A 115,343-nucleotide genomic window follows, 5' to 3' on the forward strand; every position below is an offset into this window, starting at 1 on the left:
TGTGCTGGGTTTCCATCAGCAGCCGTTGCGCCTGGGCCAGTGCTTCCAACACCGGCAGGCTCTGGCCGCTGCCTTCCAACTGGGCTTTCAGGCCATCGAGGGCGCGCATGCCTTGGCCGTGCATGCGCTTGAGGCGCTGCAGGGTGGCCAGATAGGGTTTGAGGCGCTGGGTCTCGACCAGCGACTTGCTCGACAAGTCGAGCAGGCTGTTGAGCCGATCGGCAGTTACCCGCAACACCCGCTCGCCACCTTGCGCGCCGCGCTTGGATGCCCTGCGCGGCACGGGAGGCTCTGCTTCGGGCTCAAGCTCGGGGGTAACCAGCTCGACCGTGGGCAATGGTGTCTGGGCCGGCACGCTGGAAGGCACGGGTGCACCGGGAGGGGCCAGCAAGCCAGCCATCTGGGCCAGAAAACCGGGTACCGCCCCCTCACCGGCAGGGTCCCCGGGCGTTGCGACATGCAGCAGCAGGTCGGTACCGCGCAGCAAGGCATCGATATGTTCAGCGCGCAGCAGCAGCCGGCCTTCCTGGGCCGCTACCAGGCAATCTTCCATCACATGGGCCACGCTGACCCCGGCGTCGATGCCCACGATGCGTGCAGCACCCTTCAAAGAGTGCGCAGCACGCATGCAGGCTTCCAATTGAGCGGCCTGGGTCGGGTTGCGCTCCAGCGCCATCAGCCCTGTGATGAGCACCTGGGTCTGAGCTTCGGCTTCCAGACTGAACAGCTCGAGCAACGATGCATCGCGCATTTGCTCAGGGGTCATGACAGGCTCCGCTGCACGGCAGACAGTAGTTGTTGTTCGTCCAGCACACGCACGCTGCGCCCGCGCCACTGCAGCACGGCGGCGGTGAACGGTGCAGTATCTTCAGTGGCGCCCGGTAGTGTGAACTCCAGGCGATGAATACCGTCGATCTCGTCCACCGCCAGCACCACTGGCCCGCCTGCCGCCGCCAGAATCAACATGCGCGGCATCGCCCGGCTGCTGCGCGCAGGCTCCGGCAAGCGCGCCAGCCCCAGCATTTCGCTCAGCGACAGGCACGGCACCAGTGCGCCACGCACATTGACCACCCCTTGCAGCACTCTGGAACGCTGATGCGGCAATGAATGTACCGGCTGCACCGGGGCGATCTCGGCCAGGCAGGCGGTCGCCAGGGCCAGCCACTCCTCACCCAGACGAAACAGCAGCAGCGAGCGCCCGACGCTGGACTCGACCTGCGCCGCCTCGTGCAACTGATCGTCCTGAGCCAGTGCATAGCGGTCCAACAGACGGGTAGCGGCCGCAGCATAGACTTCACAGTTGCGACAATGGATATGCCTTTGCAGCAGCGGGCATTGCTTGTCGCCGTGCACGCCGATCCGGTTCCAGCAATCGTCGATACGCTCATCGTCCTGGGCGATCAGCGCAATTGCGTGTTCCACGCTCATCGTTCAGCCCCCCTGCCAGCGCGTGCCGCGCGTTCGTGCAAGCGGCGAGCGCCGGCTTCGTCGCCTTGGGCCGCCAGCAACATGGCCAGGTGCAGCAACGCCTCAGGGTGCTGCGGCTCCAGGTACAGGGCTTTGCGGTAGAGCGTCTGGGCTTGCCGGGCATCGCCTTCGGTATCGCTGAGCAGTCCCAGCCAGTAATACACCTGAGCCTTGGGCTCGAACTGCTGCAGGTAGCGCTGGCAATTGGCACGCGCTTGCGTGCCCTCACCCGCGTTGGCCTGCCTCGCGATGAGGGCCAGCAACTCACTTTCGCTCTCGCGCTGCACCACTGCGGGCGGGGCAACCGCAACCGAGCGCAAGGGCCGCGAAATGGGCGCAGGGGCAGGCACGGGGCGGCTCGGTGCGAGTGGCGCCGGCGGGATGAGCCGAGGCTGTGCTGGCGCATCCAACGGCTGGCGAACGTAGGCGAACGACTGGGCAATGCCCAGCGGCCGCATACCCAGCCTTGCCAGAAGGCTGCCCTCGGCCGGCCCGATAAACAGTACGCCGTGCTCGTGGGTAAGGCGCTTGAGCACCTCGAACACGCGCTGCTGGGTCGCCACGTCGAAGTAGATCAGCAAATTGCGGCAGAACACGAAGTCGTAATAACCGTCACGGCTGCCCAGCGCCGGGTCGAGCACGTTGCCCACGGCCAGGTTCACCTGTGCACGCACCCGCTCATTCAGCTCATGGCCTTCGGCGAGCGCGTGGAAGTGGCGCTCGCGAAAGGCCAGATCAACGCCGCGGAACGAGTTGCGACCGTAGACCGCCTGCACGCCCTTGGCCACCGAATTGGGGCTGATGTCGATACCGTCGATGCGAAACGCAGCCGGGTTCATGCCCGAATCGAGCAGTGCCATGGCCAGGGAATAAGGTTCTTCACCCGTGGAGCACGGCAGGCTCAGCAAGCGTAGCGGCCGCTCGCCGGCGAGTTCGGCCAGGCGTTTGTGGGCCAGCCCGACCAGCGCAGTAAACGACTCTGGGTAGCGGAAGAACCAGGTTTCCGGGACGATCACCGCTTCGATAAGCGCCTGCTGCTCATCTGCCGATTGCTGCAAGCACAGCCAATAGTCGTGAAGGTCTTGGGCATTGACCGCGACACGGCGCTGCTGCAAGGCACGCTCGACCATGGGCGCGCCGACCGATTCGACATCCAGGCCAATGCGCGCTTGCAGAAAGCGGAAAAACCGTTGCTCGCTCATGCCGACACCTGCCCCGACTGTTGTGGGAACAGCAGTTCGCGCACAGTATCAGACAGCAAGTCATCGACCTCGATACGCTGTAGCAGGCCGTTGGCGTCCTGGCGAACCGGGCCCAGGTAACGCGCTTCGGGGTTGTCCAGCCCATACGGCTGAAACTCCTCAGCGAGGCAGCGCAAGGTCTCGGTAGCCTGTTCGAGGATCATCCCCAACTGATGCTCGCCGCGATAGCGCACCAGCACCAGCCGTGTGCTGGTGCGCGCAGTGGCAGGCTGGCCAAAGCTCAGGGCCGACAGGTCGACCACCGGCACCAGCACACCACGATGGGCAACGATGCCGGCAACCCAGGCCGGCGCCTGGGCGATCGGCTTGAGTGGCAGGCGAGGTAGCACTTCGACCACCTGGCGCACATCTAGGGCGAAACGTTGGTCGTTGAGACGAAATAGCAGGTACAGCTTGCCCTTGGCGCTGGCCGCTGCTGCCGCATGCGTGTGCAGGTCAGTCATGGCGGTCAGACTTTGAAGCGCGATACACCACCGCGCAGGCCCGCGGCCACCTGGCTCAACTCGTCGATGGCGAAGCTGGCCTGGCGCAGCGATTCCACCGTCTGCGTGCTGGCATCGCTGAGCTGGGCAAGTGCCTGGTTGATCTGCTCGGCACCGGTAGCCTGGGCCTGCATGCCTTCGTTGACCATCAACACCCGCGGCGCCAGCGCCTGTACCTGATGGATGATCTGGCTCAGTTGTTCGCCCACCTGCTGCACTTCGAACATGCCACGGCGCACTTCTTCGGAAAACTTGTCCATGCCCATGACCCCTGCCGATACCGCCGACTGGATTTCCCGAACCATCTGCTCGATGTCGTAGGTGGCCACGGCCGTCTGGTCCGCCAGGCGCCGCACCTCGGTGGCCACGACGGCAAAGCCGCGCCCGTACTCACCGGCCTTTTCCGCTTCGATGGCGGCATTGAGCGACAGCAGGTTGGTCTGGTCGGCGACCTTGACGATGGTCACCACCATCTGCGTGATGTTGCTGGCCTTTTCGTTGAGGATCGCCAGCTTGGCATTGACCAGGTCGGCTGCGCCCATGACCTGGTGCATGGTGTCCTCCATGCGCGCCAGGCCCTGCTGGCCGGAACCTGCCAGGCTCGAAGCCTGGTCGGCGGCACTGGTGACTTCGGTCATGGTGCGCACCAGGTCGCGCGAGGTCGCGGCAATCTCACGCGAGGTGGCACCAATCTCGGTGGTGGTCGCAGCGGTTTCGGTGGCGGTGGCCTGCTGTTGCTTGGAGGTGGCCGCAATTTCAGTGACCGATGTGGTCACCTGTACCGAAGAGCGTTGGGCCTGGGACACCAGCTTGGCCAGCGCCTCGGCCATCTCGTTGAAGCCGCTTTCAATGGCGCCGAACTCGTCCTTGCGGTCCAGGCTCAGGCGCATGCTCAAGTCGCCCGAGCGCAGCTTGTCGAGGGCATGCACCACGCGCTGTACGGGGGCGGTGATGGCGCGCATCAGCAGCAGGCCGCAGATACCCGCCGCGACGATTGCCAACAACAGCGAAACGATCATGCTGCCTTTGGCGGTGCTCACGGCACCGACGATCTCGTGGTTAGCGGCGTCGGCGGCTTCGCGGTTGTACTCGATCATCGTGTTGAGATGATTGCGGCCCTGCGACCAGACCGGTGTCAGAACGTCCTTGATCAACCGCTCTGCCTCGGCATAATCCTGCCGTCGATAGGCTTCCATCACCTGGCCGATGACATGGGTGTAGTTTGCCTCCATCTGGAGAAAGGTGTCGAAATGGGCCTGGTCGTCCTTGTCGTGAATGGTGCCTTGGTAGCTGGCCAGGTGTTGCTTGAGGCGTTCGTCGAAGCTTTTGAACAGCTCCATGTCGGCTGCCGTGATCTCGCGGTGGTCGGACAACCCCACCAGCTGCTGGCTGGTGACGTAGCTGTCGACCCAGGCACTGCGGATCATCGAACTGTAGTAGACCCCCGGAATGCTGTCGGTACCTACTGCCTCCTCGGCACTTTCGATCGCCACCAGCCGCGAGTAAGCAGCTACGACCATCAGCAACATGATGGCGATGATCACGGCGAAACTTGCCAGGATCCGTTGGCGCAAGGTCCAGTTCTTCACATTCAGCCCTCAGGAATTCACAACGAGCGGGAAAAATCGCCGAAGTATAGCCCAGGCTTCCTACGCTTATGCGGCTGAATATGCGGGGTTAACCAGGCATCCCTGCCTGATGGCCAGGCCATTTACCCGTCATTGACCTGCGGCAAGTCGGGCCTGGCTCTCCAGTTCCTGGCGCAACGCCGGGTCCAGGCGAAGCTGGCGGGCCAGTTCGTCCAGGTATGCACGCTCCATGAAGTTCTCCTGATCGACCATCATCAGGCTGGCCAGGTACATCTCGGCGGCCATCTCCGGCGTTTGTGCGGCGCGCGCGACTTCGGCCGGGTCCAGTGGCTTGTTCAGCTCGGCGTGCAACCAGTGCTGCAGTTCGCGGTCGTTGTCCAGGCGGGTGAATTCGCCTTCGATCAGCGCGCGCTCGCGCTCGTCGATGTGGCCATCGGATTTGGCCGCCGCCACCAACGCCCGCAATACCGCCTGGCTATGCTGCTCGACCTGGGCCGGCGGCAGGCGATCGAGGGTTTGCGGTTCGGTCCCCTGCCCTGCGCCCTGGCGGGCCTGCCAGTTGCCATAGGCCTTGTAGGCCAGCACGCCGAGCGCGGCGAGGCCGCCGTAGGTGATCACTTTGCCCCCGTACTTGCGCGCCTTCTTGCTGCCCAACAGCAAGCCCAGGGCGCCAGCCCCAAGCGCCCCGCCCCCGGCGCCGGAAAGCAGGCTGCCCAAGCCTCCTGAGCCTGTGGCCGGCTTGCCTGCGCCGGACTGTTTGTTCAACAGTTCCTGGCCGGATTTGAGCAGTTGATCGAGCAGACCCCGAGTATTCATTCGCATGTCTCCACGCAGCGGAAAGTAACGTCCAGAGTAAGGCTTGCAAGGCCAAGGGCCACCCGTGGATTTGCTTCCGGATGTTGCATTGGCAGGCAAAAAGCCAACTAGACTCGAGATCGTCACAAGCACCCCAGGCTGGTAGCAATCGCAACACTGCGGTCTGGATGACTGCCCGACCACGCCCCCAAACGCAGCCGCCCAGGCGCCGGCCGCAGACACAACAGGAGCCCCCGATGCAAACCAACATGCTGATCAACGGTCGCCTGGTCGCAGGCGATGGCCCGGCCTGGACTGTGCTCAACCCCGCTGAAGGCAGTGCCTTGGCACAGATCAACGAAGCCACCGAGGCCCAGGTCGATACGGCGGTGCGTGGCGCCGACCATGCCTTCGACAGCTGGTCGCAGACCAGCCCTAAAGAGCGCTCGCTGGCCCTGCTGGCGCTGGCCGACACGATTGAGGCGCATGCCGATGAACTGGCCAGGCTGGAGTCGCAAAATTGTGGCAAACCCTTCGCTGCGGCCCTGAACGACGAAATACCGGCCATCGCCGATGTGCTGCGCTATTTTGCCGGCGCCGCCCGCTGCCTCGGTGGCTCGGCGGCCGGTGAATACCTGCCAGGGCACACCTCGATGATCCGCCGCGACCCGCTGGGCGTAGTGGCCTCGATCGCACCCTGGAACTATCCACTGATGATGCTGGCGTGGAAGATCGCCCCAGCCTTGGCCGCTGGCAATACCGTGGTCATAAAACCGTCCGAGCTGACCCCGCTGACCGCCCTGCGCCTCGGCGAACTGGCCAAGGACGTACTGCCTGCCGGCGTGCTCAACATCCTCTTCGGCCACGGCCAGACGGTCGGCAACCCACTGGTTACCCACCCCAAGGTGCGTATGGTCTCGCTGACTGGCTCGATCCCTACCGGCGCGCACATCATCGGCGCCACGGCGGGCAGCGTTAAGCGCATGCACATGGAACTGGGCGGCAAGGCGCCTGTGCTGGTGTTCGACGATGCCGACATCGATGCCGCCATCGACGGCATCCGCACCTTCGGTTTCTACAACGCAGGCCAGGACTGCACCGCAGCCTGCCGCCTGTATGTGCAGGCCGGCATCTACGAACGCTTCGTCGAACGCCTCGGCAAAGCCGTGGCCAGCCTTAAAACCGGCCTGCAGGATGCCGAAGACACCGAACTCGGCCCGCTGATCAGCGCCCAGCACCGTGACAAGGTGGCCGGCCTGGTCGGGCGCGCCATCGCCCAGCCGCACATTCGCCTGGTCACCGGGGGCAAGGCACTACCGGGGGATGGCTTCTTCTTCGAGCCAACGGTGCTGGCTGATGCGCTGCAGGATGACGAGATCGTGCGCCACGAGGTGTTTGGCCCGGTGGTGTCGGTGACACGCTTCACTGACGAAGCGCAGGCGCTGGAATGGGCCAACGACTCGGAGTACGGCCTGGCTTCATCGGTGTGGACCCGCGACACGGGCCGCGCCCACCGCCTGGCGGCCCGGTTGCAATATGGCTGCACCTGGGTCAATACCCACTTCATGCTGGTCAGCGAAATGCCCCATGGCGGGCAGAAGCATTCGGGGTATGGGAAGGACATGTCGATGTATGGGCTGGAGGATTACACCTGCGTGCGGCATGTGATGATCAAGCATTGAGCGTGATGTGAAGCTACCGGCCTCTCCTGAGACAAGTCAGCAAGGAGGCCGGTACAAAGTGGCGATCGTCTTCGCATGAATACCTAGGACCTTTCTTTAGATGGACCCTTGAAGCCATTTTCAGGCGACGCCCGCCAGTTCCTTGAGCAGGCCGGAGTAACACCATGAATGTCATGACCTACCGCAGCTATACCGCAAGAATCGAATGCAGTGACGAGGACCAGTTGCTGATTGGACACGTTGCGGGCATACGTGACGTGATTGGTTTTCACGGCGAGTCGATCAGTGAATTGCGACAAGCATTCGAGGAGGCCGTTGATGACTATCTCGAAACCTGTAAACGCCTTGGCCGTGAGCCGCAAAAGACCTATTCGGGGAAGCTGAGTCTGCGCCTTGAGCCCACCCTTCACGCCAGCGTGGCCGCAAAGGCCGAGCTGGCGGAAAAAAACATCAATCAGTGGGTCAGCGATATTCTGAGCAAGGCCGCTTACAGCTGAGGTGGTCAATCAGTCCCGCAGATCCGACTCATGTATCGGATTCGCCCGGCTGGTAGCCCGTTGATACTGCGCCGGCCACGTAGCCCTGTTACCGCCCAGGTCATCATCGGCATGCAACGGCCAGTAAGGGTCGCGCAGCAGCTCGCGAGCCAGGAAGATCAGGTCGGCCTGCCCGGTGCGCAGGATGTGTTCGGCCTGGGCCGGTTCGGTGATCATGCCCACCGTACCGGTGGCGATTTCCGATTCCTTGCGTACACGCTCGGCGAAGCGGGTCTGGTAGCCGGGGCCGGTGGGGATTTCGGCATTCATCGAAGTACCGCCGGAGGACACATCGATCAAGTCGACACCGAGCGCTCGCAGGCGACGGGCCAGTTCTACTGTTTCGTCGGGGTTCCAGCCGTCTTCCACCCAATCGGTCGCCGACACGCGAACGAACAGCGGCAGTTCCTTCGGCCAGACCTTACGCACCGCCTCGGTCACCTGCAGCGTCAGGCGGATGCGGTTTTCGAAGCAACTGCCATATTCATCGCGGCGCTGATTGCTCAGCGGCGAGAGGAACTGGTGCAGCAGGTAGCCATGGGCGGCGTGGATCTCGACTACCTTGAAGCCCGCTTGCAATGCTCGTTCGGTGGCTTTGACAAACTCGGCTACAACATCCTGGATCTCGTCTTTGCTCAACTCACGCGGCGCCGTGTGTTCAGGGTCGAAGGCAATCTTCGACGGCCCCACCGGCTGCCAGCCACCTTCCTCGATCTTGACGCTGCCATGCTTGCCCAGCCACGGGCGATAGGTGCTGGCCTTGCGCCCGGCGTGGGCCAGCTGGATGCCCGGCACAGCGCCCTGCGCGGTGATGAAGCGGGTGATGCGTTGCAGTGGGACGATCTGTTCATCGTTCCACAGACCAAGGTCCTCGGCAGTGATCCGGCCATCGGCGGTCACAGCGACCGCTTCGGTGATGACCAGCCCGGCACCACCGACGGCGCGGCTACCCAAATGGACAAGGTGCCAGTCGTTGGCCAGGCCATCGACAGCGGAATACTGGCACATCGGCGAGACGGCGATGCGGTTGGGCAACGTCAGCTGACGCAGGGTGTAAGGCTCGAGCAGCAGGCTCATGAGGGCACCTCCCAAGGACTCCAATGGTGATCCGGCCCGGGCATTCAAGTGCACATCCCTGGCCCGGTGCCGGTCATTAATCAGACTAGACCAGATTGGTGGGAGGGAGGTTCGATGGGATTGTTGACTGCTCTGATGCCATGGGTGGTACCACCCTCCAGAGCGATCTGATGCCGGTCGACTGGCCTATGTAGAAATAGCCTACAAGACAACTTTAATAATCCTACGGCCCGGTAAGAAATTCTTCTCAATAAGCGAGTGCTGTGCCCTATCGCCACCCGACACAAATAAAACTATCGTCATTATCGCCCTCGACATGCGAAAAATCTTCGTAAATCGAAGAAAACACCCACTGACCTGACAATAAGATTAATGGACAAATTTTTCTCCACACAAGATATAAGCACGCTCGATAACGCCATTACCGACCACGAACAGCTTCTGCTTACCAAGGCATTTTCTGATGCCCTATGGAGATATGACTGGCCGGTAAACTCAACACCCTTCTCTCGTCCCTGCTGGCATTTTTTCATTGCAGGAAGCCGCCGCGAATCCCTCGAATGCTGTGAGGAAGAGCTGGAAAATGATAAACGCTGGGGTTTTCTGGCTCATATCTGGCATCGATTGAAAGCGACCCACATTAAAAACTCCAGACTACTTGGCGTATACGCAAACGGACAGACAGCAGGGCAGGACAGCCCGATTCATCGAGACAACCTACCAAGCGAACCCGGCCAGACAGCAGTGATTTTCTGCAACGATTATTGGGCCACGACTTGGGGAGGCGAACTCATGTTTTGCAATGACATAAAAAACGACATTATCGCTGCCGTTCTTCCAAAACCTAAACGCATCGTAGTGTTCAACGGCGAAATTCCACACCGAGCAAAATCGCCAGCAATTGAATGCGATCGTTTGCGAGTGACACTTGCGTTCAAAACAATCAGGAGCAAGTCGCATGAGTAATCGCGTGGAAATATTTGTTGCCATGGTAGACCGTGTGGGAAAACCTGGATTCCAGGCTGGAGCAGCTTCGGCCGTACATGATCAGTTCAATACCGATAAAAAGGGATTTTCACTGATAGTACAAGGTGCTCAAACCAGCACCGCAGTCGCCTCTGTACTTTCAGTCACCCAGATGACGGCGGGGGCAGTACCATTTATCAATATCGCCACCAACTCCCTCGCAGGAACGGTTACTTTCTTAAAGATTGTTGCCGAATACCGAGACAATCAAAAGCTAAACTATGGCGACGTAGTCAGCCTGGTGGGTAACGTCGCCGGTGTCGTCGCGGGTTTTGCACTATTGCTAGGAGGACCTTTGACCGCCGGTTCCTTCACCGCCGTATCACTAGCAGCAAGTCTGATAGGGACATATAATTCAGAGCTAGCCCGGAGAATCCAAAAAACCGCTACGGACGCCATCATCAATGCATTGAAAACCCATGATGTGACACAAGAACCCTCTACACCCCTCATTGCACCAAACCTAACAGTAACAGACCCAGCGTCGATAGCCGCTCATTTCGGCGGATTGATCACGGTCATTACATGGAACCCTACTACTCACGACATCAAGTTAGACACCCGAATACTTGAGGAATTCAAAACCAACGCAAGTACTCGCCCCATCCCCCATGGAGGCAATAATCTACCCGTTACGCCATCTGCGCCTGAGCACTCAGGAGGCGCAACACTGACCATAGGAATTGAAAGCTTAACCGGGCAGCCTCCGGCAGGGCCGACGCCATCAATTACCGTTGGGTTTGGCGCAGGGCAAGATAAATATGCTTGCTGCAATGCACCGCAGCAAGACAAATATCGCTGACCGGCAATCACCTCTAAGAGAGAGACACCAATGCTAACTTGGGGAGCTTGGATCAAACTGATGCGCAGCATGCCTGCGCATGACCGTGTGAAGTGCCTGATATTGACGGGGATCGCATTCCTCTTTTTACTACCCATATTTCTCTATGACTTCGGAGAGAAAATCGAGCCCGCTACCGCTCCATGGGTTCGCATACCCGCGTCGCTGACTTCAAACCCTGAGATTTGGGAGTACGACAAATCCATATATGGCTTAGGTGTTCGTTACAATGCGCCTAATGGCCAACGGGTTAAAACATGGATGTACGTGGACAGGTCCCGCTACGACAACGCCAACGTCAGCAAAACAACACCTCTATTCATAGAAGTCGAAAACACCCTTTCCGGCCCTATCGCGAGGACTTTATCGACTAAAGATGAAATATTATCCGACCCTTCACTCAGGCAGCGTGTAAACGAAACGAGTGATCGGAAAGCTGTAGAAGGGATCGTGTTCGTCTGCACGTTCAGCCTCCTCTCATTTGCAGGGGCCGCAGTGATTCACTGGCAAAACCTGCGAAATAAGAAGCAACAGCGTGCGGTCGAAACATAGCAGGATTTCTCGGCTTCGCTGCGCGAGTAGCCAAAATGCACATGGACGTTGCAGAGTCAGGGCGGCGCTCAACTTCCACAACCCCGCAAAACCAAGGCAGGCACTTGTAGTGCTCCTCAGCGCGGCTCCATATGCGCAATCATCAGCTGCACACTTTCATTACCTCGAAACTCATTCACATCCAGCTTGTACGCCAGCTCCACCCAACGCACGGTCGGGTTCGGCCACACCTCGCGGTCGATGCCGAAGGCAATGCCATCCAACCGCACCGAGCCACACTCACTCTTGAGCACCACTTTAAGATGGCGCTCGCCGACCACGCGCTGCTCGACCAGCTGGAACACACCATGGAACAGCGGTTCGGGGAAGTGTTGCCCCCAAGGCCCGGCGTTACGCAGGGCCTTGGCCAGGTCCAGGTGAAATTCCTCCACCGCCAGGCTGCCATCCGAAAGCAGACGGCCGGTCAAATCCTCTTCGCGCAACTGGCGACGGACTTCTTCATCGAACGCTTCGGCGAACGCCGGGAAATGACTTTCGGGCAACGACAGGCCCGCAGCCATGGCATGCCCACCGAACTTGCTGATCAGTTCAGGCTGGCGCGCTGCCACTGCATCCAGCGCATCACGGATGTGAAAGCCCGGTACCGACCGCGCCGAGCCCTTGAGCATGCCGTCACCGGCATCGGCGAAGGCGATAGTAGGCCGGTGGTAACGCTCTTTCAGGCGTGAGGCGAGGATCCCGATCACACCTTGGTGCCATTCGGCATCGAACAGGCATAGGCCGTAAGGCATGGACTCGACCGGCAAATCCTTGAGCTGGGCCAAGGCTTCGCGCTGCATGCCCTGCTCGATCGACTTGCGGTCCTGGTTCAGGCCGTCGAGCTGCTGTGCCATGTCCAGGGCCAGCGCCTCGTCCTCGCACAACAGGCACTCGATACCCAGGCTCATGTCGTCCAGGCGCCCGGCGGCATTGAGCCGCGGGCCTAGAATGAAGCCCAGGTCAGTGGAGGTGATACGCCGGTGATCGCGACGTGCCACCTCCAGAATCGCCTTCAGCCCCGGCCGCGCCCGGCCGGCACGGATGCGCTCCAGGCCCTGATGCACGAGGATGCGGTTGTTGGCATCCAGCGGCACCACGTCGGCTACGCTGCCCAGCGCGACCAGGTCGAGCAGCTCACCGATGTTCGGTTGTGCTTGCGTCTGGTAGCGCCCCAGGCTGCGCAGGCGCGCGCGCAAGGCCATCAGCACGTAGAAGATCACCCCGACGCCGGCCAGCGATTTGCTTGGGAAGTCGCAACCTGGCTGGTTCGGGTTGACGATAGCGTCGGCGTCCGGCAATTGCTGGCCCGGCAGGTGGTGGTCGGTGACCAGCACTTTGAGCCCAGCCGCTTTGGCTGCCGCCACACCCTCGACACTGGAAATGCCGTTGTCGACCGTGATCAGCAATTGCGGCTGGCGCTGCAGCGCCACCTCGACGATCTCCGGGGTCAGGCCATAGCCATATTCGAAACGGTTGGGCACCAGGTAGTCGACATGGGCCGCGCCCAGCAGGCGCAGGCCGAGCACGCCGACAGTACTGGCGGTGGCGCCGTCGGCATCGAAGTCGCCGACGATGATGATGCGCTGGCGCTGGTCGAGCGCTTCGACCAGCAAGTCTACAGCGGCATCGATGCCCTTGAGCTGCTGGTAGGGCAACAGCCGCGCCAGGCTCTTGTCCAGCTCGGCCTCGGACTGCACGCCGCGGGCGGCATACAAGCGGGTCAGCAAGGGTGGCAGGTTACCGAGAAACGGCAGGGTCGGCGGCAGCGGGCGGGGTTCGATACGCATGGGTCGGTTGGCTCAGCCACGCTCACCGAGCAGCCACTGCAGCTGCACTTCGTGCTGGCCACGGTCATCAGTGACGAACACTGTGCCTTCACTGATCATCACGTCCCACTTGATGCTGCGCGGCATGTCCGTGGCAAGCACCTCGAGCACCTCTTGCGGCACAGCGGCGATGTTCAGGTTCTTCAGGTTCTTGACCGCGCCAACCACCTTGCTCTCCCATACACGCAGGCTGCCGTAGGCCAGCAGGCTGGTGCGCTCGGTACGGCGCGAACACCAGGTCAGGCGATCAGCGTCCGGCTGCCCCACTTCGATCCAGTGCAGTACGCGGTCGTCCAGGCTCTTTTCCCACAGGGCAGGCTCGTCGACATCCGACAGGCCGCGGCCGAACGACAGATTCTCGTTGTACCAGAGTGCGTAGGCCAACAGCCGCACGGCCATGCGCTCTTCGGTTTCCGAAGGATGACGGGCGATGGTCTGCTTGACGCTTTCGTACACGCCGCGATCGAGATCGGTCAGATTCAGTTCGAATTTGTAGGTGGTGGACGGCTGGGCCATGGTCGAAGGGCTACTTGCGCAAAGAAAAGTCACACAGTCTACCCGATCCTGATCTTCGTTGCGCCGCAGCAGTATCTGCCGCTACCGACCTATGATAAAACCACGGTTCTGCCCAATTGCCACGGATGCCCCATGCCTACGCCCAGCAAACCCCTCGCCGGCCTGAAAGTCATCGAGCTTGGCACCCTGATCGCTGGCCCGTTCGCTTCGCGCATCTGCGCCGAGTTCGGCGCCGAGGTGATCAAGGTCGAGTCGCCCGACGGCGGTGACCCGCTGCGCAAATGGCGCAAGCTGTACGAGGGTACTTCGCTGTGGTGGTTCGTGCAGGCGCGCAACAAGCAGTCACTGACGCTGAACCTCAAGCATCCCGATGGTCGCGAGATCCTCAAGCGGCTGCTGGCCGAGGCCGACATTCTCATCGAGAACTTTCGCCCAGGCGTGCTGGAAAAGCTCGGCCTGGGCTGGGATGTGCTGCACGAGCTCAACCCGAAACTGGTGATGGTGCGCCTGTCAGGCTTCGGCCAGACCGGGCCGATGAAGGATCAGCCAGGTTTCGGTGCCGTGGGCGAGTCGATGGGTGGCCTGCGCTATATCACCGGCTTCGACGACCGCCCACCGGTGCGCACCGGCATCTCCATCGGCGACTCGATCGCTGCATTGTGGGGCGTGATCGGCGCACTGATGGCGCTGCGCCACCGCGAAGTCAACGGCGGCCAGGGCCAGGTGGTGGACGTGGCGCTGTACGAGGCAATCTTCGCCATGATGGAAAGCATGGTTCCCGAGTTCGATGTGTTTGGCTTCATTCGCGAACGCACCGGCAACATCATGCCGGGCATCACGCCCTCTTCCATCCACACCAGCGCCGACGGCAAGCACGTGCAGATCGGTGCCAATGGCGATGCGATATTCAAACGTTTCATGCAGGCCATCGGCCGTAACGACCTGGCCGACGACCCGACGCTGGCCAGCAATGATGGCCGCGATGCGCGGCGTGACGAACTGTACGGGGTGATCGACCGCTGGGCCAACAGCCTGCCCCTGGAGCAGGTGATGCAGGTACTGACAGCCGCCGAAGTGCCGGCAAGCCGAATCTACTCGGCAGAAGACATGTTCAACGACCCGCAGTACCTGGCCCGCGAGATGTTCCTGCAGGCCCGCCTGCCGGACGGTAAAGCGTTCAAGATGCCAGGCATTGTACCCAAGCTGTCCGAAACACCCGGCTCGGCCGAGTGGGTAGGCCCGGCGCTGGGCGAGCACACCGATGCCCTGCTTGGCACCCTGGGTTATGACGCCGCCGCCATCGCCAGCTTGCGCCAGGCAGGCACGGTCTGAGGTCGCCCCCGCCCGTGCGCGCGTTCCTGTCCCTGCTGTGCGGGCTGCTGCTCGCCATGGCCATCGCGCCAGTGCAGGCCAAGGAACGCCTGATATGGCTGGTCCGCGACCTGCCGCCCTTCACCATCCTGGAGGGTGCGGCCAAGGGCCAAGGTGCGATCGACCGGATGCTGGCGCTGCTGATCGAACAGATGCCCGAGTACGACCACGACATCGTACGGGTCACTCGGGCGCGCGGCATACAGATGCTGCAGGACCCTACCAGCTTCACCTGCGATCCGACCATGCTGTGGACACCGGAGCGTGCGAAGTTCGTGCATTTCTCCGAACCGGTGCTGGGGGCGATGAGCGGTGGCCTGGTCGTACGCAAGCAAGCCGGATCTCTGCTGGCACCGTTTCTGGATGGTGCGCAGGTTGACCTCAAACGCTTGTTGAGCGACACGCAACTGCAGCTTGGCATCGTCGCCGGACGCAGCTACAACACACAGATCGACGAGATCCTGCACCAGCTCCCCGACGCAGTCCTCAGCCGCCACTATGGTAACGATGCCACTGCCAATCTGCTGCAGATGCAGCGCCTGGGGCGCCTGCAACTGGTGCTCGGCTACTGGCCGGAAGTGCGCTACCTGATCCAGCAGCAAGGCGGCTCGCTCGATGAGTACCAGTTTCACCCGATACAAGGGGTGAACCGCTACCAGTTCTTGCATGTGGGCTGCTCCGATTCCCCCTTGGGGCACGCAGCGGTCGCGCATATAGACCAATTGTTGCCCCCGCTACGCCGGGACACCCTGCCCGCACTTTACGCCAAATGGCTGGATCCGGAGCTGCAAGAAGAATATCTGGAACAGAGCAGGCATTTTTTCGAAGCGCGATAAAAAAGAAACCCCGGGACGCTGGGGAGGACGCCCGGGGCCAATCGAAAGTCCTCATGGACTTCCCGCGACAACCCGCCATCACCGGAGCTGTGTGCTGGCTGGCTGCCCTACTGTCTCTGATGCGCCACTCAGGCAAAGGTTCCTTGAGGATGCTGACGTTGCTGCAACGCGGCGATGACACAGGGTTGCAGGCGCCCCTCGGCTATCTGCAGGTCACGGTGAAGGCCATCGACCAGGTCGATCAGCAGGCTTTGCTCCTGCAACTGGCGCTGGCTGACCGTTCGGCGCAAGGTAATGCCACCGAGACTGTCGAAAACGGTGAGTTGCCGGTTGCCAATGGCATCGGCGGTGCCTAGCTGGGTCTGATAGGGGCTCAGGGCGTCATTAAGCAGTCTGCAGATTCTTTCCATCCGGATCACTCGCTGCGTGGTGGTATATGAAGGAACTGACCAGCAAGCGCAGCGGAAAGTTCGTTGCGCTGCAGCTGTTTCAGTGAGCATGCGTGGGTGATGTGACCGTTTGAATACGCTGCAAGGCCTGCTGCCAACGCCGCACCGGTAGCGGCCAGGGCAGGTCGGCCAGCACCCAGAGGCCACGCTCGCGAGCTTGCTCGGCAAGGTTGGGCCGGTGCTTGCTGGCACAGCCGACGAAAAGCAAAGCGCGTGAACAGCGGTTGCGCTCCAGGCGTTCGAGCAGGGCCTGGCCGCCTTTCATCGCATGGTCGAGGATCAGCAGATCGGCACCGCGCTTGCGTGCCAGGCAGGCATTGAGGTCAACCAGATCATGGGTGATGCGCACATCGAAAACGCCCAGGGCATTGCACGCCTGATGCAGGAGAATCTGGTGGGAAGGCCGAGCCTGGTGAATCAACACGTAGGGCTGATGCATGAGCCGCTCCTGAGGGAAGGACGGGCCACTGTATGCAGCGCTCAACGCGTTTTACATAGGAAAAGTCTGAATGAAACCGGGGAAAAATCTAAAAAAGGGGCCGCGCAGCGGCCCCTCTCATCACGATTAAAGCGGCTTGCCGCGATTACCGTGCTGGCTGACGAAGGCCTGGACTGCCTTGAGGTCGTTGGCCAGCACCGTGCAGCGCTCCTCACGGCCGAACAGGTCGCTCAGGTGCGCAGGCAGCTCCAGCGCCTTGCCGACGCCCGCTTTCTCCACAGCCTCCGGGAACTTGACCGGGTGCGCAGTGCCCAGCACCACCATAGGGGTATCCAGGCTGCGACGGCATTCGCGCGCGGCCTTTACGCCAATCGCGGTATGCGGGTCGAGCACTTCACCTGTGCTGGCGAAGACCTCGGCGATGGTCTCGCAAGTCTGCTCGTCGCTCACTGCCAGCGAGTCGAACAGCTTGCGCGCCTCTGTCCAGCGGTCCTGGTCGACGCTGAAACCGCCGCCCTGCTTGAAGTTGGCCATCAGTTCGCCGATAGCGGCACCGTTGCGACCGTGGAGGTCGAACAACAAGCGCTCGAAGTTGGACGAAACCATGATGTCCATCGACGGCGACAAGGTCGCGTGCAGGGTTTCCTTGACGTACTGGTTGCCGCTCATGAAGCGGTGCAGGATGTCGTTGCGGTTGGTGGCAACCACCAGCTGGCTGACCGGCAGGCCCATGTTGCGTGCCAGGTAGCCGGCGAAGATGTCGCCAAAGTTGCCGGTCGGCACCGAGAACGCCACCGAACGCGCCGGGCCACCGAGCTGCAGGGCAGCGTGGAAGTAGTAGACGATCTGGGCCATGATCCGCGCCCAGTTGATCGAGTTGACTGCGACCAGGCGGGTGCCTTTGAGGAACGACTGGTCGGCGAAGCTGGCCTTGACCATCTCCTGGCAGTCATCGAAGTTGCCTTCGATGGCGATGTTGTGGATGTTGTCGCCGAAGATGGTGGTCATCTGACGGCGCTGAACTTCCGACACACGCTGATGCGGATGAAGGATGAAGATGTCGACGTTGTCGCAGCGACGGCAGCCTTCGATGGCGGCCGAGCCGGTGTCGCCACTGGTGGCGCCAATGATCACCACGCGCTCGTTGCGCTTGGCCAGTACGTGGTCGAGCAGACGCCCGAGCAGCTGCAGGGCGAAGTCCTTGAAGGCCAGCGTCGGGCCGTGGAACAGCTCAAGAACCCACTCGTTGCTGTTCAGCTGGCGCAGCGGAGCGACCGCAGCGTGGGCGAACTCGCCGTAGGTCTCTTCCAGGATCTTCTTGAAATCGGCGTCGGCAATGCTGCCCTCGACGAACGGGCGCATCACACGGAAGGCCAGTTCGTGATACGGCAGGCCAGCCCAGGAAGCGATTTCTTCCTGGGTGAAGCGTGGGAGGTTCTCTGGCACGTACAGGCCGCCATCGCTGGCCAGGCCAGCCAGCAGGACGTCTTCGAAATTCAGGGCCGGTGCCTGGCCGCGGGTGCTGATATAGCGCATATGCAAACCTTCGGTTCGAGCGGCAAGTTGCAAGCTGCAAGCGCCAAGAAAAAGCTGTTCGGCATTTTTCTTACGCGCTGCACTGCCCTTGCCGCAAATTTAAACTGTTAGAAGCCCCAACACCGAACTGCTTTTTCTTGCAGCTTGCAGCTTGAAGCTTGCCGCTTAGTTGAGCTGTTCGACGCGGATGCGCACGACCTTGCCGACCACGTCCTGCAAGGCTTCCAGAGCAACGATGGCGTCGTTGATGCTCTGCTCGACCACACGGTGGGTCAGCAGGATCATCGGCACCAGGCCGTCCTGTTCCTCGACTTCTTTCTGCATGATCGACTCGATGTTGATGCCGCGCTCCGACAGGATGCTCGCCACCTGAGCCAGCACGCCCGGGTGGTCCTTGGCATGGATGCGCAGGTAGTAGGCGCTCTGGCAAGCTTCGATCGGCAGAATCGGGTGCGCCGACAGCGAGTCCGGCTGGAAGGCCAGGTGCGGCACGCGGTTTTCCGGGTCGCAGGTCATGGCGCGGACCACGTCAACCAGGTCGGCGACCACCGAGGAAGCCGTGGGCTCCATGCCGGCGCCGGCACCGTAATACAAGGTCGAGCCGGCCGCATCGCCATTGACCATCACGGCGTTCATCACGCCGTTTACGTTGGCGATCAGGCGATCGCTCGGGATCAGCGTCGGGTGCACGCGCAGCTCGATGCCTTCGGCAGTGCGGCGGGCTACACCCAGGTGCTTGATGCGGTAGCCCAGGGCTTCGGCGTAGTTCACGTCGGCAGTGGTCAGCTGGGTGATGCCTTCGGTGTAGGCCTTGTCGAACTGCAGCGGGATGCCAAAGGCGATGGACGCCAGGATGGTCAGCTTGTGCGCAGCATCGATACCTTCGACGTCGAAGGTCGGGTCGGCTTCGGCATAACCCAGCGCCTGCGCTTCGGCCAGCACGTCGGGGAAGGCGCGGCCTTTTTCACGCATCTCGGTGAGGATGAAGTTGCCGGTGCCGTTGATGATCCCGGCCAGCCAGTTGATGCGGTTGGCCGACAGGCCTTCGCGGATCGCCTTGATCACCGGGATGCCACCGGCCACTGCGGCTTCGAACGCAACGATCACGCCCTTCTCACGGGCCTTGGCGAAAATTTCGTTGCCGTGAACGGCGATCAGCGCCTTGTTGGCAGTCACCACGTGCTTGCCGTTTTCGATGGCCTTGAGCACCAGGTCGCGGGCGATGGTGTAGCCACCGATCAGCTCGATGACAACGTCGATCTCCGGGTTGCTCGCAACGTCGAACACATCAGCGGTAATGGGGGTACCGGTAATCTGGCAGTTCGGGTTCGGCGAGCGCATGGCGATCTGTGCCACTTCAATACCGCGCCCGGCACGGCGGGCAATCTCCTCGGCGTTGCGCTGAAGTACATTGAAGGTTCCGCCACCGACGGTCCCCAACCCACAGATGCCTACTTTGACCGGTTTCACTGTGAACTCCCCATTGAACGGCCGGCACCTGCGCCGACCGTGAAACATGCCGTCACCCCATGACGACGGCGTACTGAATGATTTACTTGGCGGCCTGCTGCTGGCCGGCCAGGGCCAGTTTGGCCACTTGCGGTGCCGGTTGATAACCTGGAATCACCTGGCCGTTTTCGAGCACGATCGCCGGCGTGCCGTTGACGCCGATCGACTGGCCCAGCTGGAACTGCTTGCCGACCGGGTTGGCGCATTTGGCAGCCTTGATTTCCTTGCCGTCGATCATCTTGTCCAGCGCTGCGCGGCGGTCACTGGAGCACCACACGGCCTGCAACTGCTCGTCACCCGGCGAGCCGAGGCCCTGGCGCGGGAAGGCGACATAGCGCACTTCGATACCGCGACGGTTGAGCTCCGGCACTTCGGCGTGCAGCTTGTGGCAATACGGGCAGGTGGTGTCGGTGAACACGGTGATGTGCGACTTGGTCTGGCCCTTGGCAGGATAAACCACCATCTCGGCAGCTGGAATGCCATTGATGAGCTTGGCTACGCCTTGGCGCTCGGTTTTCTCGGTCAGGTTGACCGGCTTGCCGTCCTGGATCTGGTACAGGTAGCCCTGCATGACGAACTGGCCATCGGCGCTGGCGTACAGCACACGGCCGCCCTGCAGCTTGACTTCATACAGGCCGTTGAGCGGGCTGCTGGCCACGCTCTCGACCGGCACTTCCAGCTCAAGGTTCTGCAACGACTTGCGAATCGCCTGCTCGGCAGCGGTATTGCTGTCGGTCGCCGCGGCAACGGCAAAGGTACTGGCCAGCGCCAACGCGGCGGCGGCGAAAATCTGGGTCACGCGCATGGGAACTCCTGAGGGCGGACAGGGGCCGGAGGGCGTCACCTGCGCAAAAACGCGGCGACCGTGCGGCCCTTGGTGCAAACCGCCCAAGCCTACCACAACACGCTACCGGTGGAGGGGTCTGCGAGTACCGGCCGGCGGAACATGAAAATCATTCATCCACGCGGGTGGTGCTGTGCGTGCAGTTGCTGCAGGCGGGCCTTGGCCACATGGGTATAGATTTGTGTGGTCGACAGGTCGCTGTGCCCCAGCAGCATCTGCACCACGCGCAGGTCGGCACCATGATTGAGCAGATGGGTGGCGAAGGCGTGCCGCAGGGTGTGCGGTGACAGCGGCTTGTCGATGCCGGCAACTCGCGCGTGATGCTTGATGCGGTGCCAGAACGTCTGGCGGGTCATCTGCTCACCGCGCAGGCTGGGGAACAACACATCGCTCGGGCGCCCGCTGAGCAGTTCGGCGCGGCCGTCGCGCAGGTAGCGCTCCAGCCACAGCACCGCCTCTTCGCCCATCGGCACCAAGCGCTCCTTGCTGCCCTTGCCCATCACCCGCAGCACGCCCTGGCGCAGGTTCACCTGGTCCAGGGCAAGGCTGACCAGTTCGGTAACGCGCAGACCACAGGCGTACAGGACTTCAAGCATGGCACGGTCGCGCTGGCCAATGGCTTCGCCAAGGTCCGGGGCCTGCAACAGGGCCTCGACGTCGGCTTCCGACAACGACTTGGGCAAGGGTTTGCCCAGCTGAGGCATCTCTATTTGCAGGGTTGGATCGACGGCAATGAGCTTTTCCCGCAGCAAGTAGCGAAAGAAGCCACGCAGACCTGAGAGAAAACGCGCAGTGGAACGCGGTTTGTAGCCTTGATCCAGACGCCAGGCCAGGTGATCGAGGATCAGCTCTCGGCCGGCGGCAGGCAAGGCCAGGCCGTGATCCTGCAGCCAGCCATTGAACAGCGCCAGGTCACTGCGATAAGAGACGCGAGTGTTGTCTGAAAGGCCTTTTTCCAGCCACAGGGCATCAAGGAACTGGTCGATCAAGGGGTGGTCAAGGGCTGGCATGAAAACTCGGTGGCAAACGACGAAATGACGCTTAGTCTTTCATAACAACGCCGGCATAGGGAGCCCGCATGAACGAACAGCAGATCCTACTCAGTGTGGGCGGTATCGGTGCCGCCGCCCTCGCCTGCCAGTGGCTGGCCTGGCGCCTGAAGCTGCCAGCGATTCTCTTCCTGCTGCTGGCCGGGATAATGGTCGGCCCGTTGCTCGGCTGGCTCGACCCGCAAGCGCTGTTCGGCCCGCTGCTGATGCCGCTGGTGTCACTGGCGGTGGCACTGATCCTGTTCGAAGGCAGCCTGACCCTGCACCTCTCGCAATGGCGGGACATCGGCAGCGTGGTGCACCGCCTGGTCACCGTCGGCGCTCTGTCGACCTGGCTGGTGATCGCCCTGGCGACACACTGGCTGCTGGGTTTCGACTGGCCGCTGGCGATCCTGTTCGGCACCTTGACCCTGGTGACAGGCCCTACGGTCATCGTGCCCATGCTGCGCGTGGTACGGCCGAAGGCGACCATTGCCAACATCCTGCGCTGGGAAGGCATCGTCATCGACCCGATCGGTGCCCTGCTCGCCGTCGTGGTGTACAGCTTCATCATCGCCAGCGCCGATGGCGATGGCCTGAGCCAGAGCCTGGGGACCTTTGCCGGGGTGATCTTCTGCGGCAGCGCCCTGGGCGCCGCCGGTGGCTGGTTACTGGGGCAGATCATGCGCGAGCAATGGCTGCCGGAATACCTGCACAACCTGGCGTCACTGGCCGCCGTACTGGGTATTTTCATCGCCGCCAACCAGATCGTTCACGAGTCCGGGCTGCTGGCGGTGACGGTAATGGGCATGTGGCTGGCCAACATGCGTGGCGTCGATGTACGGCAGATCCTGCACTTCAAGGAGAACCTCAGCGTACTGCTGATCTCCGGCCTGTTCATCCTGCTTGCCGCGCGGCTCGATCTGCATGCCCTGCTGGGGTTGGGCCCGGCCGTACTGGCACTGCTGCTGGTGATCCAGCTGGTGGCGCGGCCGCTGAATGTCTTGCTGTCAACGCTGGGGTCCTCGCTGAACTGGCGGGAACGGGCCCTGCTGGCCTGGATCGCACCACGCGGTATCGTTGCCGCCGCAGTGTCGGCGATATTCGCCATCCGCCTGCATGAGGCCGGGCATCAGGACGCACTGCTGCTGGTGCCGCTCACCTTTGCCGTGATCATCGGCACCGTCGTGCTGCAGAGCGCTACGGCGCGCCCCCTGGCGCGCCTGCTCAAGGTGGCGGAGCCGGCGCCCAGCGGCTTTCTCATCGTCGGCGCCAACCAACCCGCACGCGCCATCGGCAAGGCCCTGCAGCAACTGGGCTGCCGTGTGTTGCTGACCGATTCGAGCTGGGAAAACATTCGTGCGGCACGCATGGAGGGGCTGCCGACCTACTTTGGCAACCCGGCTTCGCAGCATGCCGACGCACACCTGGACCTGGTAGGCCTCGGCCACCTGCTGGGGCTGTCGCCTGCCGGGGAGATCAACGCCTTGGCCTGTGCGCGCTTTCGTCATGACTTCGGCCACGGCCGCCTGTATGTGCTGGCCAGCGGCCTGGAGAAGCAGCGCAGCGACAAGCACCGGGCCAGCGAAGAGCACCGTGGCCAACTGCTGGGCTCAAGCCCGATGACCTACCAGCAAATGGCCAATCGCCTGCATCATGGCGCGGAACTGTACAGCACCAACCTTACCGAGGGCTTCGACTGGGACAATTACCAGGCATTGCATGGCGAGCGCGCACATCTGTTGTTTGCCCGGGATGCCCAGGGCTGGGTGCATGTATCAAGCCCCGAGAACCCGCTTGCGCCGCAACCTGGCTGGACCCTGGTGGCGTTGGTGGAACCGGCCCCCATCACCGAGACGACTGCCGCGCCGGGTTGAGCCTTCAGGCTTGTGGCAACACCGGCACCGGGCGCTTGTCCTCGTCGATGGCGACAAAGCTGAACACACCATGGATTGCCCGCTCGCGCCCATCCAGGTACATGTTCTCGACGAATACGTCCACTTGAACCTGCAAACTGGTGTTGCCGACCTTGATCACCGTTCCCACCAGCTCGACGATCGAGCCTGCCGGGATCGGGTGTTTGAAATCGATACGGTCTGTGGACACGGTCACCAGCGGCAGCCGGCAGAAGCGCGTAGCGGCGATGAACGACACTTCGTCCATCCAGGCCAGCGCAGTGCCGCCGAACAAGGTGTTGTGGTGGTTGGTGGTGTTGGGGAACACCGCTTTGGTCACGCGGGTCACCGAAAACTCGGTGCGGAGCTGAATTTCCTGGTCTCGGCTGGTCATGTCCGTCACTTCTTTCGGGTTTCAAAACGCAAAAAAGCAGCCCGAAGGCTGCTTTTTTCTCGCTAGGCGGCCAGGGCCACCGGGCAAACTGTACTCAGGACAGTTTTTCCTTGATGCGAGCGGCTTTGCCGGACAGGTCGCGCAGGTAGTACAGCTTGGCTTTACGCACGTCACCACGACGTTTCACGGCCAGGCTGTCGATCTGCGGGCTGTAGGTCTGGAAGGTACGCTCAACGCCAACGCCGCTGGAGATTTTGCGCACGGTGAAAGCGCTGTTCAGGCCGCGGTTACGCTTGGCGATAACAACGCCTTCGAACGCCTGCAGACGGGAACGCTCACCTTCCTTCACTTTAACCTGAACGACGATGGTGTCGCCTGGTGCGAAGGTCGGGATTTCCTTGCTCATCTGCTCGGCTTCGAGCTGCTGGATGATCTTGTTGGTCATGCTGTGCTCCTAAGATGGATACGTGATCCACCATCGATACGTTTAACTATCGTCCCGCTCGCGGAGATATTCCTCGAGCAGCTTCTTCTCTTCTCCAGAAAGCGAGCGACTTTCCAGAAGATCGGCGCGTCGTTCGAAGGTCCTACCAAGGGACTGCTTCATTCTCCAACGCCGGATGTGTGCATGGTTGCCACTTAGCAACACGTCGGGAACACGCTGATCCGCATACACCTCAGGTCGGGTGTAGTGCGGGCAATCGAGCAGACCGTCGGTGAAGGAGTCTTCCTCCGCCGAGTCCACATGCCCTAAAGCTCCGGGCAGCAGCCGTGTAACCGCATCGATCAGTACCATGGCCGGCAGCTCGCCACCGGAAAGCACATAGTCGCCAATCGACCACTCCTCATCGACATGAGCCTCGATAAAGCGCTCGTCGATGCCTTCATAACGACCGGCGATCAGGATCAGCGATTCCTGTTCGGCCAGGCCTTTGACCGCTTGCTGAGTCAGCTTGCGGCCTTGCGGCGAAAGGTAGATCACCTTTGCCGATGCTCCGGTCGCTTGCCTGGCGCTAACCAGGGCGTCTTCCAGAGGCTTGATTTTCATCACCATGCCCGGGCCACCGCCAAACGGCCGATCATCCACTGTGTGGTGGCGATCTGTGGTGTAGTCCCGCGGATTCCAGCAGGTCACCTGAAGCAACCCCTGTTTTACCGCGCGGCTGGTAATGCCGTACTCAGTGATGGCCGAGAACATCTCGGGGAACAACGTGATGACGTCTACGCGAAGGTTACCCATCGTTTAGAAGTCCGCGTCCCATTCAACCCGCATCACGCCTGCTTCCAGGTCGATTGCCAGCACACATTGCGCCGTATAGGGCAACAGACGCTCGCGATCATCCAGGCTGCCTGCGCAGGGCTTGACCACCATTACATCGTTCGCACCGGTCTCCAACAGGTGATCGACCTTGCCGAACAGCTGTTCGTCCTGGTTGATGACCTTCAGGCCCTGCAGTTGGTACCAGTAGTACTCGTCTGCGGCCAGGTTGGGCAAAAGGCTCCGCGGGATGCAGATTTCGAAGCCGCTCAGAAGACGCGCTTCATCACGATCATCGAGGCCTTTCAGTTTAACGACCAGGCCCTTTTGGGAGCCACGACCGCTGACCAGCTCGACCTGCTTTACCTTGCCTTCGTGCCGAAGCGTCCAGCGTGGATAATCCAACAGGTTTTCAATCGGATCGGTAAAGGAATACACCTTCACCTCGCCGCGAACGCCGTGAACCGAAAAAATCTTGCCAACGACGATGAGGTCGTCAGCCTTTTCTGGCGTCGCGTTCATATTGCTCAGGCAGCGGCCTTGGCAGCGTCCTTCAGCAGCTGAGCAACACGCTCAGACGGCTGTGCGCCTTGGCTCAGCCAGTAGCTGACGCGCTCCTGGTTGACCGACAGCTTGACTTCAGCGCCAGCAGCGATCGGGTTGAAGAAACCTACGCGCTCAACGAAACGGCCGTCACGGGCGTTACGCGAGTTGGTCACGGTCAGGTGGTAGAAAGGGCGCTTTTTCGAGCCGCCACGGGCAAGACGGATGGTTACCATGTGAACATCGTTCCTATAGTCGGTGCTGCAAATCTGAATGCCAAATAGGCACACGGGTGCCCAAAAGGCCGCATATTCTCGGGGAATACACGGACATTTGCAAATGACTTTTTCGACAAGGCCTCGCCCTGCCATCCAGATTTGCCGGTTGAGCCACGGATTGCGTGGCCATTGCCCCGCCGCAGCGGGGGTTCTGAGCGCTCATTCTTCAAAAGACAAGCGCCCGGAATAAGGGTTACAGCTTCGGCATGCCGCCGCCAGGCAACATCCCGCCCAGGCCGCGCATCATCTTGGCCATGCCGCCCTTGGCGGAGAATTTCTTCATCATCTTCTGCATCTGCTTGTGCTGCTTGATCAGCCGCCCGATGTCCTGCACCTGGGTACCGGAACCCAGGGCGATCCGGCGCTTGCGCGAACCGCTGATCAGGTCAGGATCGCGACGCTCGGCCGGGGTCATGGAGTTGATGATCGCCTCCATCTGCTTGAACTGTTTCTCGGCTGCGCCCTGGGCATTGCCCATCTGCGACAGGTTGACCCCGCCGATGCTCGGCAGCTTGTCCATCAGGCCGCCCAGGCCACCCATGTTCTTCATCTGTTGCAGCTGGTCGCGGAAGTCCTCGAGATCGAAGCCCTTGCCCTTCTTCAGCTTCTTGGCCAGCTTGTCGGCTTTGGCCTTGTCGATGGTCTGTTCGGCCTGCTCGATCAGGCTGAGCACGTCGCCCATGCCGAGGATGCGCGACGCCACACGGTCCGGGTGGAAGGGCTCGAGAGCCTCGGTTTTCTCACCCATACCGATGAACTTGATCGGCTTGCCGGTGATGGCACGTACCGAAAGCGCGGCACCGCCACGGGCATCACCGTCGACCTTGGTCAGCACCACGCCGGTCAGCGGCAGGGCTTCACCGAAGGCCTTGGCGGTATTGGCGGCGTCCTGGCCGGTCATGGCATCGACCACGAACAGGGTTTCAACCGGCTTGACCGCGGCATGCAGCGCCTTGATTTCGTCCATCATGTCGGCGTCGATGTGCAGACGGCCGGCGGTGTCGACAATGACCACGTCGATGAACTTGAGCTTGGCCTCGCGAATCGCCGCTTCGGCAATGGCCACAGGCTTCTGGCTGATATCGGACGGGAAGAAGGTCACGCCAATGTCGTTGGCCAGCGTTTCCAGCTGCTTGATCGCAGCCGGGCGGTAGACGTCGGCCGAAACCACCATCACGCTCTTCTTCTTGCGCTCCTTGAGGAAGCGCGCCAGCTTACCGGCGGTGGTGGTCTTGCCCGCGCCCTGCAAACCGGCCATCAGCACCACGGCAGGCGGGGCGGCATTGAGCGCGAGGTCTTCGTTGGCCGCACCCATCAGGCTTTCCAGCTCGGCCTGGACGATCTTCACGAACGCCTGGCCCGGGGTCAGGCTGCGCGACACCTCGGTGCCGACCGCACGCTCCTTGACGCTGTTGACGAAATCCTTGACCACCGGCAGGGCAACGTCGGCCTCGAGCAGGGCCATGCGCACTTCGCGCAACGTATCCTTGATGTTGTCTTCAGTCAGCTTGGCCTTGCCGGTGACATGGCGCAGCGTCTGTGACAGGCGGTCGGTCAGGTTTTCGAACATGGTGATCCTTTCAGGCCAAGTAAAAGCCGAGGTTTGTCAGGCGCCCAGGTGAATATGCACACGCGCTGGGCACAGCAAGGCGGCGATTATAGCGAAGAGCGGCGGCGGCGCACACCTCGGCTTCCCGGTGGCAACTTTCAAGCTGCAAGCCTCAAGCCGAAAACCATCAGAAAATCCCGCCCCCCCGTACGAATCTGCCTTCGCTTGCAGCTTGCAGCCTGAAGCTTGCAGCTCACTAGCCCCCCCAGCGCGATCTATGCCAAACTCCGTCTCTTTAAGGCTTGCCCACCAGGACTTATGGTCTCCTCACCCAGCCTCATCCCCAACCTGATCGCCGCCGGCCTATATATAGCGGCGACCGTTTATCAGGGTTCGCGCCTGGCCCAGTCGAGCAAAGCCGACAAACGGCTGCTCGGCCTGCTCGGCGCCCTCGCCGTGATCGCCCAGAGCGGCGCGCTGTTCTTTCAGCTGATCACCCCGCTGGGCCTGAGCCTGGACTTCTTCAGCGCCGCCAGCCTGATCGCCGTGGCGGTGATCACCCTGACCCTGCTGGCCTGCCTGCGCATACCGGTGGAAAACCTGCTGGTGCTGCTGTTCCCGCTCGGCGCCATCACGGCCCTGCTGGCCCAGTTCGCCCCACCCGGCACCGTTCCGCTGATCGATGAAGAGCCGGGGATCCTCGCTCATATCCTGCTATCGATCCTGGCCTATGGGCTGTTCACCATTGCGGTGTTCCAGTCGCTGCTCCTGCTACTGCAGGACCACCAGCTGAAAAACAAGCACCCTTCCGGGCTGATCCGCAACTTCCCACCGTTGCAGACCATGGAAAGCCTGCTGTTCGGCTTCCTTTGGGCGGGCTGGTGCCTGTTGTCGCTGTCGCTGATCTCTGGCTGGCTGTTCCTGGACAACCTGTTTGCCCAGCACCTGGTACACAAAACCCTGCTGGCCTGCGTGGCCTGGATCGTCTTCAGCGTACTGCTGTGGGGCCGCACCCGCCTGGGCTGGCGTGGGCACAAGGCGATCCGCTGGACACTGGCCGGTTTCTGCCTGCTGATGCTGGCCTATTTCGGCAGCAAGCTGGTCCGCGAATTCATCCTGCATATCTGACGGTCGCCCATGGACACCCTGCCGTACGCTCCGCTACTCGGCACTTTGGCACTGGCGCTGCTCTGGTCGGCGCTGTTCACCGCGGTGGATGCCGCCCGCCTGCAACTCAACGGCTCGTTGCGCCCCGGCGATGACGGGCAACCGGTACTGCCAGCCCAGGCCCTGGTGCTGTGCGCCAGCCTGGGCAAGCTTCTGGTATTGGGCCTGGCCTGCCTGATCGGCCAACGCCTCAACGGCGAGCACGGTTTCTGGCTGGCCGGCCTGGCCGCCACCTCTGGCCTGCTGGTGTTCGCCGAATACCTGCCGCGGCGCCTGGCTCGGCGCAACCCGCTGGCCTTCATCAGCCTGGGCGCCAGCCTGCTGAAGCTCCCATTGGCACTGGTGCAACCCTTGGCTTGCCTGCTGGACGGCTGCGCCAAGCTGATGTTGCGGCCGTTTCGCGTACCGCCCACCGCAGTGGCCCTGCACCCGCAGGCAGATGACGACTTTACCGAGGATGAAGACCACGACATGCCGCGCCACGGCCTGCTCGATGGCCTGCACTCGCTGGACAAGGTCACCGTCAACGACATTCTGGTGCCGCGCAACGAGGTCGATGGCATCAACCTGGATGAGCCGATCGAGCGCATCATCGAGCAGCTGATCCTCAGCCGCCACACGCGCCTGCCGGTCTACCACAACGACATCAACCAGGTAGAAGCCATCCTCAACACCAAGCTGATCAGCCACCTGCTGCCCAAGGCCGAGCTGACGCTGGAGAAGCTCCACAGCGCCTGCTACGAGCCTTACTTCGTCCCCGAAAGCACCCCACTGCAATTGCAACTGCTGAACTTCCACAAGCAGCAGCGCCGGCTGGGCGTGGTGGTGGACGAATACGGTGAGGTACTGGGCATCGTCACGCTGGAGGACATACTCGAGGAGATCGTCGGCGAGTTCGAGGAAGAGCACAGCCTCGACAACCCCCATGTACACCCCCAGTCCGACGGCACCTTCGTCATCGATGGCGCCGCTTCCCTGCGCGAAATCAACCGCACCCTCGGCTGGCACCTGCCCAGCGACGGCGGGCCGAAGACCCTGAACGGGCTGGTCACCGAGGCCCTTGAAAGCATCCCGGAAAGCGCTGTTTGCCTGAAGATCGGCCGCTATCGCCTGGAAATCCTCGAAACAGAAGACAATTGCGCCAGCAAGGTACTGGTGTGGACCGTGACCCGCTAGCTATACTCCGGTCACGCTTACCCAGCCCTGCCGTCCCGCCCGCTATCCGCACCCGGCGCCACACGGCCAGCGCGCTCCACTGACGCGCCCTGCGGTCCTGTTTCAACACCCCGAACAGTGCCCGCTCCCGCCCCTATCCCCCTTGGGCTATCGTCAGTCGGGCGAACAAAAGAACAATACGCTCCGGCGTCCGCGAACCGTACCTGCCCTTCGCTGGCCAGTGCATACCGTCGCGGGCCAAGCCCATGGAGCACGACCAGACTGTTAGGGACCTACTTAATGACAACCAGCAGCACTTATGCCCAAGCGCCTGCCGCGCCGGTCAACTCGCCCGCGCGGGTGGCCACCGCCAGCTTCATCGGCACGGCCATCGAGTTCTACGATTTCTACGTGTATGCCACTGCCGCCGCGCTGGTGATCGGCCCCGTATTCTTCCCTTCAGGGTCAGGCACCGCGCAGATGCTGGCGGCCTTCCTTACCTTCGGCATCGCCTTCCTCGCCCGCCCGCTGGGTTCAGCACTGTTCGGACACTTCGGTGACCGTATCGGGCGCAAGTCGACGCTGGTTGCCTCGCTGCTGCTGATGGGGGTGTCGACCACGCTGATCGGTGTATTGCCAGGCTACGACAGCATCGGCGTGTGGGCACCGATCATTCTTTGCCTGCTGCGCTTCGGCCAGGGCCTGGGCCTGGGCGGTGAATGGGGTGGCGCGGCGTTGCTGGCCACCGAGAACGCCCCGGCGGGCAAGCGTGCCTGGTTCGGGATGTTCCCGCAGCTAGGCCCTTCGATCGGCTTCCTGGCGGCCAACGGCCTGTTCCTGACCCTGGCCCTGCTGCTCAGCGACGAGCAGTTCCGGGAGTGGGGCTGGCGCATTCCGTTCCTGCTCAGTGCCGCGCTGGTGCTGGTAGGCCTGTACGTACGCCTGAAGCTTGAAGAAAGCCCCGTGTTCGCCAAGGCCGTGGCCCGCCACGAGCGGGTGAAAATGCCGGTGGTCGACCTGTTCAGCAAATACTGGCTGCCGACCCTGCTGGGCGCGGCCGCCATGGTGGTGTGCTATGCGCTGTTCTACATCTCGACGGTGTTCTCGCTGAGCTACGGTGTCACTACGTTGGGCTACAGCCGCGAAACCTTCCTTGGCCTGCTGTGCTTCGCCGTGGTCTTCATGGCCCTGGCCACGCCGCTATCGGCCTGGCTCAGCGACCGTTACGGGCGCAAGCCGGTGCTGATCGTCGGCGGCCTGCTGGCGGTGGCCTCGGGCTTCACCATGGAGCCTTTGCTGACCTCCGGCTCGACCACGGGTGTTGCGTTGTTCCTGGCCATCGAGCTGTTTTTGATGGGCGTGACTTTCGCACCGATGGGCGCGCTGCTGCCAGAGCTGTTCCCTACTCACGTGCGTTATACCGGGGCGTCTGCGGCGTATAACCTGGGCGGCATCGTCGGGGCTTCGGCGGCGCCGTTCTTTGCCCAGAAACTGGTGAGCATGGGCGGTTTGAGCTGGGTGGGTGGGTATGTATCGGTGGCGGCGGTGATCAGCCTGATTGCTGTGCTGTGCCTGAAAGAGACCCGCAATACAGAGCTGTGACCTTTGAGCTGCAAGCTTCAAGCTGCAAGAAAAGGCATCCCTTAGCAGCTTGTAGCTTGTAGCTTGAGCTTAGAACTCGACCTTGACCGCCTGCGCCGCACGGGTCGCCTTGGCCCGCGCCGCTTCGATCGATTCATCACGTGCCAGGCACACGCCCATGCGGCGCTGGCCGTTGATTTCCGGTTTGCCGAACAGGCGGATCGCGGTATCCGGCTCGCTCAACGCTGCGCCGAGGTTGGCGAAGCTGGTCTGCTGCGACTGGCCTTCAGGCAGGATCACCGCCGACGCAGACGGGCCGAACTGGCGCACCACCGGGATCGGCAGGCCCAGAATGGCACGGGCATGCAGCGCGAACTGCGACAGGTCCTGGGAAATCAGCGTGACCAGGCCGGTATCGTGCGGGCGCGGCGAGACTTCGCTGAACCACACCTGATCGCCCTTGACGAACAACTCGACGCCGAACAAACCACGGCCGCCCAGTACATCGGTGACAGCCTTCGCCACACGCTGCGACTCGGCCAAGGCTTTCGGGCTCATCGCCTGGGGCTGCCACGACTCCTGGTAGTCGCCTTTCTCCTGGCGGTGACCGACCGGCTCCAGATACGTGGTGCCGCCAACATGGCGCACGGTCAGCAAGGTGATCTCGTAGTCGAAATCGATGAAGCCTTCGATGATCACCCGGCCCTTGCCGGCGCGGCCACCCTCCTGGGCGTAGTCCCACGACTTCTGCAGGTCGGCATCGCTGCGCAGCAGGCTCTGGCCCTTGCCGGACGAGCTCATCACCGGTTTGACCACGCACGGGTAACCGACATCGGCCACAGCCTTTGCATAGTCTTCAAAGGTATCGGCGAAGTGGTACGGCGAGGTCGGCAGGTCCAGCTCTTCGGCCGCCAGGCGGCGAATGCCCTCGCGGTTCATGGTCAGCTGCGTGGCGCGGGCGGTCGGCACGACGGTGAAACCTTCGTTCTCCAGCTCGACCAGCGTAGCGGTGGCGATGGCTTCGATTTCGGGGACGATGTAATGCGGTTTTTCAGCCTCGATCACCGCGCGCAGGGCGACACCATCGAGCATGTTGACCACGTGGCTGCGGTGCGCGACCTGCATGGCCGGCGCATTGGCGTAGCGGTCCACGGCGATCACTTCGACGCCCAGGCGCTGCAGCTCGATCACCACTTCCTTGCCCAGCTCGCCACAGCCGCAGAGCAGTACACGGGTCGCGGTAGGCGACAATGGGGTTCCGATACGGGTCATTTCAGGTCCTCGAAGGCGTCCGGGGCCGCGCCAGTCTTAGCGCCGCCCGCTGAAAAAGGACCCGTATTCTACACCATCAGCCAGCCACGGCAGCCCGCCGCGCACGAAATGCCATGGCCAGCCACACCGCAGTCACGCCTGCGAACTTGGAGGCCATCGCGGTGCCGATCACGGCGGGGGTCAGGGCACCGATCATGCCGAAGAAAATGAAGGTGTCCACCGGGATGCTCAGTGCCGAGCTCAACCACAAGCGGTCATGCAAGGGGCGCCGGGTGATGCTGAACACCAGCCAGTCGATCAGCTCGGAAACGAAGAACGCCGTGGCACTGGCCAGGGCAATGGCCGGCTCGGAAGTGACATACGACAGCACCAGCGCCATCAGCATGGCGATCAGCGCGCCATGGCCGTAGCGGGTCTGCACCATGTCACGCAAGATGAACACCAGCCCACCCCAGGCCGACCAGATCACGTCCAGATGCGGGGCGCTGGAAAAGGCAAAGTTGATCAGTACAACGCTGCTGATGTAAGCGATTAGAAAGAACATGGGCAGTGACCGTCCGACAAGCGGCACAGATTACCTGATTTTCGAGTCAACCGCAGCGCTTACAAGATCAATCCGGCCGCCACCGCCCGCTCATGGCACAGCTTGAGCACCGCACGGCGTTCGGTATTGTCCATCCGCCCCCAACGGCCGATCTCCGCTACGGTGCGCTGGCACCCGGTGCAGACATCCTGCTCGTCCAGCGCGCAGATGCTCACGCAGGGCGAAGCGACCGGGCGTTCGGTAGCGATCACCTCACTCATCGTCCACCACCAGGTCCCGCGCATAACGCTGGGCGTTGTGAACATAGTGCGCGGCGCTGGCCTCGAGCATGCGCTTCTGCTGCTCGGTCAGCTCACGCACCACCTTGCCGGGCGACCCCATTACCAGCGAACCGTCGGGAATTTCCTTGCCTTCGGGGATCAGTGCATTGGCGCCGATGATGCAGTGTTTGCCGATGCGCGCACCGTTGAGGATCACCGCATTGATGCCGACCAGGCTGTAATCGCCAACCGTGCAACCGTGCAGCATGGCGTTGTGGCCCACGGTCACGCCTTTGCCCAATGTCAGCGGCGAACCCATGTCGGTATGCATCACGGTACCGTCCTGGACATTGCTGTCCTCGCCGATATCGATCAGCTCGTTGTCGCCGCGCAGCACCGCGCCGAACCACACACTGGCGCGCGCCTGCAGGCGTACCTTGCCAATCAGCATGGCATTGGGTGCGGCCCAACTGGTGGCATGGCTCTCGACCCGCAGGTCGCCCAAGCGGTATTTCATTCTCGCTCCTCAGGTATCAGCGGCGACGGGGTGTGCCCCGTTCAGATCTCTATATAACGCTCGGGGGGCTGATGCAGGCTGATGCCTGCGTCGTACAGCAAGTTGACCAGTTCGACGATCATGATCGCCGACAGCCCCCAGATCTTGTATTCGCCATAACGATAGCTGGGCACATACCAACTCCGGCCCTGGTAATCGATACGGTGGGTGTGGTCGCGCGGGTCCTGGCGGAAAAATTCGAGCGGCACGCTGAATACTGCCGCGATCTCCGCATCATTGGCGCGGTATTCGACGAAATCAGGGATCACCCCGACGAATGGCGTCACTTTCAGCCCATGCAGGGAAATCAGCGGGCTCAGCGGGCCGAGCACTTCCACCAGGCCTGGCGGCAGGCCGATTTCTTCTTCGGCCTCGCGCAGCGCGGTGAATATCAGGTCGGGGTCTTCCGGGTCGCGCCTGCCACCGGGGAAGGCGACTTCACCGCCATGGGTGGAAAGCCCTTTGGCACGCAGGGTCAAGACCAGTTCGGGCGCTTCGCTGCGAGTAATGGGCAAAAGTACCGCCGCCTCGGGGAACCGTCGGTCGGTTTCCAGTGAAGCTGGTTGGTGGTTGCTCATTCGGCGAAGTAGCTCGTCCAGCATTGCGCACTCTCGTTTCCAAGGCCTGCCCTGCATGATGCACCAAAGCCGCGAAGCACCCAAGCCCTGCACGCTTGCGGCAGACCTGCCTGGCACGCCAAGATAGCGTGGGCTCAAGGGAAGAACAGCATGAAATTCTGCAGCGCGTGCGGCCAGCCGGTCATTCAGCGGATACCCGAAGGCGACAGCCGCCTGCGGTATGTCTGCAATCATTGCCAGACCATTCACTACCAGAACCCGAACATCGTTGCCGGGGTGCTGCCGGTCTGGGGCAGCCAGGTGCTGCTGTGCCGGCGAGCCATCGAGCCTCGCCGCGGCTTCTGGACCTTGCCCGCCGGCTTCATGGAGAACGGCGAAACACTGGACCAGGCCGCCCGCCGTGAAACTGTCGAAGAAGCCTGCGCCCGGGTCGGCACGATGGCCCTGTACCAGTTGTTCGACCTGCCGCACATCAACCAGGTGCATGTGTTCTTCCGCGCCGAACTGGCCGACCTGGACTTCGACATCGGCGTCGAGAGCCTGGAGGTGCGGCTGTTCGACGAACACGAGATACCGTGGGGCGAGCTGGCTTTCCGGACCGTCACACGCACACTAGAATGCTATTATCGCGACCGCATCGGGCAGCATTACCCCATAGGCCATGAGTACCTGCCACCGATGAGCGTTTCGCCCACCACTTAAGTTTGCAGGTACCGCTTCATGCGCTGGTTGTTCGCCCTCTTCTGCCTTTGCGTTACCTCGGTGTCCCAGGCGGCCTTCACCGAGACCATCATTCGCAAGCCACAGCCGCCTTTGCCGGCACAATCGCAATCGCAGGCGGCCATGCAGCCACTGATCGACAAGGTGCTGGTGATCAAGTCCGAGCGCCGCCTGCAGTTGATCAGCCGTGGCGAACCGCTGAAAACCTACCGCATCTCGCTGGGCAAGCAGCCCAAGGGCGCCAAGCAGCGCGAAGGCGACAAGAAGACCCCCGAGGGCCTGTACTGGCTGGACTGGCGCAAGCAAAGCGACCGTTTCAACCTGTCCATGCACATCACCTACCCGAACATCAGCGATGCAGCCCGGGCCACACGCGAGGGCTGGAGTGCCGGCAGCATGATCATGATCCACGGCACCCCGATCAACGACGAGTATCCCGAATGGTATTTCCATACGCTTGACTGGACCGACGGCTGTATCGCCATGCGCAACTCGGACATGCGCGAGGTCTGGGACCTGGTGCCGGACGGCACATTGATCGAGATTCGGCCCTGATAGTCCGGCATTCCAATTGAGGCTGTAGGAGCCTTCCCACTTCAATTAAACATTTGCCCTACTGCCGTGTAGGCAGCAGACTGCATCCAATCGACTGGCAAAGTTTTTAGCATCCACGCAAACGAGTACGCAGGCCGTACGCCATTTGCGGGGTTCTTCCATGCCAGCCCGATACCGCCACATCGCCAGCAGGCTGCTTGCCTGCTGCATGACGAGCTTGCTGGCCATGCCGCAGGTATGGGCGGACGACCCTGCCAGCCAGCAACTGCGTGATCAACAGCGAACCTTGCGCCAGCTCGAGCAGCAACAGCGGCTGCAGCGCTGGCAGCGCCCTCCAGCGGCGCAACACAGCGACGCCCTCGCACCGAACCCACCCAGCGACAGCCGCTGCTGGGAGATAGCCGGCGTTCGCCTGGCCGGCAACCGGCAGCTTTCGGCACAGGCGCTCGAGCCGGCCATCCAGGCGCTGATAAAGCCCTGCATGGGCATCGCTGACATCAACCACCTGCTCAAGGCCATCACCCAGCGCTACGTGCACGCCGGTTACCCGGCCAGCCGCCCCTATCTGCGCCAAGCGCCAGCGCATGACACGCCGTTGGACATCGTCATCATCGAAGGCTTCGTCGAGTCGATCGAGCTGGCTGCCGAGCTGCCGCTCTCCCTGAACAGCGCATTCCCCCATCTGCTGGGCAACCCCCTGTACCTGCCAGACCTTGAGCAGGGGCTGGACCAGCTCAACCGCCTGCGGGCCTACGAGCTCAGTGCCGACCTGTTGCCGGGCGAACTGCAGGGTGGCACCCGGGTGCTGCTGCAGCCTCGCCAAGTGGCTTCACGCTGGCACCTGGACAGCCGCTTCGATAACCGGGGCAGCCCGCTGACCGGGCGTCACCGCCTGAACCTCGGCATCGGCGTGGACAGCCCCTTGGGCCTGAACGACGACCTGCGCCTGTCACTGTCGACAACGGTCATCGATGCTCCGGGGCGCAGCCAGGGCGTCACCCTGTACTACAGCATCCCCTACGGCCCATGGAGTTTCACGCTCAATGTCGGCCAACTGCGCTACAACGCGCCGATTCCGCAAGGGCGGTACGACAGCAACGGCAACAGCAGCTACCAGAGCGTCAGCGCCGAGCGCATGCTCTGGCGCAACCAGTACGGCATGCTCAGCGCCAGCGCCCGGCTGGACCGCAAACAACTGATCAACCGCGCCGGCTCTGCAGTCATCGGCCTGCAGAGCCCCACCCTGACCAGCGTGGAGGCCGGGCTCAACCTGCTCTGGCTGGACCACGGCCTGTGGAACGCCTACATCGGCGTCGCCCAGGGCACTCACTGGCTGGGCGCCGAGCAACCCGCCCAGCACGCAGCTGCGCCGCAGCTCGACTTTAGAAAATACCGCGCCAGCCTGCTGCACCTGCGCCAAGGGCCAGCGAACTGGCCGTGGCGCTGGCAAAGCGAACTTGGCCTGCAGTACAGCACCGATGTCTTGCCGGCCGTCGAGCAAATGTTGTTGAGCGACGATTCGGCGGTGCGTGGCTTTCGCCTGCGTACCTACAGTGGCGCCAGCGCCGCCACCTGGCGCAATACCTTCAGCCAACCGCTGGCATTGCCCTGGACCACACCGGCTACGGTGCGCCCCTACCTGGGCCTGGACCTGGGCTGGGAGCGGCTGGCGCAAGGCGCTTCGCCGCGCCGGCTGGCAGGTGCCACGGCGGGTATCGAAGTGAACCTGCCGCACAGCCGCCTGCGCCTGGACTATCAGCGCGCCCTCTACGCCAGTGACCTGCAGCGCCCGCTGCTCGAACCCGGATTCTGGGTACTTGAATGGGCCCTGAACATCTGATTCACCCACAACAAAGAGAACGAGAACATGCAGACACTCTCGCAGATACCCGCAATCCGCCCCGATACCTTGCGCTGGGCCATTTTCCTCGCCCTGCTCGCCTCCACCAGCGCGCTGGCCGAACACGGCCTGGAGGCGGCAACCGGCCCTGGGGGTACGCCGCTCATCAGCAACAATCATGGCGTACCTGTTATCGACATCGTCGCGCCCAACGCCAGCGGCCTGTCGCACAACCAGTTCCTGGACTACAACGTCGCCCGCCCCGGCGTGGTACTGAACAACGCCCTCCAGGCCGGGCAGTCGCAACTGGCCGGCGCGCTGGCGGCCAACCCCCAGTTCCAGGGCCAGGCGGCCTCGACCATCCTCAACGAGGTGATCAGCCGCAACGCCTCGCTGATCGAAGGCCCACAGGAAATCTTCGGCCGCCCGGCCGACTACATCCTGGCCAACCCGAACGGCATCACCCTCAATGGCGGGACCTTCATCAACACCACCCGGGCCGGTTTCCTGGTAGGTACACCGGAGCTGCAGGACGAACAGCTCAAATACCTCAACACCCTCAATGCCAGTGGCACCCTGCAAGTGCTCACAGGCGGCCAGCACAATGCCGAGGGCGCGCTGGACCTGATCGCGCCGAAGCTCGACAGCAAGGGCGTGCTCTCGGCCAGTGGCGATCTCACCGTGACCGTTGGCCGCAACCGCATGCGTCAGGACGACGGGCAGGTCATCGAGCATCTGCCGGGCACGCCGTCCAGCATCGACGCCAACCTGTTCGGCGCCATGCGTGCCGGGCGCATTCGTGTGGTCAGCACTGCCGAGGGCGCAGGGGTGCGGGTGGGGCCGGTGCAGATCAAGGCCGACCAGGGCATCACCCTTGAATCTGCCGGCGCACTGCAGGTCAGCGGGCATGAAAACCGGCCCGGGGAACTGCTCAGCGAACACGGCGCATTGCAACTCACCGCTGCCGATGACCTGCGCCTTGGCGCCGTCGACGGCAAAGCCGAGCGTATCGAGATAAAGGCTGGAAAGAAGCTCACTCTGGATGCCGAAAGCCGCCAGAGCATCGCCCGCGAGCAGGAAAGCTGGAACAAAAAGTTCCTCTTCGTTACCCGCGAGACCTACCAGCGCGAACGTACCACCACCGCCGACCAACTGCGCGGGGCGCAGCTGCAAGCCAGTGACAGCGTGCTGTTGCAGTCCGGCGCCGACATGCGCCTGTTGGCAGCCAATGTGGATGCGGGCGGCGACCTGACACTCGACAGCGCTGCCAACCTGGATATCAGTGCAGGCACCAACAGCCAACGTATCGAGGAGCAGGTACGCCACCGCAAAGACCTGTGGCGCGGCGACAGCGATACCAACCAGTACAAGGAATCAGCACAAGGCAGCACGCTCAATGCCGCGCGCATGACGGTCAAGGCCAATGACACGCTCACCGTGCAAGGCAGCAAGCTGCACAGCCGCGCCGGCCTGGACATCAACGCCAGCAACGTCGAAATCGGCACAACGGCGCTGCAGGAACAGGGCACACGCCGCAACTACCGTGGCGACCTGGTATCGGGCACCTTTTTTGGTGACCGCAAAGGCAACGATACCCAAGGGCAGAGCGTAGCCGGCAGCGCTGTCACAGCCGATGGCAAGCTGAACGTTGCGGCCGAACAGGTGGGCATCAAGGGCAGCACCGTCCACGGCGCCCAAGACGCGGTGATGTACAGCGAAAAAGGCGCCCTGGCGATCGAGGCAGACCACGCCAGCACTGTTGCCACCGACCGCGACAGCAGCAGCAAGTTGTTCGGCCTGATCGGCAACGATCGCGAGCGCACGCAGCGCAAGCAGCAGGTGCTGAGCAGTGACGTCAGTTCTGCCAGCAACCTGCGGTTGGCCAGTGCTGAAGAATTGCGCATCCAGGGTTCGAAGGTGAAGGCCGGCGGGCATCTGCAGGTCGAGGCCAAGGGCGACCTGTTGATCGGTAGCACACAGTCAAGCGACGAGAGCGAAACACGCAGCCAGCAGCGCGGTTTCACGGCCAGCGCCAAACAGACCCAAGAAGCCGAAGACGGCAAGCCCGAGTCGCGCCAGTACGCCGCCGGCGTTGCTTACGAGGTGGTCACCAGCACAGGCCAACAACGCGAAACGTCGCAGGTGGCCAGCGAATTGACGGGCGCTACGGTTGGCCTGGACAGCGGCGCGCAGCTACAGGTCAACGGCTCCAGCGTACAGGCCAATGCGGGCGACCTGAACGTGCAGGCCAAACAGGTGAGCCTTGGCGCCACACGCAACGAGCGCGTGTCGTCCGGAAGCTCTACCCAAAGCGGTGGTGGCCTGACGGTGACCGGCGGTATGGATCGGCTGGGCAGCCTGTTCGAAGGCCATCGCAACAACGAAGTCACCACCGAACGCGACAGCAAGACGCAACGCACCGGGCTGCAGGCCAGCGGCGACCTGAAACTCAGCGCCGACGAGTTGATCACCGAAGCTGCACGCGTCAACGCAGGCGACACCCTTCAGGTAACTGCCAAGCGCATCGAGAACCGTGCCGTGCAGGACACCCATGAACGTGAAGTGCAGCGCAATGACTGGTCAGGCAGCATCGGCGCCAGCCTGGAGTACCGTGACGTGACCCGGCCGATCGAACGCTTGGTACAGGGCGAAGAAGCGGCGCGCTTCCAGCAAGCCTCGCCCGAAGACGCAATGGTGGCACCGAGCGTTGGCGGCGACATGACCCTGGACCACCTCAAACGCTTGGAAAACCAGCGCCGCGGCTTTGCCCAGGTGAGCGAACTGGCAGGGGGGCACGTGAAGGTCAAGACCGATACCCTCGATGACCAGGGCACCACCTGGCGTGCCAACGCCGGCGCCCTGCAGGTCGACGCGCAGCAGCACCACCTGCGCGCAGCCGAAAACACCCGGGAAGATAACGTGCAGCGCCTGGCCTACGGCGGTGACCTGCGCGTGGATACCAGTTCGGGGAGCGACCTGAACGTCCGCGCTTCCGGCAAGGGCGGCTCGCAGGGCAAGCAGGATACCGCCAGCACCGCAGTGCCGGGCAGCCTTTATGGGCAACAGGGCATTCAGGTGCAGTTGGGTAGCGACGGCCGCTACGAAGGCACGCGCATCGATGGCGGTGAAGGCGACGTAGTGATCCAGAGTGGCACTACACTGTCGCTGGCCCAGGCCACCGACCACGCTCAACAGCGCGCTCGCCAGCTCGATGGCAACGCCTGGGCCAAGGTCGGCAACCGCCCGGGCAGCACCGGCGTCGACGGCCGAGGCTATCTCGACCATGCCCAGCAGCAGGCTACGCAAACCAATGCCCAGGTGGCGCAGGTCGACGCCAAAGGCCAAGTGCGCCTGACCAGCGGGGGCGACATGCTGCTCGAAGGCACGCGTATTGGCAGCCGCGAGGCCAAGGTCGGCGATACGCTCCTGCAAAGCGATGGCCGCCTGCAGGTCAAAGCTGCGAGCAATACCCGGCAGGCCACTGGCGGGAACCTGGGCGGCGGCCTGGAGTTGGCCGTGAAGACCGGCACCACCCAAGGTGGCGCCATCGGGGGCCATTTCAACCATGGCAAGAAGAACGAGGACGCCCGCCAGGCAATCGATGCGCAGTTCCAAAGCGCAGGCAAACTGACCCTCGACAGCCGCGCTCGCGAGGACCTCGCCGTGCATCTGCAGGGCCTGCAGGCATCGGCCGAGCACATCGGCATCAATGCCGCCAAGGGCGGCATGCTGATCGAAGCGTCATCCAACGTCGAGCGGCGCGACAACCTGGACATTACCGCCGGCGCCGGCTTCAACACATCCAAGGGCGGCACCGACACCCTTGGGCTGCACGGCCGTGTTCAAGTCAACCTCGACAAGCGCGACAACCTCATCTGGAACGCCGGCAACCTGCGCGCCGAGCGTATCGACCTGCAAAGCCGCGGCGACACCCGCATCGAAGGCGTAAGCCTGGAAGCCGGGCGCATCAGCGGCGCAATCGACGGCGACCTGCGCATCGCCAGCCGCAAGGACAGCGTCGATACCCTGACCGTAAAAGGTGATGCACGGCTGAGCAAAGAGAAAAACCCGCAAGGCTATGTGAACGCTGCCACGGCCGTCGCAGGGCCGCTGGGAAGCAAGGTCAGCGAAAAAGCAGGTTCCGCCCTGGCCAAGGCCGACCCGGGCGTTTCGCCAACCTTCAGGCTCGATGTGTCGCATGTTCAGCGTGATGGCGTAGCCCAGCAGACGGCGCTCAAGGGCAGCGATGGGGTAGACCTGACGGTTGGCGGTGACGCTCACCTGACAGGCGCCCGCCTGCAATCGGCCAAGGGTGAGGTAAAACTCACCGCCAACGCGGTGACCAAGGAGACGCTGAGCGGCAATGATTACCGCCGGGATGTGTCGATCGATGCGTCGAACTCGCCGGTAGACCTGGGTACCGCCATTGCCCAGATCAGCAAAGGCAAAGGTGCCGCAGACGGCGAGAATGCATTGGACCTTGGCTTGCTGCGCACCAGTGGGCATAGCCGCAGTGAGCAGTGGGCATCGGGGATTGAAGGGAAAGCCAACTGATCCACAGGCCCTGTCGTCGGCAAACCGGCGATAGGGCCATGAACGTCACGTCAACCGCTGCTTACCAACGCCACTCCCTCTGCCCCGTCAATGCCTGTGGCCCCAGCAACCGAGCAGCGCGCAGCAGCGGTGTAAGGGCCGCGTCCGGCTGCAGTTCGGCCGCCACCACTGCGTGGCGCCCCAGAAGGTCTGCATCCAGCGCCAACTGATGCTCGCCCTGTTGTATCAGTTGCCCATGCAGACGCCAGCCTGTGCGGCAATCCATTTCTACCCAGCCCTGCCCCAACCCCAGCGACCAAGGTTCACTCAAGGCGAGGTCGGTGACCGTGATGCGGCCTTCACTGGTGCGGCACTGCTCCCCCGCGCCTTGCAGGCGCAGCGTGCCCTGCCACTGCCCGGCCAGCCGATAGGCCGTCTGCACACTCGCCTGGGGAGCCTGTGCAGTGACGTCCAACCGCCAGCGCCATGGCCAGCCTTCGGCATGCAACTGCCAGCCCTGGCCCTGAAAGCCCAGCAGTGCGTTGGCCTGCAAGCGCCAAGGCTGCAAGGCCCAGCGTACGGGGCCGGCAGGCCCGAACTGCTGCGCCTGCCCCTGCCACAGGCTGCCGCTGACCGCATGCATCGGCAGGCCCAAGCCCTTTGCAACCCAGGTTGCCGGCAACTGCACCAGCAAAGTCAGGCTGAACACCAGCCCGGCCCACAGCAGCCCACGGCGGCTCATGGCTGCACCACCAGGTCGAAACGCAGGCCCTTGGCATCCTGCTCCAGGGCCCACTGCAGCGGTTGCGCACCCTCTGCGCGCAAGGCCTGCAGCCAGCGCTGCAAAACCTGCTCATCGGCCACCTGGCCGCGCAGTTGCCACACCTTGCCTTGGACCTCGACCTCGGCAACTTCGACCCGCCGCGCCTGGGCAGACTGACGCAGCCGCTCCAGGCTCACGCCTGGCCCGCTGGGGAAGGCGGCGGCCTGCACTGCCAGCCCATGCCACTGGCTGAGCTCGCGCCATTGCGACACGCCTTGGCGCAGTGCCAGCAACGCCAGCAGAAAGCCGATCAGGCACCAGGCGAGCAACAATCGATGACGCTGAAACCACGCTCGGGTCATGTTGGCGCTCCCAGATCGAAAACCACGTGCGCCGCTGGCGCAGCGCTCAGTACCTGCACCGCCGCTCCGGCGGCGCTTGCCATTTCTTGCCAGGGCGGCTCGCTCCCCTCGCCCTGCAGGCGCAGGTGCCAACGCTGGCCGTCGAAGCGCACCGCTTGCAGACGCCAACCTGGGTGCTCATGCAGCCACACCTGCAGGTGTGCCTGCAGGTCTTGAAGCTGACGCTCCCGCAGTTGCTGTTGCAGTTCGCTTTCGCGCAGGCGCTTGAGGGCCTGCGCCGCTTGCCGAGGGCTGGCCTGGGTGCCGGTCACGGCCAGCACCTGCGTGCGCCAGGTTTGTACCTGCCGCCATTGCTGGCCCGCCCATAGCCCGCACCACACCACGGCCAGCACCAGGCAGGCGACAACCAGCGCGCGCGGCAGGGCCGGCACACGGGGCGCCAAGCGGGCCTGACGGGTTCGCTCGAACAGGCTTGGCAGCGTGTCGAGCGACGCCAGCGTTCCCGGCCAGCGCCCGACCTGGGTGGCTTTGCGCAGGCTATCCCAGGGCTGCTGCGGTACCTCACCCAGCGCGTCAGGCCAGGCCAGCCAATGGGCTTTCCCCTCTTCGCTGCGCCCCAGGTACAGGCACAGGCCAGGCGCGCGCTGCCACTGCCAGCCCGTCCCGGGCTCAGGCGTGGGCAACAATTGGAACTCGGCCCAACAGCGCTCGATCTGCAGCCCCCATTCGCTGCACTGGCCACGCCATTCGTCCAGCGCCTGGCGGGCTACCGCCAGCAGGCGCAACTGCCCTGCCTGGCGAGCGAGGCAAGCGCACTGCACCTGTTCGGCGTTCTGCAGCAAGTGGTCTTCCAGCAGCAAGGGCCACTCATCACGTTTGAGGCCTGGCGGTGCAGCCAGCTCGAACTGGCTGCACCGCTCGCCCGGGATGATCAGCGCTACCTGTGCGTCCAGGTTCGCCGGGGGCTCGCCCTGGCCTTCCCGTTGGGCCACACCGTTTTCAACCAACAGCCAGTCCCAGATCACGCCCGGGCGCAGCAGCAACCAAGACCGCGCCGGCGCACGTCGCCGCCATTCAAGCTTCATGAACGCCCCCAAGGGAGCGTGAAGGTGCAGACATAGGGGGCTCCATCACGCTGCAGTTGCACGCGCACACCACGGCCGGGGTGCGCGGGTTGGTCGGAAGGCCAGGGCAGCCATCGGCCTCCCTGGTGATAAAGAACATTCAGCGCACTGACCTGCTGCAGCTGCTCGCGCACGACCCAACGGGGTTCGCTGGCGGCGTACAGGTCTGCCGAGGTTTCCAGCATCAGGCGTTGTTCGCGGGGGTCGAAACGTAGGCGTTGGCGCTGCAACCGTGAGCCACCCTCGGCCTCTGGCACAGCCGTGGCTGCCACCCACAGCAACTGCTGGCGATCGGGCTGCCAGTCGAGCCAGCGGCTGGCCAGTGGCAGGCGTTGCTCATACACCCGGCGTAGAACCGGGCTGTCGAAGCGCCGCTCCAGGGCCAGGCAGAACTCCAGCACACTGTTCTCCTGGCGGGTCACCTGCAGCCGCTCGCGGACCTTGAGCCAGCCATTGACCAGCGCCGCGAGCATGACCCCCAGCAGCGCGGTCAAGGCCATGGCCACCATCAGTTCGATCAGGGTCAAGCCTGCCTGGCGCCGCTTCATGGACGCTCCAGAAAAACCGTGTACTGGCCCAACGGCAGGCGCTGATCGCGGTCGGCATACAGTTGCATCTCGCCGCGACGCAGGTCGCGCACGCCGGTACGGCGCAGCTGCATCTGCCAGTGGCACGCCTGCCCGCCCTGGTTCAACACCCCACTGGGCTGGTTGCTGGCCGGCCAGTACCGTTCCACGGCAAAGCGCGCCTGCAGCTCGCGAGCGCACAGCACGCCAAGGCGATGCTGTTGCACGCTGTCCTGCACTGCCAGGCGCTGGCGCAGAACCTGGCTGGTGATCACCGCCAGCACAGCAGCAATCGCCAGGGCCACGGTCACCTCCAGCAGGGTGAACCCCTGTTGCGTGCGCTTCATGGTGACAACCCCACTCGCAACTGGCCGTCACGCCCCCACGCCCAGCGCTGGCTGCCACCTGCCCAGTGCCAGCGCACCGAACCCGGCTGGGCCCAACCTTGCGGCGTGAACTGCAGATGCGGCTGCAGGCTGGCCGGCCAGTCGGGGCGCAGCCCTTTGGGCCAGTCCCCAAAGCTGACCGGTTCGGCCACCCAGCCCTCGCGCTCACGCCGCACGAACTCCGGGTGTTGGCCGGTCCAACGCAGCCCGCGCAATTGCCCGGCATGCCGGGCCAGTGCAGCCTGGGTGTGGACGTGCGCCGCCAGCCGCTGCAACGCCTGATCGACGCTGGCCTTGCCGCTGTCCAGCCAGGCCACCGCAAGCCCGGTCATGAGGCCGGCGATGGCCAGCACCACCAGCAATTCGAGCAGGCTGAAACCGCGCTGTGGGCGCATCGCTCACAGCGCCCAGTTACCCAGGTCGGCGTCCTGGCCTTCGCCGCCCTGTACACCATCGGCGCCCAACGAATACACATCGACCCGGCCATGCTCGCCAGGCATGCGGTACTGGTACGGGGTGCCCCACGGGTCCTCCGGCAGGCGGCGTACATAACCATCGCTGCGCCAGGCACGCGGCAGCGGCTCCTGGGTCGGTTTTTTCACCAGCGCAGCCAGGCCTTGCTCATTGCTGGGAAAGCGCAGGTTGTCCAGCCGGTACATGTCCAGCGCCTGCTCGAGCGTGCTCAGGTCGGCCATGACCTTCTGCCGCATGGCCTTGTCCTGGTTGCCGAGCACGCTGGGCGCGACCACGGCGATCAGCAGGCCGATGATGAAAATCACCACCATGATTTCCATCAGGGTGAAGCCGTGTTGGCGCTTGCGTCGATGCTGCATGGGGTTGCTCCTTGTCATCTACAGTTACAGGCCCTGGTTGAGCTGCATGATCGGCAGCAGCACCGCCAGCACGATGAACAGCACTACGGCGCCCATCACCAGGATCATCAGGGGTTCGAAAAGCGCCATGGCCGTATCCACCTGGCGGGCAAAGCCACGCTCCTGGTCGTCGGCCACGCGCTCGAGCATGTCGGCCAGGGTGCCGCTGGCCTCGCCACTGCCGACCATGTTCACCAGCAACGGCGGGAACTGCTGGCAACCATCCAGCGCCCGGTGCAGGCTGGTGCCGCCCTGCACCTGCTGGCGCACCTGCTCCATGGCCAGGCGGATACGCCGGTTGCCGACGGTTTCAGTGGCCACCTGCAAGGCTTCGAGCAAGGCAACACCGCTGCTGGTGAGGATCGCCAGGCTGCGCGCCAGGCGGGCACTCTCCAGCACCTGTAACAGCCCCCCCACGCGTGGCAGGCGCAACAGCAGGTCGTCGCGGCGCAGGCACCAGTGCGGCTTGCGCAGCAACCAGCTGGCCAGCAGCGACGTGAGGATGGCCAGCCCCAGTAGCCAGGGGCCGGCGTGCACCAGGCCTTGGCTCAGGCCGATCAGCAATGAGGTGATCAGCGGCAGGCTCTGCCCGGCATGGGCAAACTGTTCGGTGAGCTTGGGTACGACGAAGGTCATCAGGCCGATCACCACCGCCAGTGACACGCCCATCAGCACGCAGGGGTAGATCAGTGCCGTACGCGCCTTGTGCTGCTGGCGCTGCACCTGTTCCAGGTGGTCTGCCAGCCGGGTAAGCACCTGGGCCAACCGCCCGGAGCGCTCACCGGCTTCGACCAGCGCGCAGTACAGACCGGTGAACGGCGCGCCCTGGCGGGCCAGGCTACGGGCCAGGCCCAGGCCCTCGGCGAGCGAGCCACGCAGAGCCACCAGCACCCCGTGCAGGGCTGGCTGGCGCAACTGGCGCTCAAGCGTCGCCAAGGCATCGACCAGCGGGATGCCCGCGCCGGTCAAGGTCGCCAGCTGGCGTGTCAGCTCACACAGCTGGGCACGGCTCAGGCGTTGTCGGCGCGGCTGCCGGGCACCGCTTTCGAAGCGCTGCAACTGGCGGGGGAACAAGCCCTGCTCGCGCAGCAACTGGCGTGCGTGGCGTTCGGTATCGGCCTGCAGGCTGGCTTTGTGGGTCTTGCCGGCCAGATCAACGGCCTGGTAGCGAAAGGTCGGCATGGGTCAGCCCTGCACCACACGCAGTACTTCGGCCAGGCTGGTCTCGCCGCGGGCCAGGCAATCACTGGCCATCGCCACCAGGCTCTGGCGGCGCTCGGCCAGGTAGTCGTGCATGGCCAGTTCACTGGCGCCGTCATACAGCAGGCCGATCAGGCCGGCGTCCAGTTCGACGAATTCGTACAGGCCCAAACGACCGATATAGCCAGTGCCCTGGCATTGCTCGCAGCCCACCGCGTGGTAGCTGCTGCCCAGCGCCGCCAGCTCAGGCCACAGCGCCCGTTCGGCCGGCTGCAATGGCTGCGCCACCGCGCAATGGCACAGCCGTCGCACCAGGCGCTGGGCCAGCACGCCACGCAGGCATGAGGCGATCAGGAACGGCTCGACGCCCATGTCGCGCAAGCGGGTGACCGCGCCCACTGCGCTGTTGGTGTGCAACGTCGACAGTACCAAGTGGCCGGTGAGGCTGGCCTGCACGGCGATCTGCGCGGTTTCCTGGTCGCGGATTTCACCGAGCATGATCACGTCCGGGTCCTGGCGCAGGATGGCGCGCAGGCCTGTGGCAAAGGTCAGCCCGGCGCGCGGATTGATGGCCGTCTGGCCAATGCCGGCGATGGCGTATTCCACCGGGTCCTCGACGGTGAGGATGTTGCGGCTGCCGTCATTGAGGCTGTTGAGGCTGGCGTACAGGGTGGTGGTCTTGCCCGAGCCGGTCGGCCCGGTCGACAGCACGATACCGTTGGGCCTTGTCAGGCAATTGCGCAGGCCGTGCAGCACTGCGTTGGGCATGCCCAGGTTGCCCAACGCCAGCAAGCTGGCCTGCTTGTCGAGCACGCGCATCACCACGCGCTCGCCATGGATACCGGGCAAGGTCGAGACGCGCACGTCCACCTCACGCCCGGCGGCGCGCAAGGTGATGCGACCGTCCTGGGGCTGGCGCTTCTCGGCGATGTCCAGGCGCGCCATGACCTTGATCCGCGACACCAGCATGGCCGACAACGCGCGCGGCGGGCGCAACACCTCGCGCAGGTGGCCATCGACACGCAGGCGAACCACCAGGCTCTGCTCAAAGGTCTCGATATGAATGTCCGAAGCGCGCAGGCGCAGGGCCTGGCCGAACAGGCCGTTGATCAGGCGGATCACCGGGGCCTCATCATCGCTTTCGAGCAGGTCCTCGATGCGCGGCATTTCGCTCATCAGGCTGTCCAGATCAACCTGTTCGCCGATGCCTTCGATCAGTGCTTCGGTGGCAGCATCCCCGGCCTGATACAACTGGCCGAGGCGTTCGTCGAACGGCGCAGCTTCCAGGTAGTGCAGTGCCACGGGCTGGCCATGCACACGCAGCAGTTCCTGCAGTTGGTTACTGTCAGCATCGCGGCGCAGCCACAACTGCCAGCCGGTATCCGCCGGGGCCATGGCCAGCCCGGCCTGACGCGCAAGGCGATAGGGCAGCATCACCAGTCGCCCCCGTCCAGGCGCGCGCGGCTGGCCGGGAATACCCGCAGCAGCTGGCCGTCCTGCGCAAGGCCTGGCAGCTTGAGCGGCGTGGTCTGCTGCAGGGTGCGGTACTTGTCTTCGCTCAAACCCGCCAGGCTCGGCCCGTCACGCAGGATGCGCGGGCGAATGAAGACCATCAGGTTCTGCTTGGTGTTCTTGCTGGCCTCGGAACGGAACAGCCGGCCCAGCCCCGGAATATCCCCCAGAAACGGTACGCGTTGATCGCTGGTGCTCAGCTCATCGCTGATCAGGCCGCCAAGAATCACCAGGCCATTGTCCTCGACCATGACCTTGGTCTTGATCTCGCGCTTGTTGGTGATCACATCGCTGGCGGCGCTGGAGTCGGCGATCGACGAGACTTCCTGAACGATGTCCAGGCGTACGCTGTTGTCGATGTTGATTTGCGGCTTGATGCGCAGCTTCACCCCGACTTCCTTGCGCTCGATGGTTTGGTAGGGGTTGGCGTTGTTCTGCGTCACGGAGCCGGTGACGAAGGGCACTTCCTGGCCGACCAGGATCGATGCCTCGGCATTGTCCAGCGTCAGCAGGGTCGGCGTGGACAGCAGGTTGAAGCCGCTCTTGCCCTTCAGTGCGTTGATCAGCATGGCGAAGTTGAAGCCACCGCCGAAGTGACCGATGCCGGCAGTCACGCCCGTGGTGGCCGACAGCAGGTCGCCCAGCGCTTCGTTGTCGCCGCTGGCAGCGGCACCCGCGATGTTGGCGATGTTCACCCCGTTGCTGCCGAAGTTGACGATGCCGGCGCCGAACTTTTCGTCGGCGAACAGCCACTGCACGCCAAGCTCCTGGGCACGGCTGTCGGACACTTCGGCGATGATGGCCTCGACCACTACCTGGGCGCGGCGGATGTCCAGCTGCTCGACGATGGAGCGGTAGGCGGCCAGCTCGCTGTCGGGGCCGACCATGACCACGGCGTTGGTGCCCTCCTCGTACTCCAGGCGGATGCCCGAATCGCTGGCGGCGGCCATCACCGGCTTGTTCTTGGCCTCGCCTTCGCCTGCTCCCTCGCTGGGCACACCGCCTTCCTGGCTCAACCCGCGCAGCACCTTCACCACTTCGCCAGCATTGGCATGGCGCAGGTAGATCACCTGCGTGTTGCTGCTGTGCCGGTTCTCACTGGGCTGATCGAGCTGGCCCAGCAGGGCTCGCACACGGTCGGTGCTGCCACGTACCAGCAAGGCATTGCTGCGCGGGTCAGCCACCACCTGGGTGCTGTCGGCGCCCTGCTCCCGGGCCAACAGGCGGGTCAGCAACTGCGCGGTGTCGGCGGCGCTGGCATGGCGCAGGGGCATGACCTTCAGGGGTTCGTCACTGACCTGGTCAAGCTGGCGCAACAGGCTGTCGATGCGTTCGAGGTTGCTGCGCCAATCGGTGACCACCAGCAGGTTGGCCGCAGGATAAGGGGTGATCACACCAACACGCGGGTCGATCAGCGGCTTGAGAATACCGAGCATCTGCTCGCTGGCGGCGTTACGCACATTGAATACGCGGGTGGCCACGCCATCACTGCCTTCGCTGTGCTTGCCGGCGGCTTCAACTGGCACCGGCTCCAGGCGCGCGGCCTGGTCGGGGACGATCTTCACACTGCCATTGGGCAGATCGACCGCGGCATAGCCTTGGGCACGCAGCTGGGCGAGAAAGATGTCGTAGATGGCATCGGCATCGTGGCGGTCGACGGTACGCACCGTGACCTTGCCTTTGACCCGCGGGTCGACGATGAACGTGGTGCCGGTGATGCGCGACACGCTGTCGATGAATTCGCCCAGTTCGGTGTCGACGAAGTTCACCTCGTAAAGCGGGGTGCCGTTGTCATCGAAGGTTTCCGGTTCTTCTGCCCAGGCCGCAGCAAGAGCCAGGGTCAAGGCAGCGGCCACGCAATATTTCACCAGCATTGTTCATCCTTGCCGCTTGAAGCCGGTCACGGCGGGGCGTGGCGGCCAGGGCAAGCGTTCACGCCGCCCCTGGTTGTCGAAAATCAGGCCATCGGCGTCGATGTCCTGCAACACGATCCCCGGTGCCAGGCGCTGGCCGCGGCCCAAGGTGCGCACCTGCTGGCCGTAGCGCAGCACCACGACGCTGGCCGACAACGGCTTGGCCTTGAGGCCGCCCAGGTACTGCAATGGCAACCGGGTGAGCGCAATCGAGCCGTCGTCGCCTGGCGCTTGCCAATGGCCGACCAGCAACCCCGGCAGCGGGGCGTCGACGGCAACCGGGGCGCTGGCCGGTTGCGGCTGGCGCGCCAGTTGCAGCACGCATTGGGCGGCAAGCCACCCGGCCAGCGTCAGCAGGCCACCGGTCATCAGGCGAGCGGCGAATGTCATGACATCAGCTGCCGTGGGTGCCAGCCTGGGTGGCCTTGCACGTAGCGCACCTGCGGCACTTGCAAGGCCGCCAGTTGCCAACCCGGCTGCTGCCGCCCGAGCCAGGCCTCGACCCGTTGCCACAACGGCTCACCGGCTTGGGGCTCGAATTGCAGACCAAAGGTGCGGCACAGGCCCTGCACCGGATCCAGGCCAGTGATGCGCTTGCCTTGCGGGCTGTAGCTCACCTGCCAGGCCTGGCCCTGCCAGCGTGGCAGGTCCTGGCTGTTGTCCAGCAGCAAGGGGTCACCGAACAGTTGCTCGGCGGCGTTTTCCAGCACCTGCTCGACCTGCCGGGCCGGCGCCTCGACCACCGGTGCCGGGTAGCCGCCGGTGAGGCTGATCAGGTGCTCGCGCGTGATGGCCTGGCCAGCGGCCAATGGGTAGTCATAGCGCAGGCCCGGCAACAGCACCGGCATGCTGCTGTCATCGGCCAGGGCCTGGTGCAGCAAACGGTCCCAACTGCCGCCACGCGTGTCGCGACGCCACAGCGCCTGTGGCGCAACCGCCAGCGGCTGGTCGAGCCACGCTGCATGGCCTGCGCGCTGCTGGCGCAACTCGGCCTGCAACTGGCTGGCGCGCAACTGCGCTGCGGGTGAGAGTTGCTGGGCCAATGCAGGAAAGAAGCGCCCATCGAACTGCCATTGCCCGGCAACCTGTTGGCAACGCAGGCGAAACGCACCACTGCCCCGGCAACCGGCAAACAACACCGGGATGCGCCGGCCACTGGCCTGGGTCGCCTGCACAGGTGTGGGCCACAGGTCCTGGCCACGTGCGCAGAGCAGCACGTCGATCTGCGCCACGCGCTCGGCCAGCCACAGGCCCGGGCCGGTGCCGACATCCGCCAGCGCCACCACCAGGTCCGCTTCGCGGCGGGCCTGCTCGAAGGTCGGCAGCAGCGATTGGTACCACTGTTTGAGCGAGGCTTTCTGGTCCTGGGCGTAAGGGTCGGTGACGCCCACCACGGCGATGCGTGCACCGCCGCGCTCGAAAATGTGCAGAGGCTCCAGGCCCAAGGTTTTGCGTTGTCCGTCGGCAATACCCGCCGCAAGGGTCATCGCTGAAGACTGGTGGTAAAGGGCGGCACTGCGCTGTGGCCAAAGCACGCGTTCATCACTGCTCACACGGGCTTCGCTGCCCAACAGCCGGCTGCCCCGCACACCGCTCTCGCCCTGGGTCAGATAGGCCAGGCCACTGCCGTTCCAGCCCTGGCCGTTCTCGAGGGTCAGGCTATTGCCCGGCCCCACCTCGGCGCGCAGCTGTTCCAACAGGGCCGCGAGCACGGCATAGCCACCCAGTTGCACGCCGGCCGCCTGACTGGCATCGAGCAAAGGCGCGAGTTGAGGGTAAGCCACGCTGGCGCTGTCGCCGGTCATCCAGGGGGCACGGCCCAGGTGGCTGACCGGGCCCAGGCGGGTCGCCGGCACCACGGGCTGGCCGGGCTGGCGCGCATCGAGGGTGTCGGCGACGTACAACAGGTCCAGGCTGGCATCGCCGCCGCGCTGGCCCGGGAATGCAGAACAGGCACCGAGCAACGGTGCCAGGGCACCGACACCCATCCATCTGATCATTTCGCGCCTGTACACACTGCTTGCCATCGGGCCCGCCATCCTTATCCGAGTTCTCTTTGGGCCCCGGATGTTGCGGCGTTGGCATTACAGTTTGATGGCAGAAATCCGACAACCATTCCAGATTGTTCTGTCTGGCACAGCGATAAGAACTTAATGTTTTAAAGCGACGTTAATATTTCTGCCAAAGAATCATCATCTTTGCGCACTAAAGTCGCGGTTTCCTCCAACTCAGCCAATACAAGGACACCCTGATGAGTCGAGAAACCGGCGACAACCTGGACCGCAACCACAGTGGCAACCTGCCGATGGCCAGCGTCATGGACGCCTACCTCAGCCGTCGCAGCGTGATGCGCGGCAGCCTGGGTGCCGCTATCGCCATGATTGCCGGTACCGGCCTGACCGGCTGCTTCGACAGTGGTGGCGATTCCGACAACGATGACCCGGCCACCGAGCCGCCGGTTACCGAACCTGAAGTACCGAAACTGGCGCTGGGCTTCCAGTCCATCGCGGGTTCACGCACCGACGCCTGTGTCGTCGCCGCCGGCTACAGTGCCTACGTGCTGGCACCGTGGGGCACGCCGATCAACAGCAACGCCAACCCCTGGAAACCGGACGGCAGCAATACCTCCAGCGACCAGGCCAATGCCATGGGCATGCACCATGACGGCATGCACTTCTTCCCCATCAATGGCAGTTCCGAAGACGGCCTGCTGGCGATCAACTTCGAATACATCGATGCCGCCGCCCTGCACCCCAACGGCCCGACCACCGACGCCAGCGGCAATCGCCCGGCCGAAGAAGTGCGCAAGGAAATCAACGCCCACGGTGCCGGCGTGGTGCGCCTGCAGAAGCTCAACGGGCGCTGGCAGGTGGTCGACAACGACCCGCTCAACCGCCGTTTCACCACCGCCTCACGCATGGAAATCACTGGCCCGCTGCGTGGCACCGACCACGTCAAGACCAAGTATTCGGCTGACGGCACGCACTGCCGCGGCACCAACAACAACTGCGGCAACGGCTACACCCCGTGGGGCACTTACCTGACCTGCGAAGAGAACTGGCCTGGCATTTTCGTCAACAAGGACACCCGTCCGGAGGACCAGCGACGCATCGGCGTAGGCACCTCCAGCGGCCAGTACAAGTGGGAGACCGCTGCTGGTGACAGCACCGAAGAAAACGATGAGTTCGCCCGCTTCGACGTGACCATCAAAGGTGCCAGCGCCACCGACGACTACCGCAACGAAGCCAGTACCTATGGCTACATCGTCGAGATCGACCCGTACAACAGCAGCACCCTGGCCACCAAGCGCACCGCACTCGGCCGCTTCCGCCACGAAGGCTGCTGCCCGGGCCTGCCGGTGGCCGGTAAACCGCTGGTCTGGTACATGGGCGACGACTCCAACAACGAGTACCTGTACAAGTTCGTCTCCACCGCGGTGTGGGATGCCGCCGACGCAAGCCCGGCCGACCGCCTGGCCACCGGCGCCAAGTACATGGACCAGGGCAAGCTTTACGTGGCCCGCTTCAATGCAGACGGCACGGGCGAGTGGATTCTGCTCGACGTGACCACCGCCACCACTGCCGGCAGCACCCTCGGGGCGCTGTACGGTGACCTGGCAGGCATCATCCTCAACACCCGTGGTGCAGGCGATGCAGTGGGTGCAACGCCGATGGACCGCCCGGAATGGACAGCGGTAAACCCGCTCAATGGCGACGTCTACCTGACCCTGACCAACAACAGCGCGCGCACCCCGGAAAAAGTCGATGCGGCCAACCCGCGTGGCCCGAACCGCCACGGCCACATCATCCGCTGGCACGACAGCGACGATCACGTGAGCTTCACCTGGGATATCTTCGTGTTCGGTGCCAACGCCGCCGGCACCGCAGACATCAACCGCTCGGGCCTGACCGAACTCAACCAGTTCGCCAGCCCCGACGGCATGAGCTTCGATAGCCGTGGCGTGTTGTGGTTCGAGACTGACAACGGCGAGAGCACGGTCACCGATTACACCAACGATCAGTTACTGGCGGTGATCCCTACCAACCTGGTGGATGCCGCTGGCAACCAAATACCGGTCAATGCCCAGAACCAGGTGGACTTGCGCCGCTTCTTCGTCGGGCCGAACGGCAGCGAGGTGACCGGGATTGCCTTCAGCCCGGACAACAAGTCGATGTTCGTCAATATCCAGCACCCGGAAAACTGGCCTTACACCGACAAGGCCACCGATGTGACCCCGGCGGGGACCACGGTACGGCCGAGGGCTTCGACCGTGGTGATCCAGCGCGATGATGGCGGGGAGATCGGGACCGTCTGATCCGTTTTTGCATCAGGGCCGCTGCGCGGCCCAATCGCCGGCAAGCCGGCTCCTACAGGTATGGGAGCCGGTTTGCCGGCGATTGGGCTGCACGGCAGCCCTTGAACATGATCACCAGGCCATTGGCGCCCGACTCTTCACCCGCACCTGCTGCGCCGGCACCCGCGCATGCCACTGCACCACTCCCAACGCCTCCAGCTCAAACGCGCTGCGTATCGTCCTGCCCTGTTCTTCGAACGAAAGCTGCAACTGAAAATGCCCACTGTTGAGCAGCAACCCTTCGCTCAACCGCTCAAACGTTTCGTCATCCACCGCCCCCAGCGCCTGACGCAACGCTGCGGCATCTACATAGCCCGACGCCGGCCGACCACTGACGATGCGGCTGAGCAACGAGCGGGGATACCGCCCTTCATAAAGCGCCTCCAGCAATGGCAGATGCTCCAGGCCTACAGCATTGGCATTCAGGCGCCAGCCGGTCGTCTGCGGCAAAGCACACAACATCGGATAACGGCGCTGGCGCGAGGCATCCGCTTCGAGCAGCAGGTTCAACTCACTGGTGTCCAGCATCGGCTGGTTGGCCGCCAGACGAGGCGGCTGCTGGCGCAGATACTGGGCACTTTCGGCGCCTTGCAGGCGTGCATCGCTGTCGCTGTCGAGCCAGTCTGCCAAGGCGTCGACCAGACGTTGCGCGGCCATGTTGTCGCCCAGCAAACGCCGTAGCTGGCGCTCGGCACGTTCACCGTCATCCCCCAGCAGCGCATTGACGTTGAAACAGGTGTGCTGGTCGTACACCCGCAGTTGTGCCTGGCCGGCGCCAAAATCGTAGGTCAACGGTTGCCCCCGAAGCGCCTGCCAGAACAGCGGGCTAAGCCGCCAGGCGCGGTCACGCAAGGCCTGCTCGGCATAGGCCAGGCCAGCCTGCTCCATGGCCCGCACCTGTACCCGTTGGCGCAGCAGCTGTACGTCATCGACCTGACGCCGCCCGTCCTCCACCAGCCAGGCCATCCCCGCTGCGAGCATCGCCAGTACCACCAACACCATCAGCAGCGCGGCGCCCTGCTGTCGCTTGCCACCCATGGCGCAGCACTCCTCTTATCGAACAAGGCGCCAGTCAACAGGGGAGTTGTTGCAGGCAGATTGCAAATACCTTGCAGTCATGTTCGCGTCATCTACGCGAGGCAGGATTGGCCTTTCTTTTCATGGCCTTACAGGAGTGGTCGTAATGGGTGGCATCGGAATCTGGCAGCTGGTGATCGTACTGATGATCGTGTTTCTGCTGTTTGGCACCAAACGCCTCAAGGGTCTGGGCAGTGATGTTGGCGAAGCGATCCAGGGCTTTCGCAAGTCCATGGGGGGCGACAGCGATGCCAGCACCCAAACTGCAGCACCGCAGGTACAACAGGAGCCACTGACCCGTTCGCCTGCGCCACAGCCGCACGCGGATCGGCAGGCCTGATGTTCGAGGTAGGCTTCAGCGAGATGCTGCTGGTGGGCATCGTCGCGCTGCTGGTGCTTGGCCCGGAACGCTTGCCCGTCGCGGCGCGTACGCTGGGCCGTGGCCTGGGCCAGGCGCGCCGGGCAATGCAAGGTTTGCGCGCGCAGATGGAACGCGAAATCGACATGCCCAACCTCGACAGCGCGCCATTGCAACGCCTCGAGCAGGAGCTGCGCCAGGGCATCAGCCTCAAGGCGGAACCGGCCACTGACGCTGCAACGGCCACGGTCATTCGGGAGACCACCTCATGAGTATCGCCCTGGACCCGGCGGCACACATGCCGCTCACCGGTCACCTGCGCGACCTGCGCAAGCGCCTGATGCGCTGCCTGCTACTGGTCGCGCTGGTGTTCGCCGGCCTGTTCCCCTTCGCCCAGCAGCTCTACACACTGATTTCCGAACCGCTGCGCCGCTTCCTTCCGGAAGGCGCCAGCATGATCGCCACCAGTGTCACCTCGCCCTTTCTCACACCGTTCAAGCTGACCGCGATGTGTGCGCTGTTCGTGGCCATGCCGCTGCTGCTGCATCAGGCCTGGGGTTTTCTTGCGCCGGGCCTTTACCGCCGCGAGCGGCGCATCGCCCTGCCCTTGCTGGTGTCGAGCATTGTGCTGTTCTACGCCGGCATGGCGTTCGCCTTCTACCTGGTATTCCCGATGATGTTCGGCTTTTTTGCCAGCGTGACGCCGGACGGCGTGGCGATGATGACCGACATCAGCCAGTACCTGGACTTCATCATGGCGCTGTTCCTGGCGTTCGGCCTGGCCTTCGAGATCCCGGTGGCAACGTTCATCGTGGTCTGGGTGGGGCTGGCCGACGTGGCCACATTACGGCGCAGCAGGCCCTACGTAGTTGTCGGCTGCTTTGTGGTGGGGATGGTCCTGACGCCGCCGGATGTGTTCTCACAGACCATGCTGGCGGTGCCGATGTGGGTGCTGTTCGAGGTGGGGTTGCTGGCGTGTGCCGGGTTGCGGCGGGAGGGGCAAGCGCCGCAGAGCGTCGCTGAATGAACCGGGTTCATCGCCGGCAAGCCGGCGATGAACTCAGCTCGGCCTAGAAATCGGCGAGGCGCCAGACTTCGTAGGCCGGTGTTTCGTAAGGATGGCTCTGCCTGAGCGCAGCGACGACCTGGGCAATCAGGTCGTCGGCCACCACCAGCTCCACCTTCCACTCCTCCACCACCTCGACCTGGCCGGTTTGCCCAAGGAACGGCTGGCTGCCGTCCAAGGGGCGAAACTGGCCGTGGCCCAGGGTTTGCCAGGCGCAGTGGTCGTAGTCGCCGATACGCCCGCCACCGGCGGCGAACACGGCGGCCTTGACCACGTCGACGTGGCTGGCCGGGACGAAGAAGGCGAGCTTGTACACGCCTTAGTTCACCCAGACGCGCGCGTTACGGAACATACGCATCAGCGCGGCGTCTTCCTGCCACTCATCCGGGCGCCAGGAGTTCTGCACGGCGCGGAACACGCGCTCCGGGTGCGGCATCATGATGGTCACGCGGCCGTCTCGGCTGGTCAGGCCGGTGATACCATGCGGCGAGCCGTTCGGGTTGGCCGGGTAGGCTTCGGTGACCTTGCCGTGGTTGTCGACGTAGCGCAGGGCCACGCAACCGGACAGGTCGGCTTCCAGCAGTGCCTCTTCGCTGGCGAATTCGGCATGGCCTTCGCCGTGGGCGATGGCGATCGGCATGCGCGAACCGGCCATGCCCTGCAGGAAGATCGAGTTGGACTTCTGCACCTCGACCATGGCCACACGGGCTTCGAACTGCTCCGAGCGGTTGCGCACGAAGTGCGGCCAGTACTCGGTGCCCGGGATCAGCTCGTGAAGGTTGGACATCATCTGGCAACCGTTGCACACGCCCAGGGCGAAGCTGTCGGTACGCTCGAAGAAGGCCTGGAAGGCATCACGGGCACGGGCGTTGAACAAGGCCGACTTGGCCCAGCCTTCACCGGCACCGAGCACGTCACCGTAAGAGAAACCACCGCAGGCAACCAGGCCCTTGAAGGCTTCGAAGTCGACGCGGCCAGCGAGGATGTCGCTCATGTGCACGTCGATGGCGGCGAAGCCGGCGCGGTCGAAGGCGGCAGCCATCTCGACCTGGCCGTTGACGCCCTGCTCACGCAGGATCGCCACTTGCGGGCGCACGCCCTTCTTGATGTACGGCGCAGCGATGTCCTCGTTGACGTCGTAACCAACCTTGACCGACAGGCCCGGGTTGTCTTCTTCGAGCAGCGCGTCGAACTCCTGGTCGGCGCAGTCGGCGTTGTCACGCAGGCGCTGAACCTGGTAGCTGGTCTCGGCCCACTGGCGCTGCAGCATGCGACGGTCGTCGTCGAACAGCACCTGGCCGTTCAGGCTGATGGACACCTCGGCGTTGTTGACCGGTTTGCCGATCACCGCCACGCAACCTTCACCCAGGCCTGCGGCGCTGAACTGCGCCAGCACGTCCGGAGTAGCATCCTGGCGAACCTGGATGACTGCGCCCAGCTCTTCGTTGAAGAGGATGGCCGGCACGTCATTGCTGTTATCGGTCAGCGGGTCCAGTTGCAGGTCGAGGCCGCAGTGGCCGGCGAAGGCCATTTCCAGCACGGTAGTCAGCAGGCCGCCGTCGGAACGGTCGTGGTAAGCCAGCAGGTGGCCGTCGGCGTTCAGGCCCTGGATCACGGCGAAGAATGCCTTGAGGTCTTCGGCGTCGTCGACGTCCGGAGCCTGGGCTGCGATCTTGCCGTAGGTCTGCGCCAGGATCGAAGCGCCCATGCGGTTCTTGCCGCGGCCCAGGTCGATCAGGATCAGGTCCGTCTCACCCTTGTCCATGCGCAGTTGCGGGGTCAGGGTCTTGCGGATGTCGGTGACCGGGGCGAAGCCGGTGATGATCAGCGACATTGGCGAAGTGACGCTCTTCTCGACGCCCTCTTCACTCCACTTGGTCTTCATCGACATGGAGTCCTTGCCGACCGGAATGGTCAGGCCCAGCTCCGGGCACAACTCCATACCGACAGCCTTGACGGTGTCGTACAGACGGGCGTCTTCGCCTGGGTGGCCGGCAGCGGACATCCAGTTGGCCGACAGTTTGATGTCGGACAGCTTTTCAATCTGCGCGGCAGCCAGGTTGGTCAGGGTTTCACCGATCGCCATGCGGCCGGACGCTGGCGCGTCGAGCACTGCCAGCGGCGTGCGCTCACCCATGGCCATGGCTTCACCGGTGTACACGTCGAAGCTGGTGGCCGTGACGGCGCAGTCGGCCACCGGTACCTGCCATGGGCCGACCATCTGGTCGCGGGCCACCAGACCGGTGATGGTGCGGTCGCCGATGGTGATCAGGAAGCTCTTGCTGGCAACCGCCGGGTGGTTCAGGACACGCTGCACGGCGCTGTCCAGGTCCACCTTGCTCGGGTCGAAATCATCGCCCAGTTCGGCTTCGCGGGTTACCGAACGGTGCATGCGCGGCGGCTTGCCCAGCAGCACGTCAAGCGGCATGTCCACCGGCGTATTGCCGAAGTGGCTGTCGGTCACGGTCAGGTGCGGCTCTTCGGTCGCCTCGCCAACGACGGCGAACGGGCAGCGCTCGCGCTCACAGATGGCCTGGAAGCGTTCGAAGTCGACAGCGCTGACGGCCAGCACATAACGCTCCTGCGATTCGTTGCTCCAGATTTCGTGCGGGGCCATGCCCGGCTCGTCGTTGGGCACATTGCGCAGTTCGAAGCGGCCACCGCGGCCACCGTCGTTCACCAGTTCAGGGAAGGCGTTGGAAATGCCGCCGGCGCCAACGTCATGGATGAAGGCGATCGGGTTCTTGTCGCCCAGCTGCCAGCAACGGTCGATGACCTCCTGGCAACGGCGCTCCATTTCCGGGTTTTCGCGCTGCACCGAGGCGAAGTCCAGGTCCGCCGAGCTGGCACCGGTGGCGACCGACGAAGCGGCGCCGCCGCCCAGGCCGATCAGCATGGCCGGGCCACCGAGCACGATCAGCTTGGCGCCGACGGTGATTTCGGCCTTCTGTACGTGGTCTTCACGGATGTTGCCCATGCCGCCGGCCAGCATGATCGGCTTGTGGTAGCCGCGCACTTCTTCACCGTGCGGGGTGTTGATGGCCTGCTCGAAGGTACGGAAGTAGCCGGTCAGAGCCGGGCGACCGAATTCGTTGTTGAACGCTGCGCCACCCAGCGGGCCTTCGATCATGATGTCGAGGGCGTCAACGATACGCTCAGGTTTACCGTAGGCCTGCTCCCATGGCTGTTCGAAGCCCGGGATGCGCAGGTTGGACACGGTGAAGCCGGTCAGGCCGGCTTTTGGCTTGGCGCCACGGCCGGTAGCACCTTCGTCACGGATTTCGCCGCCCGAGCCGGTGGAGGCACCGGAGAACGGAGCGATGGCGGTCGGGTGGTTGTGCGTTTCGACCTTCATCAGGATGTGCACCGGCTCCTGCACCGCGCCGTACTGGCGGGTCTCAGGGTTCGGGAAGAAACGCCCGGCAACGTTGCCGACGATCACCGAGGCGTTGTCCTTGTACGCAGACAGCACGCCTTCGCTGTGCATCTGGTAGGTGTTCTTGATCATGCCGAACAGGCTCTTTTCCTGAGCCTGGCCGTCGATGTCCCAACTGGCGTTGAAGATCTTGTGGCGGCAGTGTTCGGAGTTGGCCTGGGCGAACATCATCAGCTCGATGTCGTTCGGGTTGCGTTTGAGCCCCTGGAAGGCGTTGACCAGGTAGTCGATCTCGTCTTCGGCCAGGGCCAGGCCCAGCTCGATGTTGGCCTTGGCCAGCGCGTCGCGGCCACCGGCCAGGATATCGACCGACGTCATCGGCTTGGCCTGGGCATGGCTGAACAGGTCGCTCGCCTGCTCCAGCTGGGCCAGCACGCGCTGGGTCATGCGGTCGTGCAGTTCAGCGGCGACAACGGCGGCGTCGGCGTCGCTCAGGTCACCGGCAACGTAGTAGGCGATGCCGCGCTCCAGGCGCTGGATCGACTGCAGGCCGCAGTTGTGGGCGATGTCGCTGGCCTTGCTGGCCCAGGGCGAGATGGTGCCCAGGCGCGGCACGACCAGGAACAGGCGGCCAGTCGGCTCCTGCACCGGCACGCTCGGGCCGTACTTGAGCAGACGGCCCAGCACCTGCTGCTGGTCGGCGGTCAGCTCGCCGTCGACATCGGCGAAGTGGGCAAATTCGGCATACAAACCAGTAACAGCGGGGACTTTCTGGCTCAGTTGCTCGAGTAATTTACCGTGGCGAAAGGCAGAAAGGGCAGGAGCGCCGCGCAGGATCAACATCGTCGGGACAGCCTCAGGAAGGGGTGTGCTTAGAGGCCGTGCATTCTAGCCTAATTCCGCGGCTTGCGGCACCCGCCAGAGGGCAATGCTGCCGGGCGGCGGAACCGGACTTCGGGGTCAAAAAAAGCGACAAGCCGCAAGCTGCAAGCTACAAGAAAAAACAGGTGGCGCGCAGGTCGCATTTTTCTTGCCGCTTGCAGCTTGCATCACAGAACGCGCTACCAGACAACCTGGCAGTTGTCGAGATATGGCGCCCCCCGTCCTTTGCGTATACTGCAAGCTATGTTCGCCCATACTGCTTTGCGCCAGCGTTGCGCCAAATGGCTTTTCGCAACCGGTCTCTTTCTGTTGCTCGGTGCCTGCGTTGAAAAACCCAGCACCCTCGAGCGCGTGAAGGAGGACGGCGTGCTGCGCGTGATCACCCGCAACAGCCCGGCCACTTATTTCCAGGACCGCAACGGCGAAACCGGCTTCGAATACGAGCTGGTCAAGCGTTTCGCCGACGATCTTGGCGTCAAGCTGGAGATCGAGACCGCCGACAACCTCGACGAACTGTTCGACGACCTAGGTAAACCGTCCGGTCCGGTGCTGGCAGCGGCCGGCCTGGTCAGCAGCGAGCGGCGCAAGACCCAGGCCAGGTTCTCCCATCCATACCTGGAAGTGACCCCTCAGGTCATCTATCGCAACGGCCGCTCGCGCCCAACAAACCCCAAGGGCCTGGTCGGCAAGAAGATCATGGTGCTCAAAGGCAGCAGCCACGCCGACCAGCTGGCCGAACTGAAAAGGCGCTACCCGGGCCTGGAATACGAAGAGTCCGACGCGGTGGAGGTGGTCGACCTGTTGCGCATGGTCGATGAAGGGCAGGTAGACCTGACGCTGGTCGACTCCAACGAACTGGCGATGAACCAGGTGTACTTCCCCAACGTGCGGGTGGCCTTCGACCTTGGCGAAACCCGCAACCAACGCTGGGCGGTCGCCCCGGGCGAAGACAACAGCCTGCTGAACGAAGTCAACGAATTCCTCGACAAATCGCAGAAAAACGGCACCCTACAGCGTTTGAAAGACCGCTATTACGGCCACGTCGACGTGCTCGGTTACGTGGGCGCCTACACATTTGCGCAGCATTTGCAGCAGCGCCTGCCCAAATACGAAAAATACTTCAAGAGCTACGCCAAGGTCGGACAGGTGGACTGGCGCCTGCTGGCCGCGATCGGTTATCAGGAATCCTTGTGGCAACCGGAAGTCACCTCCAAGACCGGCGTACGCGGCTTGATGATGCTGACCCAGCGCACCGCCCAGGCAATGGGCGTGTCCAACCGCCTGGACCCGAGGCAGAGCATCAAAGGTGGTGCCAAATACTTCATGCTGGTCAAGCAGCAGCTCGACGACAGCATCAAGGAGCCAGACCGTACCTGGTTCGCCCTGGCGGCCTACAACGTCGGCAGCGGCCACCTTGAAGACGCGCGCACGCTGGCCAAACGAGAAAAGCTCAACCCGAACAAGTGGCTGGACGTGAAGAAGATGTTGCCGCGCCTGTCGCAGAAACAGTGGTACCGCCAGACCAAGTACGGTTACGCCCGTGGTGGCGAGCCGGTGCATTTCGTGGCCAACATCCGCCGCTACTACGACATCCTCACCTGGGTGACCCAGCCGCAGCTCGAGGGCCAGGTGGCCGAGGGCAACCTGCACGTGCCGGGGGTCAACAAGGACAAACCGGCGGAACAGTCGCCGCCGATGTAGGCGCTGCCTTGTGTTGCGAAAGGCCCGCACAGCTGTCCAGGGTTCAGTATTGAGGCATTAAAGGCGGGGCTGCCTTGCAGCCCTTTCGCCACACGAGGCCGCTCCTACACCTTGGCGCGCCGCGCCTTGAAGAATTCGCTCAAGATTGCGCCACATTCCTCGGCCAGCACCCCACCTTCGTACATTACCCGATGGTTCAGGAAGCCCTGGCTGAAAAATTGCCCCTGGCTCTGCACGATGCCGGCCTTGGGCTCCAGCGCGCCATACACCACCCGGGCCACCCGCGAATGCACGATCAGCCCCGCGCACATGCTGCAAGGCTCCAGGGTCACATAAAGGGTGCTGCCCGGCAGGCGGTAATTGCTCGCAGACTTTGCCGCCGCGCGGATGGCGACCATCTCGGCATGGGCACTGGGGTCGCTGTCGATGATCGGCCGGTTGAAGCCCTGCCCGATCACCTGGCCGTGCTGCACCAGCACCGCGCCCACCGGCACCTCGCCCAGCGCGGCACCTTGTGCCGCCAGGTCCAGGGCCATGCGCATGAATTCCTGATCACGGCTGCGATCGATGATCTGTGGGCGCATCAGACCACCGCAATCGCGGCCATCAGGCCGGTTTCCATGTGGTCGATGACATGGCAGTGGAACATCCAGGTGCCTGGATTATCGGCCACCAGCGCCACCTGGGCCCGCTCGTTCTTGCCCAGCAGGTAGGTATCGGTGAACCACGGTTCGACGATCTTGTGCCTGTTGGAGGCAATGACCTTGAAGCTCATGCCATGCAGGTGGATCGGGTGCTGGTACTGGGTCATGTTCTTCAACTCGAAGATGTAGCTCTTGCCTTTTTGCAGCGTGGCGATCGGCCGGTCGGCGCAGGTCTTGTCGGTGATGTCCCAGGCTTGACCATTGATCTGCCACAGGCTTGGCGGCCTGCCATTTTCGGTGTTGACCGAAACCTTGCCCACCCATTCGAAATTGAAGTTCAGCTTCTCGGCATTCTCCAGGTCCGGCTCGGCCACAGGGTTCGGCGGCAAGGCAGGCGGCCAGTCGCTGGGCGCATCGTTGCTGGCTACCGAGCGCAAGGTGCCCAAGCGCACGAAGCCGTCGCGCAGGGAAATCTCTTCACCTGCCTCGGGGATGCGGATCGCCAGGCAAACACGCATGCCTGGCCCCAGCCAGTACTCGTCATCGAGCACACGCGGGGTGACCGGATTGCCATCGAGGGCGTAGATTCTGGCCTCGTGATTGCCGCCCTTGAGGTTCAGGCGATAGGTCCAGGTGTTGTCCAGGTTGAGCAGACGCAGGCGCACCACCTGCCCGGCCGGTAATTCGGTGACCGAGTCAGCCTGGCCATTGATGGTGATCAGCCGGCCGGCGGTACCATTGCGCGCCGCTTCGCGGGGGATGCTGAAGGGCAGCCAGGCACCCTGCTCGTCCACGTGCCAGTTCTTCAGGCTCAGCGTGCGCTCATGCAAAAAACCGGTTGGCTCACGCTCCTCGACGATCAGCGGGCCGACCAGGCCGCGGCCGAGTTCTTCAGAGCTGCTGACGTGCGGGTGGTACCAGTAGCTGCCGGCGTCAGGCACACGGAACTTGTAATCGAAATACTCGCCCGGCTTGACCGGCAACTGCGACACATACGGCACACCGTCCATTTCCAGCGGCAGGCGGATGCCATGCCAGTGAATGGTGGTTTCCACCGGCAGATGGTTGATGAACCGTACCCGCAGCCAGGTGCCCTGGCGAACCCGCAACTCGGTACCTGGCGCCGACGGGCCGAACGCCCAGGCCTCGGTCTTGAAGCCGGGCACAAGCTCGACCTCCAGGGGCGCCGCGATCAGCTCGTAGTCGTGCCCGGCATTCTCGTCCTCGACCTTGCCCAGCCAGTACCGCGCTGCGCCTCCGGCGCCCAGGCCTACTACAACCAGGCCGGTCAGGCCCTTGAGCATTTGTCGACGGGTGAAGGACATCGGTGCGGGTACCTCGTTTAAGCGCAGTCAAGCTGCCAGCACGGCTGGCGATGAAGGGCGAATACGATACACCTGCAAATGGGAAAGATTAAGTGAAGTGTTGCATAGCGCTGCCCTGAGCACACCTGGCAGGCACTATATACCGCCACCACGGCACCGTTTCTGCCACTTTCCGGCCCTCACCCTCGACCCTTGAGAGCCCTTATGTTACTTGGCAAAACGCAACCAGATACCCTTGATTCGCTGACCAAGCTGGCCAGGCAAGTGAGTGAAACGTGCCCGGACATGCGCCAGATGGCGCGAGAGGTCGCGCAGCAGATCCTTGACCGGCATGGCTTGGAGGCACATGACCCTGACAGCGTCTATCTGCACCGGTTTCACACCGCCGTCAGCAGCCCCAGAACCTTCAACGGATGGCAACATCTGGACCCACCGTACGAGTCCCTGACATTGCCCCAGCTGGTCATGCACCGCTTCGATGCCAATGATCAGGACAATGCCGACTTGCTCGGCTACCTCGTCGGTTTCTACAGCGATGGCCCCGGCAAAAATGCCTACGACGAACTCAACGAAGTGCGACTCGACGCGAGGAATGTCCTGGAGTACTTCTGGAGCATCGATTTCGCCAGTCACTTCAAAAGCCGGTTGAAGTCATTCTGGTCAACGCATTCCGAGAACTTTCGTACATTGGCCAAGGCCAACTTCCTGAGCAAAGTGCTAGAAGCCTGTGCACAGGCCCCCACGTCAGGGCTTGCAAAGTGTTGCCGGGAAGTCACCCAAGCCTTGGTGGGAGACATCTCCTGGCCGCCTTCGATAGAAGCACTGCAACATCAGTCTGCAACGGGCAAAGGTATTCGTGCATGCACATTCGATATCGGCGGACATGTGGCTACGGATATCCTGCGCGTACAACTGCAAGATGGCAGGCAACTTGTCTACTTGCCCGGCGATGTCGATGCATTGCAGGTGTTCGAGAATGATCAGGCGCTGTTCTGGTGGGTGCTCAACCACTGCAATCAGGCCGAAAACCGGGCCCGCTTCATGGCGCACTTCTCCCTCCAAGATCGTGACGAGGGCAATACCAGCATCGGGCTCAACCACCTTGTCGACCTGCTGTATCAAGGCTGGGGAAAAGATGATTACTCCGGCCTTAACACGCTCGATCAGCGAATCGATGGCGATGTTTTTAGCTGGCTGCGCGACAAAGCCCATCAGCGAATGCTCGATGATGCGCACGTTTCCCTGCGCTCGAATGACGATTTGCGCAAACAACTGTGGATCGGCTACCTGAGAGCGTCGCTGAGAGTCTTCGGCCCCATGGCTGCGGTGGACTGGCCCGTTGCGTTGGCCCTGGTGGGTGCCGGCATGGCAGAAACTGGCCTCAATATCGATCAAGCGATCAGTGGCCATACAACCTGCGAACGCAAGGCAGGCGTAACAGGCGCAATTCTTTCGGCCATCGAAACCCTGTTCAACGCCACGTTTCTCCTGAGTGCGCCGGGGCGACCCATTGCAGATCTGGCCGAGGTCACTGAAGCAGGCACAGGGAAAAACCTAGGTTCGGCAGAAGATCCAGCCACGGCCGGCGAAGTGGTCCAGGGCGAGGAGGAGGATGCCAGCGTGACGGATACGGTGAAAGCCTGGGTCCCTGCGCCGTTCCAGCCCGCAGAAGGCTGGCCGTTGCTTAGCCCATTCGAAACCAACGTTCTACTGAGCGGCGAGCCCGGCACAGGAGCACTCCAAGGTATCTATACGCAGGATGGGCAGTTCTATGTACTGATCGACGAGCTACCCTATCAGGTGCGCTTTGCGCCCGAGCTGAAAACCTGGGCCATTGTGCCTCCCGAGAACCCCTTCTCTTTCTACAAAAGCCAGCCCATCCGGCTGGATGACGAGGGCCATTGGTATCCCGTCGACCGGGGCGGGCTCAAGGGTGGCATGCTCCCGAGGCTTAAAATCTGGGGGCGCCGCGCCACCGGGACAAGCCAGCCTGCGCTAGCCGCCACACCTTACGAAGTGCCTGCCGACTTGCGCGCCTCACTCAAAGACGTGGCAGACGAAGAGCTAACAGGGGTGCGAATCAATATTCATGACCCTGACAGGCTAGCGGCCGTCGCTCGCTTTCTCACGCTTCGCGAACAACTGGCTACGGATGCCCGCGACTTCATGGCTACTGTGCAAGCGCCTGCGCGCCCTCGATTACCAGACATAAGCCCCGGAACAACGCCAAAACAGATCCTGCAAAACATCTATGAGAACAGCCAGGGCCTGGTGGTAGGCGAGGCGCATAGCAGCCTGGGTAGCAAGCGCTTCTTGATCGACAACATGGCTGTGCTACGCAAGCTGAAGGTCAAGACGTTGTACATGGAACATTTCACGACCGACTTCCAGCAGGCCGACCTGGACGCCTTCAACCGCAGCGGCCAACTGCCCACAGCGCTGGACCGCTATATCACCGCACAGGACTTTGGACACCAGACCGACCTGGCAGGCCGATACACCTTCCGCCGGGTATTGCTGGAGGCGCAGAAAAACGGCTTGCGTATCCAGTCCATCGACTGCATGGCAAGCTACCGCCAGGCGTGGGCAACGCCACCATCCCCTGTGGCACGTCAGGAGATGATGAATTTCTATGCTCACCTGATCATCGAAGCTGACCAGGCTGCCCGCGGGCCAGGCAAATGGGTCGCATTGGTCGGTAACACCCATGCCAATAACTTCCATGGCGTTACAGGCCTGGCAGAAACCGAAGGCGTGGTAGGGTTGCGCGTCGAGGATACTCCGGTCGGAGGCGTCGACAGCTATGCGGTCGACCCTGGTGTAGACGCGCCAGAAAAGGGGGGCAAAGTCTGGCACCTGAAAAGCGACATACGGCTGCGCGCCTCGATTGAGCCATTCACCACAGCGGCGACCGATTTTGAAGCATTGCTGATCAGGCCGGGTGACTACACCTTTGAACATATCGACAGCGACACGTACCTGATCAATCGCAGCCGCGACCTTAGCCTGCGCCGCACCCCCGTCAAACGCGATGGACGCTTCTATTACATCGAGCGAGCAGACTGGCCGACCATTCATGAGCGACGACTAGAGCATCTTTCCGATCTGGACATCTTCCTCAGGATGCGGGGCATGCGTCATGTAGCCCATTGAAGACCATCAACCACTTTGCGAACCGCAAACAACAAGGGCGCCTTGCGGCGCCCTTGTGGCTCAACTCATTCCCACTCAATGGTGGCCGGCGGCTTGCTCGACACGTCGTAAGTCACGCGCGAGATACCGTCGATTTCGTTGATGATACGGCCGCTGACGGTTTCCAGCAGGTCGTAAGGCAGGTGCGCCCAGCGCGCGGTCATGAAGTCCACGGTCTCGACAGCACGCAGGGCCACGACCCAGGCGTAGCGACGGCCGTCGCCCACGACACCAACCGATTTCACCGGTTGGAACACCACGAAGGCCTGGCTGGTCTTGTGGTACCAGTCGGCCTTGCGCAGCTCTTCGATGAAGATGTGGTCGGCGCGACGCAGGATGTCGGCGTACTCCTTCTTCACTTCACCGAGGATACGCACACCCAGGCCTGGGCCCGGGAACGGGTGGCGGTAGACCATGTCGTACGGCAGGCCCAGCTCCAGGCCGATCTTGCGCACTTCGTCCTTGAACAGTTCACGCAGCGGCTCGACCAGCTTGAGGTTCATTTCCTCCGGCAGGCCACCCACGTTGTGGTGCGACTTGATCACGTGGGCCTTGCCGCTCTTGGCGCCGGCCGACTCGATCACGTCCGGGTAGATGGTGCCCTGGGCGAGGAACTGGATGTTGTCCAGTTTGCTGGCTTCGGCATCGAACACATCAATGAAGGTGCGGCCGATGATCTTGCGCTTCTTCTCCGGGTCGGCTTCGCCTTCCAGGTTGTCGAGGAACTGCTTCTCGGCATCGGCGCGGATCACTTTGACGCCCATGTTCTCCTTGAACATGGCCATCACCTGGTCGCCTTCGTGCAGGCGCAGCAGGCCGTTGTCGACGAAGACGCAGGTCAGCTGGTCGCCGATGGCGCGGTGCAGCAGCGCAGCTACCACGGAGGAGTCGACACCGCCAGACAGGCCCAGCAGGACGTTGGCCGAGCCGACTTGCTGACGCACCTGGGCGATGGCGTCTTCGACGATGTTCGAAGGCGTCCACAGGGCTTCACAGCCACAGATGTCCTGCACGAAGCGGGACAGGATGCGACCGCCTTGCTTGGTGTGGGTCACTTCCGGGTGGAACTGCACGCCGTAGTAGCCGCGCGCGTCGTCGAACATGCCGGCGATCGGGCAGCTCGGGGTGCTGGCCAGAATGTTGAAGTTGCCCGGCATCTGGGTGACCTTGTCGCCGTGGCTCATCCACACGTCCAGGCCCAATACGCCGTCGCCATCAACGTGGTCTTCGATGCCGTCGAGCAGGCGGCTCTTGCCGACCACGTCAACGCGGGCATAACCGAACTCGCGCAGGTCCGAACCTTCGACCTTGCCGCCCAGCTGCTCGGCCATGGTCTGCATGCCGTAGCAGATGCCCAGCAACGGTACATTCAGGTCGAACACGGCCTGCGGTGCACGCGGGCTGTTGGCTTCGTGGACCGACTCGGGGCCGCCGGCGAGGATGATGCCGCGCGGGTTGAATTCGCGGATCGCTTCATCGTCCATGTCGAACGGGTGCAGTTCGCAGTACACGCCGATTTCGCGCACGCGGCGGGCGATCAGCTGGGTGTACTGGGAACCGAAATCGAGGATCAGGATGCGGTGAGCGTGAATGTCGAGGGCCATGACTCAATCTCTGGTGCAGCTGCAAGCGTCTAGCTGCGAGCTGCAAGTTGATCGGGGAAAACGCGGTAGCTGCTGCAACGCAACTACCGCTTGGAGCTTGAAGCTTGCTACTTACCGCTGGAGGCTTCAGCCGACCCGGTAGTTAGGGGCTTCTTTGGTGATCTGCACGTCATGCACGTGGGACTCGGCCATGCCGGCACCGGTGATGCGCACGAATTCCGGCTTGGTGCGCATCTCTTCGATGGTTGCGCTGCCGGTGTAACCCATGGACGAACGCAGGCCGCCCATCAGCTGGTGGATGATCGCGGCCAGGGCGCCCTTGTATGGTACGCGGCCTTCGATACCTTCCGGCACCAGCTTCTCGGCACCGGCCGAGGAGTCCTGGAAGTAACGGTCCGAGGAGCCTTGCGCCTGTGCCATGGCACCCAGCGAGCCCATGCCGCGGTAGGCCTTGTAGGAACGGCCCTGGAACAGCTCGACTTCACCCGGGGCTTCTTCGGTACCGGCGAACATCGAACCCATCATCACGCAGGAAGCACCGGCGACGATGGCCTTGGACAGGTCACCCGAGAAACGGATGCCGCCGTCGGCGATCAGTGGCACGCCAGTGCCTTCCAGTGCCGCGGCAACGTTGGCGATGGCACTGATTTGCGGTACGCCGACACCGGCGACGATACGGGTGGTGCAGATCGAACCTGGGCCGATACCGACCTTGACGGCGTCAGCACCGGCTTCTGCCAGGGCCTTGGCCGCAGCGCCGGTAGCGATGTTGCCGCCGATCACCTGAACTTGCGGGTAGGTTTCCTTGACCCAGCGAACGCGGTCGATCACACCTTTGGAGTGGCCGTGAGCAGTATCGACGACAACCACGTCAACGCCAGCAGCTACCAGGGCGGCAACACGCTCGCCGGTGTCCTTGCCGGTGCCGACGGCAGCGCCGACGCGCAGGCGACCCTGGTCGTCCTTGCTGGCCAGCGGGTAGGCCTTGGCTTTTTCGATGTCCTTGACGGTCATCATGCCCTTGAGGCTGAACTTGTCGTCGACGATCAGGACTTTTTCCAGGCGGTGCTTGTGCAGCAGCTCGCGGACTTCGTTCTTGTCGGCGCCTTCGCGCACGGTGACCAGGCGCTCTTTGGGCGTCATCACGTCGCGCACCTTGGCATCCAGGCGGGTTTCGAAGCGTACGTCACGGGAAGTGACGATACCGACCAGGTCGCCGTTCTCCAGCACCGGAACACCCGAGATGTTGTTCAGGCGGGTCAGGTCGAACAGGTCGCGCACGGTGGCGTCGGCTTCGATGGTGATCGGGTCCTTGACCACGCCAGCCTCGAACTTCTTGACCTTGCGTACTTCGCCGGCCTGCTGTTCGATGGTCATGTTCTTGTGGATGATGCCGATGCCGCCTTCCTGAGCCATGGCAATGGCCAGGCGCGCTTCGGTCACGGTATCCATGGCGGCGGAAACCAGAGGGATGTTCAGCTCGATGCCACGAGTCAAACGGGTCTTGAGACTGACTTCATTGGGCAGTACCTCGGAGTAGCCAGGTACAAGGAGGATATCGTCGAAAGTCAGGGCTTCTTGGCTGATACGCAGCATCGCGGGGGCTCCCGGGCGGGAAAAATGGAAGCGCGCCATTATACTCATCCACGGCGCGCCGCTCAATGCAAAATAAGGGCCTTCGGTCAGCGTTCTGGCAGTTTTACCTGCACCACCGCCACCGGCTGGTCCAGCCAGTCGGCGAAGCTGTCGAGAAAGGCCTGGGTAAACCCGGCCTCGCCCCAGTTGTTGAAGATGAACCCCAGGTTGGAAAAGGCACATGGCTGCAGGTAAATGAAGCCATTGATGTCGTCCTCGAAGCCGCACAAGGGGCAGGTGAAGTTGTCACTCACCCCCGGCATCCACTCTTCCAGGCTTTCGAACAAGGGTTCGCCCACCTCGCGCCGGCACTCGGGGCAGCCGGCTTCTTCGAGGAAACCCTCGGTGGGGGTATAGATGCAGCGCTTGAGCATCACTTCCAGGCCGTTGACCGGCGCGCCAAACGGCAGCTTTTGCGGGTGCAGGGCGATTTTGCGCGCGCCTTCGGCCAGGGCATGGCCCATGCGGTTGCCGGTGCGACCGCAAGTGGTCAGTTGCTCCTCGACCACTTTTTCGCGCACCAGCCAGCGCAGGATGGCCCGGGCGCGGGCCTCGTGCACCGGCACGGTGGAGAGTTTCGGGACGATGATGCTCTGGGTGTTCATGGGCGAAACGGGCCTGGGGATTGCGGTAATCGCGCAATTCTACCGCTCACGCGCTCAGGTAGCGACCGATCAGCGCAAGGCCGCGGGCGGCGCTCGATTCATCAACGCTGCAACACTCAAGGCTTCACCCGCCCCCACCCCGCTCCTCTATTATCCACCCCCAAAATCTCGCCCCTTGCACTTGGCGCTCCCCACCCACCCCCTTATCATGCCCCCATGATCAAAGACCCCTTCGAACGACTCGGCCTGGACCGCGAGGTTCTCACCGTCAGCCAGCTCAACGGCCGCGCCCGTGTGCTGCTGGAAGACGTGTTCCGCAGCGTCTGGGTGGAAGGCGAGATATCCAACCTCGCCCGCCCGGCCTCCGGCCACATGTACTTCACCCTCAAAGACAGCGGCGCCCAGGTGCGCTGCGCGCTGTTCCGGCAGAACGCCACACGTGTCCGTCAGGCCCTGCGCGATGGCCTGGCAGTGCGTGTGCGCGGCAAGGTCTCGCTGTTCGAAGGCCGTGGCGACTACCAGCTGATTCTCGACACCGTCGAACCGGCCGGTGACGGCGCTCTGCGCCTGGCCTTCGAGGCACTGAAGGAAAAGCTCGGCGCCGAGGGCCTGTTCAGCGCCGAACGCAAAAAGCCGCTGCCCGCCCACCCGCAGCGCATCGGCATCATCAGTTCGCCCACCGGCGCGGTCATCCGCGACATCATCAGCGTGTTCGGCCGCCGCGCCCCGCAGGTCGAACTGAACCTGATCCCAACAGCAGTACAGGGCCGCGAAGCCATTGCGCAGATCGTGCGCGCCATCCGCCTGGCCGACAGCCTCGGTTTCGATGCCCTGATCCTGGCCCGTGGCGGCGGGTCGCTGGAAGACCTGTGGTGCTTCAACGAAGAAGCCGTGGCGCGTGCAATAGCGGCCTGCGTCACGCCGATCGTCAGCGCCGTGGGCCATGAGACCGACGTGTCGATCAGCGACTTTGTCGCCGATGTGCGCGCCCCTACGCCCTCTGCCGCCGCCGAGCTGCTGGCACCCGACAGCAGCGGGCTGCAGCAGCGCCTTGAAGGGTTGCAGCGGCGCCTGCTGCTGCGCATGCAGAACCGCCTGGCCCACGACCGCCTGCGCCTGGAATCGCTGACCCGGCGCCTGCGCCACCCCGGCGAGCGCTTGCGCCAGCAGGCACAGCGCCTGGACGACCTGGACATGCGCATGCGCCGCGCCTTCCTGCAGAGCCTCAACCAGCGCCGCGAACGCCTGGCGCGCCTCGACACACGCCTGGCCGCGCAGCATCCGGGGCGTACGCTGAAACTGCTCAGCCAACGCCTGGACAGCCTCGCCGAGCGGCTGCCGCGGGCCATGCGCGAGGTGCTCAAGGACCGCCGCCAGCGCTTTCAGGCGCAGTTGCAGACGCTGCAGGTGGTCAGCCCGCTGGCTACCCTGGCACGCGGCTACAGCATCCTTCTCGATGAGCGTGGCCAGGCCATCCGCAGTGCCGAGCAAACCCGCAACGGCCAGCGCCTGACTGCCCGCCTGAATGAGGGCGAATTGCAGGTGCGGGTCGAGGACAACCACCTGACTCCGGTCACCCTTTCCCTACTGGACTGACACATGCCCCGCCTGTTTGCCCCTCTGCTTGCCCTATCCCTGTTGTTGCTGGCCGGCGGCGCCCAGGCCAGCTACATCACCCGCATCCTGAACAAGCCCGTCCCGGGCGGCGTTGCCGTGGTCGATCTGGGCCCGGCGGCCACGGCGCCGAGCGCACGCTTCGACGGCAAACCGGTGCTGGTGGTGAAAGAGCAGGACAACTGGCTGGCCATCGTCGGCATTCCGCTGACGCACAAGCCCGGCCCGGCCCTGCTGACCCAGGGCGGGCGCAGCCTGCCGTTCAGCGTGGGCAACAAGAAGTACCCCGAGCAGCACATCACCCTGAAGAACAAGCGCCAGGTCAACCCCAACCCCGCCGACCTCAAGCGCATCGACCGTGAACTGGCCGAGCAGATCAAGGCCTACCGCAGCTTCAGCCCGAACCTGCCGAGCAACCTGGTCCTCGACAAGCCGGTCAGCGGCCCGCTGTCGAGCAAGTTCGGCGTACGCCGCTTCTTCAACGGTGAAGAGCGCAACCCGCATGCGGGGCTCGATTTCGCGGTGCCTGCGGGCACGCCGATCAAGACACCAGCCAATGGCAAGGTGATCCTGGTGGGTGATTATTTCTTCAACGGCCGCACGGTGTTCGTCGACCATGGGCAGGGCTTCATCAGCATGTTCTGCCACATGTCGAAGATTGATGTGAACGTGGGGCAACAAGTGCGTCGCGGCGATGTGGTGGGCAGGGTTGGCTCGACCGGGCGGGCGACCGGGCCGCACATGCACTGGAATGTCAGCCTGAATGATGCGCGGGTGGACCCGGCCATCTTCATTGGTGCGTTCCAGCCCTGATACCGTAGCGCCTTCATCGCCGGCAAGCCGGCTGCCAACCCCTTCCGGGAGCTGGCTTGCCGGCGAAGAGGCCAGCACCCTCGCCTCCGTTAGCTTGATTTGCGCAATCAAAAAATACAGCGCAATAAGCTCGAATCCCGAGATAAATAACAGCCATAAAATCTCGCCATTTAGCTTTTTTTAAGCATTTATCTCAATTTTTCGCCAGCGCTTGCCATCCCTCAACCCACTGGTTAGGGTTGAGGGCATGAAAACCTTCAGCACCCTCATCCTGCTCCGACAACATCGCAGCCTCTGCCTGGTCAGCGCCCGACTACCAGGCTGATCGCGTCGCCTCGCCTCTTCATCTCGTTATTGCTCGGCAGGCCCGATCTCGGCCGCACACAAAAGGATTGCTTCCATGACCATGCTCAAAGACCCTTCGAAGAAGTACCGCGCCTTCCCGACCATCGACCTGCCAGACCGTACCTGGCCGTCGAAGACCATCACCGAAGCGCCGATCTGGTGCAGCTCGGACCTGCGTGATGGCAACCAGTCGCTGATCGAGCCGATGGACTCGGAGAAGAAGCTGCGGTTCTGGAAGACCTTGGTGCAGGTTGGCGTGAAGGAAATCGAAGCCTCGTTCCCGTCCGCCTCGCAGACCGATTTCGACTTCGTGCGCACCTTGATCGAAGACGGTCACATCCCGGATGACACCACCATCCAGGTGCTCACCCAGGCCCGTGAAGACCTGATCGCGCGCACCTTCGAATCGCTGCGCGGGGCCAAGAAGGCCATCGTCCACCTGTACAACGCCACCAGCCCGTCGTTCCGCCGCATCGTCTTCAACCAGGACAAGCAAGGCGTGAAAGACATCGCGGTGAACGCGGCCAAGCTGTTCGTCAAGTACGCCGCCCAGCAGCCGGAAACCCAGTGGACGTTCCAGTACTCGCCGGAAACCTTCAGCGCCACTGAGCTTGAGTTCGCCAAGGAAGTCTGCGACGCGGTCATCGAAGTGTGGAACCCGACGCCTGAGCACAAGGTCATCCTCAACCTGCCGGCCACCGTGGAAGTTGCCACGCCGAACATCTACGCCGACCAGATCGAGTGGTTCTGCCGCAACATCAGCCGCCGCGACAGCGTGATCATCAGCCTGCACTGCCACAACGACCGTGGCACCGGCATCGCCGCCACAGAACTGGGCCTGATGGCCGGTGCCGACCGTGCCGAAGGCTGCCTGTTCGGCAATGGCGAGCGTACCGGCAACGTCGACCTGGTGACCCTGGCACTGAACCTCTACACCCAGGGCATCGACCCACAACTGGACTTCTCCGACATCGACGGCGTGCGCAAGGTGGTCGAAGAATGCAACCAGCTGCCGGTTCACCCGCGTCATCCGTATGTCGGTGACCTGGTACACACTGCGTTCTCCGGCTCGCACCAGGACGCCATCCGCAAGGGCTTCGCCAAGCAGCAGGAAGGCGAGCTGTGGGAAGTGCCGTACCTGCCGATCGACCCGGCCGACATCGGCCGCAGCTACGAGGCCGTGATCCGCGTCAACAGCCAGTCGGGCAAAGGCGGCATCACCTACCTGCTCGAGCAGGAGTACGGCATCAGCCTGCCGCGCCGCATGCAGATCGAGTTCAGCCAGGTGGTTCAGGGTGAAACCGACCGCCTTGGCCTGGAAATGACCGCGCAGCAGATCTACAGCCTGCTGCACAAGGAATACCTCCAGGCCAACAGCCCGTATGCGCTGGTCAGCCACCGCCTGCAGGAAGAAAACGGCCACAGCGCCGTAGAAGTGGAAGTCGCCGGTGAAGGCGAGACTACCCTGCACTGGCGCGGCAAGGGCAATGGCGCCCTCGAAGCCCTGGTAGCCGGCCTGCCGATTGCCGTGGAGATCATGGACTACAACGAGCACGCCATCGGTGCCGGCACCAATGCCAAGGCCGCGGCCTACATCGAGTTGCGCGTGGCCGGTGGCCGCCCGGTGCACGGCGTGGGTATCGATGAGAACATCACCACGGCCAGCTTCAAGGCACTGTTCAGCGCGCTGAACCGCTCCCTGAGCCAGCAAGAGGCCAAGGCTGCGTAAGCTGAGGTTCGATGTCCAAGAGCCCGCATCCCTGATGCGGGCTTTTTTTTTGCCTGTGCGGGCCCTATCGCCGGCAAGCCGCCCCCCACAAGTTCATGGCCAGTGAGGCCTTTGCAGGAGCCGGCTTGCCGGCGATAGGGCCCGCACAAGCAGCACAAATCTGCAGATAAAAAAAAGGGCGCCGACCAAGCGCCCCATAAGCCGTAAAGCACACAACAAATTCAGTATCAGTCCAGCAAAGCCATCGCCTCGGCGCTGCACGCTTCGATCCGCGCCCAGTCGCCGTTCTTGATCCAGCTGCTGTCGAGCATCCAGGTCCCACCCACGCACATCACGTTAGGCAGCGCCATGTAGTTGCGCACGTTGGCCGGGTTGACGCCACCGGTAGGGCAGAATCGAATATCACCGAACGGGCCACCAAAGGCCTTGATCGCTGCCACGCCACCACTGATTTCCGCCGGGAACAGCTTGAAGCGGCGATAACCCAAGGCATAACCCATCATGATTTCCGAAGGCGTGCTGATACCCGGCAACAATGGGATATCGCTGTCGACTCCAGCTTCGAGGATGTCCTGAGTAATCCCCGGGGTAACGACAAACTGCGCGCCCGCCGCCTCGACTGCGGCAAACATGCCGCGATCGAGCACCGTACCAGCACCGACACACAGTTCCGGACGCTGTTCACGCAGCACCTGGATAGCCTTAAGGCCATACTGTGAGCGCAGGGTTACTTCCAAGGTGCGGATACCACCAGCGGCCAGGGCATCGGCCAGCGGCAAGATATCTTCCTCACGGGCGATGGTGATCACCGGCAGGATGCGCGCCGCCCCACAGATCGCATCGATCCGGGCGGCTTTCTCGGCCATCGAGAGCAGAGGCTGGGGGCGTTCAAGGGTGGTCATGACAGTGGATCCTTTGCTCATGGGCACCAGTAGATGTCCAGGGGGTCGTGAAGAAAGGCGCGAATCGGCATTTCATTGAAGTCGTTGCCCGCCAGCGCGGCGCGCAGGGTAGCGAGTTTGCCCGGGCCCTGCACGGACAGCGCGATGAAAGCGGCGCTGGCCAGCAGCGAACGGGTCAGCGAGAGGCGCTGGTGCGGCACGCTCGGGGCCAGCAACGGCAGGCAACGGCGCTTGCAGTTCAGGTCCAGGCCCTCGGCAAGATTCGGGCTGTTGGGGAACAGCGAAGCCGTATGGCCATCGTCGCCCATGCCCAGTACCAGCACGTCGATAGCCGGCAGATCGGCCAGTGCCTGGTCGGCCTTGACAGCCGCTGCGTCGAGGTTTTCGGCCTGCTGATACAGGCCGACGAAACGAGCCTTGGCAGCGCCCCCCTGGAACAGATGGCGAGCCAGCAAACCGGCGTTGCTGTCGGCGTGCTCCACCGGCACCCAGCGCTCGTCGGCCAGGCTGACGGTGACCTTCGACCAGTCCAGCGCCTCGGTCGCCAGCTTCTCGAGGAACGGCACCGGGCTGCGGCCACCGGACAACACCAGGCAGGCCTGCCCTTTCGCGGCAATGGCTGCGCGCAAACGGTCGGCCACATCAGCAGCCAATGTTGCCGAGAGCGCGCGGGCATCATTGAGTTGATGCGCCTTGACGGTAGTCGGCAGTTGCAATTCAGATATCCCCATACCACGCCCTCCCATCACGTGTAATCAGTGCAATCGAGCTCATCGGCCCCCAAGACCCCGCCGCGTACGGCTTGGGCGCATCGCCGGCGCTCTGCCAGCCCGCGATCAACTGGTCGCACCATTTCCAGGCATATTCGATTTCATCCTTGCGCACGAACAGGTTCTGGTTGCCGCGCATCACCTCAAGCAGCAGGCGTTCGTAGGCATCCGGAATCCGCGCGGTGCGCCAGGTGTCGGAAAAATTCAGCTGCAAGGGGCCGCTGCGCAGTTGCATGCCTTTGTCCAGGCCCTGCTCCTTGGTCATCACCCGCAAAGAAATGCCTTCACTGGGTTGCAGGCGGATGATCAGTTTGTTGCCGACCTGCAAACGTTGCTCCGGGGCGAAGATGTAGTGCGGCGTCTCCTTGAAGTGGATGACGATCTGCGACAGCTTCTGCGGCATGCGCTTACCGGTACGCAGGTAGAACGGTACGCCCGACCAGCGCCAGTTACGAATGTCGGCACGCAGGGCGACGAAGGTTTCCGTGTCGCTCTGGGCGTTGGCGTTGTCTTCTTCCAGGTAACCCGGCACCGGCTTGCCGTCGCTGTAGCCGGCAATGTACTGGCCGCGCACCACGCGGGTACTCAAGCCCTCGCCGGTGATCGGCGCAAGGGCTTTGAGCACCTTGACCTTCTCATCGCGGATGCTGTCGGCCGACAGCTCGCTGGGCGGGTCCATGGCAATCAGGCACAACAGCTGCAGCAGGTGATTCTGAATCATGTCGCGCAGCTGCCCGGCCTTGTCGAAATAGCCCCAGCGGCCTTCGATGCCGACCTTCTCGGCCACGGTGATTTCCACGTGGGAGATGGAGTTCTGGTTCCACTGGGTTTCGAACAGGCTGTTGGCGAAGCGCAGGGCGATCAGGTTCTGCACCGTCTCCTTGCCCAGGTAATGGTCGATGCGGTAAACACGGCTTTCCGGGAAGAACCGCGCCACGGCGTCGTTCACCCGGCGCGATGACTCAAGATCGTGCCCGATGGGCTTTTCCAGCACCACACGGGTGCGCGCGGCGAGGCCCGCCTTGTCGAGGTTTTCGCAGATCGCGCCATACACGGCAGCCGCAGTGGCGAAATAGGCAATCAACGGCAGCTGGGCAGGTGCCTGCTCGGCCAGGGCCTGGTAGCCCTCCGGCTGCAGGAAGTCCAGGTGCTGGTAGCTCAGACGCCCCAGAAAACGCCCCAGCGCCGCAGGCTCCAGATCGGCCTCCGCCACGTGTTTGCGCAGATGAGCCTCGATGGTATTCAGGTGCTCCTGCACGCTGCCAGGCTCGCGGGCCAGCGCCAGCAAGCGAGTATCGGCGTGCAGCAAATTGGCGCGGTCGAGCTGGTAGAGCGCAGGAAACAGCTTGCGCAATGCCAGGTCGCCCAGGGCGCCGAACAGGGCAAAGGTGCAAGGTTCAACACTGATCGCAGCCATGATGTTGGTTCTTTCCTAAAGTTGGCCTAGGAATACCGCTTTCACATACGGTTTTCAAGAGAAAATGTAGTAAAAACCACAACATTACACACAAGTGTTACAGATAAGTGGTGCGCCACCCGTACCAACAGTACGATAGACGACCGTGCAAAAAGCCTGCTGCTTCGCCAGCCGGCTGTCTTCCCGACCCAAGGACACACCCATGGACCGCGTGCGAAACCTCCTGGAGCAGATCCAGGGACGCCTCGACGAGCTGAACAAGGCCGAACGCAAAGTCGCCGAAGTCATCCTGCTCAACCCGCAACAAGCCACCCGTTTCAGCATTGCCGCACTGGCCCAGGCGGCCAAGGTCAGCGAACCGACCGTCAACCGTTTCTGCCGTTCGTTCGGCGTCAGCGGTTACCCCGAGCTCAAGCTGCAGCTGGCGCAAAGCCTGGCCAGTGGCGCGGCCTATGTCAGCCGCGCCGTCGAGGCCGATGACGATCCAGCAGCCTACACCCAGAAGATCTTTGCCAGTGCCATCGCCTCGCTCGACAGTGCCTGCCAGCAGCTTGACCCGCAGCAGGTCAGCCGCGCCGTGGACATGATGATCCAGGCCCGGCAGATCCACTTCTTCGGCCTGGGCGCTTCTGCCCCGGTAGCCCTGGACGCCCAGCACAAGTTCTTCCGTTTCAACCTCGCCGTCTCGGCCCACGCCGACGTGCTGATGCAGCGCATGCTGGCTTCTGTGGCCCACACGGGCGACTTGTTCGTGATCATCTCCTACACCGGGCGCACCCGCGAACTGGTGGAGGTGGCGCGCCTGGCCCGGGAAAACGGCGCCTCGGTGCTCGGCCTGACCGCCGCCGGCTCACCCCTGGCCCAAGCGTGCAGCCTGAGCCTGCACATCCCGCTGCCGGAAGACACCGACATCTACATGCCGATGACGTCGCGGATCATCCAGCTGACCGTGCTCGACGTACTCGCCACCGGGATGACCCTGCGCCGCGGCGTGGACTTCCAGCCGCACCTGCGCAAGATCAAGGAAAGCCTCAACGCCAGCCGCTACCCGATCGAGGACGACGAACTCAGCTGAGCCGGTGCGCCTGCAGCCGCAGATGAGCGCGCTGGCCCGGCGCCAGGCTCAGACCTTCACCGCTGCCGCTGGCCGCCTCGACACAGACGAAACCCTGGCTCTCGCGCCCGCTCACACCCATCAACGGGCGGTTGCCTGGGTGCCAGACCACAGTATCGTCGCTGTCACCCGTATCGATGCACAGCTCACGCTGCCAGGCGGGGTCCTGCAACTGCACGCGTGGCGTGCCGGGGTAGACCTTCTGGCAGCCGCCCTTGAGCTTCAATGCGCCCTCCTCGCGGCAGGCTTGCCGGCTCAGACGGTCATAGCCCTCAACATCTTCAAGCCCGGACAGCGCTATCTCGGAAACGTCACTGATACGCCAGTAGGCCAGCAGTGCATGGCTCAACTGGCAGGGTTCGCTGTCCTGGTGCTCGGTACTCAGGCTCAGTTCCATGCGGCGGCCCAGGCGGGCATGCAGGTCGACCTGCCAGTCGCACAAGTCCAGGCGCCACTTCAGGCTCACGCCCTCCTCGTCCTCCCGGCTGTCCACCAGCTTCCAGTCCAGCAGGCGCGCCCAGCCATGGGCCGGCCACAGGTCCTCGCTGGGGTGGCGGCCATACCACGGCCAGCACACCGGCACGCCGCCACGGATTGCCCCCACCTGCGGCCACTGTTCGGCGCACCATAGCCAGGGCCGCTCGCCGGCCGGCTGGAAGTGCAGCAACTGTGCGCCCTGACGGCTGAAAACCGCCTGGCAGCAGGGGTGATCGATGATCAGCACATCGCGCTGCTGGTAACGCTCCCACTCGAATGTCGGCCTCGGCCTCTGTACGGAAAAGAAGCGATGTAGCGGATGTTCAGGCATGGTTCCAAGCTCTTGTTGTTTGAGATAGCGCTGTCTCGGCCTATCCCCGACAACCACTGCAAGCCAGTGGATGCCGGGAGCCGTTTTTGGATTGGCGTAAATTTACAACAAATGTGCTCAGAATGACGACTGAATCTTCAACCCTGCGACCAGCGCGTTGTCCACCTCATCCACGCCACCCGGGCTCTTGATGTACTGAAGGTTCGGGCGCACGGTCAGCCAGTTGGTCACATGGAAGCCGTAATAGAGCTCGGCGTTGTACTCGGTACGCTGCAGCGGCACGAAGCCCGGGTTGTCGTAGTCATTGATGCCGCTCTGGGCGTTGAGCTGTTCGGCGCGCTTCTTCACATCATCGTTGACGTGGATGCGGGCGACACCAAAGCCGATATCATCCTTGGGCCGGGCATCGAAGGCACCTTTGTAGACCAACCCCACCTGCTGGTAGTTGTCGACCACGTTGGTGGCCTTGTCGTGCACGGTGAAGTTGGCGAACAGGCTGAGACCGCGGCTGACGTCGCCGCCGTGGGCGGTGACCTGCTGCTGCGCAACCACCCACCAGCCGTGTTTGCTGGAGTGTGACTTGAAGCCGGCGCCGCTGATCCCTTGCGGGTTGCCATTGACGTCTTCGTAGACGTCTTCGGCGTCAGCCGTGCTGTAGTAATAGCCCAGGCGGTACTCGCCCGGCAGGCCGTTGACCTTGGGCGACCAGACGGCCTCCACCGGCAGGATCGCACCCTTGGTGCCGCTGCCGCTGAGCTTGAAGCCGTTGCCGGTTTCCAGGTTGGAGGGGTTCTGCTCGAACGCGCCGACCTGCACGAAGAACTCCGGCGTGATGTTGTACTTGACCCGCAGCGCCCACTGGCTGACCGGCCAGTTGTACCAGATGCCGCCGACCCAGTTGCCCACCTGCGATCCACAGAAGGCCAGGTTCTGGAAGTCGCAGGGGAAGCTGTTGAAGTCCTCGCCCTCGCCGAAACGGCCGAATTTCACATCCAGGGCACCGTCGAAGTACTTCTGCTTGATCCACATCTGGGTCAGGCGCCAGGTCTGGCCGCGGCCCCACACCTCCTGCACCGAACTGAACTGGCCGGCACGCGGGTCGCTGATGCGGTCATTGGAGAGGTTGCGGCCACTGCGCTCGGTGATCGCCAGCTTGAACTCGGCATCGTGCCAGCCAAGGATCTTCTGCAGGTCCAGGTGCGCGCCGAGGGCGAACTGGTCACTGTAGCGTGCGGTCTTGTCGTCGTTGTAGCCGCCATTGAGGTTGCCGGCGACCTCGCCCACATAGTCGAGGGTGAAGTCATAGCCTTTTTCCAGCAGTTCGGTGCGGGTACCGCCCCAGTCGCCGGTCATCCATTTCGATTCGCTGGAGAAGGCCTCGGCGGCCTGCACCCCGCTACTCCCAACCATGGCCAGCAGGGCCAGCGAGCCCAAGGTCCTTATGCGATTGCGCTGTTCCATCCCTTTGCGTCCTCTTTTTCTTATTGATGGTTTCGACGATTCAACGGCTCTTGAGGTGAGTCACGTTGTCCTTCAGTGAAGCGTTGGCAGTATTCAAGTCCAGGCGTTCGCCGCTGGCGGCGTCGAACAGCAGCACCCGTGCCGGGTCGAACTGCAGGTTCAGGCTGTCACCGACCCGGCACGCCACATCCGGCGCCAGGCGGCAGCACACTTTGGTCTGGTTGAGGGTGACGAAGACCAACAGGTCAGGGCCGGTAGGTTCGGTTACCTGCACCTCGGCGCGAATGCCCGGCAGGCCGTTGCCCTCCCCCGCACCCAGGCTGATTTGCTCCGGGCGGATGCCGAGGATGATCTCGCGCCCGTCCAGCTCGTCGCCGGCCACGCCCAACGGCAGCTCGCAACGTGCCTGGCCGCTGTCGAGCAGGGCCAGCAGGCGCCCGTCCTGCCTGGCCAGGCGTACCGGTATGAAGTTCATCGGCGGCGAGCCGATGAAGCTGGCAACGAACTGATTGGCCGGGTCGTTGTAGATCTGCTGCGGGGTACCGAACTGCTGAATGATGCCGTCCTTCATCACCGCAACCTTGTCGCCCAGGGTCATGGCCTCGATCTGGTCGTGGGTGACATACACCGTGGTGGTCTTGAGCCGCTGGTGCATCAGTTTCATTTCCGTGCGCATCTCGACGCGCAGCTTGGCGTCGAGGTTGGACAACGGCTCGTCGAACAGGTAGATCTTCGGCCGCCGCGCCAAGGCGCGGCCCATCGCCACCCGCTGCTGCTGGCCACCGGACAACTGCGCCGGCTTGCGTGAAAGCAGGTGTTCGATCTGCAACAGCTTGGCCACACGCGCCACTTCCTCGTCGATGGCAGCCTGCGGCATCTTGCGGATCTTCAGGCCGAACTCGATGTTCTCGCGCACGCTCATGGTCGGGTACAGCGCGTAGGACTGGAACACCATGGCGATATCACGATCCTTGGGGCTCATACCGCTGACATCCTGGTCATCGATGAGAATCGCGCCACCGGTGATGTTCTCAAGGCCTGCGATGCAGTTCATCAAGGTCGACTTACCGCACCCCGAAGGGCCGACCAATATCAGGAATTCGCCGTCTTTGATCGACAGCTGGATGTCCTTGAGCGTATCCGGCAGGCCGCTGCCGTAGGTCTTGTTCACATTACGAAGTTCAAGCGTTGCCATGACTTACCCCTTGACGGCGCCGGCTGTGAGCCCGCGAACGAAATACTTGCCTGCCACCACATAGACCAGCAGGGTTGGCAGGCCAGCGATCATCGCCGCCGCCATGTCGACGTTGTATTCCTTGGCCCCGGTACTGGTGTTGACCAGGTTGTTCAGGGCTACGGTGATCGGTTGCGAGTCGCCACTGGAGAACACCACGCCGAACAGGAAGTCGTTCCAGATCTGGGTGAACTGCCAGATCAGGCAGACCATGATGATCGGTGTCGACATCGGCAGGATGATGCGGCGAAAAATGGTGAAGAACCCGGCACCGTCCAGGCGTGCGGCCTTGACCAGCGCATCGGGAATGCTCACGTAGAAGTTGCGGAAGAACAGCGTGGTGAAGGCCAGGCCGTAGACCACATGCACCAGCACCAGGCCACTGGTGGTGCTGGCCAGGCCCAACTTGCCGAGGGTGAACGAGGCTGGCAGCAGCACCGTCTGGAACGGCAGGAAGCAACCGAACAGCAGCAAGCCGAAAAAAAGCTGCGACCCGCGGAAGCGCCACATCGACAGCACATAACCGTTGAGCGCACCGATGGTGGTCGAAATCAGCACCGCCGGTACGGTGATCATGATCGAGTTCCAGAAGTACCCGCTGACCGTGCTCCAGGCCTTGACCCAGCCGATGCCGCTGACCACGGTCGGCCAGCTCAGCAGGTTGCCGGTACTGATGTCCTCCGGGGTCTTGAAGCTGGTCAGCAGCATCACCACCAACGGCACCAGGTAAAGCAGCACGGCCATCAGCAATACAGCGTGAATGGCGATGCGGCTGATGCTCGGCACCGCTTTATCGACAGGGCTATGCATGGCGTTTGCTCCGCAGCTCCGAGTACAGGTAAGGCACGAGGATCGCCAGGATCGCCCCGAGCATGAGGATGGCGCTGGCCGAGCCCATGCCCATCTGGCCGCGGCTGAAGGTGAACGAATACATGAACATCGCCGGCAGGTCGGATGAGTAGCCCGGGCCACCGGCGGTCATTGCGGCCACCAGGTCGAAGCTCTTGATCGCGATGTGCGAGAGGATCATCAGCGAACTGAAGAACACCGGGCGCAGGCTCGGCAGCACGACGGTCCAGTAGATGCGTGGCAGGCTTGCGCCATCCATCTGCGCAGCACGGATGATCGACTGGTCGACCCCGCGCAGGCCGGCCAGGAACATCGCCATGATGAAGCCCGAGGCTTGCCACACGGCGGCGATCACCAGGCAGTACACCACCCGGTCGGGGTCGATCAGCCAGTCCAGGCGAAACCCTTCCCAGCCCCAGTCACGCAACAGCTTGTCCAGGCCCATGCCAGGGTTGAGCAGCCACTTCCAGGCGGTACCGGTGACGATCATCGATAAAGCCATCGGGTACAGGTAGACCGTGCGGATGAAACCTTCGCGGCGGATGCGCTGGTCGAGCAGCACCGCCAGCAGCACGCCGATGGCCAGGCTGATACCGATGAACAGCCCGCCGAACACCAGCAGGTTCTTGCTGGCCACCCACCAGCGATCGTTGTCGAACAGCCTGGCGTATTGCGCAAGGCCCGCCCACTTGTAAGTCGGCAGGAAGGTCGAGGTGGTGAAAGACAGGACGAACGTCCACAGGATGTAGCCGTAAAAGCCCACCAGGACGATGAACATGCTGGGTGCCAGCACCAGCTTGGGTAGCCAGCGCTGCAGAGCGTCCAGGGGAGAGGCCCGCAGTCGGGCGGTTGCTGTAGTCATGATTCACCTTGAAGGCACTGCCCATCTGCTGTAGGAGCGGCCTTGCGTCGCGAAAGGGCTGCGCAGCAGCCCCAGGGGCTCGAGAACAAAGACAGACCGTCGAACCTGGCTTGCAGGCCTGGGGACCGCTTCGCGGTCCTTTCGCGACACAAGGCCGCTCCTACAAGAGCAATCGTGCCTGCCTTGAGCTTGGTTACTTGGCCGATCTGATCGCCGCCGCCAGCTTCTTCGCTGCATCGGCAGGGTCGGCCTTGGGGTCGTTGATGTAGTTGGTCACCACATCGAAGAAGGCGCCCTGCACGGCCAGCGTGGTGGCCATGTTGTGCGCCATGCTCGGCTGCAGGCCGCCGGTTTTGGCGTCGGCCATGAAGTCCTTGGCAGAAGTCTGGGCGCAAGCGTCGAAGCCGTAGGTGCCCATGTCGGCGAGCATGTCGTTACGCACGGGAATGGAGCCTTTGTTGATGCTGAAGACCTTCTGGAAGTCCTGGCCAAGCACCTTCTTGGCGATGTCCTGCTGGCCAGCGGCCGTGCCCTCGTCGTTCTGCTTGAACACCACCAGTGAGTCGATGTTGTACAGGAAAGCCTTGTCGGTACCAGGGAACGCGACGCACTGATAGTCCTTGCCGGCGGTCTTCTTGGCCAGGGTCCACTCGCTCTTGGCCCAGTCACCCATGATCTGCATGCCAGCCTTGCCATTGATGACTTTGGCTGCTTCCAGGTTCCAGTCCTGGCCTTTGCCGTCGGGGTCCATGTAGGTGGCGACCTTCTTCAGCTCGGTCAGCGACTTGACCATCTGCGGCCCGGTCAGCGTGGCTTCATCGAGGTCGACCAGCGCTTTCTTGTAACCGTCCGCCCCCATCACCGACAGCACCACACTCTCGAACACCGTGCTGTCCTGCCATGGCTGGCCGCCATGGGCGAGCGGGATGAAGCCGGCGGCCTTGAGTTTGTCGGCGGCGGCGTAGAATTCGTCGAGGGTGGTCGGCGCCTTGTCGATGCCGGCCTTCTTGAACACTTCGGGGTTGATCCACAGCCAGTTGATGCGGTGGATGTTCACCGGCACGGCCACGTAGTCACCTTCGTACTTGACGGTGTCGGCGACCTTCTTGTCGAGCAGCGAGTCCCACTTTTCTTGCTTGGCCACATCCTTGAGCACATCCGGGTCCAGCAGGCCGGTGGCAGCCCAGTCCTGGATGTCCGGCCCCTTGATCTGGGCAACGCCGGGCGGGTTGCCGGCCACGGCGCGGCTCTTGAGCACGGTCATGGCCGTGGCGCCACCACCGCCGGCAACCGCACCATCCTTCCAGGTGAAGCCATCCTTCTCGACCTGGGCCTTGAGCACATCGACTGCCGCTTTTTCACCACCGGATGTCCACCAGTGAACCACTTCGACACTGCCTTTGGTGTCGGCGGCGAGAGCACTGAGCGGGAACAGGGAGGCGAAGGAAATCGCGGCAGCGAGGCGGAGAGTCGAATTCATCGGAGTACCTTTCTTGTTGTTATGCCGGGCAAGTCGAGCGCTTGCATTGCATGGAGTCTAATCAGAGTGCCCGCTGCGCCAGGTAACGAAGCGATGCGTGAATGTCATCGTTTGGTTACATTGCGCGCCAGTGCGCTCGCCAGGCTGGGTGCCAGGGGCAGCGTTGGCAGCAGTACAGCCTGGTAGGCGTGATAAAGGTCTGGCTTGCCTGCCCAAATCGTCGCCGCTGGCTGGTTGTCCGGGCCGAGTTCGTGGTGCCAGCTTCCGGCTGCGCGGTCGATGAAATGAGTGTCGATGAACGTCCAGAAGCGCCGGTACCATTGCTCGTACTGCTGCTCGCCGGTTCGCCGCAGCAGCGCTGCGGCGCTGGCGCACGCTTCGGCATGCACCCAGTGCAGGCGCTCGCGCACCCTGGGCTGATTGTCCCAGCCCAAGGTGTAGACGATGCCCTCGGCACCATCGACGCTCCAGGCATGCTGGCAGGCATTGGCGAACAGGCCCCGCGCGCAGGCCAGCAGCCATGCCGGGGCAGGAAGCCCGGCCTGACGCCGCGCAGCCTCAAGGTGCAGGACCAGACGGGACCACTCGAACGCATGGCCAGGCGTTGTGCCGTATGGGCGAAAGTGATCTGCGGGATTGTCCCGGTTGTATTCGGGCAGCGGTTGCCAGTGCACATCGAAATGTTCGATCACTCGGTAGTCACTGGCGCCAGCATGGCCGTGAATGATGCGCTCGACGATACGCAGGGCGCGCTCCAGCCAAAGTACATCGCCCGTCACATCGGCCAGGGCGAGGAAGGCCTCAGTGGCGTGCATGTTGCTGTTGGCGCCGCGATAAGCTTCAGGCTGCTGCCAGTCGATGGAGAAGGACTCGCGCATCGCACCCTCTTGCTCGCTCCAGAAGCGTTCCTCGATGACCCGTATCGCCTGCGCCAGCAACCCCTGTGCTCCCGCAGCGCCCGCCACGACGGCAGAGCTGGCGGCAAGCGCGACGAAGGCATGCAGGTAAGCCGCCTTGCCGTTGTCGCCCTGGCCGTACGGGCGGGCGAACCAACCGCCGTACCCGGCGTCGCGCAAAGGCCCGCACAAGGCCTGCACACCGTGCTGCACCAATGCCAGGCAGCCTGGTGCCCCCTGAAGGTGGGCCAGGGCAAAGCTGTGGGTCATGCGTGCGGTGTTCATGGTTTCGGCGACAGCCGTAGGGGGCAGCTTGCCGCGGGCGTCGAGATTGCCGAAACCTTCAGGGGCTTGCGAGGCCTTGGCGAAAGAGAGCAGCCGCTGGCCTTCGCTTGTGAGCCAGGCGGTATGTTCCGGGGAATCGATGTAGTCCATGCGCCCGTTTCTTCCCTGTGTGAGGTTTGCAGATTCTAGCCAGCCGTCCTGGCTGGGATGTCACGAAGGCTTGCGGTTATGTCACCGGTCGGTGACATACCTTCACTCAACGCCACGCGGCAGATAAAGGGTCACGCGCAACCCACCCTCGCGCAAATTGAGCAAGCTCACCTCACCCCCATGGCTATGGGCGATGTTGCGGGCGATCCCCAGCCCCAAGCCATACCCTTGCTGCTGCCCGGCGAGCCTGAAATGCGGCTCGAACACCTGCTCAAGCTGCTGCTGTGGCACACCCGGCCCGTGGTCATCCACCTGCAGGACAAAGCCCTGTGCGCTGTCGATGATGCGCAGGCGGGCCCGCTCGCCGTACTTGATGGCATTGTCTATCAGGTTGCCGATGCAGCGGCGCAAGGCCAGCGGCTTGCCGGGGTACGGCGCCAGGGCCTGGCCTTCGACGGTGATGCGGCCATCCCCCAGATACGGCTCGGCGAGAATCTCCAGGACCTGGTTGAGGTCGACCGGCTCGATGTTCTCGTGGATGTCAGTGTCTTTCACGCATTGCAAGGCGCCTTTGACCAACAGCTCCAGCTCATCCAGATCCTGGCTGAACTTGGCCTGCAGGCGCTCATCTTCCAGCAGTTCGACGCGCAGCCGCAGCCGAGTGATGGGCGTGCGCAGGTCGTGGGAAATGGCGCTGAACAACTGGCTGCGCTCGGTGAGGTAGCGGCTGATGCGTTCACGCATGCTGTTGAACGCACGCCCCACCTCGACCACCTCGCTGCCACCGCCCTCGGGCACTGGCGCCACATCGGCGCCCAGCGACAGGTCCCGCGCGGCCCGCGCCAGGCGCTTGAGCGGCCAGCTCTGCCAGTGCACCAGCAGGCCGATGAACAGCAGCAGCAAGGCGGTGGTCAGGACGATGAAGCCGATCTGCTGGCGTGGCAGGCGCTCGGCTTCAAGGCTGGTGTAGGGCTCAGGCAGCAACGAGGCGATGTACAGCCACTCGTCTTGGCCCAGGCGAATCTGCGTGACCAGTACAGGCGGATTGAGTGGTTCCAGGGTCAGCGAGTAATGCGCCCAGGAACGCGGCAGCTCATCGAGCTTCAGGCCGCTGTTGAAGATGCGCAGGTCATCGGGGGCGACGAACTCGACGGAAACTTCCATCTGCGCGCCCAGCCGCTCATGCAGTACCTGCTGGAACACATCGATCACCGCCTGCTTGCGCGGTGTTATGGGCAATACCGGCATGTCCAGCGGCTTGTCGTTGAGCGACACGAAAAAACGCGTACCACCCATGCTGCGCAACTGGTCCAATACCATCGGCCGATAAGCCACCGGCAAGGAACGGAAATAACTGACGCTGGCACTCATCGAATGGGCCAGGCTGCCGGCACTGGCGCGCAAGCCCTGAAGCTGGCTGGCACGTAACTGCGCGACCCAGATGACGCTGGACAAACCTTGAGCCAACAACACCACCAGCAAGGTCAACAGCAGCATGCGCCCCAGCAGCGAGCGCGGCACCAGGCGCCAGCGCCGCTCAGGAAGCACAGCAGACATGCGCAGCCAGCAGGTAGCCACTGCCGCGCACAGTGCGGATCAGCCGTGGCGGTTTGTCGGTGTCGCGCAGACGCTGGCGCAGGCGGCTGACCGCCATGTCAACGATACGGTCCAGCGGCATCGGCTCGCGGCCACGGGTAGCATTGCCGATGGTATCGCGGTCGAGGATCTGCTGAGGGTGATCGAGAAACAGCTTGAGCAGGGCGAAATCGGCACCGGAAAGGATCACCTCTTCGCCATCGCGGTGGAACAGGCGGTGGCTGACCGTGTCCAGGCGCCAGTCGTCGAAGGCCAGTACCGCTGTGGCTGGCGCGGCCTGGCCGAATTCTGCGCGACGCAGCAGGGCCTTGATTCGCGCCTGCAGTTCCCGCGGGCTGAACGGTTTGCCCAGATAATCGTCCGCACCAAGCTCAAGGCCGATGACCCGGTCGGCCTCGTCGGAGCTGGCGGTCAGCATGATGATCGGCACCCGCGATTGACGCGGGTGCTGGCGCACCCAGCGACACAGGCTGAAGCCGTCCTCGTCGGGCAGCATCACATCGAGAATGACCAGATCGCAGTGAGTGTTTTCCAGCGCGTGGCGAAAACCCTGGCCATCGGCTTCGGCGTGCACCTGGAAACCGGCGCGACTCAGGTAGGTTTGCAACAGTTCGCGGATTTCCTGATCGTCGTCGACCATCAGGATCGATTTTCCGGCAGTGCTCAAGGTATCCCGCCCTCTTGTTGTCACAGGTCTTTTGCCTGCTGTGAGGGCCGCAAAGCGGCCCTCTATCAATGATCCAGAGCCTGCTGTAATGCCACGCCGGCGCCCAGCAGTCCAGAAAACTCTGCCGTCACCAGCCACACCGGCACACCGGCGAAGTAACCGCTCATGCAGCCCTTGTCGGCAAAACTTGCAGCGAACCCGCTGCGCATGAACAGTTCGGCAAACCGCGGGATGACGCCGCCAACAATATAAACACCACCGCGTGCACCCAGGGTCAGTACATTGTTACCTGCCACGCGCCCCAGGAAGCGGCAGAACTGTTCGACCACCGCCAATGCCCGTGGCTCACCACTCAGGGCGGCATCGGTAATTTCTGCGGGGGTCTTGTACCGTACCGTATCACCGTCCAGCGCACAGATGGCCTGGTACAAACGCAGGAGGCCACCACCGCTGAGCACGGTTTCAGCGCTGACATGGCCAATCTGCCCATGAATCTGCTGATGGATCGCCGCTTCGCGGGCATTGCCCACCGGCAGGTCGACATGCCCTCCCTCACCGGGCAGCGCCAGCCAATGCTGCTCACCGAGGCGCAGCAGGCTGCCGACGCCAAGGCCGGTGCCCGGACCGATCACCAGTGCAGGTCGCGCCGGGTCGGCCTGGCCGGGGCAGACCTGGCGCACCTCGTCCCCTTGCAGGCGGGTCATGCCCAAGGCCATCGCCGTGAAGTCGTTGATCAGCAGCAGCTGTTCGACCTGCAACGTCTTGCAGAACGCGCTGCGGCTCAGCCGCCAATGATTGTTGGTGAAGCGAAATTCATCACCGTCGACCGGCCCGGCCACCGCCAGGCACACCGCCGACAGCCCGCCACGCTCGATACCCTGGCTCTGCAGGTAGGCTTCGATGGCCTGCTCCGGGCTGGTGTAGTCAGCGGTGGCGAAGACCTTCACCTGATGCAGCTGGTTGTCACGCCACAACGCAAACCGGGCATTGGTGCCACCGATGTCGCCAACCAGCAGGTCCTTCATTTGAGGTTCTCCAGGGCCGAGGTAAAGGCGCTGGCGCCCTGCTCGGCCGAGCTGAACGCCATGCGCATGAAGCCGAACAGCTCGCGCCCACAGCCCAGGTCGTTGCCCTGTGGCGCAGGTGGCAGGTCGCGGCGGGCCAGTTCCTCGGCCGACACCTTGAGCTGCAGCGTGCCTTCGACACCATCGACCCGCACGATATCACCATCGCGCACCCGCGCCAGCGGTCCACCATCAAAGGCTTCAGGGCAGACATGGATTGCGGCCGGGATCTTGCCCGATGCGCCTGACATGCGCCCATCGGTGACCAGTGCCACTTTATAGCCGCGGTCCTGCAGCACACCGAGGAACGGCGTCAGCTTGTGCAGCTCCGGCATGCCGTTGCAACGTGGCCCCTGGAAACGCACCACGGCCACGAAGTCGCGCTCCAGTTCGCCGGCCTTGAACGCATCGGCCAGCGACTGCTGGTCCTGGAAAACCCGGGCCGGGGCCTCGACGACCTGGTGCTCGGGGGCCACCGCGGACACTTTCATCACGCCACGCCCAAGGTTGCCTTCCATCACCCGCAAGCCGCCTTCGGCCGAGAACGGCCGCGCCACCGGGCGCAGGATGGTCTCGTCCAGGCTCTGCTGCGGGCCTTCGCGCCAGACCAGCTTGCCGTTGTCGAGGAACGGTTCCTGCGTGTAGCGGCGCAACCCGTGGCCGGCGACGGTGTTGACATCCTCGTGCAGCAAGCCGGCATCGAGCAGCTCACGGATCAGGAAGGACATGCCACCGGCGGCCTGGAAGTGATTGATGTCGGCCTTGCCATTGGGGTAGACGTGGGACAGGGTCGGCACCACCTCGGACAGGTCGGCCATGTCCTGCCAGGTGAGCTGGATGCCTGCCGCCTGGGCGATCGCCGGCATGTGCAGGGTGTGGTTGGTCGACCCCCCGGTGGCATGCAGGGCGACGATGGAGTTGACCAGCGATTTCTCGTCGACGATCTCGCCCAGCGGCATGAAGCTGCCACTGGCCTTGGTCATGCGCGTCACTTGCTGCGCGGCCTCGGCGGTCAGCGCGTCGCGAAGCGGGGTGTACGGGTTGACGAACGAGGCCCCCGGCAGGTGCAGGCCCATCACTTCCATCACCAGCTGGTTGGTGTTGGCAGTGCCGTAGAAGGTGCAGGTGCCCGGGCTGTGGTAGGACTTCATCTCCGACTCCAGCAGTTCCTCACGGCTGGCCTTGCCCTCGGCATAGCGCTGGCGCACATCGGCTTTCTGCTTGTTGGAGATGCCGGAAACCATTGGCCCGCCCGGTACGAAAATGGTGGGCAGGTGACCGAAGCGCAGCGCGCCCATCATCAAGCCGGGGACGATCTTGTCGCAGATACCCAGCATCAGCGCAGCGTCGAACATGTTGTGCGACAGCGCCACCGCAGTAGACATGGCGATCACTTCACGGCTGGCGATGGCCAGCTCCATGCCAGGCTCACCCTGGGTCACGCCATCGCACATGGCCGGCACACCGCCAGCGAACTGGCCGACGGAGCCAACTTCGCGCAGTGCCTTCTTGATCTGCTCGGGGAAATGCACATACGGCTGGTGCGCCGAGAGCATGTCGTTGTAGGCCGAGACGATGGCCACGTTGGCGGCATTCATCAGGCGCAGGCTCTGCTTGTCGTCGGCGCCACACCCGGCCACGCCATGGGCGAAGTTGGCGCACTGCAGGCTGGCCCGCATGGGTCCGTCGCTGGCCGCGCCGCGAATCAGCTGCAGGTAGCGTTCACGGGTGGCACGGCTGCGTTCGGTCAGCCGTTGGGTGACCTCAAGGATGCGCGGGTGCATGTACTGGACTCCAGGCTAGCGGTAAGGGCGGTTTACCGGGCATTTCCCCTCCAAACGATTGCGGCCTAGGCTCCTGTGTAAGAGACCCTGCGCATCGAGGCGGCGGCTTGCCCGACCACTCGTTGTATATTTAAACAAAATACTGCCAGTAAAAAGGCTTGTTTTCTATCGCTGAGTGAATAATCTTGTAATTCCAACAACAAAACCGTTTCAGTGAAGCTTCATTTTGTGCCACAGGTTTCACTCGAACTGCCAGAGGTACTGCCATGACACTACGTATCGCCATCAACGGATTCGGCCGCATTGGTCGCAATGTCCTGCGCGCACTGTATACCCAAGGCTACCGCCACGACCTGCAGGTCGTCGCCATCAACGACCTGGGCGACAGTGCCATGAACGCCCACCTGCTCAAATACGACAGCGTACACGGTGCTTTCGATGCGTCGGTGGAAGCTGATCACGAGAGCCTGACGGTCAACGGTGACCGTATCGCGGTGAGCGCCATCCGCAATCCGGCCGAGCTGCCCTGGAAGGCTGAAGCGATCGACGTGGTGTTCGAGTGCACCGGGCTGTTCACCGACCGCGCCAAGGCCGCGGCGCACCTGGCGGCCGGGGCTGGCAAGGTGATCGTCTCGGCACCGGCCAAGGGCGCCGACGCCACCGTGGTATACGGCGTCAACCATGACATTCTGCGCGCGTCGCACCAGGTCATTTCCAACGCCTCCTGCACCACCAACTGCCTGGCGCCGATCGCCCAGGTACTGCACCGCGAGTTCGGCATCGAGCAGGGGCTGATGACCACCATCCATGCCTACACCAACGACCAGGTGCTGACCGACGTCTACCACAGCGACCCGTACCGTGCGCGCTCGGCCACCCAGTCGATGATCCCGAGCAAGACCGGCGCTGCCGAAGCCGTGGGCCTGGTGTTGCCGGAACTGGCCGGCAAGCTGACCGGCATGGCGGTACGGGTACCGGTGATCAACGTGTCGCTGGTCGACCTCACCGTCAACCTCAAGCGCGAGGCCACGGCCGAGCAGGTGAACCAGTTGTTCCTCGAAGCCAGCCGGCATTCCAAGGTACTCGGCTACAACGCCCTGCCGCTGGTCTCATGCGACTTCAACCACAACCCGTTGTCGTCGATATTCGATGCCAACCATACCCGCGCCAACGGCAGGATGCTCAAGGTGCTGGCCTGGTATGACAATGAGTGGGGGTTCTCCAACCGCATGCTGGATAACTGCCTGGCATTGTGCAGCGCCCGCTGAGCGCAGGCACTTGCTGCGGTAGGAGCGGCCTTGCGTCGCGAAAGGGCCGCGCAGCGGCCCCAACTATATCTCTGGCGCTCAGAAAACCTTGGGGCTGCTCTGCAGCCCTTTCGCGACGCAAGGCCGCTCCTACCGACAATCTTTACCTTTTCCTAACACTTCCAGGCTTGACCTTCAGGCAAGATGATAAGCATTATCATTCACCTTTCGTCGGCCAGGTCCCCCTGTGAGTCAGTCCCGGTTCAACTCTGTCTTCCTCGTTCAGCGCCTCCCCCTATTGCGGACCTTGCAGCGCATGGTCGGCAACCCCAGCACCGCCGAGGACCTACTTCAGGAAACCTACCTGCGGGTGTCCCGCGCTCTGGGGGAGCGGCCCATCGAACACCTCGAGCCCTTCGTCTTCCAGACCGCGCGAAACCTGGCCCTGGACCATCTGCGCACGCGCCGGGTGCAAGCGCGCATGCTGGTCGACGATGTGCCCGAAGAAATCCTGCACAACGTCGCCGCGCCGCTGAGCAGCAGCGAGGATGCCGCACACGCCGAGCAACTGCTCAAGCACCTGAGCGTCAGCCTCAACCAGTTGAGTGAGCGTCAGCAGCGTATTTTCATCCTCAGCCGCCTGCACGGTGCCAGCTACGTGGAAATTGCCGGGCAACTCAATGTCTCGGCCAGCACGGTCCAGAAGGAGCTGAAACTGATCATGGCAATCTGCATGGGTGTGGCCGAACGCCTGAAGTAAGACGACCGCTGGCCACCCGAGCTCGGCGAAGCGCTTGCCACGCCCCGCCTTAGCCTTGATCATTCGGGAAAATCATTTCAAGGATTCACCGTGACCGACAGCCCCGCCCCTCGCCCGCCGACCGCAGGGCCCGACGCCCGCGCCCGTGCGATGGACGAGGCGCTGGACTGGCTGGTCCGCCTGCAATGCGCCACCGAAGCGGACACGCTGGCCTTCGAGCAGTGGCTCAGCGCCGCGCCGGAAAACGCCGTGGCCTACGTCGAAGCCGAAGCCCTTTGGAACGGCACGCCGGTGCGCCAGGCCGCCACACAAATGCATCAGGTGCGGCGCCGCTCTGTACGCGGGCGTCTGCGGGCTCACTGGAAACCCCTGGCGACCGCCGCAGTACTGCTGGTCGGGCTGTTCACCGTGGGCAACTTGCCGATGCGCCTGCAGGCCGACCACCTGACCGTGGTGGGCGAACGCCAGCGCCTGCAACTCGATGACGGGGCCAAGGTGCTGCTCAACACCAACTCGGCTTTCGCCAGCGACGTGCGCGAAGGCCGTCAGGTGGCGCGGTTGCTACAAGGCGAGGCGTATTTCCAGGTACCCGGTGGCACCCAACCACCACTGGAAGTTCAGGCCGGCCCGCTGCGGGCACAGGTGCGCGACACCGATTTTGCCGTGCGCTACCTCGATGGTGAGGCACAGGTCCGGGTGCAGCGCGGCGACGTCGACCTGCAGGCCGCCAGCGACCAGCGTATCCGCCTCAGCGCCGGCGACAGCATCAGCGTCGGCCCGCAAGGCTTCGGCCAGCGCCAGCGCCCGGACATGCACAAGGACCTGGCCTGGGTCGATGGGCGCCTGGTGTTCGAGAACTGCCCGCTTAGCCAGGTGCTGGCCGAAGTGCGGCGCTATTACCCAGGCTGGATCATCAACCGCAACGCCCACCTCGAAGACATGGCGGTGACCGGCAACTACCGCCTCGACCAGCCGCTGGAGACCTTGCGCGCCCTGGCCCACATCACCTCGGCGCAGCTGCACGAATACCCCGCCGTGGTCATTCTCAACTGACCTGAAAATTATTTTTACGCGATCGCGCTGCCCCGCCCGTCTCGTTATAGCCAATGCAACTGATTCTTGTTTAAAAACAGGAACGGTAATCACCTATAACAGTTCGCGCGTCAGGGAGCGCTTTCGATGTCCACAGGTCCAACTCGCCCGTCCCCCCTTCCCCGCCGTACCGGCCAATTGTCCCTGCTGACCCTGGCCTTGCTCGCCAGTGGCGCCTGCGGCCTGCCGGCGCTGGCCGCAGAACCTGCGCACGCGACAAGCCCACGCATGGGCGACTACCGCTTCAGCATCGCCCAGCAGCCCTTGGTCGAGGCCATCAACGCCTTCAGCCAGGTGACCGGCTGGCAGGTGGGCTTCAGCGCCGAACTGGCCGACGGTGTGGCTTCGCCAGGTGTCCGCGGCTCGCTGCCTCCGGAAGCGGCACTGAAACAACTGCTGCAAGGTACCGGCCTGGTCTATCGCAAGATCGGCAACGGCAATGTGGTGCTCGAACGCCAATCGGCGGGCAATGCCATCGCCCTGCAGCAGATGACCGTCAGCGCCACGCGCAGCGCCCAGGACGTCAGCCAGGTGCCGAGCACCGTGAGTGTGCAGACACGCGAGCAACTGGACCGGCAGAACGTCAATAACATCCAGGAACTGGTGCGCTATGAGCCAGGCGTGTCGGTCGGTGGCACCGGCCAGCGCAGCGGCCTGAACGGTTACAACATCCGTGGCATCGACGGTGAGCGCGTGCTGACCCAGATCGACGGTGTGTCGATCCCTGACAGCTTCTTCTACGGCCCCTACGCCCAGACCCAGCGCAACTACGTCGACCCCGAGATCGTCAAGCGCGTGGAAATCCTCCGCGGCCCGGCCTCGGTGCTGTACGGCAGCAATGCCATCGGCGGTGCGGTGAGCTACTTCACCCTGGACCCGGACGACATCATCAAGCCCGGCAAGGATGTCGGCGCGCGCCTGAAGACCGGCTACAGCTCGGCCGACGACAGCTGGCTGACCTCCGCCACCGTGGCCGGCCGCCAGGGCGACTTCGACGGCCTTTTGCACGTCAGCCAGCGCAACGGCCACGAAACCGAATCCTACGGCGAGCATGGCGGCAGCGGCCTGTCGCGCACCGAAGCCAACCCGGAAGACGTGCGCACCACCAACGTGCTGGCCAAGCTTGGCTGGAACTACGCCGACGACGCGCGCCTGGGCTTCACCTATGAACGCTACAAGGATGACCGTGACCAGAACATCCTAAGCGCCGTGGGCGGTCCGTTCATTCCAGGCTTAGGTGCCAGGAACTCCTACCGCATGCGCCAGGGCAACGACACCATCACCCGCGAGCGCTTCGGCATCAACCACGAGTTCGGCCTCGACAGCCTGGTCGCCGACCACGTGAAATGGAGCCTGAACTACCAGATCGCCAAGACCGACCAGCGCACCGATGAGCTGTATGTCGCGTCGGGGCGGCAGGTGCTGCGCGACCGCCAGACCACCTACAAGGACCGCCAATGGGTGTTCGATGCCCAGCTGGACAAAGCCTTCAGCATCGGCCAGACCGATCACCTGCTGACCTACGGCACCACCATAAAGCATGAAGAAGTGACCGGCTCACGCAGCGGCTCCGGCACCTGTGTGGCCATTGGCGGTAGCTGCACCGCCATCGGCCAGGACAGCTCGCGCGACGGCCAGGCCCTGGTCAGCGATTTCCCGGACCCGACCATCAACACCTACAGCCTGTTCGTGCAGGATGAGATCCGCTGGAACAACTGGACCTTCATGCCCGGTGCCCGCTACGACTACACGCGCATGGAGCCCAAGTTCACCGACGCGTTCCTGCGTGGCATTCAGGGCTCGGGCGCTGCGCCAGGCGCCCTCGACGACTCGGACAAGAAGTGGCACCGCGTGTCGCCCAAGTTCGGCCTGACCTACGCTTTCAACGACAACTACACCTGGTACGGCCAGTACGCCGAAGGCTTCCGCACGCCGACAGCCAAGTCGATGTACGGCCGCTTCGAGAACCCGACACTGGGCTACAGCGTGCAGGGCAACCCCGGGCTTGAGCCGGAGAAGAGCAAGAGCTACGAGACCGGCCTGCGCGGCAACTTCGATGCCGGTAACTTCAGCGCTGCGGTCTTCTACAACAAGTACCGCGACTTCATCGACGAAGACGCCGTGCAGTCGGCCAACCTGGAAACCACCTTCCAGGCCAACAACATCAAGCACGCCACCATCAAGGGTGCCGAGGTCAAAGGCCGCCTCAACCTCGACCACTTCGGTGCGCCAGAGGGCCTCTACACCCAAGGCTCGATCGCATACGCCAACGGCCGTAACGATGACAACGGCCAGCCGCTGAACAGCGTCAACCCACTGACCGGCGTGTTCGGCCTAGGTTACGAGCAACCGAACTACGGCGGCCTGCTGAGCTGGACCGTTGTCAAGCGCAAGACCCGCGTCGACGACACCACGTTCTTCGCCCCGGACGGCCAGAGCTCGCAGTTCCGTACCCCTGGCTACGGCGTGCTGGACCTGAGCGGTTTCTACAAGGTGACCGACGACGTAACGGTCAACGCTGGGCTGTACAACCTGACCGACAAGAAATACTGGCAGTGGGATTCGGTGCGCGGCTACGACGGCCAGGGTGAGGCGGGCGTGACCCAGCCGGCCAACCTTGACCGCCTGACCATGCCAGGGCGCAACTTCGCCATCAATGTGGTGTGGGATATCTGACTGAGCCAATCGCTACTGGCCCTATCGCCGGCAAGCCCCCACAGCTACGCCACTGAACCTGAGGGCAGTGGGTACCCAGTGGGAGCCGGCTTGCTGGCGATAGGGCCGGTACTGACAACACAAAAAACCGGTTTTTTTACTCTCCCCACCCCTCTGTTTCGTCTTGTCACTAGACGCCCCAAATTCCCAAGGACACCCCATGACCGACCGCCCAGCCCTGCGCTCGCAACGCCTCAACCAGGTCACCCACGCCCCGCACACCGAGCTCGACGCCCTGGTCAAATCCCACGCACCGTTCGACAGCCGCGAGAGTTTCGCCCGTTTCGTCGTCGCCCAGTACCTGTTCCAGTCCGAACTGCAGGCCCTGTACAACGACCCGAAACTGATCGCCATCGTGCCTGACCTGGCCCAGCGCTGCCGCGCCGATCAAGCCCGCCTGGACCTCGCCGACCTCGATACCGAAGTACCGGCTGCAGTACCCGGCGCCTTGCACGACCCAAGCCTGGCAGAAGCGTTGGGCTGGATCTTCGTCTCCGAAGGCTCCAAACTGGGCGCCGCGTTTCTGATCAAGCGGGCCGTGGCCCTGGAGCTGTCCGACAGCTTTGGCGCCCGCCACCTGGGCGAACCGGCCGGTGGCCGCGCCGAGGGCTGGAAGCAGTTCACCCGAACCCTCGATGGCCTGGCGCTGTCTGCCGAAGAAGACGCTGCTGCCGAGCGCGGCGCAGTGGCCGCCTTCGAGCGCTTCACCGAACTGCTCAAGCATGCCTACGCCGCCGACAGCGCGCTGGCCTGATACGCTTAACCCGGCCACCCTTCCGGTGGCCGGACCGTTTTGTGCAGTGAGACCATGACCCGACCTGCCCGCTCGAAACTGTCGCGCCTGCTGTATGGCATCCTGGCTTACGTAAGCTTGGGTATCGGCCTGGTCGCCATCGTCATTCCTGGCCTGCCGACCACCGAGTTCATCCTCCTGGCTGCCTGGGCAGCGACACGCAGCTCGCCGCGCCTGTCGGCATGGCTGGAGAACCACCGGCTGTTCGGGCCTATCCTGTTCAACTGGCGCAATGGCAAGGTGATCCAGCGCCGGGCAAAGGTCAGTGCAACCCTCAGCATGCTGGTGTGCGCAGGCCTGATGCTGGCCTTCCTCGACCATCGCTGGCCGGTATTTCTGGCCATCACCGGCATGGCCCTGGGCACCTGTGGATCTGGTCACGGCCAGAGCAGGCATGCCCGCCTGCGTCACAGGCTCAGTAGCCCTGAATACAGCGCATACGCTGCCAGAGCAGCGCCAATCAGCACCGCCGCGAAGATCAACTTCTCCCACGTGGTGAACAGCACCTGGCCTTGTTCACGCTTGGCCCGGGCGAACAGGATTACCCCAGGCGCATACAGCAATGCCGACAGCAGCAGGTACTTGAGCCCACCTGCATACAACAGCCAAAGCGCATACACCAGCGCCACCAACGCCACCAACAGGTCCTTGCGGCGCAGCCCCTCTTGCCCGGCATAACTCTCCCCGCGCAGCGCCAAGAGCACCGCGTAAGCGGCCGACCACAGGTACGGCACCAGGATCATCGACGACGCCAGGTAGATCAGGCTGGTGTAGGTACCCGCCGAAACCAAGGTGATCAGCAAGAACCCCTGGATCATGCAGTTGGTCAGCCACAGGGCATTGGCCGGCACATGGTTGGCATTTTCCTTGGCCAAAAAGCGCGGCATGGTCTTGTCCCGTGCCGTGGCGAAGAGAATCTCGGCGCACAGCAGTGCCCACGAGAGCAAAGCGCCGAGCAGCGAAACCGCCAGGCCGATGCTGATCAGCAACGCGCCCCAGGGCCCGACGATGTGCTCAAGCACCGATGCCAGTGAGGGGTTCTGCAAACCGGCCAGTTCCGGCTGGGTCATCACCCCCAGCGACAGCACGTTGACCAGCACCAGCAGCGCCAGTACGCCGAGAAAACCGATCACCGTGGCCTTGCCCACATCCGTGCGGCGCAGCGCCCGCCCCGAATAGACACTGGCGCCTTCGATGCCGATGAACACGAATACGGTGACCAGCATCATGTTGCGCACCTGGTCCAGCACATTACCGAACTGCGGGTTGCTCACGCCCCAGATATCCCGGGTAAAGATGTCGGCGCGGAAGGCGAAGGCGGCGATGACGATGAAGATCAGCAGCGGCACCACCTTGGCCACGGTGGTTACCTGGTTGATGAACGCCGCTTCCTTGATGCCACGCAGCACCAGAAAGTGCACCGACCACAACAGCAATGAGGCACAGCCGATGGCAATGGGCGTATTGCCCTCACCGAACACCGGGAAATAAAAGCCCAGTGTACTGAACAGCAGCACGAAGTAGCCGACGTTGCCCAGCCAGGCGCTGATCCAGTAGCCCCAGGCCGAGGAAAAGCCCATGTAATCGCCAAAACCTGCCTTGGCATAGGCATACACCCCTGAATCCAGCTCAGGCTTGCGGTTGGCCAAAGTCTGGAACACGAAGGCCAGCGCCAGCATGCCCACTGCGGTGATACCCCAGCCAATCAGTACGGCCCCGACATCCGCGCGCGCCGCCATGTTCTGCGGCAACGAGAAAATACCGCCGCCAATCATCGACCCGACCACCAGTGCGATCAATGCGCCAAGGCGCAGCTTCTGTCCTGGTTCGCTCATGCGACTCCTCGTCTTTTGTGCGTGCTGTCACATCGCTGAAACAGCTTTATCTGCATATAAATAACAGCATTTATAAAAGACAAAGCCATTAAAGCTATAGCACTCATAACTCTTTTGTCTATACCGATCGCCCGCCATAAATACCTGTTCGACGTACAACTTTTACCACCTCGATCAGCCGTGGAATTTATTGAGAAATATTTGCGAAACCGGCAAAAGCGACTAGCTTCAGAGTTCGCAGGCTGAACAGAGCGTTTGCTCTGGTTGTACATGGAGGTGCCAGCGCAGGGGGCCTGCAACAGGGCTGTCGGCACTCTCCAGGAGTCAAGTGAAGGAAATTTCCTACTTCACAACGCCATGAACTGATCCAAGTCAGATCATGGCCCAGGCGACGGATTTATTCTGTGGTCAACTTTCTCCTGGTACGGAGTTGTTAAATGTCTGATTCTTCCGGAAAACTAAAACTCGGCGCACTCGTTGCACTCGTCGTCGGTTCGATGATTGGCGGCGGTATTTTCTCGCTGCCGCAAAACATGGCCGCCAGCGCAGGGGTTGGCGCCGTACTGATCGGCTGGGCGATCACCGCAGTCGGCATGCTGACCCTGGCGTTCGTGTTCCAGACCCTGGCCAACCGCAAACCTGATCTGGACGGCGGGGTATACGCCTACGCCAAGGCCGGCTTCGGCGACTACATGGGCTTCTCCTCGGCGTGGGGCTACTGGATCAGCGCCTGGCTGGGCAACGTCGGTTACTTCGTGCTGCTGTTCAGTACCCTGGGCTACTTCTTCCCCATTTTCGGTGAAGGCAACACCCCCGCTGCCGTCATCGGCGCCTCGGTGTTGCTGTGGGCGGTGCACTTCCTGGTACTGCGCGGCATCAAGGAAGCGGCGTTCATCAACCTGGTCACCACCGTTGCCAAGGTGGTACCGCTGGTGCTGTTCGCGCTGATCTGCGTGTTCGCCTTCCGCCTCGACATCTTCACCGCCGACATCTGGGCCACCGGCACGCCGGAGCTGGGCAGCGTGATGAACCAGGTGCGCAACATGATGCTGGTCACCGTCTGGGTGTTCATCGGCATCGAGGGTGCGAGCATCTTTTCTTCGCGGGCGGAAAAACGCGCCGACGTGGGCAAGGCCACGGTCATCGGCTTCATCACCGTGTTGCTGTTCCTGGTGCTGGTCAACGTGCTCTCGCTGGGCGTGATGACGCAACCGGAGCTGGCCAAACTGCAGAACCCGTCGATGGCTGCCGTGCTGGAGCATGTGGTTGGTCATTGGGGCGCGGTGCTGATCAGCGTCGGCCTGATCATCTCGCTGCTCGGCGCATTGCTGTCGTGGGTGCTGCTGTGCGCCGAGATCATGTTCGCCGCTGCCAAGGATCACACCATGCCGGAGTTCCTGCGCCGCGAGAATGCCAACCAGGTGCCGGCCAACGCCCTGTGGCTTACCAACGCCATGGTGCAGATCTTCCTGGTGATCACGCTGTTCTCCGCCAGCACCTACCTGTCACTGATCTACCTCGCCACCTCGATGATCCTGGTGCCCTACCTGTGGTCGGCAGCCTATGGCTTCCTGCTGGCCATGCGCGGTGAAACCTACGAGCAGGCTGCCAGCGAACGCAGCAAAGACCTGCTCATCGGCGCCATCGCACTGATTTACGCCATCTGGCTGTTGTATGCAGGCGGCATGAAGTACCTGCTGCTCTCCGCCCTGCTGTATGCCCCTGGCGTCATCCTGTTTGCCAAGGCCAAGCGTGAAATTGGCCAACCGATCTTCACCAACGTGGAAAAACTGATCTTTGCGGCTGTGGTCATCGGCGCCTTGGTGGCGGCCTATGGCCTGTATGACGGCTTCCTGACCCTGTGACCCACGTCTTCGCTCAATTGGAGGAAAGAACCATGTCCGCTGAAAAACAGAAGTACGGTGTGCACTCCGAAGCCGGCAAGCTGCGCAAGGTAATGGTTTGCGCCCCAGGGCTTGCGCACAAGCGCCTGACCCCGAGCAACTGCGACGAACTGCTGTTCGATGATGTGATCTGGGTCGACCAGGCCAAACGCGACCATTTCGACTTCGTCACCAAGATGCGCGAGCGCGGCGTGGATGTGCTTGAGATGCACAACCTGCTGACCGACATCGTGCAGAACAAAGACGCGCTGAAGTGGATCCTTGACCGCAAGATCACCCCTGACACCGTAGGTGTGGGCCTGACCAACGAAGTGCGCAGCTGGCTCGAAGGCCTCGAGCCGCGCCACCTGGCCGAGTTCCTGATCGGCGGTGTGGCCGGCCAGGACCTGCCGCAGAGCGAAGGCGCCGACGTGGTCAAGATGTACAACGATTACCTGGGCCACTCCAGTTTCATTCTGCCACCGCTGCCGAACACCCAGTTCACCCGCGACACCACCTGCTGGATCTATGGCGGCGTCACGCTGAACCCGATGTACTGGCCGGCGCGACGTCAGGAAACGCTGCTGACCACTGCCATCTACAAATTCCACCCGCAATTCACCGGTGCCGACTTCCAGGTCTGGTACGGCGACCCGGACAAAGACCACGGCAACGCCACCCTTGAAGGCGGTGACGTGATGCCGATCGGCAAAGGCATCGTGCTCATCGGCATGGGCGAGCGCACTTCACGCCAGGCCATCGGGCAGCTGGCGCAGAACCTGTTCGCCAAGGGCGCAGTGGAAAAGGTCATCGTCGCCGGCCTGCCGAAGTCCCGCGCGGCGATGCACCTGGACACGGTATTCAGCTTCTGCGACCGCGACCTGGTCACGATCTTCCCCGAAGTGGTGAAAGAAATCGTGCCGTTCATCATCCGCCCGGACGAAAGCAAGCCCTACGGCATGGACGTGCGCCGCGAGAACAAGTCGTTCATCGAAGTGGTGGGCGAGCAACTGGGCGTCAAGCTGCGCGTGGTCGAGACCGGCGGCAACAGCTTCGCCGCCGAGCGCGAACAGTGGGATGACGGCAACAACGTGGTGGCGGTGGAGCCTGGCGTGGTCATCGGCTACGACCGCAACACCTACACCAACACCCTGCTGCGCAAGGCCGGCATCGAGGTCATCACCATCAGCGCCGGCGAGCTTGGCCGGGGCCGTGGCGGCGGCCACTGCATGACCTGCCCGATCGTGCGTGACCCCATCGATTACTAACGACCATTTTCCCGGCTGCCCCCACAAGGCGGTGGCCGGGCCGATTACCGAACTCAAGGAGAATCACCATGGCGTTCAACATCCATAACCGCAACCTGCTCAGCCTCGAACACCACAGCACCCGCGAGCTGAAGTACCTGCTGGACCTGTCCCGCGACCTCAAGCGTGCCAAATACACCGGTACCGAACAGCAGCACCTGAAGGGCAACAACATCGCCCTGATCTTCGAGAAAACCTCGACCCGCACCCGCTGCGCCTTCGAAGTGGCCGCCTATGACCAAGGCGCCAATGTCACCTACATCGATCCCAACTCTTCGCAGATCGGCCACAAAGAAAGCATGAAAGACACCGCCCGCGTACTCGGGCGCATGTACGATGCCATCGAGTATCGCGGCTTCAAGCAGGAAATCGTCGAAGAGCTAGCCAAGTTCGCCGGGGTGCCGGTGTTCAACGGCCTGACCGACGAGTACCACCCGACCCAGATGATCGCCGACGTACTGACCATGCGTGAGCACAGCGACAAGCCGCTGCACGACATCAGCTATGCCTACCTGGGCGACGCCCGCAACAACATGGGCAACTCGCTGCTGCTGATCGGCGCCAAGCTCGGTATGGACGTGCGTATCGCTGCGCCCAAGGCGCTGTGGCCTCATGACGACCTGGTCGAGCGCTGCAAGCAGTACGCTGAGGAAAGCGGTGCACGCATCACCCTTACCGAAGACCCGAAAGCTGCGGTCAAAGGTGTGGACTTCGTGCACACCGACGTCTGGGTGTCGATGGGTGAGCCGATCGAAGCCTGGGGCGAGCGCATCAAGCAGCTCAAACCCTATCAGGTGAACACGGAGCTGATGAAGTCCACCGGCAATCCGCGGACCAAATTCATGCACTGCCTGCCGGCTTTCCACAACTCCGAGACCAAGGTCGGCAAGCAGATCGCCGAACAGTATCCGGACCTGGCCAATGGCATCGAAGTGACCGACGACGTGTTCGAGTCGCCCGCCTGCATCGCCTTCGAACAGGCGGAAAACCGCATGCACACGATCAAGGCGATCCTGGTGTCGACCCTGGCTGATCTCTGATAAGCACCTCGGTAGTGTGGGAGCCGGCTTGCCGGCGATGCAGGCAACACGGTGCATGGCACCGGCTTCGCCGGTGATCGCCGGCAAGCCGGCTCCCACACAGAAACGAGGCGCTCCCCCCATCTTCGCAAAGGACATTCCCATGCGAATCGTTGTTGCATTGGGCGGCAACGCCCTGCTGCGCCGCGGCGAGCCCATGACCGCTGACAACCAGCGCGCCAATATCCGCACCGCCACCGAGCAGATCGCCAAGATTCACCCCGGCAACGAGCTGGTCATCGCCCACGGTAACGGCCCCCAGGTTGGCTTGCTGTCATTGCAGGCGCTGTCGTACAAACCCGACGAAGCCTACCCGCTGGACGTGCTCGGTGCCGAAACCGAAGGCATGATCGGTTACATGATCGAACAGGAGCTGGGTAACCTGCTGGCGTTCGAAGTGCCGTTCGCCACCCTGCTGACCCAGGTCGAAGTCGATGCAAACGATCCGGCCTTCAAGGACCCGACCAAGTTCATCGGCCCGGTCTACAGCAAGGAAGAAGCCGAACGCCTGGCCAAGGAGAAAGGCTGGGTGGTCAAGGCCGACGGCGACAAATACCGCCGCGTGGTGGCCAGCCCCAAACCCAAGCGCATCTTCGAGATCCGCCCGATCAAGTGGCTGCTGGAAAAAAACAGCATCGTGATCTGCGCAGGCGGTGGCGGCATCCCCACCATGTACGATGAAAACCGCAAGCTCAAAGGCATCGAAGCGGTCATCGACAAGGACCTGTGCTCGGCGCTTTTGGCCGAGCAACTGGAAGCCGACCTTCTGATAATCGCCACTGACGTCGATGCGGCTTACATTGACTGGGGCAAACCCACGCAAAAAGCCATTGCCCAGGCCCACCCCGACGAGCTCGAACGCCTGGGCTTCGCCGCCGGCTCCATGGGGCCTAAGGTGCAGGCCGCCAGCGATTTCGCCCGCGCCACCGGCAAGGTCGCAGTGATCAGCTCGCTGGAGAATATCGAGGACATCGTCAAAGGCACCGCCGGCACCCGTGTTTCAACGGCCACGCCAGGCATCAGCTACCGTTGAATGCAGTAGGCGGGCGCAGGCCGCCCGCCATTTTCGACCCTCCGGAGGATTCCGCCATGGCCCAGTACCAACCTGGTCACGTGCATATCGAGCGCACTGCGCTGAACGCCAATGACCACAGCTACGACCTCAACATCGAGTACGAAGCGACTCAGGATCCCAGGGAAGGCCGAGGTATCCAGTTCCGCTTGCATGGCAGCATCGAAGGCAAGCCGGTGGATGAAAAGTTTTACCTGCCCAAAGATCAGGTCTTGCCGAGCTTTTTGATGGTGCTAAGCCGCAAGGCCCAGTCACACCTGCCACCGCACAAGAAATTCGAAACGCTCGGTTCACCGCACAAGATCTACGACCAGATGTTCGAGGACATCCGCGCCAAGCTGGATGTGAAGTCCGGCGACTCGATCAAGCCTGAACATTTAGAGTGAACCCAATCGCCGGCAAGCCGGCTGCCACAGGTACCCCGCTGTCTCAGGTTCTGCGGAGTACCTGTGGCAGCCGGCTTGCCGGCGATTGGGTTTAACACTGCTCCCAAGGCATACTACTGCCCTCCCCGGCCATAACCCCCCGCCTCCCCATGCGCATCCACGTCAGCTTCATCGACCGCGTCGGCATCACCCAGGAAGTCCTCGCCCTGCTCGGTGCCCGCAACCTCAACCTGGACGCCGTAGAGATGGTCCCGCCGAACGTCTACATCGACGCTCCGACCCTCAGCCCCGCCGTTCTCGAAGAACTGCACGACGCGCTGTTCGAAGTACATGGGGTACAGTCGGTGGACGTGGTCGATATCCTCCCTGGCCAGCGCCGCCACCTGCAGCTCGATGCCCTGCTGGCCGCCATGAGCGACCCGGTGCTGGCCGTCGACAGTGCAGGCCTGGTGCTGCTGGCCAACCCCGCGCTGATCGCCCTGTGCGGTCGTGAGTCAGCGGGGCGGTCTGTTGGCGAACTGTTCGGTGACCCCGCCCTGCTGCAGGCCCTGCTGGACAACAACTTCCACCTGCCGATGCGCGAGATGCAACTCAACGGCCAGAGCCTGCTGCTCGATGCCACGCCCATCACCAACGCCGGCGGCCTATTGACTCTGTACCCGCCCAACCGCATGGGCGAGCGTCTTTCGGCCCTGCACCACGACCATGCCGAAGGCTTCGATGGGCTGCTCGGCGAGTCCCCGGCCATCCGCACCCTCAAGGCCCGCGCCCTGCGCGTGGCGGCCCTGGATGCGCCCCTGCTGGTACATGGCGAGACCGGCACCGGCAAGGAACTGGTGGCCCGCGCCTGCCATGCCATCAGCAGCCGGCAAGCGGCGCCTTTCCTGGCCCTCAACTGCGCCGCGCTGCCCGAGAGCCTGGCCGAGAGCGAGCTGTTCGGCTACGCCCCAGGCGCCTTCACCGGTGCCCAGCGCGGTGGCAAACCCGGGCTGATGGAGCTGGCCAACCAGGGCACGGTATTTCTCGACGAGATCGGCGAGATGTCGCCATACCTGCAGGCCAAACTGCTGCGTTTTCTCAGTGACGGCAGCTTTCGCCGGGTGGGCGGCGACCGTGAGGTGAAGGTTGATGTACGCATCATCAGCGCCACCCATCGCGACCTTGAACGCATGGTTGCCGAGGGAACGTTCCGAGAAGACCTGTTCTACCGCCTCAACGTACTCAACCTGCAAGTACCGCCCTTGCGCGACCGTGGCCAGGACATTCTGATGCTCGCGCACTACTTCATGCAGCAGGCCTGCACGCAGATCCAGCGCCCATCCTGCCGACTGACCCCGGCCACGCACTCGGCACTATTGGCCAACCCTTGGCCGGGCAACGTACGCCAGCTGCAAAACGTGATATTCCGCGCGGCGGCCATCTGTGAAAGCAACCTGGTGGATATCGGTGACCTGGACATCGCCGGCACCTCAGTGGCGCGTGGGCAGGATGGCGAGGTTGCGAGCCTGGAACAGGCGGTGGGGGATTTCGAGCGTGAACTGCTGCAGCGGCTGTACGCCAGTTATCCCTCGACCCGGCAGCTGGCAGGCAGGCTACAAACATCGCATACCGCCATTGCACAGCGGTTGCGCAAGTACGGAATTGCAGGCAAGTCCTGAATTGCCTGGCATTGCCATTCCTCGCAAGGAACCGTAACGATTTAAATACAGTGTATCGAATAAGATACAGTGCCATTCCCGCCCCCGCTTGCAAGGGTTTGATCCTCCAAACCTTTTGCCAGCGCATACATCTGTAGCGTTTTCATTCCAAGAAAGAGAGTCCATTATTACGCAAAAAACGTAACTTACTGATTTAAATGCATTTTTATCTTATGGCCGCATTTTTGCTTAGGGAATCCCAACCCAAGAGCGCGAACCCACCGCGCCCAACGCCCTGCTTTCCGAGGATTCCCCATGAGCGAGTTGCGTTTCACCGAAGATCACGAATGGCTGCGCGTCGAAGTTGACGGTAGCGTCACCGTAGGCATCACCGCCTACGCCCAGAACGCCCTTGGCGATGTGGTCTACGTGCAACTGCCGGAGTTGCAGCAATACGACAAAGGTGCCGAAGCCTCAACCGTTGAGTCGGTCAAAGCCGCCAGCGGCGTGTACATGCCTCTGAGCGGTGAAGTGGTCGCCGTCAATGACGGCCTGAACGACAGCCCTGAGCTGGTCAACGAAGACCCGCTGGGCGAAGGCTGGTTCTTCCGTTTCATTCCGGCCGACATGAATGAAGTGGCTGCCCTGCTCGACCAGGATGCCTACGACCGCCTGATCAAAGCCAACGACGACGCCTGAGGAACCCGAAGATGACCATCAACCTCGGCACCGCCAACGAATTCATCGCCCGCCACATCGGCCCACGCGCCGCAGACGAGCAGGCCATGCTGGCCACCTTGGGCTTCGACTCGCTGGAGGCCATGACCGCCGCAGTCATCCCCGACGCCATCAAGGGCACCAGCGTACTGGGCGCCGAAGACGGCCAGAGCGAGGCCGATGCCCTCGCCGCGCTGAAAGCTATCGCCGGTAAAAACCAGCTGTTCAAGAACTATATCGGGCAGGGTTATTACAACACCCACACCCCGGCGCCAATCCTGCGCAACTTGCTGGAAAACCCGGCCTGGTACACCGCCTACACCCCTTACCAGCCAGAAATCTCCCAAGGCCGCCTGGAAGCCTTGCTCAATTTCCAGACCTTGATCAGCGACCTGACCGGCCTGCCGATCGCCAACGCCTCCCTGCTCGACGAAGCCACCGCGGCAGCCGAGGCCATGACCTTCTGCAAGCGCCTGTCGAAGAACAAGGCCAGCCATGCCTTCTTCGCCTCGGTGCATTGCCACCCGCAGACCCTCGACGTCCTGCGTACCCGTGCCGAACCACTGGGTATCGAGATCGTGGTGGGCGACGAGCGTGAACTCGATGACGTCAGCGCCTTCTTCGGTGCGCTGCTGCAATACCCGGCCAGCAATGGCGAGGTGTTCGACTACCGCGAGCTGGTGCAACGCTTGCACGGCGCCAACGCCCTTGTCGCCGTGGCCGCCGACCTGCTGGCCCTGACGCTGCTGACCCCTCCGGGCGAGTTCGAAGCGGACGTTGCCATCGGCAGCGCCCAGCGCTTTGGCGTGCCACTGGGCTTTGGCGGCCCGCACGCGGCCTACTTCGCCACCCGCGACGCATTCAAGCGTGACATGCCGGGCCGCCTGGTCGGTGTGTCGATCGACCGTTTCGGCAAGACTGCCCTGCGCCTGGCCATGCAAACCCGCGAGCAGCATATCCGCCGCGAGAAGGCCACCAGCAACATCTGTACCGCCCAGGTGCTGCTGGCCAACATTGCCAGCATGTTCGCGGTGTACCACGGCCCTGCGGGCCTCAAGCGCATCGCCGAACGCACCCACGCGCTGACCGCGATCCTCGCTGCTGGCCTGAAAACCCTCGGCGTGCAAGTGGTCGGAGAAACCGCGTTCGACACCCTGACCCTGGCCACCGGCAGCGCTACCGCAAGCCTGCACGACAAGGCACGCGCCCAGCGCATCAACCTGCGCCAGATCGACGCCGCCCACCTGGGCCTGTCGCTCGACGAGACCAGTACCCAGGCTGACGTCGAGGCGCTGTGGCAGCTGTTCGGTGGCCAACAGGCACAACCGGACTTCGCCGCCCTGGCCGCCAGCACCGGCTCGCGCCTGCCTGCCGCCCTGCTGCGCCAGTCGGCCATCCTCGAACACCCGGTGTTCAACCGCTACCACAGCGAAACCGAGCTGATGCGCTATCTGCGCCGCCTGGCCGACAAGGACCTGGCGCTGGACCGCAGCATGATCCCGCTGGGCTCGTGCACCATGAAGCTCAACGCCGCCAGTGAAATGATCCCGGTGACCTGGGCCGAGTTCGGCAACCTGCACCCGTTCGCCCCGGCCGAGCAAAGCCAGGGTTACCTGCAGATGACCACCGAGCTGGAAGCCATGCTCTGCGCCGCCACCGGCTACGACGCCGTGTCGCTGCAACCCAACGCCGGCTCCCAGGGCGAATACGCGGGCCTCCTGGCCATCCGCGCCTACCACCGCAGCCGCGGCGAAAGCCATCGCGACATCTGCCTGATCCCCTCTTCGGCCCACGGCACCAACCCGGCAACCGCACACATGGCCGGTATGCGCGTCGTGGTCACCGCGTGTGACGCGCGTGGCAACGTCGATGTCGAGGACCTGCGCGCCAAGGCCATCGAGCACCGCGAGCGCCTGGCCGCGATCATGATCACCTACCCGTCGACCCACGGCGTGTTCGAAGAAGCGATCGGCGAGATCTGCGCGATCATTCACGACAACGGCGGCCAGGTGTACATCGACGGCGCCAACATGAATGCCATGGTCGGCCTGTGCGCACCGGGCAAGTTCGGCGGCGACGTCTCGCACCTGAACCTGCACAAGACCTTCTGCATTCCGCACGGCGGTGGTGGCCCAGGCGTCGGCCCGATCGGCGTCAAGTCGCACCTGGCGCCGTTCATGCCCGGCCACGCTCAGCTGCAGAACCGTGACGGGGCGGTATGCGCCGCACCGTTCGGCAGCGCCAGCATTCTGCCGATCACCTGGATGTACATCCGCATGATGGGTGGTGCCGGCCTCAAGCGTGCCTCGCAGATGGCGATCCTCAATGCCAACTACATCGCCCGCCGCCTGGAAGAGCACTATCCTGTTCTGTACACCGGCGGCAATGGCCTGGTCGCCCACGAATGCATCCTCGACCTGCGCCCGCTCAAGGACACCAGCGGCATCAGCGTCGACGACGTGGCCAAGCGCCTGATCGACTTCGGCTTCCACGCCCCGACCATGTCCTTCCCGGTAGCCGGCACGCTGATGATCGAGCCGACCGAAAGCGAGGCCAAGGAAGAGCTGGACCGCTTCTGCGATGCGATGATCCAGATCCGCGAAGAGATTCGCGCCGTGGAGAACGGTAGCCTGGACAAGGACGACAACCCGCTGAAGAACGCTCCACACACCGCTGCCGAGCTGGCTGGCGAGTGGGCCCACGGCTACAGCCGCGAACAGGCGGTGTACCCGCTGCCAAGCCTGGTGGAAGGCAAGTACTGGCCACCTGTAGGCCGGGTCGATAACGTGTTCGGCGACCGCAACCTGGTGTGCGCCTGCCCGTCGATCGAGAGCTATCAGGACGCCTGACCGCCTGGGGCCGCTTCGCGGCCCATCGCCGGCAAACCGGCTCCAACCGGGACCGCACAGCTCTGGAGGCCAGCACTGTACCTGTAGGAGCCGGCTTGCCGGCGATGGGCTGCGCAGCAGCCCCAAAGGGTTAACCGGATATGTCAGGAGCAAGCACCATGTCACTGAGCGTCTTCGACCTGTTCAAGATCGGCATCGGCCCCTCCAGCTCCCACACGGTCGGCCCGATGCGCGCTGCCGCGCGTTTCGCCGAAGGCTTGCGCCGTGACGGCCTGCTGGCCAGCACCGCCAGCGTCAAGGCCGAGCTGTACGGCTCGCTGGGTGCCACGGGCAAAGGCCATGGCAGCGACAAGGCGGTACTGCTTGGCCTGGAAGGCGAGCACCCCGATACCGTCGACACCGAAGCCATTCCCGCCCGCCTGCAGGCAATCCGTGAAAGCGGCCACCTGCACCTGCTCGGTGAACACACCATCGCCTTCGTCGAGAAGCAGCACCTGGCGATGATCCGCAAGCCTTTGGCATACCACCCCAACGGCATGATCTTCCGCGCCTTCGATGCCGCCGGCCTGCAAATCCGCAGCCGGGAGTACTACTCGGTGGGCGGCGGTTTCGTGGTCGACGAAGAGGCCGCCGGGCAAGACCGCATCGTCGAGGACAGCACCGTACTCGCCTACCCGTTCAAGACTGCCAAGCAACTGCTCGGGCATTGCACCGCGCAGCAGCTGTCGGTGAGCCAGGTGATGCTGGCCAACGAGGCGGCCTGGCGCCCCGAGGCCGAAACCCGTGCGGGTCTGCTGCGGATCTGGCAGGTGATGCAGGATTGCGTCGCAGCCGGCTACCGGCACGAGGGCATCCTGCCGGGCGGGCTCAAGGTCAAACGCCGGGCACCGGCACTGTACCGCCAACTCAGCCAGCACCCGGAGGCCAACCTGCGCGACGCGTTGTCGGTACTTGACTGGGTCAACCTGTATGCCTTGGCGGTCAACGAGGAAAATGCCTACGGCGGGCGCGTGGTCACTGCACCGACCAACGGTGCGGCAGGCATCGTGCCGGCAGTACTGCACTACTACATGCGCTTCGTCCCCGGCGCCAGTGAAGACGGCGTCGTGCGTTTTCTACTGACTGCCGCGGCCATTGGCATCCTGTACAAGGAAAACGCCTCGATCTCCGGGGCCGAGGTCGGCTGCCAGGGCGAAGTCGGGGTGGCCTGCTCGATGGCAGCCGGCGCCTTGTG

General features: G+C 63.2%; 100 protein-coding genes and 1 pseudogene (2 of these 101 running past the window's edge). 40 read left to right on the forward strand and 61 right to left on the reverse strand.

Translation table 11 applies throughout. The features are described from left to right. The 6 genes from ACEWE8_RS00290 to ACEWE8_RS00315 all read right to left on the reverse strand — a co-directional run. Positions 1-766 carry the 5' portion of a hybrid sensor histidine kinase/response regulator gene (locus ACEWE8_RS00290; RefSeq protein ID WP_046784350.1) on the reverse strand. Its footprint begins 1,502 nt before the window's first position, so 766 of the gene's 2,268 nt are visible here — the first part of the coding sequence; the start codon lies at positions 764-766; the stop codon falls past the left edge of the window. Continuing rightward, positions 763-1,428 carry a chemotaxis protein CheW gene (locus tag ACEWE8_RS00295; RefSeq protein ID WP_046784351.1) on the reverse strand — a complete coding sequence of 222 codons (666 nt, stop codon included), beginning with the start codon at positions 1,426-1,428 and terminating at the stop codon, positions 763-765. Before ACEWE8_RS00295 ends, ACEWE8_RS00290 begins: the two co-directional genes overlap by 4 nt. After that, a complete protein-coding gene (locus ACEWE8_RS00300; RefSeq protein WP_046784352.1) occupies positions 1,425-2,669 on the reverse strand; it encodes a protein-glutamate O-methyltransferase CheR in 1,245 nt (414 codons plus the stop codon). Before ACEWE8_RS00300 ends, ACEWE8_RS00295 begins: the two co-directional genes overlap by 4 nt. Next, the gene (locus ACEWE8_RS00305) at positions 2,666-3,172 is read right to left on the reverse strand and encodes a chemotaxis protein CheW (protein ID WP_046784353.1); all 507 of its coding nucleotides are present in this window, start codon (positions 3,170-3,172) and stop codon (positions 2,666-2,668) included. Before ACEWE8_RS00305 ends, ACEWE8_RS00300 begins: the two co-directional genes overlap by 4 nt. A gap of 5 nt (positions 3,173-3,177) precedes the next feature. Beyond that, positions 3,178-4,800 (reverse strand): methyl-accepting chemotaxis protein, encoded by a 1,623-nt coding sequence (locus ACEWE8_RS00310; protein ID WP_046784354.1) that lies wholly within the window; start codon positions 4,798-4,800, stop codon positions 3,178-3,180. A 129-nt stretch (positions 4,801-4,929) separates the two neighbouring features. Continuing rightward, on the reverse strand, positions 4,930-5,616 hold the full coding sequence (locus tag ACEWE8_RS00315) for a tellurite resistance TerB family protein (protein ID WP_046784355.1): 687 nt from the start codon (positions 5,614-5,616) through the stop codon (positions 4,930-4,932). 236 nt (positions 5,617-5,852) lie between these two features. On the opposite strand from ACEWE8_RS00315, the gene ACEWE8_RS00320 reads away from it, so the two are divergent. Both ACEWE8_RS00320 and ACEWE8_RS00325 read left to right on the forward strand, forming a co-directional pair. Then, positions 5,853-7,277: a gamma-aminobutyraldehyde dehydrogenase gene (locus ACEWE8_RS00320; RefSeq protein WP_395589204.1), complete on the forward strand. Its 1,425-nt coding sequence runs from the start codon at positions 5,853-5,855 to the stop codon at positions 7,275-7,277. Between the two features lie 164 nt (positions 7,278-7,441). After that, entirely contained in the window at positions 7,442-7,774 is a 333-nt protein-coding gene (locus tag ACEWE8_RS00325) for a type II toxin-antitoxin system HicB family antitoxin (protein WP_395589205.1), read from the forward strand. A gap of 9 nt (positions 7,775-7,783) precedes the next feature. Here ACEWE8_RS00325 and ACEWE8_RS00330 read toward each other — a convergent pair whose 3' ends face one another. Further along, on the reverse strand, positions 7,784-8,890 hold the full coding sequence (locus ACEWE8_RS00330; RefSeq protein ID WP_046784358.1) for an NADH:flavin oxidoreductase/NADH oxidase: 1,107 nt from the start codon (positions 8,888-8,890) through the stop codon (positions 7,784-7,786). 372 nt (positions 8,891-9,262) lie between these two features. Here ACEWE8_RS00330 and ACEWE8_RS00335 point away from each other — a divergent pair, with 372 nt between their 5' ends. From ACEWE8_RS00335 to ACEWE8_RS00345, 3 genes are read left to right on the forward strand one after another with little or no spacing between them, the layout of a single operon-like run. Continuing rightward, entirely contained in the window at positions 9,263-9,856 is a 594-nt protein-coding gene (locus ACEWE8_RS00335) for a 2OG-Fe(II) oxygenase (protein ID WP_080952050.1), read from the forward strand. After that, positions 9,849-10,718 (forward strand): hypothetical protein, encoded by an 870-nt coding sequence (locus ACEWE8_RS00340; protein WP_080952051.1) that lies wholly within the window; start codon positions 9,849-9,851, stop codon positions 10,716-10,718. The genes ACEWE8_RS00335 and ACEWE8_RS00340 overlap by 8 nt, the downstream gene beginning before the upstream one ends. 60 nt (positions 10,719-10,778) lie before the next feature. Then, entirely contained in the window at positions 10,779-11,309 is a 531-nt protein-coding gene (locus tag ACEWE8_RS00345) for a hypothetical protein (RefSeq protein WP_189339936.1), read from the forward strand. Positions 11,310-11,425: 116 nt separating this feature from the next. Here the strand turns inward: ACEWE8_RS00345 and recJ are convergent, their stop codons facing one another. Next, entirely contained in the window at positions 11,426-13,135 is a 1,710-nt protein-coding gene (gene recJ, locus ACEWE8_RS00350) for a single-stranded-DNA-specific exonuclease RecJ (protein WP_046784360.1), read from the reverse strand. A gap of 12 nt (positions 13,136-13,147) precedes the next feature. Next, positions 13,148-13,690: a YaeQ family protein gene (locus tag ACEWE8_RS00355; protein ID WP_046784361.1), complete on the reverse strand. Its 543-nt coding sequence runs from the start codon at positions 13,688-13,690 to the stop codon at positions 13,148-13,150. A gap of 132 nt (positions 13,691-13,822) precedes the next feature. Here ACEWE8_RS00355 and ACEWE8_RS00360 point away from each other — a divergent pair, with 132 nt between their 5' ends. Continuing rightward, positions 13,823-15,022 (forward strand): CaiB/BaiF CoA-transferase family protein, encoded by a 1,200-nt coding sequence (locus tag ACEWE8_RS00360; protein WP_046784362.1) that lies wholly within the window; start codon positions 13,823-13,825, stop codon positions 15,020-15,022. A 14-nt stretch (positions 15,023-15,036) separates the two neighbouring features. Continuing rightward, positions 15,037-15,897, forward strand: a complete 861-nt coding sequence (locus tag ACEWE8_RS00365) for a TIGR02285 family protein (protein WP_080952052.1) — start codon at positions 15,037-15,039, stop codon at positions 15,895-15,897. 128 nt (positions 15,898-16,025) lie between these two features. Here the strand turns inward: ACEWE8_RS00365 and ACEWE8_RS00370 are convergent, their stop codons facing one another. The 6 genes from ACEWE8_RS00370 to xerD all read right to left on the reverse strand — a co-directional run bounded on the left by ACEWE8_RS00370 (position 16,026) and on the right by xerD (position 21,684). Next, complete coding sequence (locus tag ACEWE8_RS00370) at positions 16,026-16,307, reverse strand: DUF3509 domain-containing protein (RefSeq protein WP_080765825.1); 282 nt, start codon at positions 16,305-16,307, stop codon at positions 16,026-16,028. A gap of 79 nt (positions 16,308-16,386) precedes the next feature. Continuing rightward, a complete protein-coding gene (locus ACEWE8_RS00375; RefSeq protein WP_012315963.1) occupies positions 16,387-16,785 on the reverse strand; it encodes a histidine kinase in 399 nt (132 codons plus the stop codon). 126 nt (positions 16,786-16,911) lie between these two features. Beyond that, positions 16,912-18,321 carry a threonine synthase gene (thrC, locus tag ACEWE8_RS00380; protein WP_046784365.1) on the reverse strand — a complete coding sequence of 470 codons (1,410 nt, stop codon included), beginning with the start codon at positions 18,319-18,321 and terminating at the stop codon, positions 16,912-16,914. A gap of 165 nt (positions 18,322-18,486) precedes the next feature. Next, the gene (locus ACEWE8_RS00385) at positions 18,487-19,791 is read right to left on the reverse strand and encodes a homoserine dehydrogenase (RefSeq protein ID WP_046784366.1); all 1,305 of its coding nucleotides are present in this window, start codon (positions 19,789-19,791) and stop codon (positions 18,487-18,489) included. Between the two features lie 82 nt (positions 19,792-19,873). Beyond that, on the reverse strand, positions 19,874-20,635 hold the full coding sequence (gene dsbC / locus ACEWE8_RS00390; RefSeq protein WP_046784367.1) for a bifunctional protein-disulfide isomerase/oxidoreductase DsbC: 762 nt from the start codon (positions 20,633-20,635) through the stop codon (positions 19,874-19,876). A gap of 152 nt (positions 20,636-20,787) precedes the next feature. Beyond that, complete coding sequence (gene xerD, locus ACEWE8_RS00395; protein ID WP_039603504.1) at positions 20,788-21,684, reverse strand: site-specific tyrosine recombinase XerD; 897 nt, start codon at positions 21,682-21,684, stop codon at positions 20,788-20,790. Between the two features lie 68 nt (positions 21,685-21,752). Here xerD and ACEWE8_RS00400 point away from each other — a divergent pair, with 68 nt between their 5' ends. Beyond that, the gene (locus ACEWE8_RS00400) at positions 21,753-23,579 is read left to right on the forward strand and encodes a sodium:proton antiporter (protein ID WP_046784368.1); all 1,827 of its coding nucleotides are present in this window, start codon (positions 21,753-21,755) and stop codon (positions 23,577-23,579) included. A 4-nt stretch (positions 23,580-23,583) separates the two neighbouring features. Here ACEWE8_RS00400 and ACEWE8_RS00405 read toward each other — a convergent pair whose 3' ends face one another. From ACEWE8_RS00405 to ffh, 6 genes are all read right to left on the reverse strand, one after another. Further along, entirely contained in the window at positions 23,584-23,991 is a 408-nt protein-coding gene (locus ACEWE8_RS00405) for an acyl-CoA thioesterase (protein WP_046784369.1), read from the reverse strand. Between the two features lie 94 nt (positions 23,992-24,085). Continuing rightward, complete coding sequence (rplS, locus tag ACEWE8_RS00410; protein WP_008094487.1) at positions 24,086-24,436, reverse strand: 50S ribosomal protein L19; 351 nt, start codon at positions 24,434-24,436, stop codon at positions 24,086-24,088. Positions 24,437-24,478: 42 nt separating this feature from the next. After that, complete coding sequence (gene trmD, locus ACEWE8_RS00415; protein ID WP_008094486.1) at positions 24,479-25,231, reverse strand: tRNA (guanosine(37)-N1)-methyltransferase TrmD; 753 nt, start codon at positions 25,229-25,231, stop codon at positions 24,479-24,481. Between the two features lie 3 nt (positions 25,232-25,234). After that, positions 25,235-25,771 (reverse strand): ribosome maturation factor RimM, encoded by a 537-nt coding sequence (gene rimM, locus ACEWE8_RS00420; RefSeq protein WP_012315970.1) that lies wholly within the window; start codon positions 25,769-25,771, stop codon positions 25,235-25,237. A 5-nt stretch (positions 25,772-25,776) separates the two neighbouring features. Next, the gene (gene rpsP / locus ACEWE8_RS00425) at positions 25,777-26,028 is read right to left on the reverse strand and encodes a 30S ribosomal protein S16 (protein ID WP_012315971.1); all 252 of its coding nucleotides are present in this window, start codon (positions 26,026-26,028) and stop codon (positions 25,777-25,779) included. 235 nt (positions 26,029-26,263) lie between these two features. Then, on the reverse strand, positions 26,264-27,640 hold the full coding sequence (ffh, locus tag ACEWE8_RS00430) for a signal recognition particle protein (protein ID WP_046784370.1): 1,377 nt from the start codon (positions 27,638-27,640) through the stop codon (positions 26,264-26,266). Between the two features lie 297 nt (positions 27,641-27,937). Here ffh and ACEWE8_RS00435 point away from each other — a divergent pair, with 297 nt between their 5' ends. The 3 genes from ACEWE8_RS00435 to ACEWE8_RS00445 all read left to right on the forward strand — a co-directional run bounded on the left by ACEWE8_RS00435 (position 27,938) and on the right by ACEWE8_RS00445 (position 31,543). Beyond that, positions 27,938-28,747: an inner membrane protein YpjD gene (locus tag ACEWE8_RS00435; RefSeq protein WP_012315973.1), complete on the forward strand. Its 810-nt coding sequence runs from the start codon at positions 27,938-27,940 to the stop codon at positions 28,745-28,747. 9 nt (positions 28,748-28,756) lie between these two features. Next, positions 28,757-29,962 carry a transporter associated domain-containing protein gene (locus tag ACEWE8_RS00440; RefSeq protein WP_046784371.1) on the forward strand — a complete coding sequence of 402 codons (1,206 nt, stop codon included), beginning with the start codon at positions 28,757-28,759 and terminating at the stop codon, positions 29,960-29,962. 279 nt (positions 29,963-30,241) lie between these two features. After that, on the forward strand, positions 30,242-31,543 hold the full coding sequence (locus ACEWE8_RS00445; RefSeq protein ID WP_046784372.1) for an MFS transporter: 1,302 nt from the start codon (positions 30,242-30,244) through the stop codon (positions 31,541-31,543). 69 nt (positions 31,544-31,612) lie between these two features. Here the strand turns inward: ACEWE8_RS00445 and purT are convergent, their stop codons facing one another. The 5 genes from purT to ACEWE8_RS00470 all read right to left on the reverse strand — a co-directional run bounded on the left by purT (position 31,613) and on the right by ACEWE8_RS00470 (position 34,756). Then, entirely contained in the window at positions 31,613-32,794 is a 1,182-nt protein-coding gene (gene purT / locus ACEWE8_RS00450; protein ID WP_046784373.1) for a formate-dependent phosphoribosylglycinamide formyltransferase, read from the reverse strand. A 76-nt stretch (positions 32,795-32,870) separates the two neighbouring features. After that, entirely contained in the window at positions 32,871-33,338 is a 468-nt protein-coding gene (locus tag ACEWE8_RS00455; protein ID WP_046784374.1) for a VUT family protein, read from the reverse strand. Positions 33,339-33,397: 59 nt separating this feature from the next. After that, positions 33,398-33,598, reverse strand: coding sequence for a DUF1289 domain-containing protein (locus ACEWE8_RS00460; RefSeq protein WP_039602028.1), 201 nt, complete (start codon positions 33,596-33,598; stop codon positions 33,398-33,400). Beyond that, positions 33,591-34,115 (reverse strand): gamma carbonic anhydrase family protein, encoded by a 525-nt coding sequence (locus ACEWE8_RS00465; protein WP_039602029.1) that lies wholly within the window; start codon positions 34,113-34,115, stop codon positions 33,591-33,593. Before ACEWE8_RS00465 ends, ACEWE8_RS00460 begins: the two co-directional genes overlap by 8 nt. A gap of 41 nt (positions 34,116-34,156) precedes the next feature. After that, a complete protein-coding gene (locus ACEWE8_RS00470; protein WP_046784375.1) occupies positions 34,157-34,756 on the reverse strand; it encodes a CoA pyrophosphatase in 600 nt (199 codons plus the stop codon). A 126-nt stretch (positions 34,757-34,882) separates the two neighbouring features. Between ACEWE8_RS00470 and ACEWE8_RS00475 the strand changes: the two genes are divergently transcribed. The 4 genes from ACEWE8_RS00475 (at position 34,883) to ACEWE8_RS00490 (ending at position 42,401) form a co-directional block, all read left to right on the forward strand. Then, on the forward strand, positions 34,883-35,434 hold the full coding sequence (locus ACEWE8_RS00475) for an NUDIX hydrolase (protein ID WP_046784376.1): 552 nt from the start codon (positions 34,883-34,885) through the stop codon (positions 35,432-35,434). An 18-nt stretch (positions 35,435-35,452) separates the two neighbouring features. Then, positions 35,453-36,007, forward strand: a complete 555-nt coding sequence (locus ACEWE8_RS00480; RefSeq protein WP_012315982.1) for a murein L,D-transpeptidase family protein — start codon at positions 35,453-35,455, stop codon at positions 36,005-36,007. A gap of 160 nt (positions 36,008-36,167) precedes the next feature. Then, positions 36,168-37,847 (forward strand): ShlB/FhaC/HecB family hemolysin secretion/activation protein, encoded by a 1,680-nt coding sequence (locus ACEWE8_RS00485; protein WP_046784377.1) that lies wholly within the window; start codon positions 36,168-36,170, stop codon positions 37,845-37,847. A 27-nt stretch (positions 37,848-37,874) separates the two neighbouring features. Further along, complete coding sequence (locus tag ACEWE8_RS00490) at positions 37,875-42,401, forward strand: hemagglutinin repeat-containing protein (protein ID WP_046784378.1); 4,527 nt, start codon at positions 37,875-37,877, stop codon at positions 42,399-42,401. Positions 42,402-42,462: 61 nt separating this feature from the next. On the opposite strand, the gene ACEWE8_RS00495 is transcribed toward ACEWE8_RS00490, so the two are convergent. The 12 genes from ACEWE8_RS00495 to ACEWE8_RS00550 are packed head-to-tail and all read right to left on the reverse strand — an operon-like array spanning position 42,463 to position 53,105. Then, positions 42,463-43,122: a general secretion pathway protein GspN gene (locus ACEWE8_RS00495; protein WP_046784379.1), complete on the reverse strand. Its 660-nt coding sequence runs from the start codon at positions 43,120-43,122 to the stop codon at positions 42,463-42,465. Next, the gene (gene gspM, locus ACEWE8_RS00500; protein ID WP_046784380.1) at positions 43,119-43,505 is read right to left on the reverse strand and encodes a type II secretion system protein GspM; all 387 of its coding nucleotides are present in this window, start codon (positions 43,503-43,505) and stop codon (positions 43,119-43,121) included. Before gspM ends, ACEWE8_RS00495 begins: the two co-directional genes overlap by 4 nt. After that, positions 43,502-44,590 (reverse strand): GspL/Epsl periplasmic domain-containing protein, encoded by a 1,089-nt coding sequence (locus ACEWE8_RS00505; protein WP_046784667.1) that lies wholly within the window; start codon positions 44,588-44,590, stop codon positions 43,502-43,504. The genes gspM and ACEWE8_RS00505 overlap by 4 nt, the downstream gene beginning before the upstream one ends. Continuing rightward, positions 44,587-45,177 carry a type II secretion system protein gene (locus ACEWE8_RS00510; protein WP_046784381.1) on the reverse strand — a complete coding sequence of 197 codons (591 nt, stop codon included), beginning with the start codon at positions 45,175-45,177 and terminating at the stop codon, positions 44,587-44,589. The genes ACEWE8_RS00505 and ACEWE8_RS00510 overlap by 4 nt, the downstream gene beginning before the upstream one ends. Then, positions 45,174-45,542 (reverse strand): type II secretion system protein GspI, encoded by a 369-nt coding sequence (locus tag ACEWE8_RS00515; protein WP_046784382.1) that lies wholly within the window; start codon positions 45,540-45,542, stop codon positions 45,174-45,176. The genes ACEWE8_RS00510 and ACEWE8_RS00515 overlap by 4 nt, the downstream gene beginning before the upstream one ends. After that, the gene (gene gspH, locus ACEWE8_RS00520; protein WP_046784383.1) at positions 45,539-45,976 is read right to left on the reverse strand and encodes a type II secretion system minor pseudopilin GspH; all 438 of its coding nucleotides are present in this window, start codon (positions 45,974-45,976) and stop codon (positions 45,539-45,541) included. Before gspH ends, ACEWE8_RS00515 begins: the two co-directional genes overlap by 4 nt. Positions 45,977-45,979: 3 nt before the next feature. Further along, the gene (gene gspG / locus ACEWE8_RS00525) at positions 45,980-46,414 is read right to left on the reverse strand and encodes a type II secretion system major pseudopilin GspG (protein WP_046784384.1); all 435 of its coding nucleotides are present in this window, start codon (positions 46,412-46,414) and stop codon (positions 45,980-45,982) included. Positions 46,415-46,438: 24 nt separating this feature from the next. Beyond that, complete coding sequence (gene gspF, locus ACEWE8_RS00530; protein WP_046784385.1) at positions 46,439-47,635, reverse strand: type II secretion system inner membrane protein GspF; 1,197 nt, start codon at positions 47,633-47,635, stop codon at positions 46,439-46,441. Between the two features lie 3 nt (positions 47,636-47,638). Beyond that, positions 47,639-49,087 carry a GspE/PulE family protein gene (locus ACEWE8_RS00535; protein ID WP_046784386.1) on the reverse strand — a complete coding sequence of 483 codons (1,449 nt, stop codon included), beginning with the start codon at positions 49,085-49,087 and terminating at the stop codon, positions 47,639-47,641. Further along, positions 49,087-51,021 carry a type II secretion system secretin GspD gene (gspD, locus tag ACEWE8_RS00540; RefSeq protein ID WP_395589213.1) on the reverse strand — a complete coding sequence of 645 codons (1,935 nt, stop codon included), beginning with the start codon at positions 51,019-51,021 and terminating at the stop codon, positions 49,087-49,089. Before gspD ends, ACEWE8_RS00535 begins: the two co-directional genes overlap by 1 nt. Before the next feature lie 21 nt (positions 51,022-51,042). Beyond that, positions 51,043-51,468 (reverse strand): pilus assembly protein PilZ, encoded by a 426-nt coding sequence (locus tag ACEWE8_RS00545; protein WP_046784388.1) that lies wholly within the window; start codon positions 51,466-51,468, stop codon positions 51,043-51,045. After that, a complete protein-coding gene (locus tag ACEWE8_RS00550) occupies positions 51,465-53,105 on the reverse strand; it encodes a lipoprotein UxpA (RefSeq protein ID WP_046784389.1) in 1,641 nt (546 codons plus the stop codon). The genes ACEWE8_RS00545 and ACEWE8_RS00550 overlap by 4 nt, the downstream gene beginning before the upstream one ends. A 224-nt stretch (positions 53,106-53,329) precedes the next feature. On the opposite strand from ACEWE8_RS00550, the gene ACEWE8_RS00555 reads away from it, so the two are divergent. After that, positions 53,330-55,393 carry a PhoX family phosphatase gene (locus ACEWE8_RS00555; RefSeq protein ID WP_046784390.1) on the forward strand — a complete coding sequence of 688 codons (2,064 nt, stop codon included), beginning with the start codon at positions 53,330-53,332 and terminating at the stop codon, positions 55,391-55,393. A gap of 111 nt (positions 55,394-55,504) precedes the next feature. Here ACEWE8_RS00555 and gspK read toward each other — a convergent pair whose 3' ends face one another. Further along, positions 55,505-56,470, reverse strand: a complete 966-nt coding sequence (gspK, locus tag ACEWE8_RS00560; protein WP_046784391.1) for a type II secretion system minor pseudopilin GspK — start codon at positions 56,468-56,470, stop codon at positions 55,505-55,507. A 145-nt stretch (positions 56,471-56,615) separates the two neighbouring features. On the opposite strand from gspK, the gene tatA reads away from it, so the two are divergent. Genes tatA through tatC form a run of 3 tightly spaced genes read left to right on the forward strand, consistent with a single transcriptional unit; the run spans position 56,616 to position 57,894 of the window. Continuing rightward, positions 56,616-56,849 carry a twin-arginine translocase TatA/TatE family subunit gene (tatA, locus tag ACEWE8_RS00565; protein WP_046784392.1) on the forward strand — a complete coding sequence of 78 codons (234 nt, stop codon included), beginning with the start codon at positions 56,616-56,618 and terminating at the stop codon, positions 56,847-56,849. After that, positions 56,849-57,139, forward strand: a complete 291-nt coding sequence (gene tatB / locus ACEWE8_RS00570; RefSeq protein ID WP_046784393.1) for a Sec-independent protein translocase protein TatB — start codon at positions 56,849-56,851, stop codon at positions 57,137-57,139. The genes tatA and tatB overlap by 1 nt, the downstream gene beginning before the upstream one ends. Beyond that, positions 57,136-57,894: a twin-arginine translocase subunit TatC gene (tatC, locus tag ACEWE8_RS00575; RefSeq protein ID WP_046784394.1), complete on the forward strand. Its 759-nt coding sequence runs from the start codon at positions 57,136-57,138 to the stop codon at positions 57,892-57,894. The genes tatB and tatC overlap by 4 nt, the downstream gene beginning before the upstream one ends. A 43-nt stretch (positions 57,895-57,937) precedes the next feature. Here the strand turns inward: tatC and ACEWE8_RS00580 are convergent, their stop codons facing one another. Next, entirely contained in the window at positions 57,938-58,249 is a 312-nt protein-coding gene (locus ACEWE8_RS00580; RefSeq protein ID WP_039603162.1) for an NGG1p interacting factor 3 protein, NIF3, read from the reverse strand. Between the two features lie 3 nt (positions 58,250-58,252). Beyond that, positions 58,253-62,152 (reverse strand): phosphoribosylformylglycinamidine synthase, encoded by a 3,900-nt coding sequence (gene purL / locus ACEWE8_RS00585; RefSeq protein ID WP_046784395.1) that lies wholly within the window; start codon positions 62,150-62,152, stop codon positions 58,253-58,255. Positions 62,153-62,434: 282 nt separating this feature from the next. Here purL and mltF point away from each other — a divergent pair, with 282 nt between their 5' ends. Then, positions 62,435-63,892 carry a membrane-bound lytic murein transglycosylase MltF gene (gene mltF / locus ACEWE8_RS00590; RefSeq protein ID WP_395589206.1) on the forward strand — a complete coding sequence of 486 codons (1,458 nt, stop codon included), beginning with the start codon at positions 62,435-62,437 and terminating at the stop codon, positions 63,890-63,892. 104 nt (positions 63,893-63,996) lie between these two features. Here the strand turns inward: mltF and tadA are convergent, their stop codons facing one another. Beyond that, a complete protein-coding gene (gene tadA / locus ACEWE8_RS00595) occupies positions 63,997-64,476 on the reverse strand; it encodes a tRNA adenosine(34) deaminase TadA (RefSeq protein ID WP_046784397.1) in 480 nt (159 codons plus the stop codon). Then, the gene (locus tag ACEWE8_RS00600) at positions 64,476-65,861 is read right to left on the reverse strand and encodes a multicopper oxidase family protein (RefSeq protein WP_046784398.1); all 1,386 of its coding nucleotides are present in this window, start codon (positions 65,859-65,861) and stop codon (positions 64,476-64,478) included. Before ACEWE8_RS00600 ends, tadA begins: the two co-directional genes overlap by 1 nt. A gap of 204 nt (positions 65,862-66,065) precedes the next feature. On the opposite strand from ACEWE8_RS00600, the gene ACEWE8_RS00605 reads away from it, so the two are divergent. Continuing rightward, positions 66,066-69,014 (forward strand): membrane-targeted effector domain-containing toxin, encoded by a 2,949-nt coding sequence (locus ACEWE8_RS00605; protein ID WP_046784399.1) that lies wholly within the window; start codon positions 66,066-66,068, stop codon positions 69,012-69,014. Positions 69,015-69,079: 65 nt separating this feature from the next. On the opposite strand, the gene guaA is transcribed toward ACEWE8_RS00605, so the two are convergent. The 3 genes from guaA to ACEWE8_RS00620 form a co-directional block, all read right to left on the reverse strand. Next, on the reverse strand, positions 69,080-70,657 hold the full coding sequence (gene guaA / locus ACEWE8_RS00610; protein WP_012316007.1) for a glutamine-hydrolyzing GMP synthase: 1,578 nt from the start codon (positions 70,655-70,657) through the stop codon (positions 69,080-69,082). A gap of 126 nt (positions 70,658-70,783) precedes the next feature. After that, entirely contained in the window at positions 70,784-72,253 is a 1,470-nt protein-coding gene (guaB, locus tag ACEWE8_RS00615) for an IMP dehydrogenase (protein WP_008094438.1), read from the reverse strand. A gap of 86 nt (positions 72,254-72,339) precedes the next feature. After that, positions 72,340-72,897 (reverse strand): hypothetical protein, encoded by a 558-nt coding sequence (locus tag ACEWE8_RS00620; protein WP_046784400.1) that lies wholly within the window; start codon positions 72,895-72,897, stop codon positions 72,340-72,342. Between the two features lie 216 nt (positions 72,898-73,113). Between ACEWE8_RS00620 and xseA the strand changes: the two genes are divergently transcribed. The 3 genes from xseA (at position 73,114) to leuA (ending at position 77,398) form a co-directional block, all read left to right on the forward strand. Continuing rightward, the gene (gene xseA / locus ACEWE8_RS00625; protein ID WP_046784402.1) at positions 73,114-74,493 is read left to right on the forward strand and encodes an exodeoxyribonuclease VII large subunit; all 1,380 of its coding nucleotides are present in this window, start codon (positions 73,114-73,116) and stop codon (positions 74,491-74,493) included. A 3-nt stretch (positions 74,494-74,496) separates the two neighbouring features. Continuing rightward, a complete protein-coding gene (locus ACEWE8_RS00630; protein WP_046784403.1) occupies positions 74,497-75,324 on the forward strand; it encodes a peptidoglycan DD-metalloendopeptidase family protein in 828 nt (275 codons plus the stop codon). 400 nt (positions 75,325-75,724) lie between these two features. Then, on the forward strand, positions 75,725-77,398 hold the full coding sequence (gene leuA, locus ACEWE8_RS00635) for a 2-isopropylmalate synthase (protein ID WP_039603780.1): 1,674 nt from the start codon (positions 75,725-75,727) through the stop codon (positions 77,396-77,398). A gap of 227 nt (positions 77,399-77,625) precedes the next feature. Here the strand turns inward: leuA and ACEWE8_RS00640 are convergent, their stop codons facing one another. Genes ACEWE8_RS00640 through zwf form a run of 3 tightly spaced genes read right to left on the reverse strand, consistent with a single transcriptional unit; the run spans position 77,626 to position 80,487 of the window. Further along, a complete protein-coding gene (locus ACEWE8_RS00640; protein WP_046784404.1) occupies positions 77,626-78,300 on the reverse strand; it encodes a bifunctional 4-hydroxy-2-oxoglutarate aldolase/2-dehydro-3-deoxy-phosphogluconate aldolase in 675 nt (224 codons plus the stop codon). Positions 78,301-78,317: 17 nt separating this feature from the next. Beyond that, the gene (gene pgl, locus ACEWE8_RS00645) at positions 78,318-79,031 is read right to left on the reverse strand and encodes a 6-phosphogluconolactonase (RefSeq protein ID WP_046784405.1); all 714 of its coding nucleotides are present in this window, start codon (positions 79,029-79,031) and stop codon (positions 78,318-78,320) included. Further along, entirely contained in the window at positions 79,018-80,487 is a 1,470-nt protein-coding gene (zwf, locus tag ACEWE8_RS00650; RefSeq protein ID WP_046784406.1) for a glucose-6-phosphate dehydrogenase, read from the reverse strand. Before zwf ends, pgl begins: the two co-directional genes overlap by 14 nt. Before the next feature lie 211 nt (positions 80,488-80,698). Here zwf and hexR point away from each other — a divergent pair, with 211 nt between their 5' ends. Then, positions 80,699-81,562 carry a DNA-binding transcriptional regulator HexR gene (gene hexR, locus ACEWE8_RS00655; RefSeq protein ID WP_174141604.1) on the forward strand — a complete coding sequence of 288 codons (864 nt, stop codon included), beginning with the start codon at positions 80,699-80,701 and terminating at the stop codon, positions 81,560-81,562. On the opposite strand, the gene ACEWE8_RS00660 is transcribed toward hexR, so the two are convergent. From ACEWE8_RS00660 to edd, 11 genes are all read right to left on the reverse strand, one after another. After that, positions 81,555-82,409, reverse strand: coding sequence for a D-hexose-6-phosphate mutarotase (locus ACEWE8_RS00660; RefSeq protein ID WP_046784407.1), 855 nt, complete (start codon positions 82,407-82,409; stop codon positions 81,555-81,557). The two genes, hexR and ACEWE8_RS00660, sit on opposite strands and share 8 nt — an antisense overlap. A 117-nt stretch (positions 82,410-82,526) precedes the next feature. Then, positions 82,527-83,819: a carbohydrate porin gene (locus ACEWE8_RS00665; protein WP_223255080.1), complete on the reverse strand. Its 1,293-nt coding sequence runs from the start codon at positions 83,817-83,819 to the stop codon at positions 82,527-82,529. Positions 83,820-83,910: 91 nt separating this feature from the next. Further along, positions 83,911-85,065 (reverse strand): ABC transporter ATP-binding protein, encoded by a 1,155-nt coding sequence (locus ACEWE8_RS00670; RefSeq protein ID WP_046784409.1) that lies wholly within the window; start codon positions 85,063-85,065, stop codon positions 83,911-83,913. Positions 85,066-85,068: 3 nt separating this feature from the next. After that, entirely contained in the window at positions 85,069-85,914 is an 846-nt protein-coding gene (locus tag ACEWE8_RS00675) for a carbohydrate ABC transporter permease (RefSeq protein ID WP_046784410.1), read from the reverse strand. Further along, positions 85,907-86,815: a carbohydrate ABC transporter permease gene (locus ACEWE8_RS00680; RefSeq protein WP_012316021.1), complete on the reverse strand. Its 909-nt coding sequence runs from the start codon at positions 86,813-86,815 to the stop codon at positions 85,907-85,909. Before ACEWE8_RS00680 ends, ACEWE8_RS00675 begins: the two co-directional genes overlap by 8 nt. 193 nt (positions 86,816-87,008) lie before the next feature. Next, positions 87,009-88,295, reverse strand: a complete 1,287-nt coding sequence (locus ACEWE8_RS00685; protein ID WP_046784411.1) for an ABC transporter substrate-binding protein — start codon at positions 88,293-88,295, stop codon at positions 87,009-87,011. A gap of 104 nt (positions 88,296-88,399) precedes the next feature. Beyond that, positions 88,400-89,626 (reverse strand): AGE family epimerase/isomerase, encoded by a 1,227-nt coding sequence (locus ACEWE8_RS00690; protein WP_046784412.1) that lies wholly within the window; start codon positions 89,624-89,626, stop codon positions 88,400-88,402. Positions 89,627-89,728: 102 nt separating this feature from the next. Beyond that, the gene (locus tag ACEWE8_RS00695; RefSeq protein ID WP_046784413.1) at positions 89,729-91,183 is read right to left on the reverse strand and encodes an ATP-binding protein; all 1,455 of its coding nucleotides are present in this window, start codon (positions 91,181-91,183) and stop codon (positions 89,729-89,731) included. Next, positions 91,164-91,889, reverse strand: a complete 726-nt coding sequence (gene gltR, locus ACEWE8_RS00700; RefSeq protein WP_046784414.1) for a two-component system response regulator GltR — start codon at positions 91,887-91,889, stop codon at positions 91,164-91,166. Before gltR ends, ACEWE8_RS00695 begins: the two co-directional genes overlap by 20 nt. A 65-nt stretch (positions 91,890-91,954) precedes the next feature. Further along, positions 91,955-92,914: a glucokinase gene (locus ACEWE8_RS00705; RefSeq protein WP_046784415.1), complete on the reverse strand. Its 960-nt coding sequence runs from the start codon at positions 92,912-92,914 to the stop codon at positions 91,955-91,957. Next, the gene (gene edd, locus ACEWE8_RS00710) at positions 92,911-94,737 is read right to left on the reverse strand and encodes a phosphogluconate dehydratase (RefSeq protein ID WP_046784416.1); all 1,827 of its coding nucleotides are present in this window, start codon (positions 94,735-94,737) and stop codon (positions 92,911-92,913) included. The genes ACEWE8_RS00705 and edd overlap by 4 nt, the downstream gene beginning before the upstream one ends. 266 nt (positions 94,738-95,003) lie before the next feature. Here edd and gap point away from each other — a divergent pair, with 266 nt between their 5' ends. The 6 genes and pseudogenes from gap to ACEWE8_RS00740 all read left to right on the forward strand — a co-directional run bounded on the left by gap (position 95,004) and on the right by ACEWE8_RS00740 (position 101,766). Beyond that, positions 95,004-96,005: a type I glyceraldehyde-3-phosphate dehydrogenase gene (gene gap / locus ACEWE8_RS00715; RefSeq protein WP_046784417.1), complete on the forward strand. Its 1,002-nt coding sequence runs from the start codon at positions 95,004-95,006 to the stop codon at positions 96,003-96,005. 226 nt (positions 96,006-96,231) lie between these two features. Beyond that, complete coding sequence (locus tag ACEWE8_RS00720; protein WP_046784418.1) at positions 96,232-96,744, forward strand: RNA polymerase sigma factor; 513 nt, start codon at positions 96,232-96,234, stop codon at positions 96,742-96,744. A 90-nt stretch (positions 96,745-96,834) separates the two neighbouring features. Beyond that, the gene (locus ACEWE8_RS00725; protein ID WP_046784419.1) at positions 96,835-97,797 is read left to right on the forward strand and encodes a FecR domain-containing protein; all 963 of its coding nucleotides are present in this window, start codon (positions 96,835-96,837) and stop codon (positions 97,795-97,797) included. Between the two features lie 126 nt (positions 97,798-97,923). Further along, positions 97,924-100,512: a TonB-dependent receptor gene (locus tag ACEWE8_RS00730; RefSeq protein ID WP_046784420.1), complete on the forward strand. Its 2,589-nt coding sequence runs from the start codon at positions 97,924-97,926 to the stop codon at positions 100,510-100,512. 199 nt (positions 100,513-100,711) lie between these two features. Then, complete coding sequence (locus ACEWE8_RS00735; RefSeq protein ID WP_046784421.1) at positions 100,712-101,305, forward strand: biliverdin-producing heme oxygenase; 594 nt, start codon at positions 100,712-100,714, stop codon at positions 101,303-101,305. Positions 101,306-101,359: 54 nt separating this feature from the next. Continuing rightward, positions 101,360-101,766, forward strand: a pseudogene (locus ACEWE8_RS00740) (YbaN family protein). On the opposite strand, the gene arcD (ACEWE8_RS00745) reads toward ACEWE8_RS00740, so the two are convergent. Beyond that, entirely contained in the window at positions 101,752-103,179 is a 1,428-nt protein-coding gene (gene arcD, locus ACEWE8_RS00745; protein WP_046784423.1) for an arginine-ornithine antiporter, read from the reverse strand. The pseudogene ACEWE8_RS00740 and the gene arcD (ACEWE8_RS00745) overlap by 15 nt on opposite strands. Before the next feature lie 437 nt (positions 103,180-103,616). Between arcD (ACEWE8_RS00745) and arcD (ACEWE8_RS00750) the strand changes: the two genes are divergently transcribed. The 9 genes from arcD (ACEWE8_RS00750) to ACEWE8_RS00790 all read left to right on the forward strand — a co-directional run. Further along, positions 103,617-105,044, forward strand: a complete 1,428-nt coding sequence (gene arcD, locus ACEWE8_RS00750) for an arginine-ornithine antiporter (RefSeq protein WP_046784424.1) — start codon at positions 103,617-103,619, stop codon at positions 105,042-105,044. Positions 105,045-105,076: 32 nt separating this feature from the next. Beyond that, positions 105,077-106,330, forward strand: a complete 1,254-nt coding sequence (gene arcA, locus ACEWE8_RS00755) for an arginine deiminase (RefSeq protein ID WP_039604147.1) — start codon at positions 105,077-105,079, stop codon at positions 106,328-106,330. Positions 106,331-106,398: 68 nt separating this feature from the next. After that, positions 106,399-107,409, forward strand: a complete 1,011-nt coding sequence (locus ACEWE8_RS00760; protein WP_012316037.1) for an ornithine carbamoyltransferase — start codon at positions 106,399-106,401, stop codon at positions 107,407-107,409. A gap of 142 nt (positions 107,410-107,551) precedes the next feature. Then, on the forward strand, positions 107,552-108,481 hold the full coding sequence (gene arcC / locus ACEWE8_RS00765) for a carbamate kinase (RefSeq protein ID WP_046784426.1): 930 nt from the start codon (positions 107,552-107,554) through the stop codon (positions 108,479-108,481). A 56-nt stretch (positions 108,482-108,537) separates the two neighbouring features. Then, positions 108,538-108,906 carry a DUF5064 family protein gene (locus ACEWE8_RS00770; protein ID WP_012316039.1) on the forward strand — a complete coding sequence of 123 codons (369 nt, stop codon included), beginning with the start codon at positions 108,538-108,540 and terminating at the stop codon, positions 108,904-108,906. 149 nt (positions 108,907-109,055) lie between these two features. Next, positions 109,056-110,564, forward strand: a complete 1,509-nt coding sequence (locus tag ACEWE8_RS00775; RefSeq protein ID WP_046784427.1) for a sigma-54-dependent transcriptional regulator — start codon at positions 109,056-109,058, stop codon at positions 110,562-110,564. 294 nt (positions 110,565-110,858) lie between these two features. Beyond that, entirely contained in the window at positions 110,859-111,242 is a 384-nt protein-coding gene (gcvH, locus tag ACEWE8_RS00780; protein WP_046784428.1) for a glycine cleavage system protein GcvH, read from the forward strand. Between the two features lie 11 nt (positions 111,243-111,253). Next, positions 111,254-114,109 carry an aminomethyl-transferring glycine dehydrogenase gene (gcvP, locus tag ACEWE8_RS00785; RefSeq protein WP_046784429.1) on the forward strand — a complete coding sequence of 952 codons (2,856 nt, stop codon included), beginning with the start codon at positions 111,254-111,256 and terminating at the stop codon, positions 114,107-114,109. 158 nt (positions 114,110-114,267) lie between these two features. After that, positions 114,268-115,343 carry the 5' portion of an L-serine ammonia-lyase gene (locus ACEWE8_RS00790; protein WP_046784430.1) on the forward strand. 301 nt of this gene lie beyond the right edge of the window, so the window shows 1,076 of its 1,377 coding nt (coding positions 1-1,076); its start codon is at positions 114,268-114,270; its stop codon lies off the right edge, out of view.

Source organism: Pseudomonas sp. TR47 (assembly GCF_044143025.1).
Lineage (GTDB): Bacteria > Pseudomonadota > Gammaproteobacteria > Pseudomonadales > Pseudomonadaceae > Aquipseudomonas > Aquipseudomonas putida_E.

Coding starts and splice junctions, on each gene's coding strand:
- ACEWE8_RS00295 (WP_046784351.1), bottom strand. CDS start 1,428: ATGAGCGTGGAACACGCAATTGCGCTGATCGCCCAGGACGATGAGCGT.
- ACEWE8_RS00300 (WP_046784352.1), bottom strand. CDS start 2,669: ATGAGCGAGCAACGGTTTTTCCGCTTTCTGCAAGCGCGCATTGGCCTG.
- ACEWE8_RS00305 (WP_046784353.1), bottom strand. CDS start 3,172: ATGACTGACCTGCACACGCATGCGGCAGCAGCGGCCAGCGCCAAGGGC.
- ACEWE8_RS00315 (WP_046784355.1), bottom strand. CDS start 5,616: ATGAATACTCGGGGTCTGCTCGATCAACTGCTCAAATCCGGCCAGGAA.
- ACEWE8_RS00320 (WP_395589204.1), top strand. CDS start 5,853: ATGCAAACCAACATGCTGATCAACGGTCGCCTGGTCGCAGGCGATGGC.
- ACEWE8_RS00325 (WP_395589205.1), top strand. CDS start 7,442: ATGAATGTCATGACCTACCGCAGCTATACCGCAAGAATCGAATGCAGT.
- ACEWE8_RS00330 (WP_046784358.1), bottom strand. CDS start 8,890: ATGAGCCTGCTGCTCGAGCCTTACACCCTGCGTCAGCTGACGTTGCCC.
- ACEWE8_RS00335 (WP_080952050.1), top strand. CDS start 9,263: ATGGACAAATTTTTCTCCACACAAGATATAAGCACGCTCGATAACGCC.
- ACEWE8_RS00340 (WP_080952051.1), top strand. CDS start 9,849: ATGAGTAATCGCGTGGAAATATTTGTTGCCATGGTAGACCGTGTGGGA.
- ACEWE8_RS00345 (WP_189339936.1), top strand. CDS start 10,779: ATGCGCAGCATGCCTGCGCATGACCGTGTGAAGTGCCTGATATTGACG.
- recJ (WP_046784360.1), bottom strand. CDS start 13,135: ATGCGTATCGAACCCCGCCCGCTGCCGCCGACCCTGCCGTTTCTCGGT.
- ACEWE8_RS00355 (WP_046784361.1), bottom strand. CDS start 13,690: ATGGCCCAGCCGTCCACCACCTACAAATTCGAACTGAATCTGACCGAT.
- ACEWE8_RS00360 (WP_046784362.1), top strand. CDS start 13,823: ATGCCTACGCCCAGCAAACCCCTCGCCGGCCTGAAAGTCATCGAGCTT.
- ACEWE8_RS00370 (WP_080765825.1), bottom strand. CDS start 16,307: ATGGAAAGAATCTGCAGACTGCTTAATGACGCCCTGAGCCCCTATCAG.
- ACEWE8_RS00375 (WP_012315963.1), bottom strand. CDS start 16,785: ATGCATCAGCCCTACGTGTTGATTCACCAGGCTCGGCCTTCCCACCAG.
- thrC (WP_046784365.1), bottom strand. CDS start 18,321: ATGCGCTATATCAGCACCCGCGGCCAGGCACCGGCCCTGAATTTCGAA.
- dsbC (WP_046784367.1), bottom strand. CDS start 20,635: ATGCGCGTGACCCAGATTTTCGCCGCCGCCGCGTTGGCGCTGGCCAGT.
- xerD (WP_039603504.1), bottom strand. CDS start 21,684: ATGCCAGCCCTTGACCACCCCTTGATCGACCAGTTCCTTGATGCCCTG.
- ACEWE8_RS00400 (WP_046784368.1), top strand. CDS start 21,753: ATGAACGAACAGCAGATCCTACTCAGTGTGGGCGGTATCGGTGCCGCC.
- ACEWE8_RS00405 (WP_046784369.1), bottom strand. CDS start 23,991: ATGACCAGCCGAGACCAGGAAATTCAGCTCCGCACCGAGTTTTCGGTG.
- rplS (WP_008094487.1), bottom strand. CDS start 24,436: ATGACCAACAAGATCATCCAGCAGCTCGAAGCCGAGCAGATGAGCAAG.
- trmD (WP_008094486.1), bottom strand. CDS start 25,231: ATGGGTAACCTTCGCGTAGACGTCATCACGTTGTTCCCCGAGATGTTC.
- rimM (WP_012315970.1), bottom strand. CDS start 25,771: ATGAACGCGACGCCAGAAAAGGCTGACGACCTCATCGTCGTTGGCAAG.
- rpsP (WP_012315971.1), bottom strand. CDS start 26,028: ATGGTAACCATCCGTCTTGCCCGTGGCGGCTCGAAAAAGCGCCCTTTC.
- ffh (WP_046784370.1), bottom strand. CDS start 27,640: ATGTTCGAAAACCTGACCGACCGCCTGTCACAGACGCTGCGCCATGTC.
- ACEWE8_RS00435 (WP_012315973.1), top strand. CDS start 27,938: ATGGTCTCCTCACCCAGCCTCATCCCCAACCTGATCGCCGCCGGCCTA.
- ACEWE8_RS00440 (WP_046784371.1), top strand. CDS start 28,757: ATGGACACCCTGCCGTACGCTCCGCTACTCGGCACTTTGGCACTGGCG.
- ACEWE8_RS00445 (WP_046784372.1), top strand. CDS start 30,242: ATGACAACCAGCAGCACTTATGCCCAAGCGCCTGCCGCGCCGGTCAAC.
- purT (WP_046784373.1), bottom strand. CDS start 32,794: ATGACCCGTATCGGAACCCCATTGTCGCCTACCGCGACCCGTGTACTG.
- ACEWE8_RS00455 (WP_046784374.1), bottom strand. CDS start 33,338: ATGTTCTTTCTAATCGCTTACATCAGCAGCGTTGTACTGATCAACTTT.
- ACEWE8_RS00460 (WP_039602028.1), bottom strand. CDS start 33,598: ATGAGTGAGGTGATCGCTACCGAACGCCCGGTCGCTTCGCCCTGCGTG.
- ACEWE8_RS00465 (WP_039602029.1), bottom strand. CDS start 34,115: ATGAAATACCGCTTGGGCGACCTGCGGGTCGAGAGCCATGCCACCAGT.
- ACEWE8_RS00470 (WP_046784375.1), bottom strand. CDS start 34,756: ATGCTGGACGAGCTACTTCGCCGAATGAGCAACCACCAACCAGCTTCA.
- ACEWE8_RS00475 (WP_046784376.1), top strand. CDS start 34,883: ATGAAATTCTGCAGCGCGTGCGGCCAGCCGGTCATTCAGCGGATACCC.
- ACEWE8_RS00480 (WP_012315982.1), top strand. CDS start 35,453: ATGCGCTGGTTGTTCGCCCTCTTCTGCCTTTGCGTTACCTCGGTGTCC.
- ACEWE8_RS00485 (WP_046784377.1), top strand. CDS start 36,168: ATGCCAGCCCGATACCGCCACATCGCCAGCAGGCTGCTTGCCTGCTGC.
- ACEWE8_RS00490 (WP_046784378.1), top strand. CDS start 37,875: ATGCAGACACTCTCGCAGATACCCGCAATCCGCCCCGATACCTTGCGC.
- ACEWE8_RS00495 (WP_046784379.1), bottom strand. CDS start 43,122: ATGAGCCGCCGTGGGCTGCTGTGGGCCGGGCTGGTGTTCAGCCTGACT.
- gspM (WP_046784380.1), bottom strand. CDS start 43,505: ATGACCCGAGCGTGGTTTCAGCGTCATCGATTGTTGCTCGCCTGGTGC.
- ACEWE8_RS00505 (WP_046784667.1), bottom strand. CDS start 44,590: ATGAAGCTTGAATGGCGGCGACGTGCGCCGGCGCGGTCTTGGTTGCTG.
- ACEWE8_RS00510 (WP_046784381.1), bottom strand. CDS start 45,177: ATGAAGCGGCGCCAGGCAGGCTTGACCCTGATCGAACTGATGGTGGCC.
- ACEWE8_RS00515 (WP_046784382.1), bottom strand. CDS start 45,542: ATGAAGCGCACGCAACAGGGGTTCACCCTGCTGGAGGTGACCGTGGCC.
- gspH (WP_046784383.1), bottom strand. CDS start 45,976: ATGCGCCCACAGCGCGGTTTCAGCCTGCTCGAATTGCTGGTGGTGCTG.
- gspG (WP_046784384.1), bottom strand. CDS start 46,414: ATGCAGCATCGACGCAAGCGCCAACACGGCTTCACCCTGATGGAAATC.
- gspF (WP_046784385.1), bottom strand. CDS start 47,635: ATGCCGACCTTTCGCTACCAGGCCGTTGATCTGGCCGGCAAGACCCAC.
- ACEWE8_RS00535 (WP_046784386.1), bottom strand. CDS start 49,087: ATGCTGCCCTATCGCCTTGCGCGTCAGGCCGGGCTGGCCATGGCCCCG.
- ACEWE8_RS00545 (WP_046784388.1), bottom strand. CDS start 51,468: ATGACATTCGCCGCTCGCCTGATGACCGGTGGCCTGCTGACGCTGGCC.
- ACEWE8_RS00550 (WP_046784389.1), bottom strand. CDS start 53,105: ATGGCAAGCAGTGTGTACAGGCGCGAAATGATCAGATGGATGGGTGTC.
- ACEWE8_RS00555 (WP_046784390.1), top strand. CDS start 53,330: ATGAGTCGAGAAACCGGCGACAACCTGGACCGCAACCACAGTGGCAAC.
- gspK (WP_046784391.1), bottom strand. CDS start 56,470: ATGGGTGGCAAGCGACAGCAGGGCGCCGCGCTGCTGATGGTGTTGGTG.
- tatA (WP_046784392.1), top strand. CDS start 56,616: ATGGGTGGCATCGGAATCTGGCAGCTGGTGATCGTACTGATGATCGTG.
- tatB (WP_046784393.1), top strand. CDS start 56,849: ATGTTCGAGGTAGGCTTCAGCGAGATGCTGCTGGTGGGCATCGTCGCG.
- tatC (WP_046784394.1), top strand. CDS start 57,136: ATGAGTATCGCCCTGGACCCGGCGGCACACATGCCGCTCACCGGTCAC.
- purL (WP_046784395.1), bottom strand. CDS start 62,152: ATGTTGATCCTGCGCGGCGCTCCTGCCCTTTCTGCCTTTCGCCACGGT.
- mltF (WP_395589206.1), top strand. CDS start 62,435: ATGTTCGCCCATACTGCTTTGCGCCAGCGTTGCGCCAAATGGCTTTTC.
- tadA (WP_046784397.1), bottom strand. CDS start 64,476: ATGCGCCCACAGATCATCGATCGCAGCCGTGATCAGGAATTCATGCGC.
- ACEWE8_RS00600 (WP_046784398.1), bottom strand. CDS start 65,861: ATGTCCTTCACCCGTCGACAAATGCTCAAGGGCCTGACCGGCCTGGTT.
- ACEWE8_RS00605 (WP_046784399.1), top strand. CDS start 66,066: ATGTTACTTGGCAAAACGCAACCAGATACCCTTGATTCGCTGACCAAG.
- guaA (WP_012316007.1), bottom strand. CDS start 70,657: ATGGCCCTCGACATTCACGCTCACCGCATCCTGATCCTCGATTTCGGT.
- guaB (WP_008094438.1), bottom strand. CDS start 72,253: ATGCTGCGTATCAGCCAAGAAGCCCTGACTTTCGACGATATCCTCCTT.
- ACEWE8_RS00620 (WP_046784400.1), bottom strand. CDS start 72,897: ATGAACACCCAGAGCATCATCGTCCCGAAACTCTCCACCGTGCCGGTG.
- xseA (WP_046784402.1), top strand. CDS start 73,114: ATGATCAAAGACCCCTTCGAACGACTCGGCCTGGACCGCGAGGTTCTC.
- ACEWE8_RS00630 (WP_046784403.1), top strand. CDS start 74,497: ATGCCCCGCCTGTTTGCCCCTCTGCTTGCCCTATCCCTGTTGTTGCTG.
- leuA (WP_039603780.1), top strand. CDS start 75,725: ATGACCATGCTCAAAGACCCTTCGAAGAAGTACCGCGCCTTCCCGACC.
- ACEWE8_RS00640 (WP_046784404.1), bottom strand. CDS start 78,300: ATGACCACCCTTGAACGCCCCCAGCCTCTGCTCTCGATGGCCGAGAAA.
- pgl (WP_046784405.1), bottom strand. CDS start 79,031: ATGGGGATATCTGAATTGCAACTGCCGACTACCGTCAAGGCGCATCAA.
- zwf (WP_046784406.1), bottom strand. CDS start 80,487: ATGGCTGCGATCAGTGTTGAACCTTGCACCTTTGCCCTGTTCGGCGCC.
- ACEWE8_RS00660 (WP_046784407.1), bottom strand. CDS start 82,409: ATGCCTGAACATCCGCTACATCGCTTCTTTTCCGTACAGAGGCCGAGG.
- ACEWE8_RS00665 (WP_223255080.1), bottom strand. CDS start 83,819: ATGGTTGGGAGTAGCGGGGTGCAGGCCGCCGAGGCCTTCTCCAGCGAA.
- ACEWE8_RS00670 (WP_046784409.1), bottom strand. CDS start 85,065: ATGGCAACGCTTGAACTTCGTAATGTGAACAAGACCTACGGCAGCGGC.
- ACEWE8_RS00675 (WP_046784410.1), bottom strand. CDS start 85,914: ATGCATAGCCCTGTCGATAAAGCGGTGCCGAGCATCAGCCGCATCGCC.
- ACEWE8_RS00680 (WP_012316021.1), bottom strand. CDS start 86,815: ATGACTACAGCAACCGCCCGACTGCGGGCCTCTCCCCTGGACGCTCTG.
- ACEWE8_RS00685 (WP_046784411.1), bottom strand. CDS start 88,295: ATGAATTCGACTCTCCGCCTCGCTGCCGCGATTTCCTTCGCCTCCCTG.
- ACEWE8_RS00690 (WP_046784412.1), bottom strand. CDS start 89,626: ATGGACTACATCGATTCCCCGGAACATACCGCCTGGCTCACAAGCGAA.
- ACEWE8_RS00695 (WP_046784413.1), bottom strand. CDS start 91,183: ATGTCTGCTGTGCTTCCTGAGCGGCGCTGGCGCCTGGTGCCGCGCTCG.
- ACEWE8_RS00705 (WP_046784415.1), bottom strand. CDS start 92,914: ATGAAGGACCTGCTGGTTGGCGACATCGGTGGCACCAATGCCCGGTTT.
- edd (WP_046784416.1), bottom strand. CDS start 94,737: ATGCACCCGCGCATCCTTGAGGTCACCCAACGGCTGACCGAACGCAGC.
- gap (WP_046784417.1), top strand. CDS start 95,004: ATGACACTACGTATCGCCATCAACGGATTCGGCCGCATTGGTCGCAAT.
- ACEWE8_RS00730 (WP_046784420.1), top strand. CDS start 97,924: ATGTCCACAGGTCCAACTCGCCCGTCCCCCCTTCCCCGCCGTACCGGC.
- ACEWE8_RS00735 (WP_046784421.1), top strand. CDS start 100,712: ATGACCGACCGCCCAGCCCTGCGCTCGCAACGCCTCAACCAGGTCACC.
- arcD (WP_046784423.1), bottom strand. CDS start 103,179: ATGAGCGAACCAGGACAGAAGCTGCGCCTTGGCGCATTGATCGCACTG.
- arcD (WP_046784424.1), top strand. CDS start 103,617: ATGTCTGATTCTTCCGGAAAACTAAAACTCGGCGCACTCGTTGCACTC.
- arcA (WP_039604147.1), top strand. CDS start 105,077: ATGTCCGCTGAAAAACAGAAGTACGGTGTGCACTCCGAAGCCGGCAAG.
- ACEWE8_RS00760 (WP_012316037.1), top strand. CDS start 106,399: ATGGCGTTCAACATCCATAACCGCAACCTGCTCAGCCTCGAACACCAC.
- arcC (WP_046784426.1), top strand. CDS start 107,552: ATGCGAATCGTTGTTGCATTGGGCGGCAACGCCCTGCTGCGCCGCGGC.
- ACEWE8_RS00770 (WP_012316039.1), top strand. CDS start 108,538: ATGGCCCAGTACCAACCTGGTCACGTGCATATCGAGCGCACTGCGCTG.
- ACEWE8_RS00775 (WP_046784427.1), top strand. CDS start 109,056: ATGCGCATCCACGTCAGCTTCATCGACCGCGTCGGCATCACCCAGGAA.
- gcvH (WP_046784428.1), top strand. CDS start 110,859: ATGAGCGAGTTGCGTTTCACCGAAGATCACGAATGGCTGCGCGTCGAA.
- gcvP (WP_046784429.1), top strand. CDS start 111,254: ATGACCATCAACCTCGGCACCGCCAACGAATTCATCGCCCGCCACATC.